This is a genomic window from Novosphingobium sp., from assembly GCF_037133355.1.
Lineage (GTDB): Bacteria > Pseudomonadota > Alphaproteobacteria > Sphingomonadales > Sphingomonadaceae > Novosphingobium.
The window spans coordinates 57672-149459 of the sequence record NZ_JBAXOI010000011.1; the positions used below are offsets into that span (position 1 = coordinate 57672).

Consider the following 91788-nt stretch of genomic DNA (forward strand, 5'->3'; position numbering starts at 1 on the left):
CAACTGGAAGCTTGTGATGGAAAACAACCGCGAGTGCTATCACTGCGATGCGAGCCATCCCGAACTGATGAAGTCGCTTTCGACGTACGGCTTCGGCAAGGGCCTGCCCGAGGACGGCGAGAACGATGTGGTCGATGACGCTGATTTCGATGCCATGCTGGAGGCGCAACGCCAGCGCTGGCAGGAACTGGGCATCTATCACGATCTCGTCGAGTTTCCCGACAACTGGTGGCACCGCGTTGCGCGCCTGCCGCTGGCGAACGGCGCGGTGACGCAGACGCTCGACGGCAAGCCCGCGAGCAAGAAGCTGATCTGGCCGCATGGGGACCAGGAGCAGACCAGCCTTTCGGTCTGGACCCAGCCCAATTCCTGGCACCACTTCTGCTGCGATCACGTGGTGACGTTCTCGCTCACCCCGCTCGGGCCGGACAAGACGCTGCTGCGCACCACCTGGCTCGTGCACGAAGATGCTGTTGAAGGCGTCGACTACGACGTCGATAACCTCGCCGCAGTGTGGCGCGCGACCAACGCGCAGGACAGCCATCTTTCGGCGGTCAACCACGCCGGGATCAAGGGCGATGGCTATCGTCCTGGCATGTATTCGGTCGAGGAGAAGCTGGTGGACGCGTTCAAGGCCTTCTACGTCGAGCGCAGCCGTGCAGCTCTGGGGATCGACTGACAATGAAGCGGTTTTCCGGTTTCAATCTGATCGGCGAGGCGTTTCGCAGCCATCAGGGCTGGCCCGAGCACTGGCCCGACAAGGCGCCCAAGCCGCGCTACGACGCGATAATCGTTGGCGCGGGCGGGCATGGCCTTGGCGCGGCCTATTACCTTGCGAAGAAGTACGGCATCACCAATGTCGCGGTAATCGAGAAGGGCTGGCTGGGCGGTGGCAACACCGGCCGCAACACCACGATCATCCGCTCGAACTACCTCTACGACGAGAGCGCGCACCTCTACGACCACGCGGTAAAGCTGTGGGACGGGCTCAGCCAGGAGCTCAACTACAACATCATGTATTCCAAGCGCGGCGTGTTGATGCTCGCGCACAATGTGCATGATGTGCAGAGCTTCAAGCGGCACATCCATGCCAACCGGCTCAACGGCGTCGACAACGAATGGCTGACCCCGGAAGAGTGCAAGGCCTATTGCCCGCCGCTCGATATCTCGCCGCGCACGCGCCATCCGGTGCTGGGCGGCGCGCTGCAGCGGCGCGGCGGCACCGCGAGGCATGACAGCGTGGCCTGGGGCTATGCGCGTGCGGCCTCGGCGCTGGGCGTCGATATCATCCAGAACTGCGCGGTGACGGGCATCCGGCGCGGCGCGGACGGGGCCATCGAGGGCGTCGAGACCGAGCGCGGCTTCATCGCCTCGCGCCGGGTGGGTGTTTCGGCGGCGGGCAGCACTTCGCTGGTGATGAAGATGGCGGGCCTCGATTTCCCGCTGGAGAGCTATCCGCTGCAGGCGCTGGTTTCGGAGCCGGTCAAGCCGATCTTCCCCTGCGTCGTCATGTCGAACACGGTGCATGCCTATATGAGCCAATCCGACAAGGGCGAACTCGTCATCGGCGCGGGCACCGACCAGTACACCAGCTATTCGCAGCGCGGGGCGTTCCATATCGTGGAGCACACGCTGGCGGCGATCTGCGAGATATTCCCGATCTTCACGCGGATGCGCATGCTGCGGACCTGGGGCGGTATTGTCGACGTCACGCCGGATCGTTCACCGATCCTCGGCAAGACGCCGGTCAAGGGGCTCTATGTGAACTGCGGTTGGGGCACCGGCGGGTTCAAGGCGACCCCGGGTGCGGGCGATCTGCTTGCCTATACCATCGCGCATGATGAGCCCCACCCGATCAACGCGCCCTACAATCTCGACCGGTTCCGCAATGGCCGGCTGATCGACGAGGCGGCAGCGGCCGCCGTCGCGCACTGAGGCACGAGACATGCTGCTGATTCACTGCCCCTATTGCGAAGAGGCGCGGCCCGAGGTCGAGTTCGTCTATGGCGGCGAGGCGCATATCGCGCGGCCCGTCGATCCTTCGACCTATTCGGACGCCGAGTGGGAAAAGCTCCTCTACATCCGCAACAACCCGCGCGGGCGGCACCATGAGCGCTGGCGGCACACGCATGGCTGCGGGCGCTTCTTCAATGCGGTGCGCGATACGGTGACGGACGTTTTTGAAACAACCTACAAGGCCGGGGAGCCGCGCCGATGAGCGGTTTCCGGTTGGCAGACGGCGGGCGGATCGACCGCCGCACGAAGCGCAATTTCACCTTCGATGGCAAGGCCCGCTGGGGCTATGCCGGGGACAGCCTCGCCTCCGCGCTGCTGGCGCAGGGGCAGATGCTGTTCGGGCGTTCGTTCAAGTATCACCGGCCGCGCGGCATTCTGGGCGCGGGCGTGGAAGAGCCCAATGCGCTGGTGACGGTGGATCGCGGCCCGGGCCGGGTAACGCCGAACCTGCGCGCGCCTTCGGTGGCGCTGCATGACGGCCTCAAGGCAACCAGCCAGAACCGCTTTCCGACGCTCAAGACAGACCTGATCGCGGTCAACAACGTCTTTTCCGCCTTCTTCCCGGCGGGGTTCTACAACAAGACCTTCATGTGGCCGCGCGCGGCATGGGAGAAGGTCTACGAGCCGATCATCCGCCGCCTTGCGGGTCTGGGTGACAGCCCGACAACGCGCGATCCCGATCACTATGACGCGACTTATGCGCATTGCGAAACGCTGGTCGTCGGCGCGGGGCCCGCGGGCATTGCTGCCGCGCTGGAAGCGGCAGCCAATGGCGGCCGGGTGTTCCTGATCGATGAGCAGGAAGAGATCGGCGGCGGCGCGCTCAGCGATCCGGCGCAGTGGGCGTGGCTGGCCGAAGCCTCGGCCAAGCTGGCGGCGATGGACAACGTTACCGTCCTCTCGCGCACGACGGCAATCGGCCACTATCACCAGAACTTCGTCGTCGCGGCCGAGCGGCTGACCGACCATCTGCCGGTGGACGGGGCGCATGGCCCCCGCGAGAAACTGTGGCGCATCCGCGCGGGCGAAGTCGTTCTCGCCATGGGCGCGATCGAGCGGCCGCTGGTGTTTGAGGGCAACGATGTGCCCGGCGTGATGCTCGCGAGCGCAGCGAAGACCTTTGCGCTGCGCTATGGCGTTGCGGTGGGGCGCAAGGTCGTGGTCATGGCGGTGCATGACAGTGGTTGGCGCGATGCGCTCGCGCTTCATGCGGTGGGCGTGCCGATTGCGGCAATTGTCGACATCCGGCGCGATGTTGCGGCAGACCTGATCGAAGGCGCGCGTGCGGCGCGGATCGCCTGCTATCAGGGCTATGCGGTGACGGGTGTTTCCGGTGGCCAGGCGGTGAACGGCGTGACGATAGCGCTCGCGGGCGTCGGCAAGGGCCAGAAGCTGGAATGCGACGCCATGCTGATGGCTGGCGGCTGGACGCCCACGGTCCACCTCTGGAGCCACGCCAAGGGCACGCTGCGCTGGGATGAAAACTGGGGCGCGTTCCTGCCTGACAAGACGCATGAGAACCTGCGCTGCGTCGGTGCCTGCGCGGGCGATTGGGACTTCGGCAAGGGCCTCTCCGTCGGGCTGCTGCCCGCGCCAAAGCCGCTGCATGAAAGCAAGGCCTTCGTCGATTTTCAGAACGACGTGAAGGCGCGCGATATCGGTCTGGCGGTGCAGGAGGGCTTCCGCTCGATCGAGCACATCAAGCGCTACACCACCAACGGCATGGCGACCGATCAGGGCAAGACCTCGAACCTCAATGGTTTGCAGATCGCCTCGGGCGTGCTCTCGCGGCCGGTCACCGAGATCGGCCTGACGACGTTCCGCCCGCCTTACACACCGCAGAGCTTCGGCGCGATGCTGGGGCATCACAAGGAGGCGCTGTTCCAGCCCTTGCGCAAGACGGCGATCGACGACTGGGCGGCGGATCACGACGCGGTCTACGAGAACGTCGCGCAGTGGCGGCGTGCGCGGTACTTCCCGCAGGGCAGCGAGGACATGAACGCAGCGGTCGCGCGCGAGTGCCGCACGGTGCGCTCTGCGGTCGGCGTGTTCGATGCCTCGACGCTCGGCAAGATCGAGGTAGTCGGTCCTGATGCGGCGGAATTTCTCAACCGCATGTACACGAACCCGTGGAAGTCGCTGGAGCCGGGTCGGTGCCGCTACGGCCTGCTGCTGGGCGAGCATGGGTTCATCATCGACGACGGCGTTTCGGCGCGGCTTGCGCCAGACCGCTTCCACCTGACGACCACCACCGGCGGCGCAGCGCGCGTGCTGAACATGATGGAGGACTACCTCCAGACCGAGTGGTCGGACCTCGATGTCTGGCTCACCAGCACGACCGAGCAGTGGTCCGTGATCGCGGTGCAGGGCCCCAAGGCCCGCCGGGTGATCGCGCCGCTGGTCGAGGGGATCGACCTTTCGCCGGAAGCGTTCCCGCATATGTCGGTGCGCGAGGGTCATATCTGCGGCGTGGAAACGCGGCTGTTCCGTGTGAGCTTCACCGGCGAACTGGGCTTCGAAGTCAATGTGCCGGCCGAGCATGGCCGCATGGTGTGGGAAGCGATCTGGGCCGAGGGGCAGAAGCACGGCGCAGTCGCCTACGGCACCGAGACGATGCACGTGCTGCGCGCCGAGAAGGGCTTCATCATCGTCGGGCAGGATACCGACGGGACGGTGACGCCGGACGATGCCGGCCTTGGCTGGGCGGTCGGCAAGAAGAAGCCCGATTTCGTCGGCAAGCGCTCGCTGGCGCGGCCCGATATCGTCGCGCCGGGGCGCAAGCAGCTGGTGGGCTTGCTCACCGATGATCCGCAGGCGGTGCTGGAGGAAGGCGCGCAGATTGTGGCCGATCCCAATCAGCCCGTGCCGATGAAGATGATCGGGCATGTGACGTCATCCTATCACAGCGCGACGCTCGGCCGCTCCATCGCGATGGCGTTGGTGGCTGGTGGCCGCGACCGGATGGGCGAGACGTTGCACATTCCGATGCCGGGCGGCGTGATCAGCGCCAAGGTCGTCGCGCCGATGTTCTATGATGCCGAAGGGAGCCGCCTGAATGGTTGAGATCGCAGAAATCGCGGTTTCGGCGGCAGAGCTGAAGCTGGGCACAGAGCCGGTTGAGGCTGCGGGCGTGCGGGTGTCGCTGGCGGACGGCAAGGTCCGCTATTCGATGCGCGCGCGCGATCCGGCGGTGCTGGAGGGCGTGCTGGGGCGTTCGCTTCCCCGCAAGATCGGCGACACTGATGCGGGCATCGCCTGCCTTGGGCCGGACGAATGGTATGTCGTGCTGCCCGATAACTTCGACCTGCCACGCGGTGAGGGGCTGCCAGTCAGCGTGGTCGATGTGTCCTCGCGCGCGCTCGGCCTCGTCCTCGAAGGCCCGGGCGCTCTGGCGGTGCTTTCCAGCGGCTGCCCGCTGGATCTGGCGAAGATGAGCGTCGACCGCGCAACGCGGACGGTGTTCGAGACCGTGGAGATCGTGGTCTGGCGCGAGGCGGAGGACCGCTGGCATGTGGAAGTCTGGCGCAGCTTTGCGACCTGGCTGTGGCATGCGTTTGTTGCCGCGATGCATGGGTCGGCGAAATGAGTGATGCAGCGCTGAAGGAGGAGCTGGCCTATCTTGGGATTGAGTGGTCAATTCTCGAGCATGAGGCTGTTTTCACTGTTGAGGAAAGCCTTGCCATCCATGATGCGCTGCCGGGTGGGCACACCAAGAACCTGTTCCTCAAGGATAGCGGCGGCCAATTTTGGCTGGTGACGGTCGAGCATTCCAAGCGTGTCGATCTGAAAGCGCTGGCCGGAGCGATCGGCGCGAAGAAGCTGAGCTTCGGAAAGGCCGAAGACATGACGGCCCACCTCGGCGTAACTCCCGGCTCGGTCACACCGCTTGGCGTCAGGTGTGACATCTTGAACGAGGTGCGGGTCGTGCTGGACGAGGACCTCGCCGCGGAAGACATGGTGTACGTCCATCCGATGCGCAACACGGCAACAATCGGCTTATCCGGGGCCGATCTGCTGCGTGTTCTGGACTACTACAAGCACGAGCCGCTGATCGCCGCCATCCCGGAGCGGGCTCCGGCCGATCCGGCATGACTGTCTCGACCTTCGAGCTGTTCAAGATCGGCATCGGGCCTTCGAGCTCGCATACCGTAGGGCCGATGGTCGCGGCGCGGCGGTTCGGGCTGCTGCTGGAAGAGCGCGGGCTGCTGGCCGGCACGCGCCGGGTCGAGGTAGATCTCTACGGCTCGCTGGCGCTCACGGGGAAGGGGCATGCCTCCGATACTGCGGTGCTGCTGGGGCTGATGGGCGAGACGCCGTCGGTGATCGATATCGATGCGGCGCCCGCGAAAATCGAAGCCGTCCATGCTGCCGGGCAGATCGATCTGCTCGGCCATCACCGTGTGCGGTTCGCGCCTGCCGACGATCTCCATTTCCATCAGCGCGAGCGGCAGCCGTTCCACAGCAATGCCATGGCGCTGACGGCGTTCGGGGCGGATGACAGCGTGCTGCTGCGGCGGTTCTACTATTCGGTGGGCGGCGGTTTCGTGCTCGACGAGGACGAGGCGGGCCGCAATGCACCTGCAGGCGATACCGCGCCGGTCCCATACCCCTTCACCACCGGCGATGAACTTGTCGCCATGGCAGGTGAGGCCAGGCTTTCGATTGCCGACCTCATGCTGGCGAACGAGACGGCGCTGCGCCCGCTTGCCGAAGTGGAGGCAGGGCTCGATCTGCTCGCCGATACGATGGCGGCCTGTATCGATCGCGGCACATCGCAGGGCGGGGTGCTGCCGGGCGGCCTCAGGGTAAAGCGCCGGGCCCAGGCCATCGCGGCGGAACTGGTCGCGCGCCAGCAGGCAGCGCTGAGCGATCCGCTGGTGGTGCTCGACTGGATCAACCTCTGGGCCATGGCAGTCAATGAGGAGAACGCGGCAGGCGGCCGTGTGGTGACCGCGCCGACCAATGGCGCGGCGGGGATCATCCCGGCGGTGCTGCGCTATTACGAGCGCTGCTATCGCGGCGACACGGCCGGGCGGCGCGTGTTCCTACTGACGGCAGCGGCCATCGGCGCGCTGTACAAGCGCAATGCCTCGATCTCGGGCGCCGAAGTCGGCTGTCAGGGCGAAGTCGGCGTCGCCTGTTCGATGGCGGCGGCGGGGCTGACGGCGGTGCTGGGCGGCACCAACGCGCAGATCGAGAACGCCGCCGAAATCGGCATGGAGCACAATCTCGGGCTCACCTGCGATCCGGTCGGCGGCCTTGTCCAGATCCCCTGCATCGAACGCAATGCGATGGGCGCGGTGAAGGCGATCGATGCCTCGCGCCTCGCGCTGCTGGGCGATGGGCAGCATATGGTCAGCCTCGACAAAGTGATCGAGACGATGCGCCAGACCGGTTTCGACATGCGCGACAAGTACAAGGAAACCTCGCAGGGCGGGCTCGCGGTCAACGTCGTCGAGTGCTGAGGGTTGCTCTGGTCCGGGACCGCAGTTGATGACATTCTCAACGCATCTGCTCCCGTCATTTCGTCATTGCGAGCGTAGCGAAGCAATCCAGAGCCGTCGTGTTCTGCCGCTCTGGATTGCTTCGCTACGCTCGCAATGACGATGGTGGGGATAAAGTTCCAACCTGGGGATTCGACAGCGTGCAGCCTGCTTGATACGACTTAGGACAAATGTTCAGGGTTGGGGGTAACGACATGGCTGTTTCGCGCATCGGCAAGGGGCTTTGGAGCGGACTGATTGCGGCGACACTGGCGCTGCCGGCGGGCAATGCCTGGGCCAAGGAAGCGGTCGACCTCATTCTCCACCACGCCCAGGTCATCACGGTAGACCGGGCCTTCACGCTGAAGACGGCGGTGGCGGTGAAAGGCGAACGTATTGTCGCGGTGGGCGGCGAGGAGCTGCTTGAGGCTTATTCGGCGCCCAAGATGATCGATCTCGGCGGGCGCACCCTGATGCCCGGCTTCACCGATACGCACGTCCACCCCAAGCCCGTTTCGCCCAATGATATCGCGGTGGAAACCGCCAAGAGCATTACCGAAGTACAGGCCATGCTGCGCGCCAAGGCGAAGCAGCTGGGGCCGGGCAAGTGGATCACCGGCTATGGCTGGCAGGAATCGAACTTTGCCGAGAAGCGCAACTTGTCGCGCGCCGATCTTGATGCGGCGGCGCCGAACAATCCGGTCGCCTTGCTGCGCGCCGGTTCGCACTCGGCTGCCTACAATTCGGCGGCGTTCAAGATCGCCAAAGTGGACCGCAACACGCCCGATCCCGCCACCGGCCTGATCGAGCATGACGCTGCGGGGGAACTCAGCGGCATCATCCGCGAGCGCATGGACATTGTTTCGAAGTTCATTCCCGATCCCGGCTGGGCGGCAATGCGCGGGCCGACGATCACCTGGCTCAAGGAGATGCTCGCGCTGGGTATCACCAGCCTCCACGATGCCAGCGGCACCATCGACGACGAGCCCGCTGACAAGGGCGGCACTACCAGCAAGGACCTCGATCCGCTGTGGGGCCAGTCCAACATGACCTGGAAGCGCGCGAGAGAGATCTACGCGGCGATGGGCAATGAGCTGCCGCGCATCACGATGTATATCATCCATCCCGGCGCCGAGCGGCTCAAGGCCTTCCCCTATCACACCGGTTATGGCGACAATCACCTGCGGCTCGGCGCGATTGGCGAGAACGCGGTCGACGGCGGATTCACAGGGCCGACTGCATGGCTGCTGGCGGACTACAAGGGCCAACCGGGCTTTCGCGGCAAGGGCCGCTTTACCGACGCGCAGCTGCAGGAACTGGTCGACAGTGCGGCCAAGCTGGGCTGGCAGATGGGCCTTCATGCCATCGGCGATGCCGCCATCGTCCAGACGATCAAGGCCTATCACAATGCGCTGACCACGATCCCCGATCCCGCGCATGGCCCCAACGACCGGCGCTGGTTCACCGACCATTTCACGATCATGCCGCCCGACGACACCATGGCGACGATGGCGCAGGATCACGTGATGATCGCGCAGCAGCCCAACTTCCTCTACAATCTCGATGATCGCTATTCCGCGCTGCTCGACGATTGGCGGCTGGCGCACAACAACGCAATTTCCACCCCGGTCAAGAAATTCGGCCTGTTCATGGCTTTCAGCAGCGACAATCTGCCGATTGGTCCGCTTGTCGGGCTCTATGCCGCCGTTACTCGCAAGGGGCCGACCGGCGCGGTGCGCGGGGCGGAGGAAGCCGTGTCCCGCCAGGAGGCGATCCGGATGTACACCGCGAACGGGCCTTATCTCTCGTGGGAGGAGAACGAGAAGGGCACCCTCGAGGCTGGCAAGCTGGCGGACATGATCGTGTTGCCCTTCGATCCGCTGACCGCGCCGGAGGAGACATTCCTCACCGGCAAGGTCGACATGACCTTCCTCGGCGGGAAGCTCGTCTACAAGCGCGCGGGCAAATAGGGACCGCGCGGTTCGGCCAATATCAAAATTCTATGGCCATCGCGCAAAGGGTGCTTCCGGTCTGGCCCGCAATTCCGCAGAGAATGGCAGGTAAAGGAGAGATCCCATGCAGGCACCCTATATCCTGGCGCTCGATCAGGGCACGACCTCGACCCGCTGCATCGTGTTCGATGCGGCGGCCACGCCCGTAGCCGTTGCGCAGCGCGAATTTGCGCAGCACTATCCGGCTTCGGGCTGGGTCGAGCATGATCTCGAGGACATCTGGCAGGATGCCGTCACGGTGCTCCGAGATGCGGTCGCCAAAGCCGGGATTGACGTGGCCGATATTGCTGCGATCGGCATCACCAACCAGCGCGAAACCGTGGCGGTATGGGAGCGCGCAAGCGGCAAGCCGGTTCACCGCGCGATCGTGTGGCAGGACCGGCGCACCGCCGATACCTGTGCAAGGCTCAAGGCGGACGGGGCCGAGCCGCTGTTCGCCGCCAAGACTGGCCTTCTGCTCGATCCCTATTTCTCGGGCACCAAGCTTGCGTGGATTCTCGACGAAGTCGTCGGCGCGCGCGCGGCGGCGGAGCGGGGCGAGCTCGCCTTCGGCACCATCGATTGCTTCCTCCTCTCGCGCCTTACGCGCGGCAAGGTCCATGCGACCGATCCGACCAATGCCTCGCGCACCTTGATGTTCGATATCGGCGCGCAGGCTTGGGACGAGGAGCTTCTTCGCCTGCTGCGCGTGCCGGCCTCGGTGCTTCCCGAAGTTCACGACAATTCGTACATCTTCGGTGAATCCGATCCCGCGATCCTCGGCCGCGCGATCCCGATCGCCGGCATGGCTGGCGACCAGCAGGCGGCCCTTTTCGGGCAGGCCTGCTTCCGTCCGGGCATGACCAAATCGACCTATGGTACCGGCGCCTTTGCGCTCATGAACATCGGCGGCAAGCCCATCGCCTCTAAGAGCCGCATGCTGACGACCGTGGCGTACCGCCTGAACGGGCAGCCGACCTATGCGCTCGAAGGCGCGATCTTCGTGGCCGGGGCGGCGGTCAAGTGGCTGCGCGACGGCCTCAAGATCATCACTCACGCCTCCGATACCCAGGATATGGCAGTGCGCGTGCCTGACAATCACGGCGTCTATATGGTCCCCGCCTTCGTGGGCCTCGGCGCGCCGCACTGGGACCCCGATGCGCGGGGGCTGATCTGCGGGCTCACGCTCGATGCGGGTCAGGCGCATATCGCCCGTGCCGCACTCGAATCAGTCGCCTACCAGACGCTCGACCTGATCAACGCGATGCGCGAGGATGCCGGGCCCGATGCCCCGGCGCTGAGGATCGATGGCGGCATGGCGGCCAACGACTGGCTCGGCCAGTTCCTCGCCGACGTGCTGGTGGCACCGGTGGAGCGGCCGGTGAGCGTCGAGACGACTGCGCTGGGTGCAGCTTTCCTGGCGGGCCTCGCCACGGGCGTGTGGAGCGACCTTGACGCGCTGGAGCGCACCTGGGGCTGCGATCGCCGCTTTGATCCGGCAATGGACGCACAGCTGCGGTCCAGCCTGGTTGCCGGATGGCACAAGGCTGTGGCCCGCACGCTGCTCTGACGGCGGTGGGCGGGTGTTGCTTTTTAGACACACTTCTTGTGTCATATTGCTGCATCGCAGCGTGATCTGGGGATAAAGCGGGGCTTTATTGCAGATATCCGACAAATCCAGCGAACAGAAACCTTGCTGACTCAAATCAACGTCACCGGGGCGCCGAAACCCAAGGGCTTCGGAAAGCAACACGACGATGATCGGCAAGCTTTTTCGCACCGGCTTTGTAGCAATGCTTCATGCCATCTTCAGTCTTTCGGTCGCGGCCGCGCCCGGGCCGGATCCTGCACCGATGGAGCACGCAAGGCTTCTCGGCGCGCTTCAGCTTCAGGGTGAGGTGTTCCATGTGCAGGGCCTTGCGCTGGGCCCCACACGGATCTGGATCACCTCGGTCGATCACGGCACCAACAGGGCGTGGCTGCATGAGTTTGATCGCGCGACGGGCCGGTTCCTGCGGCGCCTCGAGCTGACCGACGGGGTGCGTTACCATCCCGGCGGTCTCTCGCTGTCGGGCGGTTCACTGTGGGTGCCGGTGGCGGAGATGAGGGCGAACAGCTCGGCCGTGCTGGTCGAGATCGACGCCGCGACGCTCACGGTGCGCCGCCGCATCGCGGTTGCCGATCACATCGGCTGCGTCGCGGCATCGGGCGACAGGCTGGTGGCGGGCAACTGGGACAGCCGGCTGCTCTATGAGATCGATCTGCGGCGCGGCGTGCCGGTGCGCGTTGTGCCCAATCCTTCCGCAACCCACTACCAGGACATGAAGTTCGTCGGCGAACAGCTGGTTGCCGGAGGAAACACCAGTTGGCTCAGCGGCACGGTGGATTGGATCGACACGCGCACCATGAAGCTCACGCGCAGCATCAAGGCTGGGTCGATCGGTCCGGTGCGGCCCTTCGGGCGCGGCGGGCCGTGGACCGGCGAGGGCATGGCGATCGAGGGGCGCGAGCTGTACGTTCTGCCTGAGGATGGCCCCAGCCGCGTGTTCCACTTCGAGCTGGACGCCTGAGGACTCAGGCGGCGAGCCAGGCTGCAGCGCGGGCCAAGTCTTCGGGCGTATCCACATCGAGCGCGAGCATGGGGTCAAGTGCCACGGCGGCCGCACCGTTGAGCCGCGCCGCGCCGCCGCGATCGCCCGCCAGCGCCGTCAGGGCGGCGAAGTGGCGCGCGCCGAAGATCGCAGGGGGCATGATCGTGCCTTGCGCCTCCGTCGCGATGCGGTCCCCATCGAACGCGGCAACGAGCGCGCGGATGTGCTCCGCAGGCACGAGCGGCATGTCCGCCAGCGCGACCAGCACCGCGCGCGCACCGTCGGCCTGCGCGGCAGCGACGCCGAGCGCTAGCGAGCGCGATTGGGGGGCGCCAGGCGGATCGAGCGGCACTGCACGATAACCGAGCTCCGACAGATCAGGCACGTCCGGGCCGATAACGGCGAGGCGAAACGCAAATGGGAGCGCGCCGAGCATGGCGGCGGCATGGTGCGCGAGCGGATGTCCGGCGAGCGGTGCCTTTAGCTTACCCCCACCGAAGCGCGTGCCTTGCCCGCCAGCGAGCAGGACCAGCGCCAGACCGGCAAAGCCTGGTTCAGCGGCGGCTGGGCACACGGGGGGCGGCATCGGGCCGGGCGCTGCTGCCCGGCGCGCGGCCGCTCCACCCGGGCAGGCCAGCGCAGGCCTGATAGTCCTGCACCAGTTCGCCCAGGATCGAGAGGGCGAGTGTCGCCGGATCACGCGTCGCGGGAATGAGGCCGATCCCGCCGCGCAAGGCATCAAGCCGGGCCTGCGGGATGCCCATCGACTGGAGCCCTTCAAGCCGGGCGCGGTGCGTGCGCGCGCTGCCTACGGCGCCGTGATAGTAGCCCTCCTGCGCCAGCGCGTGGGGAAGCAGCAGCTCCTCCCAGTCGTGATCGTGGAACAGGAAGACGAAAGCGGTCCACGGATCGCCCGCCAAAGCTGGCAGAGCGGTGCGGCTGGCAATCAGGTTCACCCCCGGCTCTGCGGCTGCGTGGTGATCACTGGCAGGTGCATAGGCCTCGACAGCGAGGCCATAAGCGCGGGCGAGGCGGACAAGTGCGGTGAGGTCCTCACCATGGCCTAGCGCGACCAGCCGAAGCGGCGGGGCAAAGCCGCGCAGAAAACCGGAGGCGCCGGGCGCATCGGCCCATGCAAGGCCGCTCTCGCCAATTCGCAGCGAAGCCGAGCCGCGCTGGTCCAGCCGGGTAAGAACGTCGGCCAGGAGTGCGGTGTCGGGGCGCGGCGTGAACTGAAGATCGATGCCGCCACCGCAGGGCAGGCGGATATCGAGATAAGGTGAGCCGACGCCGTAGCGCACCGTGCGGCCCTGATTTGCCGCCAGAGTCTCCAGCGCTTCGGCGATCACCGCCGCCTCGATGCAGCCTCCGGAGAACGAGCCGGCATGGCGGCCATCGGCGAGCACTGCCATCTGCGCGCCGACCCCGCGCGAGGAAGCGCCTTCGATGCCGGTGAGGGTGACAAGGACGCCATCGACATTGTCCGCCGCGCCCGAGACGAGCAGGCCGAGAATGCTGCGATCATCGTGCGCAATCACGCGCGGACGCCCCTCATTGCGCCGAGCCGGGGAATTGCAGCCGCAGCGAGGCAGGCGCGCGGCACTTGCGGATCGCCTCATTCGCCAGCCGCAGCCGCTCTGCGGCGAGTGAGCCGCTGGTGAGCGGGAACTGCCGCTCGCGGGTCACTTCATCAGCAGTGAAGGGTTTGGTACCCGCAGGCGCACTCTTGCCGCCGAGCACGAAGACCACGTAGTTCATGAGGTCGGCCAGCTGGGCATTGTCGGTCAGCCGGCTGTGCGCAACATTGGGCAGGCGCAGCAGATAGGCGCGCGATTCCGGCGTGCACATGAACCAGCCGACGCGGTCCTTGATTTCAGGCAGATGCGCCGGGACCGTCGAGCCGCGCACCCCGTGACAACCGGCGCACTGCTCGATGAAATCGCTCTGCGCGAGTTCCGGATCCTGCATCATCGGGCGCACGGCCGCAGGGATATCAGGCGAATGATTGTCCGGCTCGGCCGCGCGGAGCGTGCTGAGTGACAGCGCACCGAGCAGGGCAGCGGCGGCGATCAGGACTGCGCTTGTCTTCATGCGCTTGCTCATAGCCCTGTCTGCCGCGCCCTGAAACCCCCGGACCGCCCGAATGTCAGGCCGTACCGACGAGTACGGCAGTCGAGCAGTGGTACTCCATGCTCGTCGTGCCGAAGCACCAGATCACGTCGTTGTTGAGCTGCGGCACGTAAAGCTGCGTCTCGCGGTCAGTGCCGTCGCAATCGCACTTGTTGCAGTAGGCCTTGCCGCAGCAATCGCGGTAGGCGATCAGATAGGCGCGGCCGTCGTCGGGATTGATGCAGGTGCCCACCCACGAAACCGGCGAGTGCTCGGCGCCCGGAGGGCAGCGATTGACCGCGCCGCCGCAGCACGAGCACAGCGAGCCGTCGATCGCGCAATAGCGCCAGTACGTGCACTTGGTGTCGTCCGTCGACTGCGCGTTGCGGGCGAAGGTCGTCTTCGCCTCGGGCGAGCGGTCGGGCTTTGCCGCACTCGCGCGGCTGACCGGGAGAAGCGGGAAGGCAGGCGCTGCGACGAGGGCGAGGCCGAGCCGGGCGAGAATGCCGCGGCGCGAGGTCCCGCCGGCAAAGCGGCGGAGCAGCTTTTCGCCCATGGCGTCGGGATTGAAGGTCTTCATGAGCTTGTCCCCTGTTATGCGCTGGAACCGTGTTCGTTGAAATGAATGAGGGCGATCAGTTTGCGACAGCCTTGAGCTTGCCGATGTAGTCCTGCACCGAGCCGATGCCCATTTCATGGGCGATGACCAGGCTTTCGAGGTGCTCCCGGCTGTTGACGAGCCCCTTCGAGAGAATGGTGCCATGCTCGTCCATCAAAACCGCATAAGGCAGCTTGGCCACTTCATAGGCCTGGCCGACATCGGGGCCATTGATGAACGGATAGGCGGCGAGACCTTGCTGCGCGATCATCTCGCGCTGCACCGAAACCTCATCGTCGCCGATGAAGATGAGTTGCACGCGCTCATCGCGGGCGAAGGACTTGGCCATCGGAATGAGGTTCTTGCACAGCGGGCAGGAGGCCGAGACGAACATCAGGAGCCGGAGCGGCACGCCGTGGAGGTGGCCGCCGACCGTTGTCTTGACCCCGTCGATGGTGGTGACCGGGATGGCGGCAGCACTGCTGCCGACCGCCGGGCCCGCCGCGGTGGTGAGGGCGCCGGCCGGAGCAACGCGCATGTGCAGCACGCCGACCTGCCGGGCGAGCGCCAGTACGGCGACCCCCAGCAGCAGGATCACGATCCAGGACAGAACCGTGGAGACGAGCAGGGAAAGCAGCATCGGTTACCTCCGCGGGGTGGCCAGCGGCGATGCCGCAAGCGCCCCGATGGCGTTGAAAAGCTGAACAATGACGAAGACCGCAAGGCCACCGGCAAAGGCGATCGCAAGCTCTGCCGTGCCGGGCGCGGGCACGGTGCCCGGGCTCAGCAGCGGCACGAGCAGCGCGGCGAGGACCAGATTGCGCGAAACCAGCAGCCAGCTCAGCTGCTGACGAAGTTGCGAGCGCCCGCAGCCGCAATCAATTTGGCTGCGTCCCCGCAGGATATTGATGCCCATGGCCGCCGCAAAGACGATCAGGAGCGCTATCGCCGCGAGTGCGGCCAGCCAGTGCCGGCTGAGCAAAAGGCCCGCGCCGACCATGATTTCCGCCGGAGCAAGTAGCAGCGCGGCGGGTGCAACAAGCGCCTCGGGCAAGAGGCGATAGTTGGCGATCACGCCGGACAACAGCTCGCGGTGGCGAAGTTTGGCCAGCGCGGCCTGGAGGAACACCAGTCCGACGCCCATCGCACCGGCAGCAGCGAGCACACCAAGCCCGGCTGTTCCGATGGCGCCAAAAGTGATGACCTCCGGAGCGCTCACTGCGGCTCGACCGTCCTGAGCACGCCGCCGGCCGACTTCTCGAGCTTGAACTTCTCTGCGCCGGTCTTGGCGTCGAGAATGTACAGAGCGCCGCTCTCGCCCGACAGAACGAGCTTGGGATTGGCTTCCTGCGTCACCGCGATGGCGCTGGCCGGATCCTCGAGCGGGATGCGCTTGACGACCTTCTTGGCCGCAACATCAAGTTCCCACACCTCGGTGCCGGGTTCCTTGTGTGTCCAGTATTCGCCGGGGTGCATCAGCACATAGGCATGGCCGGTGGCGAGATGCAGCGCGAGGCCCTGACGGGCGCCCGGGTACCAGTGGACGTCGAGCGGCTTGGTGTCGGCAGGTGATACGCCGGCGGCGGCCTGAATCGTGAAGGGGGCCGAAACAGTCGGCGTGGCGCCGAGTGCGGCAGTGAAGACCTGGCCGGTGTAGGTCAGGAACACGGCCTGCTTCTTGGCCTGATCGTAGCCGAAGTTGTCGAAGATCGGATCGTTCGTGGCCGAGAAGAACGGCGCCGTGCGGGTGATCTCCGGCTTGGCGCCACCGGTCTTGACCGTAGCGAGCGAGCCGTCGGAGCAGAGCGCCGAGAAGCCGACGCCCGGAACCGGCATCAGGCTGGCGCAGCCGGGCAGTTCGATCTTCTTGACGAACTTGCCCTTCGCCAGATCCACCATGTTGACCGACGAGGCCGGGTCAAGATTGTAGACATAGGCCGTCTTGCCCTCGTCACTGATGACGAAGTTGAACTTGCGGCCGCCGATCAGGATGCGTCCGGGAATGGTGATCTCGGTCTTGAGCTTGAGCGTCGCCGAATCATAGACCGTGATCATGTCCTGGCGCGTGCCGCGCCAACCCTTGGTCCAGATCGTTTCCGACACGTAGTAGGCCTTGCCAGCCGGATCGAGCGCGAGGTCGGACAGGGTCGAAGCTTCGACCATGCCGAGCATCTTGCCGGTCTCGGTATCGTAAATCGAGTTGCCGGGAACGACGAAGCCGCGCTCGACAAACACCCAGCTTGGCTTGGGTGCGGAAAGCGTGACCGCTTCGAGTTCCGGGTCGGTGGGCAGCGGATCGCTGGCCTGGGCAACCGAGGCGGTGCCGGCCAGAACCAGCGCGCATGCGGCGGCCGCCGTACGCCTGCCCATGGCGGAGAGCGATGATTTGCCCTGAACTTTCATCATCTTCATCTGGCCTGGCCCCTTTTGCCTGAAACGCATGAACCCAAGAGCACGATCGGTACCGCCGGTAGACCCCACGCCCCTGCCGGAACCCGGTTGAGAGGGGGCGGGCGAGGGCAAGCCGGCGCGCGTTGTGCGGTTGCGAGAAAGTTTTGACGAACGTCCAGTTTTAGTCAAGCGCTTTGTCCTGAAATTGTCGAAACATTGCAGGAGGCATCTTTGTGACCCCGGATCAGGCCTGCGGAGCAAGCTGCTCCGGCCGGATCTCGCGAGCCAGCGCGACAAGATGGTCTGCGGCAATCGCGGTGATCACAGGCATCTTGGCAGCCCATGGTTTCTCGAAGCCGAGGAATGGTGTTGTCCCTTCCATCGACGTGCTGATGTAGAGTGCAACGGTGTGCACTGCCTCGGGCGAGAGCGCCGGATTGAGTGCGGCAACCGCTTCTCCGATGAAATCGTGCACCCGCTGATAGAATGCGCGAACCCGGTCTGCGACGAAGGCGTTGTGGTTGGCCAGCGCCCAGAGTTCGGTGAACAGGCGCGTGGTGCGCTTGCCGGCGATATCATCGAGGCAGATCACGATGATCAGCCGCAAGCGCTCCTCGGCGCTGAGCTCGGGCTGACGCACGCGGCTCTCGAGGATCTTGTCATAGCTTTCGAGCAGCTCGTCGAGCATGATCTTGATGAGCATTTCCTTGCGCGGGAAATGATAGCTGACATTGCCGACCTTCATGCCGCTCGCGGTGGCGATTCGGCGGATGGTGAAAGCGCTCGCCCCCTCCTCGATCAGAACATCGTGCGCGGCCTTGAGAATCGCATCGACCGTTTCGGTGCCACGCGCATAAGTGCCGGGCCGCGGGCCAGAGACCATGGCCTCCTCGCCCTGAGGATCGGCCTCGCGCGGCATCGGCGCGAGCGTGGGGACATCGCCTGTCATCCCTTCGGCGTAGCACGCGCGGCCAACCCTCGCCAACCCCGACACCGGAACGCCCGCGCAGCGCAATGCGGCAACGCGGGCGGCAAATCGGCCTTGACGGATACTTGAAGATTGTACAAAATCCTTCTATTCAAATAAATTATTGAATTTATTGAGTTATTACTCGTTTTACACCGGAGGGATACGAGGCCGCTACCCGTCTGACCGGGCTAGCTCCAGAAATCCCCGCATTCGTCGTCCCGTGCGCCTCAGGCGCGCCGGCATCTCGAAAGGACCATCATGGCGATCTCGCTGACCGTGAACCGCAAGCCCCGGACCGTGGATGTCGAACCGGACAAGCCGCTGCTCTGGGTGCTGCGCGAGGATCTGGGCATGCCCGGCACCAAGTTCGGCTGCGGCGCAGGGCTTTGCGGGGCCTGCACCGTGATCCTGAACGGCGAGGCGGTGCGCTCTTGCCAGACGCCGCTCGCCGATGCGGCGGGCAAGCAGATCGTGACGATCGAGGGCGTGGCCGCGCTGCCGGTCGGCGCCAAGGTGGTCGAGGCGTGGACCGCGCTTGATGTGCCGCAGTGCGGCTATTGCCAGGCAGGGCAGATCATGTCGGCCACCGCGCTCCTTACCGCAACGCCGAAGCCCTCGGCCGACGAAGTGACCGCCGGAATGGCCGGAAACATTTGCCGCTGCGCCACTTACCTGCGCATCCAGAAAGCCATTGCCGAAGCCAGCAAGGCCATTGCCGGAGCCGCCGCATGAGCACGCTCGCAGTCAACCGCCGCTCGTTCCTCGTCGCCTCGCTGGCGAGCGGGGCAGCCCTTACGTTCGAGGCCAGGCTCGCGTTTGCGGCAACCGGCAAGGCCGAGCCCGCGATGCTCGGCGCCTTCATCACCATCGCGCCCGACAACACGGTCACGATCCTCGCCAAGAATCCCGAGATCGGGCAGGGCGTGAAAACCATGCTGCCGATGCTGATCGCCGAGGAACTCGACGTTGCGTGGAGCCAGGTGAAGATCCAGCAGGCCGACGAGAACCAGGACAAGTATGGTCCGCAATTCGCCGGCGGCAGCATGACCACACCGCTCAACTGGCTGCCCGCACGGCAGGCCGGGGCAGGCGCGCGGGCGATGCTCGTGGCCGCAGCGGCCCAGCAGTGGGGCGTTCCCGCCACGAGCCTGACGACGGGCGAGGGCATGGTGAAGCATGCCGCCAGCGGACGCTCGATCACCTATGCCGCGCTTGCGCCGGTCGCGGCAAAGATCGCTGCGCCCGATCTCGAGAAGGTGCCGCTGAAGTCGCCCAAGGATTTCAGGATCGTCGGCAAGGCGATGAAGGGCGTCGATACGCCCGCAATCGTGCGCGGCGAGCCGCTGTTCGGCATCGATGCCCATCCTGAAGGCATGCTCTATGCCGCCATGGTCAAATGTCCGGTGATCAGCGGGACGCTCAAGAGCTTCGACGACAGCGCGGTGCGCAAGGAGAAGGGCGTGCTGGCGGTGGTGGCTATCACTGACGGCGAGATCCCGGCGGGCAAGCACAATGCGGTGGCGGTGATTGGCGACAGCTGGTGGCGCGTGCACAAGGCGCGCGAGAAGCTGGCCGTCGAGTGGGAGACCGCCGGTTTCGACGGCTTCTCGACCGAGGGCTATACCGCGCAAGCCAAGGCGCTGCTGGGTGCCGCCCCGACCGCCGATCTGTTCAAGGCGGGCAATGCCGATGCGGCGCTTGCCAAGGCGGCCAAGGTGGTGACAGCGGACTACGCCTATCCCTTCCTCGCCCACGCCACGCTCGAGCCGCAGAACTGCACCGCGCTGTGGCATGCGGACGGCAAGCTCGAGTTCTGGGCGCCGACGCAGGATCCCGGCACTGCACGCGGCGATATCGCCAAGGTGCTGGGGATCGCTCCGGCCTCGATGACGATCCACATGACGCGTATCGGCGGCGGCTTCGGGCGGCGGCTGATGAGCGATTTCATGGTCCTCACCGCCTGCGTGGCGAAGGCCGTGCCGGGCCGTCCGGTCAAGCTGCTGTTTGACCGCACCGACGACATGCGCAACGACTACTACCGGCCTGCGGGTTGGCACCGCATGACGGCCGGGATTGATGCCGGCGGTGCGCTGGTGGCGCTGAAGGACCACTTCGTGACCTTCGGTGCGGGCGGGAAACCGGTGCGAGCCGCCGAAATGCGCGCGACCGAATTTCCCGGGCCGGTCTTGCCCGATGTGCATTTCGGAATGTCGTTCATCCCGACCAACCTCACCACGGGATGGCTTCGCGCGCCGACTTCGAATGCGGTGTCGTTCGTATTTCAGGGCTTCCTCGACGAAGTGGCCGAAGCGGCGGGCACCGACTTGCCCGAACTCATGCGCCGCACGCTCGGCGCGCAGCGTCAGCTGCCGCCCGAGCCGGATGACACGCCGTTCGACACCGGACGCGCGCGCGGCGTGATCGATGCCGTGTGCAAGTTCGCGGGCTGGACGGGCAAGCGTTCCGCCACCCCGGGCAAGGGGCGCGGATTCGGCTTCTACTTCAGCCACCGCGGCTATTTCGCCGAAGTGGTCGATCTCACCATTACCGATGGCAGCACGATCACGATCGACAAGGTCTGGGTCGCGGGCGATATCGGCAGCCAGGTGATCAATCCCCTGAACGCGGAGCACCAGATGCAAGGCGCGGTGATCGACGGCATCGCGCAGGCGCTGGTGTGGCAACCGATCGAGCAGAAGGCCGGTGCGGTGACGCAGGAAAACTTCGGCGATTTCCCGCTGATCCGCATCAACCAGACCCCGGGCGAAGTGGCGATCACCTGGGTGGTGACCGACAATCCGCCGACCGGCCTTGGCGAACCGACCCTCCCGCCCGTGATCCCGGCCATTGCCAATGCCATCCGCGACGCCACTGGCAAGCGGTTGCGCAATCTGCCGATGTCTCTGGCGTGATCTGATCCGGGCGCAGGCCTGATACTTCAAGGCCCCTCCCGTGCCGCGGGAGGGGCCTTTCTCATGTCTGGCCCATACACCTTCGTCATTCCCGCGCAGGCGAGAATCCCGAGCCGCCAAGCCTGCGTTGTCCGTATGGATTCCCGCCAGCGCGGGAATGACGAGGCGGTAGGGGAATGATGATGAGGATGTGCCTGCGGGATCGGGACGGAGGAGCAGTTCGCACAATCGGCTGCGGCAGACAGTCTGCAGGATACCGGGCAACCGGGCCTGACCACGCAAAAAAGCCCCCTGCTGCGTGAGCAGCAGGGGGCCAGGAAGCCTTTCGGCAGGGTAGAACTGTTTACCCGGTCAGACCGGAACTCAGTAGCGGTAGCCCAGCTTCAGGCCGAAGAACTGGGGCCTGATGATGAAGGTACGCGTGGAGCCTGCGCAGAACGTGATCGAGCAGAAGGTGTTGCGGGTCAACTGCCCGCGACGGTCGAACGCATTCTGGATGAAGGCGTCGATCGTCCAATGGTCCTTCTTGACGCCCGCGGCAAAGTCGAAGCTGACGAAGCCGGGGGTGTTGCCGTAGAGGGCGTTGTTTTCGACGTTGAGATCCTGTGTCGCACCGGTCTGGTAGAGCGCAGCACCCTGGATGTAGCCCTTCATCGAGCCGATATCGGTGTCATAGCGGATCGTGGTCGTGCCCTTGAACTTCGGCTGACGCGGCAAGCGGGTGCCATCGGCGGCGGCAACTGTAGGCGTGCCGATATTGGTACCGGCGTCGGGATCGCCGGTCACGATATTGCCGTTGGTATCGACGAAGGTGCCTGACGAGCAGGTGCTGAGCTGGGCGATGGTCTGCGCGGCGCGGTCGGCGACGAAGTTGCAGAAATCGCCCTTCAGCTTGCCGTCGTTGTAGGCGCCGCTGGTGGTGAGCGTGATCTTGCCGAGTCGCAGATCGGCATCAAACTCGATGCCCTTGACCTCGGCCTTACCGGCGTTGCCGGTATAGCCTGCGCCCTGGGCACCCGCGACAACCACGCCATACTGGATGTTATTCCACTTTTCCAGATAGATGGCGGCGTTGAAGCGGAACACGTTGTTCCAGGTGGTCTTGATGCCGATTTCGAAGTTGGTCAGCGTTTCCGAATTGAAGGCCGGTGCAGCCACGACCACCGACGGCTGGGTCGCCGTTGCGCGGATGCGCAGCGGGCGGTTGAAGCCGCCGGGGCGGAAGCCGGTCGAATAGTTGAAGTAGGCCAGCTTCTGATCGCCGAACTGCCAGTCGACCACGACTTTGTGCGTTTCGCCAGTTTCGCTGTAGCGGCCGATGCTTTCCGGATCGAGGCGGTTGGTGTTGCGGCATTCAAGCCGCGCACCGGTCAGCGGAAGCGGGCAGCCGACCGCGCCTGTGGGCAGGAAGATCGAGGGAGCGTTCAGTGCCGAGCTCGCCACACCGGCAAAACCAGTGACCTGGAAATCGGTCCAGAAGTAGCGGATACCGCCGGTGACCTTGAGCTTCGGCGTGATGTTGTAGTGGGCTTCCGCGAAGACCGCCGTATCGTGGTAGAGCGTGTCGTTCTCGGTGATGTAGAACCCGTCTTCACGCACGGCGGGCGTGCCGAGGATCATCGTGCCGCCCTGGGCTTCAGGGATACCGAAACCGGCGAAGTTGTTGTCCCCGCCGCCGCCGGCGGTGTAGCCAACGATCTGGTCAAGGCCGCGGATCGAGTAGAAGTTGTTCGTGTTGTTCTTCTGGCGCTGGTAGAACGCACCCACGGTAACATCGAACGGCCAGGACTTCGGCGTCGTCAGGCGCACTTCCTGGGTGAACTTCTTGTTGCTGTTGTCGGCCTTGTAGTACTGCGTCGGATTGAGCAGCTTGTTGCACTTCAGCGTGGCGCCCGAACCGGTGCAGCCCGACTTGTCGAAGAACTGCAGGTAGCTTTCATAGCCCGCGCCGAAGCTGTCGTAGGTGACGGTGTAGTAGGTGTAGTCGTTGTTGATCTTGCGGTTGCGGCTGAAGTAGCCGGTCGCCGAGACGAGATCGAAGTCGCCGATATGGCCGTGCACGGTGAGTGCGGCCTGGTACCACTTGTCGTCGTTGCGCGTCAGGTCGTAATCGTGAACCTCAAGATCGCCGAGACGCGGGTCGAAGCCGAAATAGCCGTAGGAAATCTGGCGCTGCGCGGTGATCGAGGGCGTCACTTCCCAGCCGTCGGCAACGTCCCAAAGCGCCGAGATGCGCCCGCCGTATTCATAGACGGGGTTGTAGTTGTCCTGCGCGATAGAGGCGTTGTTGAGCGTGAAGGACGTCAGCGGATTGTTGTCGCCCAGGTTGAGAACCGCAGGAGCGCCATTGTTGAACTTGCCGTTGTTGGGCGTGTTGTCGATGTAACCGCCTTCCTTGCGGTAGTAGCCCATCGCGCGAATAGCCAAGGTGTCGCTCACCGGAACGTTGACGTAGCCCTTGAGCGTACCGCCAAAGTCGCCCTTGCCGAACTTGTTAACTTCGGTGTCGACGCCGAGTTCGAACGCGCCGATCTTGGGCTTGGAGGTGATGAAGCGCAGCACGCCCGCAAGCGAGCCCGCGCCGAACAGCGTGCCCTGCGGACCGGAAATCGCCTCGATGCGATCCATGTCGTAGACCTGGATGTCGGGGACTTCGGCGCCGGTGATGGGGATTTCGTCGAGGTAGTAGCCGACCGACGAATAAGCGCCGCCGGCGGGCACGATACCGCGGAAATAGACCTCGCTGCGGCCGGGCCCGATGCCCGCGAACGAGACCGACGGGAGCAGCGCGGCGTAGTCGGCCAGACCCTTGACCTGGCGCTGCGCGAGGAAATCGGAATTCAGCGCCTGGATCGCGATCGGCACCTTCTGCACGTTTTCGGACTTGCGCGTCGCGGTCACGATGATTTCGTCAAAGCCGCTGTTGGGCTTCGTTTCATCGGCGGGCGCCGCCTGCGGTGCAAGCGTCTCCTGCGCAAGGGCTGCATGAGGCGCGGCGAGACCGCTAAGAATAGTGGTCAGGCACAGTGCTTTCAGCATGTGCGACCGGCGACCGGTTTTCATTGTCATGACGCTCAACTCCCTGTGTCGATACGCGGTGTTCGAAAGCTCCTTCGTGTCCGTTCCTGCGACGCGACCTTTGGCCGCACTTGGCACTGCTTGCGCAGTACCGTTCACCCGGGCCCTGCGCCTGCGATCTGACAGATCACGCACAGAACCCTTGGGCCATGACCGCTTTGCGGACTATGGCCAGCCGCGCTTGCACGCGGCGAATTTTTCAAAGTGTGATCGTCCCCCGATCGTCCGCCGGTAAGGCGGCACTCCGTGTTGCGAGGATGCTACATCCGCACGCGGAGTCAACACCCAATTTCGCATGTGCAGCACGAGCGCCGCAAAGGACGTTGCACCTGTGACAAAAGGTGCACATTATGACGCCAGTTGCTGCAACGGGAAAATTCATGAACATCGTCAGTCGCAATGCATCGGGGCGGGGCTCCGCGCCCGGGAACGCTGCATTGCGCGCCGCACTGGATGCTGCGGCGGCCCGCGTCGAATCCGACCCGAGCGCAGCGCTCGCCGCGGCTGACGCTGCGCTGCGCGAAGTTCCGGCCCTGCCGCCGGCGCTTTTCGTCGCAGCACAGGCGCTGCGGCGACTGGGGCGACCGGACGAGGCGTTCGCGCGGCTCTCGCTGATCGGCAGCGGCGCGCAGCGGCCACCCATGGTGCTTTGGGAACTGGCGCAGGCTGCCAGCGAGGCGGGGCGCAGCGAAGAGGCGATTCCCGCGCTCGAAGCGCTTACCCAGCAGCAGCCGGGCGTGGCGAGCGGCTGGTTCCTGCTCGCGTCAGAGCTGCGCAAGGCTGGCCGTGCGGAAGATGCCTGGCGCGCCGATCTTTCCGCAGTCCATGCCGCCTCGCGCGATCCGGGGCTGCTCGCGGCGGCGGCGGACATGAACGAGGGACGGCTCGACGAGGCCGAGGCCAAGTTGCGCACGCGCGGCGAGCAGCTCCCCGATGACCCCGTCGGCACGCGGATGCTGGGGGAAGTGATGTGGCGGCGCGGCGACATGACCGAGGCGCTGCGGCTGCTCGGGCGCGCGGTCGATATCGCGCCGGGATTCGATCTGGCGCGCGATTTTCTGGTGCGGCTGCTGATGCAGACGAATCGCCTGACCGATGCGCTGGGCCATGCCGAGATTCTGGCGCAGAGCCCCGTTGCCGGTTCGGCGGCCGATCTCATCCTCGCCTCGGTGCTGGTCCGGCTGGGCGAGCAGGAGCGGGCCCGCGATATCTATCAACGCATGCTCGCCGAACAGCCCGAGCAGCCGCAGCTCTGGCAGAATCTGGGCCATGTTCTCAAGACTCTGGGCGAACAGGGCGAGGCGATTGCGGCCTACCGCGCTGCCGTTACGCACCAGCCCTCGATGGGTGAGGCCTGGTGGAGCCTGGCCAATCTCAAGACCGTCACGCTCGGAACCGAAGACATTGCTCGTATGGAAGCCGCACTCGCCGTGCTGGCGGGCGAGGCGGGCCGCGAGGAGGACGTGTTCCACCTCCATTTCTCGCTGGGCAAAGCCTACGAGGATGCGGGGGAAGGGGCCCTTTCGTTCGAGCATTATGACAAGGGCAATCGCCTGCGCCGCACGCTCGTGCAGTATGATGCGGACGAATTCGCCGCCGAAGTCGATGCAACCGCAACGACCTTCACGGCACCGTTCATTGCCGCGATGGGCGAGGGCGGATGCCTGGCGGAGGACCCGATCTTCATTGTCGGCCTGCCACGCTCGGGCTCGACGCTTGTCGAGCAGATCCTCTCCAGCCACAGCGCGATCGAAGGGACGATGGAGCTGGCGGAGATGATGATGATCGCCGCTCGCCTGCAATCGCGCGTGGACGAGGGCGAATTCCCGGATTTCGCTGCGATGGTGCGCTCGCTAGGCCCCGCCGAACGCCAGCGGCTGGGTGAGGAATACATCGAACGCACCCGGATGCACCGCAAGACGGATCGGCCACGCTTTACCGACAAGATGCCCAACAACTGGCAGCACACCGGCCTTATCCGCCTGATCCTGCCGAACGCGAAGATTGTGGACGCGCGGCGACACCCGATGTCGTGCTGCTTTTCGGGCTGGAAGCAGCACTTCGCGCGCGGCCAGACCTTCACCTACGACCTTGCCGAGATTGGCCGCTACTACGGCGATTACGTGCGGCTCATGGCGCACTACGATGTCGCCGCGCCCGGTGCGGTGCACCGCGTGATCTACGAACGCATGGTTGCCGAGACCGAGAGCGAGGTGCGGCACCTGCTCGATTATCTCGGCCTGCCGTTCGAGGAGAACTGCCTCGAATTCCACCGCAACACCCGCGCAGTGCGCACGGCAAGTTCGGAGCAGGTGCGCCGCCCGATCTACACCGATGCGGTGGAGCACTGGAAGGCCTACGCCGAATGGCTCGGTCCGCTAGAGGCGGCGCTGGGCGACGTGGCGCGTGCCTATCCCGAAGTGCCGTCGGCGCTGCTCGGCTAGCGGCCCTTCCTACCGGAACGCGACGCGCACCCCGGCCCAGAGCGTGCGCGGGGTGCCAAGGTCGATCGAACCGCCGGAATTGCGGGTCACGACGGTCTCGTCCGTCAGGTTCTCACCCCGCAGCACAAGGCTGAAGGGGCCGGCAATGGGCATTTCGGCAAATGCATCGAGCGTGGTCGCTGCCGGCAGAAGGTCGGTTTCGAGATCGTCCTCATACTGTGCACCGGTGTGGCGCAGCGTGAGCGCGAACGTGGCGTCGCTCAAGGGGTGCCAGGCGGCTGTGGCGCTGGCAGCGTAGCGCGGGGTCTGGGCCGGGCGCTTGCCGTCGAGCGCGGTGCCCGGCGCCTCGACCTTGGCGTCGGTATAGGCGAAGGACGCGCTGAACGAGAGATTGCGGCGTTTGAGTTCGGCGCCGAACTCCAGCCCGCGCGCATGCACAGCGCCCACATTCTGCCGCTGTCGCACGTTGGGCGCGATGGTGACATTGGCGATGGCGCCGCGCACCTTGTTGTCGAAAGCAGTGGCCGAGACCGAAAGCCCGCGTGCCGGGCGCCAGTCGAACCCGCCTTCAAAGCCGCGCAGCTTCTCGTTTTCCAGCGCCGGATTGGCGCGGGTGACCACGGGGAAGACGGTGAAGGAGCGGTAGAGTTCGTTGAGCGTGGGCTGGCGCAGCCCGGTATAGGCAGAGCCGCGCAAGGCCAGGCCACCGGTCACGTTGAACACCGCGCCGCCGCGGTAACTGCCTTGCCAGCCAGACCGGTCGGGATAGGCCAGCGCGGTGCGGTTGCCGCCAAGCACCTGATCCAGCGTGCCATTGCGCACCGACCACCGGTCCGCGCGCGCCCCGGCAGTCAGGACCACAGGACCAAGGGTCCAGTCATCCTCGACGAACAGGCCGAGGTCGCGGTTGGTGCCGCCTGCGCGGCGCTGGCCCGAAATCTTGCCCTGAGTGTAGACGTCTTCCTCGGTATGCCCCTCGGCAAAGCGCCAGTCTGCGCCGAGCCGCAGCACGTGTGCTGTGCCGACCGGCGGGCGCAGCTCGATCTTGCCGCCAAGGCCGGTGGAGGGCGTGGCGCGCTGGTTCAGCGTGGGCAGGAAGCTGCGGGCACTGATCACGACGTTGCTGAAATCGCGGCTCTGGACGTAAGCAAGTGCATCGAACTTCCATGCCCCCCGGCCGACAAGGCGCACGCTGGCGTCCTGACCGCTGGCGGCAGTGTCCGCGCCGGCAAAGCGCAGGGTGCGCGCATCGTTGAAGGCGGCGACGCGGGTCTGCAACTCGATATCGGAGGTCAGCGGCGCGACGGCGCGCAGGCTTGTCGACCAGCTCTCGTAGCGGGCCCGCACACTGGCGGGGACGCGCTGATCTGCGGGCGTGGTCCAGAAGCCGCGGCCCCGGTCCCAGCGCCCCGAGGCGACAAGGTAGCCCGCGCCGAGCCGTGGCGCGAGCGTGGCGGAAAGCTCGGTTTCGCCGCGATCATCGACCAGCGCGCGGCCCCCGAAGAGGCCAAGCTGATCGGGCCCGGCGCTGGTGAGATCGATTGTTCCCGCCACCGCGCCCGCGCCGAATGCGCCCGAGCCGCCGCCGCGCGTGACGCGGGCCATGGCAAGCCGCTCGGGTGCGAGCGCGGAAAGCGGGACATAGCCGAAGAACGGGTCGGCCACCGGCACGCCGTCAAGCAGCATCAGCGTGCGGCTGGTGGCATTGCCGCCGAGCGCGCGCAGCGTGATGCCTTGTGCCGAAGGGTTGGAGGCGCGGCTGTCCGAACGGCGGAACTGCTGAAATCCTGCCGCCGCCGAGAGCGCATCCTCGATCCGGCCCGAGGCCGCGACGGCGAGGCGGTCCCGGTCGATATCCTGCACGTTGTAGGCGACCGCGGCGGGAGCGGCATCGAGGCCACGCCCGGTGACAACGATCGGCTCGGGTGCAGTTTCCTGCGCATGGGCCAGCGCAGGGAGCGCGGCCCCGGCAAGGAGGGCAAGCGCGGCGGCGCGGACAGGAGCATTGGGCACGGTGACAAGGACTTTCAGGACCAACCGGAGCGCGCGCCCTCGCGCGCGGGCGAAGGGGTGTCAAGGGTTCCGCGCGGGCGAGGGGTGTAACCGGCGCGCGTTTTACGGCGAACCGGGGACATCCCGCTTGCCTTCTGTCTGGAAAACCCATGCATCCGCCGCGTTTCGTATTCCTTCGCTTGCTTGCCCTTGCATTGCCGCTTGGCGTGGCTGGATCGGCCGTGCTCGCCGGCCATGTGCTGAGCGATCCCGCAAAGGCGTCCTCGCCTGCCCGCAGTACTGCGATTGCCCCTCCCGCCGCGCCCGTGCTCGTCGAATTGTACCAGAGCGAGGGCTGCTCGAGCTGTCCGCCCGCCGAGGCCTGGCTCAACAGCATCGCCGACCGGACCAACGTGATCCCGCTCGCCTTTGAGGTAACCTATTGGGACTACCTCGGCTGGAAGGACAAGTTCGCCAGCCCCGCCTACACCCAGCGCCAGCGCGATTTCGCGGCGCGTTCGGCCGATCATGAGGTGGCGACGCCGCAGTTCTGGATCAATGGCCAGCGCCGCGTGACAGGCGCAAACCCGGGTGCAGTCGAGGCGGCGATTGCCGCAGTGCGCCCGCTGGCTCCGGTGCCGGTGGTGGGCGCCGATGGCGCCACCATCGCCAGGGGCGCGGCCCCGGCGAGGCCCGCCGATGTCTGGCTGGTGCGGTATGATCCGCGTGTGGTCCAGGTGCCAATCAAGGCCGGCGAAAACGAAGGGCGCACGCTACCGCACCGAAATCTGGTACGCGAACTAACCTCGCTCGGAGTTTGGAAAGGTGCAGCAGCACACTTCAGCTTCGCGCCGGCCACGGGAGGTCTTCGCAGCGCGGTGTTCCTGCAGGACGGGCGCGGCGGCGCGGTGCTGAGTGTTGGCAGCGATGCGACGCCAGCGCAGCGGGACGGACGGTAAACCCAATCGGCAGAACACGCGCTTGGAATAGGACAAGGAAAAATGGCTGCCGTCCCGGCTGTGGCTGGGCCATTGGGAAACGCATCCGGCTCCCCCTGGCGAGGCCTATCGTGATCAATCTGCCGCAATCCATTCCCTCGACCGGTCTTGGCGAGGAAGCCGCTTTCGAACTGCTGGGCATGCCGGCCTTGCAGCAGGCTGCCGATCTTGCCGCGCCCGACGCGCTTGCGCACATGGATCCGCCGTCTGCCCCGATTGCGGCGCGGATGGCGTATGTGGTGGCGCAGGCCAACCAGAACCTTCTCCACCCGGCGACCAGCCCCTTCGCAACCGAAGCCGAACGTGTCGTGCTCGATTGGATCGCGCCGGCTTTCGGCATGGCCTGGGGTCAGTTCTGCAGCGGGTCGAGACTTGCCAACCTGACTGCGCTGTGGGCCGCGCGCGAGGCGGGGGCGAGGTTTGTGGTGGCCTCGGCTGATGCCCATGTTTCGGTGCCCAAGGCGGCCAATATCCTGGGCCTGCCCTATCATCCCGTGCCGGTGGACGAGCATGGTCGGCTGATTAGGGACAGCCTCCCGGATCTGGCAGATGCTGCGCTTGTGCTCACCGCCGGGACAACCGGGCGGGGCGTGATCGACAATCTTGCACCTGTTGCGGCGAAGTGGCTCCATGTCGACGCAGCCTGGGCCGGCCCTATGCAGTTCACCTGCCACCGCGATCGGCTGGCGGGGATCGATGCGGCCGACAGCATCGCCATTTCGGCGCACAAGTGGTTTTTCCAGCCCAAGGGCGCCGCGCTCGCTCTGTTCCGCAAGACCGAGACGCGGGCTTCGATTACCTTTACCTCATCCTATCTGGCGCGGCCGAACAGCGGGGTGGAAGGCACGCGCAGCGCGGCGGCTTTGCCACTGCTGGCAACGCTGCTCGCATGGGGCCAGGAGGGTCTGGCCGAGCGCATCGAGCGATGCATCACGATTGCGGAGCAACTCGCACAGCGCCTTGAAGCGGATCCACGCGCGGTACTCAGGCAATGGCCCGAAACCGGTGTGCTGAACTGGCGGCCGGCGCAGGCCGATGTGGCGGCGGTGATTGCCGCCCTCAGCGGCACGAGTTCGGCGTTTACCATCGGCGAGACGCCGTGGGTCCGGCAGGTCGCGGCCAATCCTCATGCGGATGTCGATGCGATATGGGCTCGCATTGATGATGCTTTGGCTTGAGTGATGGTGATAGACGGATTCCATGACCTTGCTGCCCGAAACCGACACAATCGAGACCGAGCGCCTCATTCTGCGCCGGATGGACGACAGCGACCTTGCGTTCCTGATCGCGATCCATGCCGATCCCGATGTTGCCCGCTACATCGGATCGGGCAACCCGCGCTCCGCGGCCGAGACCGAGCAATGGTTCGCCGATGTGCTCGATAGCTATCGCGATGCCGGGCTTGGTCCGCTGATTGTGCTGCGCAAGGCCGATGGCGTCCGCCTTGGGCGGTCGGGCCTCAGCGACGGAGTGATCGAGGTCGCACCGCGCCCTGGCACACTGCGCCGCATGTGGTTCTTCAGCGCGCATGTGCCGCAAGGTTTGGTGGTCGAGAAGCAGCCGGAACTGGGCTATACTTTCGCCCGCGAAAACTGGGGGCTTGGCTATGCCTCGGAAGCGGCGCGGGCGGTTTCGGACTATGCGCGCGCGAAGCTGACCCATCCGGCAGTTATGTCGGTGATCCATGCCGACAACATCGCCTCGCGCTCCGTCGCGCTGAAGTTCGGCGTGCGCTATGCCGATGATGTCGACATGAACGGGATGGTCTACCAGCGCTATCTCTGGCCCGGCTTCGGGAACGGCTGACGACCACTCCGCGCAAACGAAAAAGGCCCACGCCGCAGCAGCGACATGGGCCTTTTCTGTAGCCGCCCCCGAGAGGCGCCCGGGATCAGAACTTCGCGCCGAGCTCCACGCCGATCATACGGCGCGCACCGGGCGAGATGAACGAGCCGCCGAACTCGATCGCGGGGATCACTTCGGCGAGGTACTTCTTGTCGGTCACGTTGTTGGCGAAGACCGCGAGGCTGTAGCGATCGGTCTGCAGCGCGGCGCGCAGGTTGAGCACGCCGAAGGTGCTGCGGCGGGCCACGTCGTACTTGGCATCGCCGACCACAGCCGGAAGCTGCAGCGCCGAGATCGGCAGCAGGCCCGAGAACAGCGTCGGCGCGGTCTGGTTCTGCACGGTCGAGAACCAGGTCGGGCCGGTCACGCGGTAATCGGCACGGGCGAGGAAGCGCAGACCATCGCCGATCGGCTGCTCGATCTCGCCGCCCACGTTGATCGTGTAGTCAGCGGTGTAGGGCGACTTGTTGCCGATCGTGTTCGGGCGGGCCGAGTTCTTCTTGATCTCGCTGTCGGTGTAGTTGACCGAACCGAACAGCTTCACCCCGCGCACAGGCTTGGCCGCGACGTTGAGCTCGACGCCCTTGAGGTCGACCTTGTCGATGTTCGAGACGACGCGCAGCAGGCCGAAGCTGCCGACGAAGAACTCGAAGAACTGCATCCCGTGGACCTGGGTGTAGTAGCCGGCAAGGTCGAAGGTCAGCTTGCCGTCAAGCAGGTTGCCCTTGAGGCCCGCCTCGAACGCGCTCGACCATTCCTTGTCGTAGAGATCGTTGATCGTGACGTTGGCGTTGATGAACTGCTTGAAGTTGGCGTTCACCACCGCGGCCGAGCCCTGGTTGTTGAAGCCGCCCGATTTGAAGCCGATGCCCCAGTTGGCATAGAGATTGAAGTCCGGCGTGGGCTTGTAGCTGAGCGTGACCTTTGGCTCGACCTGCTTGAACGTCGCGCTCTTGGGCGTGAAGGCGCCGAAGGCCTGGCCGGGGTTGATCGGGCCGCCGGTGAAGGGATCGGTCGCGACCGGCACCACGCTCTGCGCATTGCGCTTTTCGATATCATAGCGCAGCGCAAGGCCCGCCTCGAACTGCTCGGAGGGCTTGTATTCGAGGCTGCCGAAAGCGGCGTAGACGTTGGTCTTGAACTTGTCTGCCAGCAGCAGCGAGGTGGGGTTTGCGCTGTCGGGCGCGTTGTAGAGCTGCTTGATCACACCCTTGCCGGTGTCGGCGCCGAGGCTGACGCCGGTCGAGCGGTCGATGTGCAGGTAGTAGGCGCCGAGCTGCCAGTTGATCGCGCTGCCGGCATCGCCGATCAGGCGCCACTCGGTCGAGAAGTCCTTCTGCTTGCGCACCTGATACTGCGTGCCGTCGCAAGTCGTCGGGCTGTAGGGCCCGAAGGTCGAGCCGTTGGCGGGGGCAAAGATGAACGGCACCGGGATCGCGCCGATGAAGCCCGGCTGGTTGACGGCAAAGCCGGTGTTGGCCGCGGTGCTGGCGAAGCAGGCATTGACCGCGCCCTGTGCCGCCGGGTTCACCGCATTGATGTAGCGGGCAAAGTCCGCCGAGGTGCCGTCGGCAACGAGGTCCTGATCCACCTTCGAGTAAAGCGCCCAGGCGACGAGCTTGAGGCGGTCTCCCAGCTTCTGATCGAGCTTGGCCGAGAAGTCGAAGCTGTTCTGGTCGTTGGTGGCTCGGATGTTGGGATAGAAGCGGAACTCGTGCTTGTTGACGTCCTCGTAGAACTTGGGGTTCACGGCCGCGAAATTGGGCAGGTGGAACGCGGCGTTGAACGGCAGCGAGGCGCCGCGGAACTGGGCGTAGCGAGCCTTGACATCGATCTGGGTGTCAGTGCCCGCGCCGTAGAGCACGCGGCCGTCGATCGACCAGTCTTCCTTATCGGCGATGGTCTTGCTGTTGTCGCGCAGATTGCGCCAGAAGCCGTCGGTCTTGTAGTAGGTGCCGGCAAGCACGAAGCCGACGTTGTCGCCGAGCGGGCCGGCGATGTGTGCGGCGCCGTCGAAGGTGTTCTGTTCGGCATAGGAGGCGCGGACTGCACCGGTCAGCGTGTCGGTCGGCTTGATCGTCTGCAGCACGATGGCGCCCGCTGCCGCGTTGCGGCCATAGAGCGCGCCTTGCGGGCCCTTGAGCAGTTCGACCTGGCTGAGCGTGCCCTGCCGCTGGTTGAGCTGGGCAGTGTTGGTCTTGAGGATGCCGTCGACCACGAGAGCGACCGAGCTTTCCGCGTCGCGCGCGCCGTTGATACCGCGAATGTTGATCTGGGTGTCACCGGCCTCGGCGGTGCCGGTCACGATGGTGACGCCAGGAGTGAGGTTGACGAAATCCTGCGCGCGGGTCGAGCCGGTGTTGGTGAGCGTGGCCGCGGTAAGGACCGAGACCGAGGCCGGAACATCCTGCAACCGCTCGTTCTGGCGGCGCGCGGTGACGATGATTGCGCCTTCCTCGGCTGGCGCGGCTTCGGCCTGCGCCTGGGGCGCGGTCTGCGCGAGGGCAGGGACTGCGGCGAAGGCCACGCCGGCGAGCGAGGCCGAAACAAGGCTGGTCGTGGTGAACCACTGCGAGATGCGCATCGGAAAAAACTCCCTGTGTGTCGCTTTGCCGTTTTGCGGCCGCCGCGTTCTTGTTCGTGCCCCCATGGCATTCACGGCTTGATAGCCGACATGGATATTGTATACAAATGCCATCGGTCAAGCCGAATGGTTGCGGAAAATCTCGGGAGCCTCAATGTCGCGCGCCTCTGATCGTGCCTACAGCGCGATCCGGAACATGATTCTTTCGGGCGAGCTCCCCGCCGGCGCGCAGCTGGGGGAGGAGGCGCTGGCGGATATGTGCGGCGTTTCCCGGACCCCGGTGCGCGAGGCGCTGCGACGGCTCGAGGCCGACATGCTGGTCGGCCGCACCGATACGCAGCGGACTTTCGTGGCTGATTGGTCGATCGACGACGTGGCTGATGCCTTTGAACTCAGAGCCATGCTCGAAGGCCGGGCGGCGCGGCGCGCGGCGGAGCGCATGACCGAGACTGCGCTTGAGCGGATTCGCAAGGCGAATCGCGCGCTCGGGGCAGCGATCCAGCAGCCCATGCCGGACGTCGCAGGATTTCTTGAAGGCAACCGCGAGTTCCATGCGATCATCCTCGAGGTTGCGGGTTCACGGCGGCTGGCTGCCCTTTTGGGCACTCTGATCGAGCAGCCCGTCGTGCTTCGCACCGCACGGCAGTATACGCGGGAAGAATTGCGCCGCTCACACGCCGAACATGAGGAACTGACTGCTGCTTTTGCGCGCCGTGACGGAGCCTGGGCCGAAGCGATCATGACCAGCCATATCCTGCGTGCCTACCACGCTTATGCCGATGCCCACCGGGCGCGTCTTGCCTCTGGCATCACGCAGGAAGCGGCTGAATAATGTATACAAAATCAATCGAGATGGTCGAAGTCAGCCCCCGCGACGGGTTGCAGAACGAGAAGGCCATGGTGAGCACGGCGGACAAGCTGGTGCTCATCGAGCGGGCGCTAGCCGCAGGCGTTCGCCGGATCGAGGTGGCAAGTTTCGTCAATCCGCGCGCTGTGCCGCAGATGGCTGATGCCGAAGCGGTCTGCGCCCGACTGCCGGAAAGGGGTGATGTCACGTACATCGGCCTGGTCATGAATGCGCGCGGGGCAGATAGGGCGCTCGCGACGGGGCGGATCGACCAGCTTGGCGCGGTCTCGGTGGCTACCGACACCTTTGCCATGGCCAATCAGGGGCAAACCTCGGACGGCTCGATCGAGGCTGCCACGGGAATTATCAATGCGGCCCGCAGCGCCGGAAAGTTCGGCCAGGTGACCATCGCGGCTGCGTTCGGGTGCCCGTTCGAAGGCGAAGTGCCCGAGGCGCGCGTGCTTGCCATGGCCGAAGCACTGGCTGCGGCCGCGCCGGTGGAGATTGCGCTGGCGGACACCATTGGCGTGGCCAATCCCGCGCATGTTTCGCGGCTGGTCGCGGCGGTGCGCGAACTTGTTGCGCCGATCCCGGTGCGGGTCCATTTCCACAACACGCGCGGCAGCGGGCTCGCCAATGTCTGGGCGGCGGTCGAGGCCGGGGCGCGCACCGTCGATGCCTCGATCGGTGGGCTGGGCGGTTGCCCGTTTGCGCCGGGTGCGGCGGGCAATGTTTCGACCGAGGACGTTGTCTACATGCTGGAGCGCGCGGGTGTGAACACCGGGCTCGAACTATCCGCGCTCATCAGCGCCAACCATTGGTTGGCCGAAGTGATGGGGCGCACGCTGCCGGCTATGGTCGCCAAGGCCCCGGCATTTCCAAAACAGCTGCAAGAGGGATAAGCCATGGGTTACCGCTTGGGTGTCGACGTTGGCGGCACGTTTACCGATCTGCTGCTGTTCGATACGGGCACCGGCGCGTTCTGGCGGCACAAGACGCCTTCGACGCCGCATGACAGCTCGGAAGGCATTCTCAACGGTGTCGGCGCGATCTGCGCCAAGGCGGGGATCACGCCGCCGGATATCGACTACTTCCTCCATGGCACCACCGTGGCGACCAATGCCGTGCTCGAAGGCAAGGGCGCGCGCGTCGGCCTCGTGACCACCGAAGGCTATCGCCACATCCTCCAGATCGCGCGCAGCTTCGTGCCGGGCGGTCTGGCTGGCTGGATCATCTGGCCCAAGCCCACGCCGCTGGCAGCGCTTGAAGATACCGTGACGATCAAGGGCCGCATCGACGCCGAGGGCAACGAAGTGCGCCCGCTCGATGACGCCGATATCCGCGCGCAGCTGGGCCTGCTCAAGGCGCAGGGCGTCGAGGCGGTTACCGTCAGCCTGATCAACGCCTATGTCAGCGGCGCGCATGAGGCGCGCGTCGGCGAACTGGCGGCGGAGATACTGCCGGGCGTTCCGGTTTCGCTCAGCCATCAGGTCCTGCCCGAGATGCAGGAATACGAGCGCACGCTGACCACGGTCGCCAACGCGGCGGTTCGTCCGGTGGTGGGGCGCTATGTTTCGAACTTGCGCGACCGGCTTGCGGCCGAAGGCATGACCGGCAAGCTCTCGCTGCTGCGTTCGGACGGCGGGCTGATGTCGGCGCAGAAGGCCGAGGAGCATCCGGTCAACATCCTGATGTCCGGCCCTGCAGGCGGCGTGACCGGCGCGATCTGGGTGGGGCGCAATGCGGGGATCCGCAATATCCTGACGCTCGACGTCGGCGGCACTTCGACCGACGTGGCATTGATCGAAAACCTCGAGCCGCGCCGCCAGCGCACGACCGAGGTGGGCCACCTCTCGGTGCGGGCTTCGGCCCTCGATGTGAAGACAGTGGGCGCGGGCGGCGGTTCGATCGCCTATGTGCCAGAACTGACCAAGGCACTTCGCGTCGGCCCGCAATCGGCGGGCGCGGTGCCGGGGCCGGCGGCCTATGGCAAGGGCGGCGAGCTGCCGACCGTGACCGACGCCAATGTCGTGCTTGGCTATCTCCCCGAGAACCTGCTCGGCGGCACGTTCCGGCTTGACCGCGAAGCCTCGACCAAGGCGGTGCAGACCATTGCCGATGCGCTGGGCATCGACTTGATGGCCGCGGCGCGCGGGATCATCGATATCGTCAACGAGAACATGTTCGGCGCGCTGCGGATGATCTCGGTGCAGCAGGGCTATGACCCGCGCCACTTCGCACTGATGGGCTTTGGTGGGGCAGGGCCGCTCCACGTGAACGCGATTGCGCGGCTGCTGGGGGCATGGCCTGCGGTCTCACCGGTCTCGCCGGGCGTGCTCTGCGCGCTGGGTGATGCGACGACGCGGATTCGCACCGAAACCGCGCGCAGCTTCTCGCGCCTTGCCAGCCAGACCGAGGCGAGCGAACTCGTCGCGATCCTCGCGGATATGGCGGCGCAGACGCGGGGCGAGCTCCTGTCTGACGGCGTGCCCGAGGACGAGATCACGACCGAGTTCGAAGTCGATGTGCGCTATGCGGGGCAGGCCTTCGAAGTGCCGCTCACGATCTCTGCGGATGTGCTGGAGGCGGACGGCATTGCCGGCATCCTCGCGCGCTTTGATGCCGAGCATAAGCGGCTCTTCACGTTCAACATGGATACGCCGCATGAAATCGTGAACCTGCGCGCTGTGGCGCTGGGCCGCGCGCTCGACCTGCCCGCCTTGCCCTTGGAGCAGGGCGACGGCAATCCGGAAGCGGCCAGGATGCGCGACCATACGCTGTGGATGGACGGGCGCGAGCAGGCGGCGGTGATCTACGACCGCGCCCTGCTGCGCGCCGGGGACGTGATCCCGGGCCCGGCGATCGTCTGCGAGATGGACTCGACGACGCTCATCGAAAGCGGCTGTGTCGGCACCGTCGATGCCGTCGGTAACATCCTGATCAATCTGCAGTGACCCTTTTTCTCCCCTTCCGTTCGTGTCGAGCGAAGTCGAGACACCAAGCGCATGGTGTCTCGACTTCGCTCGACACGAACGGGGCGGGGTTCATTTTTCCCGGAGCACGCTGATGCCTGCAACCATTGTCCAGACCAACCCGACCCCGTTCAACCGCGTCGCCATTGATCCGGTCACGCTCGACATCATCGAAAACGCGCTGCGCAATGCGCGGATCGAGATGGACGCGACACTCGTGCGCACCGCAATGTCGCCCGGCATCCGTGAGCAGGGAGATGCCTTCCCGCTGATCGCCGATCACACCGGCAAGATGATCGTCGGCCAGTTCGGCAGCTTCATCGGCGGCTTTCTTGATAACTTCGAGGGCACACTGGAAGACGGGGACATGATCTTCCTGTCCGACCCCTATTCGGTCGATGGCGCGATCAGCCACTCGAACGACTGGCTGGTGCTGCTGCCGGTGTTCAAGGACGGGCGGCTGATCGCCTACACCTCGATGTTCGGCCACCAGAGCGACATCGGCGGCAAGGTCGTCGGCTCGATGCCGATCAATGCGCGCTCGATCTTCGAGGAAGGCGTGCGCATCCCGCCGGTCAAGATCTGGAAGAAGGGTGAATACAACGACGACCTGATGAAGCTCGTCATGCATCAAACGCGCAAGCCCGACTGGTGCCAGGCGGACCTCAACGCGCTGATCGCGGCCTGCCGAGTTGCCTCGCGCCGCGTTGTTGAAATGGCCGAACGCTTTGGCGACGACGTCTATGTCTCGGCCACGCAGGACCTGCTGGCGCGCAACCACCGCGCGATGCAGGCGCTGATCGGCATGGCGATTGCCGAGGAGCCGGTGAGCTTCGAGGACTACATCTGCGACGACGGCATGGGCTACGGCCCCTACAAGATCAAATGCACGATGTGGCGCGAGGATGGACGGGTGATCCTCGACTTTGCGGGCACCGATCCGCAGAGCCAAGCCTCGATCAACTTCTTCCTCAACGAAAACATGTTCAAGATGTTCTTCGGCATCTACATGATCATGGTCTTCGATCCGCAGATCCTGTTCAACGACGGGTTCTACGATCTGATCGACGTGCGCATTCCCGAAGGCTCTCTCCTAAAGCCGAAGTTCCCCGCAGCCCTTTCGGGTCGCACCCATGCGCTGGGGCGGATCTTCGACATTCTGGGCGGATTGCTGGGCCAGAAGACTCCCGAGTTTCTCAATGCAGCCGGGTTCTCGTCTTCACCGCACCTGTTCTATTCGGGCAACGATGCGCGGCCCGGCAAGAAGGGTGAGTGGTTCCAGCTGTTCCAGATCGGCTTTGGCGGGATCCCGGGCCGGCCGATGGGCGACGGGCCGGATGGCCACTCGCTCTGGCCGGGCTTCACCAACGTGCCCAACGAGTTCCTTGAACGCTACTTCCCGATGCGTATCGAGCGTTATGAATGTGCGGTCGATAGCGGCGGGGCGGGGCTCCACCGCGGCGGAAACGGCATTCACATGACCTACCGTTTCCTCAGCGCAGGCACGATCTCGATCCATGACGACCGCTGGTTCGTCCCGCCGTGGGGCGTGAACGGTGGCGAGCCGGGGCAGCGCGCGCGCAAGGTGCTGGAGCGGGCCGATGGCACCAGCGTGATCGTGGGCAACAAGGTCGAGGATGTCGAGGTTCAGGAAGGCGATCAGCTCCACTTCATCACCTGGGGCGGCGGCGGCTGGGGCGATGCGCTTGCGCGCGATCCGGCGCTCGTCGGTCTTGAAATCACGCAAGGGTTGGTGAGCCCCGAGGGCGCCCGCGACTACGGGGTTGTGGCTGACGCTGCCGGCGTGGTGGATTTGGCCGCCACCGAAGCGCTGCGGGCCGAGCTGCGCGCTGGTCGGGGCGAACTGCCGCTGTTCAACTATGGCCCGGGGATCGAGGCGCTGCGTGAGGGCTGCGTGGACGAAACCGGACTGCCTGCGCCGATCCAGCCGGTCTGGCCGCATCTGGAAGCGGCGGAGTAAGTGGATATGCATGCAGGTGCATTGAACGATATCCGCGTCGTCGAGCTGGGCCAGTTGCTGGCCGGGCCGTTCTGCGGCCAGTTGCTCGGCGACATGGGTGCGGACGTGATCAAGGTCGAGCCGCCGCACGTCAACGGTAAGGGTGGCGGCGACCCCATGCGGGACTGGGGGCAGGGCGACGAGAAAGTGCAGTGGGAAGTGATCGCGCGCAACAAGCGCTCGGTCTCGGCCAACTTGCGCATTCCCGAAGGCCAGGCCTTGGTGCGCAAGCTGATCCGCGAGGCGGACGTGCTGATCGAGAACTTCAAGCCGGGCACGCTGGAGAAGTGGGGCCTCGGGCCTGACGTGCTGCTGGCCGAGCAGCCGGGCCTCATCATTGCGCGCATGTCGGGCTATGGGCAGGATGGGCCCTATTCGGACCGCGCCGGCTTTGGCGGGATCGGTGAGGCGATGGGCGGTTGGCGCTACATCGTGGGCGAACCCGACCGTCCGCCGAGCCGCATGGGCGTCTCCATCGGCGATACGCTGACCGCGACTTATGGCTGCATGGGCGTGCTGGCCGCGCTGCATGTGCGCGAGAGGACAGGCAAGGGTCAGGTCATCGATGCGGCGCTCTATGAAAGCGTGCTGCAGGTGATGGAGGGCCTCGTGCCCGAGTACGACCGCATGGGGCTGATCCGCGAGCGGTCGGGCTCGATCCTCAAGGGCATCGCGCCGTCGAACGTCTATTCGTGCAAAGACGGCGAGTTCATGATCGGGGCGAACAAGGACTCGCTGTGGAAGCGCCTTGCCGCCGTCATGGGCCAGCCGGAACTCGGCGATGATCCGCGTTTCGCCACGCACCTTGCCCGCGGAGCCAACCAGACCGAGATCGACAACCTTATCAACGACTGGACCAGGAACAAGTCCATCGAGGAAGTCGACGACGCGATGATCGAAGCCTCGATCCCGGCAGGCCGTGTCTACCGCGCGCCCGATATGCTGGCTGATCCGCACTTCGCAGCGCGCGGCGCGATCATCGAGGTGGAGACCGAGCGGTTCGGGCCCCTGAAGATGCAGGGTTCGTTCCCCAAGCTCTCCGGCACGCCGAGCGGGGTGCGGCGGCCAGCGCCCGCGACGGTGGGACAGCACAATGACGAAATCTATGGCGGCCTGCTCGGCATGAGCGAAGCGGAGCTGGCGGACCTTGCGGCGGGCGGGGTAATCTGATGGCGCGGGGCGAGGCGGACCTTTCCGGCAACTACGCGGGCGCGTTCGATGGCTCGCTGCCGTTCGGGGACCGCCCCGCGCTGATCGTGATCGATATGGTCGAGGCCTATCTCCAGCCCGGCTCGCCGCTCTACGCGGGTGTCGAGGCGGCGGTCGAGAGTGCGGTGAGGCTTGTCTCGGCGTCGCGCGCGGCGGGCATCCCGGTGATCTTCACCAATGTGGAGTATGCCCCCGGCGGTGCGGATGGCGGGGTGTTCTATCGCAAGGTTCCCGCGCTTGCGGTGTTCCAGCAAGGTTCGCCGCTGGGCGCTTTCCCGGCAGTGCTGAGCCCGCAGGACGGTGATCTTGTCATTACCAAGCGCTATGCCTCGGCTTTCTTCGCAACGCATCTGGCGGCGACGCTGACGTCGCTTGGCGTCGATACGTTGATCATCGCCGGCGTATCCACTTCGGGCTGCGTGCGCGCGACCGCGCTTGATGCCTGCCAGAACGGCTTCCTGCCCTTCGTGGTACGCGATGCCTGCGGGGACCGGCATGCCGCTCCGCACGAAGCCAACTTGTTCGACCTGCAGGCCAAATATGCCGAAGTGGTGAGCGAGGCGCGGGTGCTCGAGCTGATGGCCGAGACAGTCAACCGCTGACAGGTACAGCCAGCGGGCCGAGCATCCGGGCAAGCGCGGCGCAGTCGTCCTCTACCACTCGCGCGCCGAGCGCGGCCTCGATCGCTTCGGCATAGACTGGCCACATGGCGCTGCGCATCGTGCGCCCTTCGGTTGTGAGATCGAGGGTGTGGCCCCTCGCATCGTCCGGGCAGGGGGTGCGGGTGATGAGTCCGGCCCTGACCATCCGGTCGAGCAGACGGGAGAGCGCATATTGCTCGGTTCCCAAGGATGTCTGCAATGCACGCGGCCGCTGCGGCCCGCCGCGTTCGAGCGCGAGGAGCACGTCGTACCAGTCGGGCGGCGGGAGCCCGGCGGCGCGCAGCGCGGCAGCGCAATGCTGCTCGGCGAGATCGGCTGCGCGCAGAAGGCGCGTCCAGACCAGCAAGGTCATGGCGGCGGGCTTGGCCATGGCGCGGGAGCCTTTTCATGCAAATGCATCGGTAAGTCGATGCGGATGCATCAATGATCATGCGGGAGCATCGAAAAATCAATGCAAGTGCAACTACCTAGCCCGGCTCGCCTTCGACTTCCTGCGGCTCCGGCGCAGTGAGCATTTGATCACGCGCGGCTCGCGGATCGCCCGTTTCGACCTGCCGGTCGAGCCGAGCTGTATCTCGGATGCGGAACAGGGCTTCGGCGCGGGTTATTGCCTCGTTGCTGAGCCCGGCATTGTCGAGCGCGGCGCGGGCCATTGCTACTGCGGACTCGAATGTCTCCCGCACGATGACCGTGACTGGCGCATCGCGCAGCTTTATCACCGCACGGCGATCGAAGGCGCGGACATAGAGCGCGGCCTTGGGGAAAGCTTCATGCACCGCACTGAGCATCGGCGCATCGAGCTGGTCGCCATCGAGGCAGAACAGGATCATTTCCGCCTCCGAGGCGCCCGCCTGGCGCAGCATGTCGATGCGCGTGCCGTCGCCGAAATAGACCTTGGCGCCAAACGTGCCGGCCACGTCGATCATTTCAACATCGGTATCGATCAGCGTGACGGTAATGCCGCCCGCCTGCAGCACCTGGCCGACGGCCTGCCCGAAGCGCCCGTAGCCGACGATCAGTGCGTTGGCGCCGTCATTGCTGGGTCCTTCGCGGGTCGCAGTCGCGGTGGGCACCGGCTCGGCACGGAAGCGGCGGGTGGCGGTCATCAGGAACGGCGTGGTTGCCATCGACAGGGTGACGACCGCGCCGAACAGGCTGGCCGCCTCGGGTGCGATGAGCAGCGCGTGGCTGGCCTGCGCGAAGAGCACGAAGCCGAACTCACCGCCCTGGCTGAGCAGCAGGCCGAGCGCGAGCGCGCCGCGCCACGGCATGCCGAACAGGCGCGCGATGCAAAACATGACCGCGGCCTTCACCGTGATCAGCATGAGCGCCATCGAGAGCACGAACAGCGGATCGCGCGCGATGGCGCCAAGATCGAGCATCATGCCCACCGCCAGGAAGAACAGGCCGAGCAGGATCGAGCGGAAGGGTTCGACATCGGCTTCGAGTTCGTGGCGATAAGGGCTGTCCGCCAGCATGACGCCGGCGATGAAGGCGCCGAGCGCGGTCGAGAGGCCAAGCAGTTCCATGACCGCGCCCGCAGCGAGCACGGTGAACAAGGCGGCGACCACGAACATCTCGCGCTCGCCCAGATTGCCGATCAGGCGAAAAAGCGGGCGGATCAGGAAGCGGCCGGCCGCGACAAGGCCTGCAATCGCGCCGACGGTTTCGAGCGCGAGCAGCCATCCAGGTGGTCCCCCGACATCGGCGGGATTGCGGCTCAATGCGGTGATGATCGTGATCAGCGGGATGATCGAGAGATCCTGGAACAACAGAATCGAGAAAGCCCGCTCGCCAAAGCGCGTCCTGAGGCGGCCGGAGGATTGCAGCATCGGCAGGACCTGCGCGGTGGACGAAAGCGCCAGCGGCAGACCGAGCGCGAGTGCGGCGGCGGGCGAGAAATTGGTCGTGAGCATGATCACGCCGGCCAACGCGAGACCGCAGAGCGAGACCTGCAACAAGCCGAGTCCGAGAATGTCGCGCTTCATCTTCCAGAGTTTGGATGGATCGAGTTCGAGCCCGACGAGGAAAAGCAGCAAGGTTATGCCAAGCTCGGCAAAACCCAGCTTCTGCTCCGCATCGCCAACCATGTTCAGGACGAATGGCCCCAGCACCGCGCCCGCGACAAGGTAGCCGAGCGTGGCGCCGAGCCCGAGGCGGCGGAACAGCAAGACGAAGGCCAGCGCGAAGCCCAGCAGCAGGAAGCCGTCGTGCAGGATGGAGGCGGGGGCAGGGGAGGTCACGTGGAGGTTGTCAGGCCTTGTGCTTCAGAGGTCAACAGTCCTTCCCGGACCATTCCTATTGACATCGCTGTAGGCAGCATGGTTCCTGCGCCGCGGAACAACACAAGGAGAGGCCCATGTCTGTTGCCGGAAAGTATGAGTGCGTGACTCGTTCGCCCATGGGCGATCAAACCTCGATCCTCACCATCGAAGTCGATGGTGACAGCTTCAGCGGCAGCAATTCGGGGCCGATGGGCAACATGGCGATCACCGGCGGCAGCGTCGATGGCAACACCATCAGCTGGTCGAGCGACATTACCGTGCCGATGCCGATGAAGCTCGATTGCAAGGCAACGATCGAGGGCGACGAGCTGGCCGGCACTGTTACGGCCGGAATGTTCGGCAGCTTCCCGATGACGGGCAAGCGCATCGGTTGACCCCCGGTCGGCGGGGAAGGCGGGCGGCCGCAATTGGCCGCACCGCCTACCTGCGCCCTTCCGGATGATCAGTGCGAGGGCGGCGCCGGGGTGCGCTTGAGCGTGCCCGAGAAAGACAGCGCCGCCTCGCCATCTGCAGTAACCACACCGCGCACAAAAACGAGGCTGCGCCCGGCCCGGATCACATCGCCGCGCGCCTCGAGCAACTGGCCCGTGCGCGCCGGTCCTACGAACTCGCAGTTGAATGTGACGGTGACGCCGTTGACGCTCTCCCCGCCCGACCCGGCGATCATGAACAGCGAGAAATCGGCGAAGGTCATCATGCAGCCGCCGTGGACGTTGCCATGACTGTTGCAATTGAGCGGCCCGGGCCGAAAGCCTGTGACCACGCCCACCTCGTCGCGCCGTGTGTAGAACGGGCCGATTGCATCCTCGAACGGGTCAATGCTGGCCCAATGGTACCAGCCTTCCCAGGCAGGATCGGTCGCCGGTTCGAAATTGCCGGTAAAGGGCGGGGCGGAAGCTGTCATGCGCGGCGATTCCTCGAGGCTTGGACTCGATCATGCGCTGGCCAAGAGCGGACGGCCCGTCAAGCGCAGGCGGTAGCGGCACTTCGCTGCTCTGCGAATATCGCAGTGCTGCGAACGGATGTGCCGCCGCGCGTGTGCCCCTGACGGGTGTTGGGCCGATGCCGGATGCGGCTCCTGACGGCTCGGCGAAATCCTTGCCGAAGTCGAAATAGCCAATGTGAATATTTATGGAGAGAAATGTTGGTTATTATTTCCAAGGCTAAAAATGCCATATAGGTACTATAAAATTACAATTTTATACCGATAATTCGATCCCCCAAATGAGGTCGACGGACGCCCGATGGCGTCGCAGGATCGGGCGATGGAACTGCCTGAGACAATAAGTGTTAATGACTGGTTTGTCATAAATGGCTCATGCGAATCGGCTAAGGGCTCTTCCTTAGGTGTCGAGTGTTGGAACAGCGACACATTGGGGGTTCGGGCGAGATGGCGCAGCAAGCTGACAACGCTGCATTTCCGGAAGCGCTGGTTGATCCGGTGCCGGCAAGTGCCCCTGCTGGTCGAAATCCGAGCCGGGTGCGCACCATTGCCATCAACGCGCTGCGGTTTGTTTCCGTACTCGTCGGTGCAGGACTGCTGCTCCGTGCCGGGGCGTCGGAGCATGCCGTCTCCGCAGTTGATGAACCGAGGCCGCAACCCGAAAAGCCGGCGCAATCGCGCCTCGTTGTGCCGCAGCCCGCGTTTGGCCAGACCGCACGGGCCGATGGCGAGCGCACGAAGGCTCTTACCGCCGCTCCGATCACCGCGGTAACGCCTGTCGCTGCCACAGCGACCGCTGGAACCGCGCTTTCCTCAGCGCGCCCGCGCAAGTCCGCTGCGCATGCTGGAATGGCCAAATCGCTGACATCAAGCGCCCAGTTGCTTCCCGTTGTGGAGGTTTCGAGGCCGGCGGCAGCTAAGCCAACCGTTGCAGAGCCAACCGTTGCAGAGGTTGTGCCGGTTGCCGTGGCTCCTGCCAAGCGCACGGCTGTTTCGCGCCGCGCTCCGCTGATCCGCGATCGCGCTGCAGCCACGGCGTCGCTTGCCGACAACACCCCCTCGATCCTTTCGCCAAGCCGCCCGCTTCCGGCAGCGGGCCTTCTTGCTCCGGTGCGCGTTGTGAGCAGCGCGGGTACCGATGCAACCCGTTCTCCCGTGCTCCGCAGCGCTCCGGTGCCCGCGCCCGCACCTGCGCTCGCCGCCGTCAGGCCCGCGCCTTCCGCACCCGCGGCAGCAGCACCGGTCCAGATTTCGCTGGCACCGCCGGTCATGCGTCCCGGCCCGCGCACCACGACCCGGACCTCAGACATCCGCGATGTGATGCGTCGGCCCGCCTCCGCTTGGGACTATGCTGAAGGGCTGACGCCTGAACTGGCTGGCCGTTCGGCCGCCATCCCGCCGCAGACAAGCGCGCAGCCCGTTGTCGCGGCCCAGCCTGCTCCCGCCCAACTTGCCGCTGCCAGGCCTTCGGTTCTGATGCGGGCTGCGCCGCCGGTGGCTGCGCAAGCGCCGGCCGGCGCGCGGGCGATCGCGGCGAGGCCAGTTGCCAAGCCGGTGGCGGCGGAGAGCCGCGCTGCGCCGCCGCCTGCACCGGGTCGTCCGCTTGCGCTTCTTGATCTTCCGCCGTCCCGCAAGCTTTCGGCAGCGCTTGGTGCTGGCCGTGAGTCCGCTGCGGCGATCACCGCGGAGGCGAGCCCTCCGGTTCGCGCTTCCGCACTTGGCAGGGCTCGCTTGGCCCCGTCGGCCCGGCGCGGCGTGCGGCGCGGAAGCGGCAACGCCAATGCCGTGCAATCGGGTCAGTCCTTGGCTCCTGCGGGTGAAGCGGATGCTGCTCAGGTCGGCCCGGCAAGTGGCTCGCAGGTCTCGTCGGCGGGCAATACCGGGTCCGGTTCGCCTACCCAGCTGGCCGATGCTGCCGCTCCGGCTCGGCGCGGCCTCAGCCTGCGCGAACGGATTCCGCACCCCGCCTTCTGACCTGCGCCTGAAGCGCATGCGCAAGGTTGTGCGATGAGCGCTCGCTAATTCCCGGGCATGGTGCTAGGGCCACCGGGCTGACGTCGCATTCGACGGATATCGGGCCTGCTTAGGCTCCACCCTTTGTCCCAGAGATAGCCACACGAAGCCGGGATGCGCGACTGTTGCGCATGCCCGTCATTGCTTTGGACAAGGAAAAGCAAAATGATCACCGGAACCGTGAAATTCTTCAATACCGACAAAGGCTATGGTTTTATCGCGCCTGAGGGCGGCGGCGGCGATGCCTTTGTGCACATCTCGGCCGTCGAGCGCGCTGGCATGACCACGCTCGATAAGGACCAGCGCATCTCCTACGAGCTGGAAACCGATCGCCGTGGCAAGACCTCTGCGGTCAACCTGCAGGCGGCCTGATCCTCGCGTGGCCGGGCCTTCCGCGTTGCGGGGCCCGGCTGCGGTTGCCACAAATCTGCTTTTTGCGGTTGAATCGACAAGACAAGTGTGATTCTGTGCCCGCGATGAAACGTCGCCGCTCCCATCTCAAGCTGCCGCGCGAAAGCCTGACGCAGAGTTTTGCGCTTGTTGCGCTGCTGCTGCTTGGCGCGGTTGCGCTTGCCGGGCCGAGCGGCGTGCTCGCTTGGACTGAAAATGCCCGGCTGCTCGAGCAGCGCCAGGCTGAAGTGAAGCAGCTGGAAGCCGAGCGCGACCGGCTGCGCAACCGGGTGGACCTGCTCGATCCGCGCCACGCCGATCCCGATCTGGTTGGCGAATTGCTGCGCTCCGATCTCAATGTCGCGCACCCCGACGAGCTGGTCATCCAGCGCAAGTGATGCGGCTCGCCGCGCACATGCGGCACCTCCAAGGAGATGACCGGGAATGGACGTCCACCACGGACATGACGATGACGACGCCGGCGAGGCGGGCAAGATCCCGGTTCCCGCCGAAGTGCGCGAAGCGATCCGCACGTTGATCCGCTGGTCGGGCGACGACCCGGAGCGCGAAGGTCTGCTTGATACCCCCAGCCGCGTGGCGCGCGCTTGGAAGGAATATTGCCAGGGCTACGCCGAGGACCCGGCTGCACACCTTGCGCGCCAGTTCGAGGAAGTGGGCGGCTACAACGAACTCGTCCTGCTGAAGGACATTCCTTTCCAATCGCATTGCGAACACCATATGGCGCCGATCATCGGCAAGGCGGCGATTGCCTATCTGCCGCGCGACAAGGTGGTGGGCATTTCCAAGCTCGCGCGCGTACTCAATGCCTATGCGCGGCGGCTGCAGATCCAGGAGCGGCTGACCGCGGAAGTGGCGCTGTGCATCTGGGACAACCTCAAGCCGCACGGCGTGGCGGTGGTGATCGAGGCGCAGCACGGCTGCATGACGGGGCGCGGCGTGCGCACCCCGGGCGTGGGCATGGTCACCAGCCGCATGATGGGCACATTCCTCGAGGATAATCGCAGCCGCAAGGAAGTCCTGAGCCTGATGGGGTATTGAGGCCGTGGCCGCTGATGCCCCCACTGTGGTCGCGGTGAGCCGGGCGGCGGGCCACGCTTTTTCGAAGCAAGTCGCGACGGATGGGATCGTTCTCGTGGCAGGACTTGGCGTAGAAGGCGATGCCCATTGCGGGGAGACGGTGAAGCACCGCTCGCGTGTGGCTGTCGATCCGGCGCAGCCCAACCTCAGGCAGGTACACTTGCTTCACACCGAGTTGCTGGAGGAACTCGCGGCCCGCGGGTTTGCCGTCGCGTCCGGCGATCTGGGCGAGAACATCCTGACGCGCGGCCTTGACCTGCTTGGGCTGGGCGCCGGCACCCGGCTCGAGATTGGCGGTGCCGAGATTGAGCTGACAGGGCTGCGCAACCCCTGCGCGCAGATCGAACGCTTCCAGACCGGGCTGCTCGCGGCGGTGCTGGACCGGGCGGCGGACGGCGCATTGATCCGCAAGTGCGGCGTGATGGGGGTTGTGGTGCGCGGTGGTCCGGTCCGGGCTGGTGACGCGATCATCGTTACGCCGCCGGTGGGCGCGCACAGGCCGCTCGCGCCGGTTTGACGGGTGCCTGTAACGCGTATCGGGGTTTCGGCCCATTCGATCATTGTCCGCTGACTGATAGGTAAACTCGATAACTCCAATGCAGTTTAATCGCTTCACGCAATAAGCGCAGAGGCGTACCTTCTGCTCCATCGAATACGAGGGAGTCTGAAGCCATGAACATGCAATCCGGAGATGCGTCGGGCGGTTGCCCGGTCCACAAGGGCGGCCCGAGGTCGCTGCTTGGCCGCACGAACAAGGACTGGTGGCCTGAGGCGCTGCCCGTCGACATCCTGCATCAGGGCGGCACTTCGCCCGATCCGATGGGTGCCGATTTTGATTATGCCGAGGCCTTCAAGGCGCTCGATTATGCCGCGCTGAAGGCTGACCTGGCCGCGCTGATGACGGATAACCAGCCGTGGTGGCCGGCCGATTACGGGCATTACGGCCCGTTCTTCATCCGCATGGCCTGGCACGCGGCGGGCACATATCGCACCGCCGACGGTCGCGGCGGCGCCAACAGCGGGCAGCAGCGGTTTGCTCCGCTCAATTCCTGGCCCGACAACGGCAACCTCGACAAGGCGCGGCGGCTGCTCTGGCCGATCAAGGCAAAGTACGGGAAGCATATCTCGTGGGCCGATCTCTTCGTGCTTGCGGGCAATGTCGCGATCGAAACGATGGGTGGGCCGGTGTTCGGCTTCGGCGCAGGCCGGGCCGACGTCTTCGAGCCCGAGCGCGATATCTTCTGGGGGCAGGAGTCGAAGTGGGTTGATGCCGCCGAGACGCGCATCCAGCCTGACAATGAAATGGACCTCGAGAACCCGCTTGCCGCGATCCAGATGGGCCTCATCTATGTGAACCCCGAAGGCCCTGGCGGCGTGCCCGATCCGCTGGCCTCGGCGCGCGATATCAAGATCACGTTCGAGCGCATGGCGATGAACCACGAGGAGACCGTCGCGCTCACCGCAGGCGGCCACACTTTCGGCAAGGCACATGGGGCGGGCGATGCTGCGCTGGTCGGCCCCGCGCCCGAGGCGGCGGACATCACCGCGCAAGGCTTCGGGTGGCTCAGCACTCACGCAAGCGGCAAGGGCGGCGATGCGATCACCAGCGGGATCGAGGGGCCCTGGGTCAACACGCCTACCGAATGGTCGGGCAACTATTTCCGCTTGCTGCTCGACTACGAGTACGAACTGGTCCGCTCGCCTGCCGGCGCGCACCAGTGGCAGCCGATCGACCAGCGCGAGGAAGACATGGCGCCTGCCGCGCATGACCCTTCGCTGCGCGTGCCGACAATGATGACCACCGCCGACATGGCGCTCAAGGTCGATCCCGAACTGCGGCTGATCTCGGAGCGGTTCCGTGATGATCACGAGGCGTTCAAGGATGCTTTCGCCCGTGCCTGGTTTAAGCTTACCCACCGCGATATGGGGCCGAAGGCACGCTACCTCGGCCCGGAAGTTCCGGCGGAAGACCTGATCTGGCAGGATCCGGTTCCGGCCGGGACCATGCCGGGCGAGGACGAGGTCGCAGCGTTCAAGGCGGCGATCCTGTCTTCGGGCGTTGCACCGTCAGCGCTCATCAAGGCGGCCTGGGCCTCGGCCTCGACATATCGCCGCACCGACCAGCGCGGCGGCGCCAACGGGGCGCGCATCCGCTTGGCGCCGCAGAAGGACTGGGCGGTGAACGATCCTGAAGAGCTGGCCGAGGTGCTGGCGGCAATCGAGGCTGCGCGCGGCAACCTTTCGGTGGCCGATGCTATTGTGCTGGCGGGCAGCGCGGCAATCGAGGCGGCGGCCGGGGTTGCGGTGCCGTTCAGCGGTGGGCGCGGCGATACTTCGGAAGAGTGGACCGACGCGGCAAGTTTCGACGTGCTCGAGCCGCGTGCCGACGGGTTCCGCAACTACCTTGCGGCGAAACACAGCGTGAAGACAGAGGAACTGCTGCTCGACCGGGCCTCGCTGCTCGGGCTTTCGGCACCGGAAATGGCGGTCCTGGTCGGCGGCCTGCGCGTGCTGGGTGCCAACCATGGCGGCAGCGACCTGGGCGTGCTGACGCACCGCGTGGGCCAGCTCACCAACGACTTCTTCGTCAACCTGCTCGACATGAGCACCGCATGGAGCGCGGTCGAAGGCAGCGGCGAGGAGGCGTTCGAAGGCCGTGACCGGACGACGGGCGAAGTGAAGTGGCGGGCGAGCCGGGCCGATCTTGTGTTCGGTTCGAACAGCCAGTTGCGCGCGGTGGCCGAAGCCTACGCCGAAGCGGGGGGCGAGGCGCGGTTCGTGGCCGACTTCGTCAAGGCCTGGACCAAAGTGATGAAGGCCGACCGGTTCGATCTGGCCTGAGACATTGTCGGGGGTGCTGCAGCACGCGGCGCCCCCGGCGTTCACGCCAGCGTTCGCTGAAACAGCCGCCGGATCAGGATTGCTTCTAGGATGCGGCCCAGAATATAGAGCGCCGCGAAAATGCCGGCAAAGACATAGGCCGGTGTGGGCGAAAAGCCCTCGGGCGCCTCCTCTTCGGCCTTTTTCTTCTTGTCCTTGTCCTTCTCGTCCTTGGGCTTCTCGGGCGCGGGGGCGCCGAGGAACTTATCGACTGGACTGAGCTGGATCTCGGACTTCTTGTCCTTCTTCTTGTCGTCCTTCTTTGATTTTTCCTCCGTCGGCGGCTTTTCGAGCTTGCCGAGCGCGATGGTCAGTTGCGCGACGCCAAGGAACAGCAGCGGGGCGAGGAAGCACCACAGCAGCGCGCGGCTCATCAGGTTGTAGCGCAGAACCGCGCCCTCACCGGCGGGCACGATGTGAAGCACACCCGAATCGACCACCGAGAGCGGGTCCTGCGCAAGCTGGTCCTTCTTGGTGACCGCAATCAGGTCGCCCATGCGCGCATGGGTGGTGCCGGGATGCGCGAAAAGCGGTTCGAGTTTGCCGAGGGCTTCGTCGGCGGTCTGTCCGGCCGGCAGGGGGACCTCGCCACGCAAGCGCCAGATCCAGTCCATCAGGCGTAGCGGCGAGACCTTCTCAGCAGGGGTGGCCATCGCCGCGCTCAGGCTCGACACGCTTATTCCGCCGGTACCGCTGATGAGGAATTAGCGCGTGCAAAGAGCGGCGCGCGGGTGGCGCGCTCCTTGTATGCCTTCCAGCCTTCAGTGAAGGGATAGAGCATCTGCTCGCGGATCGACATGCGGCGACCGCCTTCCATGCCGAGCAGTTCAGCCTCGCCATCGATGCAGGTGCCGAACATCCGGTCGATGAAGATCAAGGTGTTGGCGTAATTGCTGCGCGTTGATTCAAAGTCCTGAGAATGGTGCAGGCTGTGATGTTCGGTGGTGTTGAACGTCCAGCGCCACCAGCGGGGGCTGTTGAAGCGCACGTTGATGTGCTGGTAGGCGCCAACCGACATGCCGATCGCGCCAGCCAGCAGGAATGCGCGCGGCAGGAAATCGAACAGGCCGCCGATGCCGAGGCCGATCAGGAACAGTTCTACCGGATTGCCGACCGCGCCTTTGTGGACGTTGAGCTGTGTAATGTAGTGGTGCACCGAATGGGGCAGCCACAGCGGGTACCAGTTGTGCATCCCGCGGTGCATCCAGTACTGCACGAAATCGAAGATGAAGATGATCAGGAACGCCTGGACGAGCAGCGGCAGGCCGGTGAACCACGCGAACTTTTCGAGGTGCAGGCTGCCCTGGATCGCTTCGATCGCGACATCGCTTCCGATGTAGTTTTCCGCAAGATTCAGCAAAGTTCCGGCGAGGCCGACGTAGAACAGGTCAGTCGCCAGTTCCTTCCAGGTGATCTGCCACGACTGGTGGCGAGGGTTCGTCAACTCGAGGATTTGCAGGATCACCCGGAAGCCGATGCCGATCCCGATCGCGGTGGAGGCCTTGGCGATGGAATTCGGCGCGTAGTACCAGAAGGCGACGAGTCCGAAGAGCACCGCTGGCTGGAACCAGGTGAAAAACAGGCGCTTGAGGAGGCCGCCCTCAACCTTGGGAATGTTTTCCCAGCCAATCGTCACCGGCGACTGGGTTCCGACAACGCGCTTCCCGACTCGAATACCGTCCATCACATGACCCCATTGTGCGGTGCAGCGAGGAGCAGGATGGCGGAATTCTGACAGTCGTCAAGCATGCATTGGCTGCACTTCGGGGGTAATCCATGCCGCAGTGCCGCGCTGTATGCGCTGCGCTGCGGCATGAGTATTACGATTTATTACGTCAAAGGTGCTCGAGCACATACTCGGCCGAGGAGACATTGAAGTCGCCCGGGGCCTCGACATGAAGCTGCTCGACCGTACCGTCGTTGATCACCATGGCAAAACGCTGGCCGCGAATGCCGAGGCCAAAGCCGGTGCCGTCCATGGTGAGGCCGAGCGCCTTGGCAAAATCGCCGTTGCCATCAGCCAGCATGGTGACGTCGGCCGAACCGGCAGCGGCGCCCCAGGCCTTCATCACGAAGGGATCGTTGACCGCCGTGCAGGCGATTTCGTCCACGCCCTTGGCGCGGATTTCGGCGGCCTTTTCCACGAAGCCCGGCAGGTGCTTGGCCGAGCAGGTGGGGGTAAAGGCGCCCGGCACCGAGAACAGCGCGACGCGCTTGCCGGCGAAGTATTCGCCCGACTGAACCGCATCGATCCCGTCGGCCGTGGCTTTCACCAGCTTCACATCGGGCAGCTTGTCTCCAACCGCAATCGTCATGGGCAAGGATCCTCTTTCTGTTGATCTGTGCGTTGATGCGCATAGGCCGATATAGGGGCGGTGTGTGACAGCGCAACCGCTGGCAGATGGTTAAGTCCGCTTCACCGCGTGTCTTGAAGAAGGAGTAAGTCCGGCCCCGCAAACTGCCCCTTCGAGCCTGGGAGGCTGCGAGGGGAGAATCGGGATATGCGCGTTCGCTCTGTGGTGCAAAAGGCGTGCGCGGCAATCGCTGCGGGGGCGCTGGTGATCGGCCTTGCAGCGCCAGCCTTGGCGGCGCCGGCCTGCTGGTCGGCCGAGCTTGTGCGGGCCGCGCGCATGCGCCAGCTCGATGTCATGCTCATGGTGGGTTCGCTGCGCTGCCGCGGCACCGCGCAGGACTACCGCGCGGCCTATGACCGCTTTCTGCTGCGGCACCGACCGCAGCTTGGCCGGGTCAATCAGATGATTCTTGCCGAGATGCGCGGCCGGTTGGGACCGATCGGTGCGCTCGAGGCGCTTGACGAGGCGAGCGTGCGCATGGCCAACCGCTATGGCGATCGCGCCGACTATGGCTGCGCCGATCTTGGCCAGATCGCCGCCGCACTGGCCGAAAGCGGCGACGAGGCGCTGCCACGGGCGGGCGATTTGCTGGTGGGCGAGGATGTCGCGCTCGAACGATGCCCGGTCCAGGTTGCGGTTGCGGCCATGCCCCCCGCGCGCAAATTGCCATAGGCGCAGCGGGACTGTCCCAAGGAGGCATCTGTCCGAAAGGGATATAAAGACATCTTTATATAGTATTTGCCTAAGGCCGCGAGGCCCGCTAAGGGGGTGTTAGCAAGGCCCACCCTCCCGGCGGGCTTTTTGTCGTTTGACTGCAATCTTGGAGAATGCCTCGTGGCCAGCGTGCTTGACGCCCGGAAGGACTATGTAATCGCCGATATCGGCCTCGCCGATTTCGGGCGCGCCGAAATCCGGATCGCTGAAACGGAAATGCCCGGCCTTATGGCGCTGCGTGAGGAATTTGGCGCCTCGCAGCCCCTGAAGGGCGCGCGCATCACCGGGTCGCTTCACATGACGATCCAGACCGCGGTGCTGATCGAGACGCTGACCGCGCTCGGCGCCGATGTGCGCTGGGCGACCTGCAACATCTTCTCGACGCAGGATCACGCTGCTGCCGCGATCGCGGCTTCGGGCGTTCCGGTGTTCGCGATCAAGGGTGAAAGCCTTGCGGAATACTGGGATTATGTCGGCTCGATATTCACCTGGGACGCCGAAACCCCGGGCCAGACTGCCAACATGATCCTCGACGATGGCGGCGACGCCACGATGTTCGCGCTGTGGGGCGCGCGCGTGGAAGCGGGCGAGACGCTGTTCGAGCCGAGCAATGCCGAAGAGATCGAGTTCGTCCGCGCGCTCAATGCGTTCCTCAAGGCGAAGCCCGGCTACCTCACCGACACGGTCAAGGCCATCAAGGGCGTCTCGGAAGAGACCACCACGGGTGTCCACCGGCTCTATCAGATCGCCAAGGACGGCAAGCTGCCGTTCCCCGCGATCAACGTGAACGACTCGGTGACCAAGTCGAAGTTCGACAACCTTTATGGCTGCAAGGAATCGCTGGTCGACGCGATCCGCCGCGCCACCGACGTGATGCTCGCCGGCAAGGTCGCCTGCGTGGCCGGTTTCGGCGATGTCGGCAAGGGTTCGGCAGCGTCGCTGCGCCAGGGCGGCGCGCGCGTCATGGTCACCGAGATCGACCCGATCTGCGCGCTGCAGGCGGCGATGGAAGGCTATGAAGTCGTGACGATGGACGAAGCCGTCAAGCGCTGCGACATCTTCGTGACCGCCACCGGCAACGAGGACGTGATCACCGCCGACCACATGAAGGCGATGAAGCCCATGTCGATCGTGTGCAACATCGGCCACTTCGACAGCGAGATCCAGATCTCGGCGCTCGACAACTACAAGTGGACCGAAGTGAAGCCGGGCACCGACCTGGTGGAATTCCCGGACGGAAAGCAGATCATCATCCTGGCCAAGGGCCGCCTCGTGAACCTGGGCTGCGCCACCGGCCACCCCAGCTTCGTGATGAGCGCGAGCTTCACCAACCAGACTCTGGCGCAGATCGAGCTGTTCACCAATCCCGAGCAGTACAAGAACGAGGTCTACGTTCTGCCCAAGCACCTCGACGAAAAGGTCGCGGCGCTGCACCTGGCCAAGCTTGGCGTGCAACTGTCCAAGCTTTCGTCCAAGCAGGCGTCTTACATCGGCGTGCCCGAGGCGGGCCCGTTCAAGCCGGACCACTACCGCTACTGAGCCGCGCGGCAAGCGACGCTCGAACGCTTCGGAAGGCCCGCGCGAAAGCGCGGGCCTTCTTCGTGACGGGCCTCCCACAGCTTGTGCCAGGCCCGACATTGTAATTTGCCGCGCCGCACCCTAGCCAAGCAAGCGATGGTAGTTCCGCAGTTTGCCCTCGTTCTGATCGCGCTGGTCCTGGCCGCGTGGACGCTGGCGGCGGCCTGGGCGGTGCTTGCCGCGCGGGGGCGGCTGTCCCGCGCGGAGGCCACCCAGCGCCTCGCCCGGCGGCTTTCGCGCATGATCGAGGAAGCGCCCGCGCTGCCCTTGCTGGTGCGGGCAGACGGGCGAATCGAAGGTCCGTCGCGGCTGGCGGGCTGGTTCGGGCTTGATGGCATGCCGGGCTATCTCAGCGAACTCGATGCCGGCGAGGCCGGGCTCGACGAAGTGCAGATCTCGCAGCTCAGCGATGCGGTGCGCAAGGCGCAGAAGACCGGCGCACCGTTTGAGCTGGCGCTTACCCCGCGGGGCGGGCGGCGCAGCCTTGCCGCCCGCGGGTATCTTGCCGACCCGCAAGTTTCGCCCGGCGGGGCAGCGCTGGTGTGGTTCTTCGACTTTACCGAGAGCCTGGCCGAACTGCGCCGCCTGCGCGGAGAAGCGGCCTCGGCGCGCGCCGATTTTGCGGCGCTGGCGGGGCTGATCGAGGCCGCGCCTCTGCCGATGTGGTTCCGCGGGCCTGACATGGCGCTGCGTCTGGTCAACAGCGCCTATGTCAAGGCGGTGGGGGCAGGAAGTGCTGGCGAGGTGGTCGCCTCCGGCACCGAACTAGTCGAGCCGGTCGAGGGCGTGAGCGCCGCGAAGGTTGCGCAGCAGGTCTTTGCCCGCCGTATCGCGATGGAACGCGTGGTCTCCGCCACGATCGGCGGGCAACGCCGCTCGATCCGCGTGTCGGACCTGCCGCTGGGCGAGGACGGCGTGGCAGGCTATGCGGTCGATACCGAGGAGATGGAGGAGCTGCAGCGCCAGTTCCGCCGCTTCCGCGAAGCGCAGCGCGAGATGCTCGATACGCTTTCGGCCGGAATCGCGCAGTTCGACGAGAAGCGCAATCTGGTCTTTGCCAACCAGCCGTTCCTGCGCATCTTCGGTGTGCCGCAGGCCTGGGTGGTCGATACGCCTCCGTTTGACCGCGTGCTCGACCGCATGCGCGACAGCGCGCGCCTGCCCGAGGTGCGCGATTTTCCCGAATGGCGGCGCGAGCGGCAGGGCTGGTTCCTGGCGCGTGAGCCGCGCGAGGAACCTTGGCACCTCGGCGACGGGACGCACTTGCGCGTGATCGGCCAGCCGATGCCCGATGGCGGCCTGCTGATGATCTTCGAGGACCGTACCGAGCAGCTCCAGCTTTCCGCGACGCGCGACACGCTGCTGCGCACGCGTACCGCAACGTTCGACAACCTGTTCGAATCGCTTGCGGTGTTCGGGCCCGATGGCCGGCTCCAGCTGTGGAACCGGCGCTTTGCGAGCGAACTGGGGCTGGAGGAGGAGTTCCTTGCCACTCATCCTCGTGCCGATGCCCTGTTGAACCGGATAGCGAAGCTGCTCAAGCGCCCCGCGCAGATCAGCACGATCGGCCAGGTGATCCAGTCCGCCTCGCTCGAGCGCAAGCAGCAGAGCGGGCGGATCGTGCTCGCCGACGGGCGCTGCTTCGCCATTGCCGGGGTGCCGCTGCCCGATGGCAACGGCCTGCTCACCGTGCTGGACATCACGGATTCCGAAAAGGCCGAAGCCGCGCTGCGCGAGCGCAACGCCGCGTTGGTCGAGGCCGATGCGGTCAAGACACGCTTCCTTGCCAACATGAGCTACGAGTTCCGCACCCCGCTGACGTCCATCGGCGGCTTTGCCGAACTGCTGCAAAGCGGCATGGCCGGGGAATTGACCCCGCAGGCGCAGGACTATGTCGCCGCGATCCTGACTTCGGTCGAGCGGCTCGGCGAGCAGATCGAAAACGTGCTGGACCTCTCGCAGAGCGAGGCCGGCACTTTGCCGCTCGCGGCCGAGCCGGTCGAGCTCTTCCCCCTGCTGGGCGAAGTCGTTCGCGAGCGGGCCGAGCGGCTCACCGAGGCGGGAATCACGCTCGACTTGCGCGGCAGCAATGCCATTGGCAACGCGACCGGCGACCGGCGGCGACTGCGGCGGTTGTTCGGGCAACTTGTCGACAATGCCATCGCCGCAACGCCGAAGGGCGGCCGCATCCTCGTCGAAGCCTCGCGCCGCAAGGCGAGCAAGGGCGGCAAGGACGCCCGCGGGCTCTTGCAGGTGGTCGTCTCCGACAATGGCTGCGGCATGGATCCGGCCCAGCTTGCGCGCGCGCTCGAGGGGCTGAAAATCAGCGCCGATGGTCGTTCGGTCGATCGGCGCGGCGGGGTCGGCCTGCCACTGGTGCGCCAGCTGGTCGCGGCGCACGGCGGCACTTTCGAACTGGTTTCGGAGAAGGGTGAGGGGACGAGTGCGATGGTACTGTTGCCATGATTGTGCCGCTGCCCGATCTTGCGGCGACCGAGGCGCTGGGCCGGCGCATCGCGGGCCTGCTCCATCCAGGTGATGTCCTCGCGCTGAGCGGCGGGCTTGGTGCGGGCAAGACCACGCTTGCCCGCGCGGTTATCGCTGCGCTCGGGTATGGTGGTGAAGTGCCGAGCCCGAGTTTTGCGATAATCGAGGTCTATGATCCGCCCGCGCTTCGCCTGCGCGTGGTCCATGCCGATTTCTATCGGCTTGAGGACCCGGAAGAAGTCGCCGAACTGGGGCTCGACGACTACCGCGCCGACTCTGTGTTGATCGCGGAATGGCCCGAACACGCCGGCGGTTTCGCGCATGAGCCGGGCTGTCTTTCGATCCGGTTCGAAATCCTTGAAAATGAGCGCGTCGCCATTGTCGAGGCGGGTCCCGATTGGGTAGAGCGCAGGGGATGGAAATGACCTTCCCTGATGCCGCACCGCCGTTCCTTGCCGATGCCGGCTGGGCTGGCGCCGCGATCGAGCCGATTCCGGGTGATGCCTCGGCCCGGCGCTATTTCCGCCTGCGGCGCGAAAACGGCACCGCGATGCTGATGCACGCGCCGCCGCCGGGCGAAGACCCCGAGCCGTTCCTGCGCGCGGCGCGCTGGCTTGATGCCAACGGCTTGCGCGCGCCGCAGATCCTTGCCGAGGACACGGGCGCCGGGCTGGTGTTGCTGCAGGACTTTGGCGAGGTGCGCATGCGCGAATACCTCGATGCCTGGCCGCAGGATGAGCGCGAGGTCTATGCCCATGCCGTCGATGCGCTGATTCAGCTGCACCAGCTGCCGCCGGGGCCGTTCACGCAATACTCGCTGGCCGAATATCAGCGCGAAGCGCGGCTGTTCATCGACTGGTTCTGCCCGGTGCAGGGGCTCTACGTCGATCTCAAGAGCTGGACCGAGGCCTGGGAGGAAGTGCTCGGCCCGCTGCTGGCGCGCCAGCGCCCGGGGGTAACGGTGCTGCGCGACTATCATGCCGAAAACATCATGCTTGATGGCGGGCTCGACCGACAGGGGCTGCTGGATTTCCAGGACGCGCTGGTCGGGCATCCCGCCTACGATCTCGTCTCGCTGCTGCAGGATGCGCGGCGCGATGTCGATCCGGTGACCGAGCGCGCCATGCTTGAGCATTACATCACGCAGAGCGGCGCCGGGCCGCATTTCGCCGAAGACTATGCTCGCCTCGGTGCACAGCGCAACGCCAAGATCATCGGGATATTCGTGCGGCTTTGGCAGCGCGACGGCAAGCCGCGCTACCTGGATTACATCCCGCGCGTCTGGGCGTTGCTCGAACGCGATCTGGCACATCCCGCGCTGGCGCCGGTGGCGCGCTGGTTCGATGCCCATGTGCCGGCGGCCTTGCGTGATCCGACCGGCCGGCTGGGCGGGACTTTCGCGGTATGAGCGCGCGCCACGCGCCCCTCGCCAGCGATGTCGCGATGGTGCTCGCCGCCGGCATCGGGAAGCGCATGCGCCCGCTCACCGCGACCCGGCCCAAGCCGCTGGTGCGCGTGGACGGACGGCCGCTGATTGATCACAGCCTCGACAAGCTGGTCGAGGCCGGCGTTTCGCGCGCGGTGGTCAATGTGCATTACTTGCCCGGGCAGATCGAGGCGCATCTGGCGCAGCGCAACGCCCCGGCAATCGCCATCTCGGACGAGCGCGAGGCTTTGCTCGAAACCGGTGGCGGCATGGTCAAGGCGCTGCCGCTGATCGACGCCGATCCGTTTTTCTGCCTCAACAGCGACAATGTCTGGCTGGACGGGCCGCATAATGTCTTTGCCGCTCTGAGCGATGCCTGGGATCCGGCACAGATGGATGCGCTGCTGCTGTTGGTCTGCCATGCGCGCACGTACAACTATACCGGGCGCGGGGATTTCCATCTCGATCCGCTCGGGCGGATCAGTCGGCGCAAGACGGGCCGCGTCGCGCCGTTCATCTATACCGGCATCCAGATCGTCTCGCACCGACTGCTGCGCGATGCGCCTTCGGGGGCGTTCTCGACCGGAGTGCTTTGGGACCGCGCGATCGAGGAGGGCCGGCTCTATGGCATCTCGCACAGCGGGTTGTGGTTTGAAGTGGGCGCGCCGCAGATGATTGCGCCGACCGAAGCCGCCTTGCGACGTGGCTGACCGCAAGCCTGAAGTCTATTCCATCGCCGCGCATCGCGGGTTTGCCGATGCGCTGGTGGCGGGGCTCGTCCCGCGTTATCACGAGGAAAGCTTCGGCCTGGCCCGACTGACACTGCTGCTGCCGAGCCGCCGCGCGGTTCGAACGGTGACCGAGGCGTTCGTTCGGGCAAGCGGCGATGGCGGCGGTGAAGGCCAGCGCGGGCTGCTTCTGCCGCGCATGGCGGTGGTGGGCGATCTCGATCTTGACGAGACGCTGGGGCCGCTGCTCGATCCGCTCGGCAGCGGCGCGCTGGTTCCCCCGGCCGCCGATCCGGTGGCGCGGCTGCTCGCGATCGCGGCGATGCTGCGCGCCGATCCCGATACGCGCACTGCCTCGGCAGCCGGGCTGCTGCGCCAGGCGAGGGGCCTTGCACAGGCGATGGACCGGCTCGCTGTGGAGGACGTCGAACTCGAGGCGTTGCTTGATCCGCAGGTGATCGGGCTGGTCGGCGATCTGGCCGAGCACTGGCAGCGTGGCACTGCCCAGTTCGCGCGTGTTCTCGCCCGGTGGCGGGATCGTTGCGGGGAGCGGGGCGAGATCGACGCGCCGGTGCGGCGCAACCGATTGCTGGCCCATGTTGCGCAGCGCTGGCGGGCCGATCCGCCTGCCTATCCCGTTGTGGCGGCGGGGGTGACGTCGGCAGCGCCTGCCGTCGCGCGGTTGCTTCGCGTTGTGGCGGATTTGCCGCAAGGTGCGGTGATCCTGCCCGACCTCGATCTCGCGCTGCCTGATGCGGTTTGGGACGCACTGGGCGTCGCGGGAAATGGTGCGAGCCCGGAGGCGCCAATCTTCGGGCGCGGCGATGTGGTGACGCATCCGCAGTATCACCTCAAGCTGCTGCTCGCGCGCATGGGGGTCGCGCGCGGCGAGGTTCAGGCCTGGCACCGCTCCGGTCCTGCCGCCGCGCCGCCCGCGCGCAGCCGCGCCATATCCAACCTGTTCCTGCCGCCCGAGGCGAGCACAGTCTGGGCGCAGCTCCCGGCCGACCAGCGGCGACTGTCGGGCGTGCGGGTCATGGAAACCGCAAACCCCGAGGAGGAAGCTCAGGCGCTCGCCGTGCTGGTGCGGCAGGCGTTGGCGGTACCGGAACGGCGCGTCGCGGTGATCACGCCCGACCGCGATCTGGCGCAGAGACTGGTCGCGCATCTGGGGCGCTGGGATATCGCCGCCGATGATACCGCCGGCCGCCCATTGCCGCAGACTCCGGCAGGGCGGCTGCTGCTCCAACTCGCCGAAATGGCCGCCGGCGCGGCGGCGCCGGTGCCGCTTCTCGCGCTGCTCGGCCATCCGCTGGTGCGCAAGGGCGAGGGGCGCGCGGTCTGGCTCGAGCGGGTGCGCCAGCTCGATCTGGCGCTGCGCGGGCCGCGTCCGGGGCCGGGCCTTGCGGCGGTGCGCGGTGCGGCGGCAGCGCGGGAGAAGACCGCCCCCGGCCTCGTCGCGTGGTGGGACGAGGCGGCAGATCTGCTTACCCCCATCATGGCGGCCGATGCGCACATGTCGCTCGGCGCTGCGCTCGACCAGCTTGCCGAAGTGGCCGAGGCGCTGTGCGGACCCGAGCGTTGGGGCGGGGCCGACGGGCGCGCGCTCGCGTCCTTTGTCGAACAGTGGCGCGGTGCAGCCGAAGTTGCCGATCTGCCGGTCGATCCCGCCGATCTGCCAGCGCTGCTTACCGACGCGATGGGTGAGATCGCGGTGCGCCCGCCCTATGGCAGCCATCCGCGTCTTGCCATCTACGGTCTGCTTGAAGCGCGCATGAGCCGCGCCGACCTTGTGATCTGCGCAGGTATGACCGAGGGCCGCTGGCCGCCGGCACCCGCGCCCGATCCGCTCCTTGCACCACCGGTGCTGCGCGCGCTCGGCATTCCGGGGGCGGACTTCCGCATCGGCCTTGCCGCCCACGATCTTGCCGCCGCGCTGGGTGCACCCGAAGTGGTGCTGAGCCATGCGCTACGCGATGCGGCGGGGCCGGTGATCCCATCGCGCTTTCTCCTGCGCATCCGTGCCATGCTGGGGCGCGAGCTTGAGCACGAGGAGGAAGCGGTGCGCGTGGCCCGCGCGCTTGACTGGGCCGAGCCTGCGCCGCCATGTCCGCAGCCCGCGCCGATGCCAAGTGCGGAGCAGCGCAGGGTTGGCATTTCCGCAACCGCGCTCGACCGGCTGCGCGGCGATCCCTATCAGTTCTATGCGCGCGAGATACTGCGTTTGCGTGCGCTCGATCCGCTCGATGCCGATGCGACGCCGGCCTGGCGCGGGATTGTGGTCCACGATGTGCTCAAGCAATGGCACGATGCGGGCAGCCGGCGGGGCGAACTGCTGCCGCTGGCCGAGCGCACCCTCGCGGCGATGAGCGCGCATCCCTTCATGCGCGGGCTGTGGCGGCCAAGGCTGATGGCCGCGCTCGAATGGGTCGAGGGCCACAATGCCGAGTTGGCCGTTGCGGGCCGGGTGCCCATCGCATGGGAGGCCGATGGAGCCATCGACATTGCCGGCGTGCGCCTCCATGGCCGCGCCGACCGGATCGACCGCTGCGCCAACGGCACGCTGGCTGTGGTCGATTACAAGACCGGCAAGCCGCCTTCGAGGCGGATGGTGCAGGAAGGCTATGCATTGCAGCTCGGCCTCATCGCGCTGATTGCCGAACGGGGCGGGTTTGCCGGGATCGATGGGCTGGCGAACGGCTTTGAATACTGGGCGCTCCAGAAGAAGCAGGGTAAGGACACGTTTGGCTACATGGAAGAGCCGGTGCTCGAGGGTAACCGCAAGAAGACCGGCTTGCCGCGCGACGAATTTGTCGAGACGACGCTGGACTTTCTGATGGAGGCCATCGCCAGGTGGATCCTTGGAAACGAAGCCTTCACCGCAAGGCCCAATCCCGATCTGCCGGGCTATACCGATTATGATCAGCTGATGCGGCTCGAGGAATGGCAGGGCCGGGGCAAGGCCGGTCGGGGAAGCGGCGCATGAGCAAAGTCTATCCGCTGCAGGACAACCAGCGCCTTGCCGTGCAGCCGGACCGCACGGTCTGGCTCTCGGCATCGGCAGGCACGGGCAAGACGCAGGTCCTCTCTGCGCGCGTGCTGCGCCTGCTGCTCCAGGACGGCGTTACGCCTGACCAGATCCTGTGCCTTACCTTCACCAAGGCGGGCGCTGCCGAAATGGCGACCCGCGTCAACGAGGTGCTCGCGCGCTGGGTGCGCCTGCCCGACGATCAGCTCGCCATCGACCTCAAGGCCATCGGCGCACCCTTCGGACCAGCGGTGGTGGAACGCGCGCGCAGCCTGTTTGCCGCCGTGCTTGATTGCCCCGGCGGCGGGCTCCGGATCGAGACCATCCACGCCTTTTCGCAGTGGCTGCTGGGCGCATTCCCCGCCGAAGCTGGGCTCATGCCCGGGACGCGTGCGATGGAGGACCGCGACCGCGATCTTCTGCTGCGCGAGGTGCTGGCCGAGCTGCTGATCACGGCTGAGGCGCAAGGCGACGATGCGCTGTTCACCGCACTCGAAGACCTTAGCCTGCGGATGGGCGAGGATGCGGTGCCTGCCTTCCTGCTGCGCTGTGCGGGGGCGCATGATCTGTGGGATGGGCCTGGCGCATGGCAGCCCCCGCTGCGCCCGCGGATCAACCGGCTCCTCGGGCTCGATGCGGAGGAGGACGGTGCCGGGCTGGTCGATCTGGTGCGCGACGAGGCCTTCGATGTGAGGTCGGTTCAGGTTTGCATGCAGGCCAATCTGCGCTGGGGGACGCGTACCGGGCTCGATGCCGCATCGGTCATGCAGGATTGGCTGGAAGCGAACCCACAGGCGCGCGTTGCGGGGCTTGATGGTTTTGCGGAACAGTTCCTGACAGCCAAGGGCGAAGCGAAATCGCCGCGCTATCTCCTCAAGCATGAGCCGGCCTATGCCGAGTATCAGGCGCGGGTGATCGAGAGTCTGTCCCGCGTGACCGATCAACGCGCGCTGATCGAGCTCGCCGCCCGGCTCGATCCCGCGCTTACGCTGGGGCGGTGCTTTGCCCTTGCCTGGGCCGAAGCGAAGGCTCGCGAGGGGTTCATCGATTTCGATGACCAGATCCGCGCCGCCGCCGATCTTTTGACGAAACGCGCGCCGGCCGAATGGATCCGCTACAAGCTCGACCGGCGCTTCGATCATATTCTGGTGGACGAGGCGCAGGATACCAATGCCGCGCAGTGGCGCATTGTGCTCGATGGGCTGATTGCCGATTTCTTCAGCGGCGAGGGGCAGCGCGGCGATGCCACCCGCACGCTCTTCGTGGTGGGCGACTACAAGCAGGCGATTTTCGGCTTTCAAGGCACGAGCCCCGAGAACTTCGCCGCCGCGCGCGAGCGGGTGCGGCGCGAACTTGCAATGCTCGCCGAGGTGACTGACGATCCGGCCAGGGCGTTGCTGCCGCTGGGGCTTGGGCGCTCCTACCGAACTGCCGCTTCGGTCCTCGCCTTTGTCGACCGCGCGATTGCGGCAATTGGTCCAGAACGTTTCGGCCTGCCCGAAGCGCCCGAGCCGCACCGGGGAGATGAAGCGCGTCCCGGCATGGTCGTGCAGTGGCGGACGGTGGGCGGCGCTGCGGAGGGCGAGGCGGAAGGAGAGGTCGAGGAGGCGGGCGAAGAGGGCGCCGAGTCCTGGCTCTCGCGTCCCGACCGGATCATGGCCGACAACATCGCGCGGCAGGTGCGCCAGTGGCTCGATGCGGGCTTTCCGCTCCACAAAGGCGGGCCGCGCCGGGCGACACCGGGCGACATCATGGTGCTGGTCCGCTCGCGCAAGGCGCTGGCCGGGCTGATCGTGGCGCGGCTTCATGCGCAGGGCGTGCCGGTCGCGGGCGTGGACCGGCTCAGGCTCGGCGCGCCGCTTGCGGTCAAGGACCTTGTCGCGGCACTGCGGTTTTGCGCGCAGCCGCTTGACGATCTCAATCTCGCTGCGCTGCTGGTCTCCCCGCTGGTGGGCTGGACGCAGGAGATGCTGCTCGATCACGGCTACCGGCCAAAGGGTGCGGCGTTGTGGGACCATCTGCGCAGCACCGAGGGCCCCGCAACATATCCCGCGATGGAGCAGCTGCGCACGCTGCTGGCCAAGGCCGACTACGGCACGCCTGCACAGCTGATCCACTGGTTGCTGGTCGGCCCCTGGCAAGCGCGGCGCAAGTTGGTCGCGCGTCTGGGGGCCGAGGCGAATGACCCGATCGACGAGCTGATCAATGCCGCCATGGCTTATGCCTCGGGCCAGACACCCAGCCTTGTCGGCTTTCTGCAGTGGTTCGATGCAGGCGAGGGGGAACTGAAGCGCGAGGCAGGGCAAAAGGCCGATCTGGTGCGGGTGATGACGGTGCACGGCTCGAAGGGGCTGGAGGCGCCGATCGTGATCCTCGCTGATGCCGCTGCCGATCCCGACGCTTCTCCACTGCGCGATCTGACGCTGGTGGAAGAGGTGCTGGAGGAACGTCGCAAGGTGCCGCTGCCACCGCTGCGCAAGGCCGAACGCGCCGGGCCGGTGCGCGAGGCGGCCGAGCGCGCGGCCGAGGCCGAGCGTGCCGAACATTGGCGGCTGCTCTATGTGGCGATGACACGCGCGGAAGAGGCGCTGTTCATCGGCGGCGCGCTGGGCAGCCGGGCCAAAGAGCCGCCCGAGGACAGCTGGTACGCGCAGCTTTCGCCGTTGTTCGGCGATGAGGACAGCGGGTGGCGAGAGGACACGATCTGGGACGGCATGCGCCAGCTTGGCGGGTTGGGGCCGCTGCCTGCCAAGGTGGCCGATGCCCCGCCGCCGTCTGCTTCTTCGCGCCGTGATCTGCCCGATTGGCTCAGCGCGCCGCTCCCTGCCGAACCGCGCCCGCCGCGCCCCTTGGCGCCTTCGGGTTTGGGTGAGACCGACGACACCCCGGATCCCCCCTCGCGCCCTGGCCCCGCTGCGCGCCTTGCGGCGCGGCGCGGCAGCCTTTTGCACAAGCTGATCGAGCGCCTGCCCGAACTCGCACCCGGCGAGCGGGGTGCGGCGGCGGCAAGCTGGCTCGCGCGCATGGCGGCTGACATGCCGGAGGATGAGCGCGACGCGATGGCCGAAGCGGCGCTGCGCGTGCTGGCGGACCCCGCCTGGGCCGAAGTCTTCGGGCCCGGCTCGCTGGCCGAAGTGCCGATCGCGGCGGTGGTGGGCGAGCGGGTCATCAGCGGCACGCTCGACCGGCTGCTGCTGGACGAGGCGCGGGTCCGCGTGGTCGATTTCAAGACCGACCGGCGCCCGCCGCGAAGTGTGGATGCGGTGCCGCTTGCCAGCCTTCGCCAGATGGCGGCTTATGTTGCGGCGCTGGAGGCGATCTATCCCGGCCGCCGGGTGGAGGCGGCCTTGCTCTATACCCACACCCCGCAGTTGATCGTGATCCCCAAAGCGGTGATCGAGAGCCACAAGCCAACCCTTCAGGCCGCGCAGGAAAGCTTTGCGCCCTGATTCCTTGCGCCGCCCGCAAGAGGGCTTACATACCGGACCAAACCCGAGGAGTTACCCTGCCATGGCCACCAAAGCCGTTACTGATTCCAGCTTCGCCTCCGATGTGCTCGGCGCCGACAAGCCTGTGCTCGTCGATTTCTGGGCCGACTGGTGCGGCCCCTGCAAGATGATCGCTCCCGCGCTGGAGGAGATTGCCGACGAACTCGCTGACAAGGTTTCCATCGTGAAGATGGACATCATGGAGAACACCACCGTGCCCGGCGAAATCGGCGTGCAGTCGATCCCGCTTCTCGTCCTGTTCAAGGACGGCAAGGCCGTTGCGCAGAAGCTGGGCGCTGCGCCCAAGAGCCAGCTCAAGGGTTGGCTCGAGAGCGTTCTGTGACAAATAGCTGATTGCCGGTTGGCAAGTCCGGAGCGGGATGCAAGACTGACCTTGCATCCCAGCTTCCGGAGCCCGACCCTTATGCCCAGCCCGATTGCCCACCGGTTCGCCCTTGCCTGCGCGGCGAGCCTCTTTGCCCTTGGTGCTTCGGCTCCCGGATTGGCAGCGCCCGAGGGCGACAGTGCCGCGATTGCGCGGATCATCGATGAGGGCATGAACCGCAGCGAGGCGATGATCACTGCTTCGGCGCTGATGGACCGCATCGGGCCGCGCCTCACCAATTCGGAAAACCACCGCAAGGCCGAAAGCTGGGCGATGGACCAGCTGAAGAAGCAGGGCCTCGTCAATATTCACGTCGAGCCGTTCGACTTCGGGCTGGGCTGGAACCTCGACAGCTATTCGGTGGCAATGGTCTCGCCCCGGCCGCTCGCGTTGACGGCACTTCCCGTGGCCTGGTCGCCGCCGACTTCGGGCACCTTGCGCGCGCCCGTGGTCATCGCGCCGATGTCGCGTGAGGAACACTTTGCCGAGTGGAAGGGCAAGCTCGCGGGCAAGATCGTGCTCGTCTCGCTCCCCGGCCAGACCAGCGAGAGCAAGGAGCCGGTCTTCCAGCGCTACACCGATGCCGATATTGCCGCGCTCGACACGTATACCAAGCCGGTGTTCGATCCCGATGCCGCAGCGCTGCAGGTGCGCAACCGCCGCTTTCAGGGCAGGCTCGCCGCCTTCCTAAAGGCCGAGGGCGCGCTTGCCATGGTCAAGATGACCTACCGCGATGGCAAGCTGGTGCACGGCGAAGGCTATGACTTCCAGCCGGGCGAGACGCTCGCCGTTCCGGCTGTCGATATGGCGCAGGAAGACTACCGCCGTCTTGTGCGCCTCGCCAAGACCGGGCCGGCCCCGGAAATCGCGATCACCGTCGCTGCGCGCTATGATGACAGCAACCTGCGTGCGGAGAACGTGATCGCGGAGATCCCGGGCAGCGATCCCAAGGCGGGCTATGTCATGGCCGGCGCACATTTTGACAGCTGGATCGCGGGCGACGGTGCGAACGACAACGGCGCGGGCAGCGTGACGGTGATCGAGGCGGCGCGGCTGATCGCCAAGCTGGGCATCAAGCCCAAGCGCACGATCCGCTTCGTGCTGTGGAGCGGCGAGGAGCAGGGCCTGCTCGGCAGCCGGGCCTATATCGAGCAGCATCTCGCCAGCCGTCCGGTCGATCCCGCGCTCAAGGGGATCGATTCCTATGCCGCCTGGCGCAATGCCTTCCCGATCACGCCCAAGCCCGAATACAGCCAGCTCAAGGCCTATTTCAATATGGACAACGGTTCGGGCCGGTTCCGGGGCATCTACTCCGAGGGCAATCTCGGTGCGGAAAAGCTGCTCAAGGAATGGCTCTCGCCGTTCGACATGCTGGGCGCGGACAAGCTGGTGGTGAGCAAGACCGGGGGGACGGACCACGTGTTCATGCAGGCCATCGGGCTGCCCGGATACCAGTTCATCCAGGACCCGCTCGACTATGACACCCGCGTCCACCACTCCAGCCTCGACACCGTGGATCACATGCGCGCCGATGATATGCGGCAGGCGGCGGTGATCATGGCGGGGATGCTGTGGCAGGCTGCCAACAGTGACAAGGAACTGCCGCGCGCCGTGCTGCCGAGCCAGCCGACGCCGACCGATCCGTTCAAGGTGCGCGATCCGGCGCAGTAACCGCCTAATTGGCGGCGCTGCTGCGCTTCACAAATTCCTCGAACAGTGCGGGTGAAGAGGCTGCAAAGAGGCCTTTTTGCCCGTGCTGGTCGGTGCGGTAGGACGAGCCGTCGGGCCGCGCGGCCTTGCCGCCCGCCTCGTTGACGAAAAGCACCCCTGCCGCATGGTCCCACGGCAAGGTGCGTTCAAATACCGAGATATCGTTCACCCCGAGCACGAGTCGCGGATACTGTTCCGCTGCGCAGCGCGGGATATCCACCAGTGTATAGTAGGGCGCGATGCGGGCCTGTACTGCGGCGCGCTGGGCCGGATCGAGGAACACGGTGCTGATCGCGGCGATGGGCGGGGTCTCGCCGGTGGGGCGGGCGGTGACGCGCTCGCCGCCCACGAACGCGCCCCGGCCCTTGTGCGCGGTGCACAGCCGGTCCTGCAGCGGATCGTAGATCCAGCCGCTTTGCGTTTCGCCTCCGTCGCTCAGCGCGAGGATGATGCCGAAGGGTGGCTTGCCGGCGGCGAAGTTGTTGGTGCCGTCGATCGGATCGATGATCCAGCACAGGCCGGTGTCGAGCCGTGAGGCCAGCGCGGGATCGGCATGCACCGCCTCCTCGCCGACAATCGCGGCTTCGGGGAGGATCGCCGCAAGTCCCTCAGCCAGCATCGCCTCGGCCTCGGTATCGGCGATAGTCACCATATCGTTGGCGGCCTTCGCGATCACCTCATGCGCAGCAAGGGTCTGGTAGCGCGGGAGGATGACCTCGGCGGAAACGCGGCGCATGAGCGCGACGATGGCGGTATCGAGCGCGGTCATGTGAGCGGGATCATCACGGTTTCGGCATATCCTGGCTGGTGCCGGAGGCAGGCATACCATGCGGCGAGGTGCGGCAGGTCCGGCCGCGCGATCGGCAGCGTGTAGAACGTGTGCGCATAGACGCCCATCGGAATATCGGCGATCCCGAAGCGCTTGCCCGAAAGCCAGGTCCGCTCGGCGAGTTCGGCATCAAGCAGGGCCATCATGGTGCCGGCGGCCTGGGCCGAGCGGGCCACTTGAGGATCGCTTGCGTCCTTGCCTTCGCGCACGCAGCCGAGGAAGGCATCGCGCTGCGCGTCGGCGAAGTGGAACTGCCAGTCCATCCACTTGTCACCCCGTGCGCGCTCGGCCGGATCGTCGCTGCGGAATGCCGGGGCGCGGGCGTCGGCAAGATAGCGCAGGATCGCGTTCGATTCCCACAGGATGACGTCACCATCCTCGATCGCCGGGATCATGCGATTGGGATTGAGCGCAAGGTATTCCGGCGTGAACCCGAACGCGCCGCCCATGTCGATCCGGCGATGTTCCAGTCCCATCGCGATGGCCGCCCAGGCGATCTTCTTGACGTTGTGCGAATTGAGGCGGCCCCAGATGGTGATCATGGGGCGGCTCAGCTGCGATAGTCGGCGTTGATTGCGATGTAACCGTGGGTGAGATCGCAGGTCCAGACGGTCGCGCTTCCGTCACCCATGCCAAGATCGACCTCGATGGTGATTTCCTGCCCCTTGAGATGCGCGGCGACCGGTGCCTCGTCGTAGTCGGCCAAGGGCTGGCCCTCGCGCGCGGCCCACACGCCGCCGAAGCCGATGGAAAGGCGATCGCGGTCAGCCGGTTCGCCCGCCTTGCCGACGGCCATGACGACGCGGCCCCAGTTGGCGTCCTCACCGGCGATGGCGGTCTTCACCAGCGGCGAATTGGCGATGGCAAGGCCGACGCGGCGGGCGCTCTCGTCGCTCACTGCGCCCGAGACGGTGACCGCAATGAACTTTTGCGCTCCTTCGCCATCGCGCACGACGAGGTGGGCGAGGCTCCGGCAGACGTCGTGCAGCGCGGCGGCAAAGGCATCGGCGCCGGGGCTGTCTGCCGAGACCAGCGGATCATTGCCCGCCTTGCCGGTAGCAAATGCCAGAACAGTGTCGCTGGTCGAGGTGTCGCTGTCGACCGTGATGCACGAGAAGGTCCGGGTGTTCGCCTCTGAGAGGCAAGCCTGCAGGAAAGCCGGATCGACGGCCGCGTCGGTGAAGATGTAGCCGAGCATCGTGGCCATATCGGGCGCGATCATGCCGGAGCCCTTGATGATGGCGCTCAGCTGTACCTTGACCCCGCCGACCACCGCGCTGGCGGTGGCGCCCTTGGCGAATGTGTCGGTGGTTCCGATTGTGTTGGCGGCTTCCTCCCATGAGCAGGGTTCTGCCGTCAGAGCCGCTTCGATCCCGGCGCGGGCCTTGTCCTTGGGCAGCGGCACGCCGATCACGCCGGTGGAGGAAACGAAGACTTCCTCACGCACGCAGCCAAGGTGCCCGGCGACCTGCTCCATGATCGCCTCGACTGCCTCGCGCCCACGGTAGCCGGTGAAGGCGTTGGAGTTGCCGGCATTGACGACGAGCGCGCGGGCATGGCCCTGAACCACGTTCTGGCGGCCAAGCTCGACCTCGGAAGAGCAGCAAACATTGCGCGTGAATACGCCTGCCACCGCCGTGCCTTCAGCGAGTTCCACATAAGTCAGGTCGCATCGGCCCCAGTTCTTGTAGCCCGCGCGGGCGATGCGCGGCGTTGCGCCGGCAATGGCGGGCAGCGCGGGGAAGGGCAGGGCGAGGGGGGAGCGAGCTTCGGTCATGAGCGCCGCCCTAGCGCGGCGGGTGGCGCGCTTCAATCACCGCCGAGCGATGCCGGTTCGGTTGTGATTGGCGGTTTACAGACCGCGATCGGCTCCCGATACTCCGGCCATGCCAAACGGTAGCTTTGTCTTTTTTCTCGCCCTGGCGGCGGCGCCTGCGGCCGATGCGCCCCCCGACTACAAGACGCGGCCGGTATTCGCGCCGCCGCCGCCACCTCCTCCGGCACTGCCATCGTCTCGCGGACCAACTCCGGTTGGCAGTCCGGGCGATTGGGTGGCCGAAGACGACTATCCCATGGTGGCCCTGCGCGATGAGATAGAAGGCCGCGTTGGATTTGTGCTCGGCGTTGGTCCCGACGGCGTGCCTACATCCTGCACAGTCGAGACTTCGAGCTATTCGGAAGCACTCGATACCCAGACTTGCAAACTTCTCATGGAGCGGGCCCGGTTCCATCCAGCCACCGATCCGCAGGGACGACCGGTTCAAGGCCGTTATCGCAGCACGGTGCGCTGGACTATTCCGGAGGGAGGGCCCGAAGAGATCGGCCCCGCGGAGATTGTACGGACCTTTGTGGTCGGAACCGACGGCAGAATGCGGGATTGCATGATCGAGAAGGTGACCGGCAAAGTACCTCAGCTCCCAAAGGACGACTGCGATCCCAAGGCACAGTTCATCGTTCCGCAGGACAAGGATGGAAAGCCGATCACGCGGCGCGTGCGGGTTCGCACCATCGTGGAGATAGAAGACTTGCCGCCTGTGCAATAAAACTGCGGTGCGGAGGTAGACCTTCGCAGCAATTGCTCTTATCTGCGCCGATGATGCGGCTTCTGCTCGTCCTTCTTGCCCTGCTTTCGGGCCTTTCGCTGACCGAGGTGTCCGCGTCTTCCGCCCACGCGGAAGTTGTGGGCGCGGCGTCGGCTGCTGTGCTTGTCGCAAGCCAGGAGCGCGCAGAGGACCAAGGCTTCGTCAAGGCGCAGCGCCCGGACGGCAAGATCGGGCGCGTTCGCGCGCAAACGCTGCCCGCGCCTGCTCCGGTCCGCACCATCAGCATCAGCATTTCGGACCGCCCGCGCGAATAGCCCGCAGGCCTGCCGCATTACCTCGATCCGCCGCAGTGCGTGATCGCCTGATCGTCGCGGCCCATCCCGCGCACTTCGTCTCACAACAGGAATCCCGCCATGTTCGGCTCTATCGCCAAGGCCATCTTCGGTTCGTCCAACGACCGCTACGTCAAATCGCTCGACAAGATCGTGCGCGCCATCGCGGCTTATGAGCCCGAAATGCAGGCGCTCAGCGACGAGGATCTGCGCGGGCAGACGGCCAAACTGCGCGCCCAGCTCGAGGTGGGCAAGACGCTGGATGATATCCTGCCCGAAGCCTTCGCCACCTGCCGCGAGGCCTCGCGCCGCGTGCTCGGCATGCGCCACTTCGATGTGCAGATGATTGGCGGCATTGTGCTCCACCGCGGCGAGATCGCGGAAATGCGCACTGGCGAGGGCAAGACGCTTGTGGCGACGCTCGCTTCCTACCTCAATGCGATCGAGGGCAAGGGCGTCCACGTCGTCACGGTGAACGACTACCTCGCCCGCCGCGACGCGGAATGGATGGGGCAGATCCACAAGTTCCTCGGCCTCACCGTGGGCGTGATCGTGCCCAACATGAACGAGTATGAGCGGCGCCAAGCCTACGAGGCCGACATCACGTATGCCACCAACAACGAGCTCGGCTTCGACTACCTGCGCGACAACATGAAGCAGGAGCGCTCGCAGATGGTGCACCGCCCCTTCAACTTCGGGATTGTGGACGAGGTGGACTCGATCCTGATCGACGAGGCGCGCACCCCGCTGATCATTTCGGGCCCGACCGACGACAAGAGCGAGCTCTACGTTTCGGTCGACGCGGTGGTGAAGCAGATCAGCCCGGAGCTCTACGAGGCGGACGAGAAGACCAAGAACATCTCGCTCACCGAGGACGGCGTCGAATGGGTCGAGCGCAAGCTCGAGGAGAATGGGCTGCTGGTCGGCTCGAACCTCTATGACGTCGAGAACACGATGGTGGTCCACCATCTCGACCAGGCGCTGAAAGCCAATGTCATGTTCAAGCGTGACATCGACTACATCGTCAAGGACGACAAGATCATCATCATCGACGAGTTCACCGGCCGTATGATGGACGGGCGGCGCTGGTCGAACGGGCTGCACCAGGCGGTGGAGGCCAAGGAGGGCGTGCAGATCGAGCCCGAGAACCAGACGATGGCCTCGATCACCTTCCAGAACTTCTTCCGCATGTACCCCAAGCTTTCGGGCATGACCGGCACCGCCGCGACCGAGGCGTCCGAGTTCTTCGACATCTACAAGATGAACGTCGTAACGATCCCGACCAATGTGCCGGTGCAGCGCAAGGACGAAGAAGACGAATTCTACAAGAACACGCAGGACAAGTTCCAGGCGATCGCGAAGCTGATCCGTCTGCGCTATGAGACCGGCCAGCCGGTGCTGGTGGGCACGGTGTCGATCGAGAAGTCGGAGTTGCTCTCCGAATTCCTCAACAAGGAAGGCGTCGCGCACAACGTGCTCAACGCCCGCTTCCACGAGATGGAAGCCCATATCGTGGCGCAAGCCGGGAGGCTCGGCGCGGTGACGATCGCGACCAACATGGCCGGGCGCGGCACCGATATCCAGCTCGGCGGCAACGTCGAGTTCCGCATCGAGGACGAGCTGCGCGACTTGCCCGAGGGGCCGGACCGTGATGCCGGGATCGCCCGGATCAAGGCCGAAGTCGCGGAGGAAAAGGCCAAGGTGCTCGCTGCCGGAGGCCTCTGCGTGATCGGCACCGAGCGGCACGAGAGCCGCCGCATCGATAACCAGCTGCGCGGCCGCTCGGGCCGTCAGGGCGACCCGGGTCTGTCGAAGTTCTATCTCTGCCTCGAGGACGATCTCCTGCGCATCTTCGGGCCCGACACGCTGTTTGCCCGGATGATGAATTCCAACCTTGCCGATGGCGAGGCGATCGGCTCGCGCTGGCTGTCGAAGGCGATCGAGACCGCGCAGAAGAAGGTCGAGGCGCGCAACTACGACGTGCGCAAGCAGGTCGTCGAATACGACAACGTGATGAACGACCAGCGCAAGGTGATCTACGAGCAGCGCGCCGACATCATGGATGCCGACGCGGTGGACGACGTGGTCCTCGATATGCGGCAGGATACCATCAACGCGATTGTCGGCGATGCCTGCCCGCCGGGCTCCTATCCCGAGCAGTGGGACGTGCCTGCATTGGCCGCGCGCGTGGGCGAAGTGCTCGGGCTCGAGCTGCCACTCGATGCCTGGACGCATGAGGACGGGCTGGAGCCTGAAGTCATCGAGGAACGGATTGTCGCGCTGGCCGAGGATAAGATGTCCGGGAAGCTCGCCACGATCGAGCCGTCCTCATGGCGCAACCTCGAGAAGTCGGTGCTGCTCGAACGGCTCGATCACCACTGGAAGGAGCACCTTGCTACGCTCGACGCGTTGCGCCAGGTCGTGTTCCTGCGGGCCTATGCGCAAAAGACGCCGATCAACGAATACAAGCAGGAAGCCTTCGGGCTGTTCGAGAAGATGCTTGAGGCGATCCGGGAGGACGTGACCCGCATCCTCATGACCAGCGAGATCCGCATGGGCGCGCCGGAGGATTTCCAGCTGCCCGATCTGCCCGATTTCCTGACCAGCCACATCGACCCGCTGACCGGTGAAGACGACGCAAGGGTGGTGCCGGCCGGACAGCTGTTCGGCACGTTCACGCCGCCCCTCCTGGGATCAGGCGCGCAAGAGCCGGTGGATCCCTATGTCGGCATGGGCATCAGCCGGAATGCGCCGTGCCCGTGCGGTTCGGGGCAGAAGTACAAGCATTGCCATGGTGCACTGGCCTGAATTTGCATCGCCATGGCGCAAATTGGATTCAGGTGATGCCTAAGGTATTAATTGCAAAGCATTGCCAAGGGCTGAAATAATTCATTTCATGTCATGATCGGACGTTACCATCGGGCGGCGTCCGATCACTTTTACCGGGCTTAGGAAGCCGATTCAGCGATCGGTGCGAGTCGTCGCGAACTTCGTGCCAATGTGGTGCGGATTTTAATTTTTGGACTTTAAATCAATGGTGTGTGCTCCATCCAATCCCGTTTGACTCGCGGTCTTTGCGCTTGCTACGCGCAAGGTAACAAGAATTGCATGGCCGCATCGACCGCAGCACTGCAGACGAGGGCTTCCTGAATGAGCGAGGGTGCAAGCACCGGCAGGCGCAGGGCGAGTATCGCCCTCCGAAGCTGGCTTGCGCTCGCCTTGGCTGGAGCCGGCTTTGCTCTGGCGCCGGTGCTGGCCCCGATCGCCGCAGCGCAAGTCAGCACACCAACCATAGCCGGGCCCAGCCGCGATGAACTGGGCGGTATTACCCGCGCGCCCGCGGTCGAGGCCCCGAGGCTGACGGTTTCGGGCGGGATCGAGCGCTCGAGCTGCCCGCTTGCCGATCCTCAGTTCGCGAAGATCACCACGACAGTCACTTCGGTCACGTTCAACGGGCTCAAGGGGGCGACCGCAGCCGAGATGGAGGCCGCGTGGAAGCCTTTTGCGGGCTCGCCGCAGCCCATCGCGGTGCTGTGCGAGATCCGCGATGCGGCCGCTACCATCCTGCGGGCAAGGGGCTATCTGGCGGCGGTCCAGGTGCCCGTGCAGCGTATCGAAAACGGTGCGGTGCGCCTTGAGGTGCTCTATGCGCGGATCACCGCGATCCGCGCGCGGGGCGAGACGCGCGGGGCCGAGCGCAAGCTGCGCGCCTATCTTGGCCAGTTGACGCGTGACGAGATATTCGACCGCACCCGGGCCGAGCGCTATCTGCTCCTTGCGCGCGATCTGCCAGGCTACAATGTCCAGCTTACCTTGCGCCCGGCCGGAACTACCCCGGGTGATTTGATTGGCGACGTTACTGTTCTGCGTCAATCACTTGTTGCCGATATCTCGATCCAGAACTTAGCTTCCGCGGCGACCGGTCGCTGGGGTGGCCAGGTGAGGGCGCAGGCCTTCGGGCTGACCGGCGCGGGTGATGCGACGACGCTTTCCTACTACAGCACCGCCGACTTTCGCGAGCAGCGCATCCTTCAGGCAAGCCATGAATTCCGGCCGGGCCGCGAAGGCCTGCTGGTCGGTGCCTCGCTGACTTACGCCTGGACCCGGCCCGACCTCGGGCCGACTGGCGGCGGGGCGGTGCTCGATGCGCACACGCTGCTTGCCAGCCTCTATGCGCGCTATCCGCTGGTGCGTTCGCAGGCTGGCAATCTGTGGGTCGGCGGCGGTTTCGACCTGCTCAACCAGACCACCACGCTGATCGTGCCACTGAGCCGCGACCGGCTGCGCGTGTTCTGGGCAAGGCTTGATTTTGACCGGATCGATCTTGCCCATGCCGACCCTGCGTGGCGGCTGAGCGGCTCGTTCGAGGTGCGGCAGGGCATCGCGGGCCTTGGGGCCACCCCCTCCTGCCTTGGCGCGGCCTGTCTGGGCCGGGTGCCGACAAGCCGGTTCGATGCCTCGCCTGCAGCCACGGTGGTGCGCGGTGAGGTTGAATACGAGCGCGCGCTTGGCCGTTTCTCGCTCTCTGCCCGGCCGCGCGGGCAGTATGCCTTCCGCAAGGTGCTGGGCTTCGAGGCCTTTGCCCCTGGAAACTACACCGTCGGGCGGGGCTACGATCCCGGCGTGATCACCGGCGACAGCGGGATCGGCGTGGCCACCGAATTGCGCGGTCCGCGCCTGCCGGTGCTGCGCGGCAACGGGCCGGTGATCCAGCCGTTCGTCTTTTTCGATGCTGCCTGGGCCTGGGACCGGGGTGCTGGCAAGCCGCAGCGGTTGACGTCTGTGGGCGGCGGCCTGCGCGCCGATATCGGTAGCCGGTTCCGGCTCGATGCCAGCTGCGCGGTGCCGCTTGACCGGGCAGGCTTTGCCGCGCGCAAGCCCGCGCCTCGCCTGCTGATCTCGCTCACCACCCGCCTCTTGCCATGGGGAGGCCGTTGATGCGCCGCAGAGCCCGCGCCAATCCCTCGCGGTTGGCCATCGCCGCAATGCTCCTCTGCTCGCCCCCGGCGCTGCATGCGCAGTCGTTCGACGCGACAGGCGTGATCGTTGCCGGGGCGGGGAGCATCATTACGGGGGCTGGCACCACGACGGTCGCCGTAGATGCCCCCAGGGTAGTGATCGACTGGACCCCTACCGACACCGGTAGCGGAGGCCCGATCAATTTTCAGCCCATCGGCACCAGTGCGCTTTACACCACGCGCGATTCGACCTCGCTGGTGGTCCTCAACCGCATCATTCCCAAGGATCAATCGCGCCCGATCGTGTTCAACGGCACGGTCACCTCGCAGCTCGTCGACCTCGCGACCGGCGCGGTCAGCCGCGGTGGCACGCTGTTCTTCTACAGCCCGGGCGGGATTCTCGTTTCTCCGACAGGTGTGTTCAACGTCGGCAATCTTGCCCTTACCGCGTCCGATCTTGCCTACGATCCGATAACTGGAAGCTTCGATTCTGCCGGCAGTTTCAAGTTCTTGCCGGCTAATGCTGGGAGCCGGGTTGAAGTTCAGAATGGTGCGATAATCACAGCCGGGCCGCTCAATGCCTATGTCGCACTGGTCGCGCCCAAAGTGATCAACGCAGGCACGATGACGGTCGACGGTTCGGTCGTCATCGTTGCGGCCGATGCCTCGACCATCACGTTCCGTCCCAATGGCCTGTTCGACATCCAGATCGACCAGGGTACCAGCGCTGCGGGTGAAGTGGTTACGCAGGAAGGAACGATCACCGGTCCGGCGGGTGCGATCAATTCGGCTCACCGTGTCTATGTCGTCGCGGTGCCCAAGAACGATGCCATTACCATGGCGATAAAGGGCGGCAGCAAGCTCGGGTTCGATGTCGCCGGCGCGGCCGACGTCGACGGCAACGCAATCGTTCTCTCTGCGGGCTATGACGTCACGGGAGGCGAGATTGGCTCTGTCCGCTCGCCCAGCGGCGGGCTCGTGCCGACGACGCTGGAGGTTGGCGCAATCGACGCGACCTCGCAAGTCACGGGCCGTGCGACAGGTCAGGCATCGCTGGTGGTCCAGGGCGGCAGCGCGGCGAACTTCGCCTCGAATGTCAGCATTGCCGGGGTTCAGGACCCGGCGGCCGCCACAAACGACGCCGCCTTTATCAGCGTGGCCGGTGTCGGCTCGACCCTCGACATCGCGGGCAGCCTCACCGTGCGTTCGCTTGATGCCGGCACGGTTTCGGGCAACACCGCCAGCGACAGCACACCAGCGCGCATCATCGTGAACGACGGCCGAATGACGGTGCTGGGCGGAGTGTCGGTCGATGCAAGCCGTGTCGGCTTCGGAGGCGGCACGGGCACGGGCGGAACAGCGGCGTTGGAAGCAGGCAGCGGAGGAGTCGTCGAAGTCGGCGGTAACCTGCAACTGACAGGCGCCGCTACGGGCGAGGCGGTTTCGGATTCTCTGCTGACGCGTTCGGGCTCCGGCACAGGCGGTGCGGCGCAAGTCTCTTTCAGCGGCGGCGCGTCCGTCAAGGTTACCGGCAGCGTCACGCTCGATGCCAGCGGCAGGGGCGGTGCGGTCGGCGCTGCAGGCTTTATCGGCGGCGATGGCACGGGCGGCAGCGCACAAGTCCAGGGCGGAGCAGGTGGCGGATCGCTCACGGTAGGCGGGCGGTTGCTGCTCGACGCGCGCGGCATTGGAGCGGATGGCAACCGCTGCACGGCCTGTGTGGTCGAGGGCGGAGTCGGTACCGGTGGCAGCGCCGGGATAGACCTGACAACAGGTACGAGCGCCACGATCGACGATGTGGTCAATGTCGACGCATCGGGTCAGGGCGGGGCCTCGGCTGCGGCTGACGGAAAGAGCGGCGGCGCAGGCTTCGGCGGCACGGCGGTCGTGCGGTCGTCCGGCGGCGTGGTGACGGCGCGGTCCGCGCTCTCGGTGCTGGCGGATGGTGATGGCGGTGCCGGAGCGCTGGTTGACAGCGCGGTGTCTGGCGCAACCGGCTCAGGCGGGACCGGCGGGGCGGGTTCCGGCGGCATCGCAAGCCTTGCGGCTGGGGATACAGGCACGCTCGGCGCGGGCGGTTCGATCGCCGCGACGGGCGCCGCGACAGTCTCTGCGATCGGCACCGGCGGGAATGGTGGCACCGGCGGCGCTGGGCTGGGCGGCAATGCCTCGGTTTCGGCACGCAATGGCAAGACGACCGGTGCCGGGCTCGCAGTGACGGCCTATGGCGACGGCGGCGCGGGCTTCAATGGCGGCAACGGCGGCGCCGGAACCGGCGGCAGTGCGGAAGTGATCGCCTACAGTGCGCTGGAGGGTGATGCGACGGTCACCTTCGGGACCACCGCGATCATCGCGCGCGGCACGGGCGGTGCAGGAAGCACGCCGACGTTGCTGGCCGACCCCGGTGGGCTTGGTGGTACAGGCACCGGCGGTCAGGCCCGCGCGCTTGCGGAGGCGGGCAATGGTGTGCTCACTCTGGCAGGCACAGTGCTCGACGCGAACGGGACCGGTGGCACAGGCGGCGCAGGTGCCGGCATCGTGAGTGGCCCTGGCGCTAGTGGCGGCGCGGGCGGCGCAGGGCAGGGCGGCACTGCGAGCATCGGGGTGGTCGCAGGCCTTGCCACAGGCGCAGCGCCGACCGGCTCGGCAAGTTTTGATGGAACCAGCGTGCTGGCGAACGGCACTGGCGGCACCGGCGGTGTGGCCGGCGCCGGCACTGTGGCGGGCGTGGCGGGCGCAGGCGGCAACGCAATAGGCGGCGGGTCGACTTTGCTCGCGCAAGGGGGAGCCGCTACTTTCACTGCAGGCGCGCTGATCGAGGCAAATGCGCGCGGCGGGGACGGGGGCGGCGGTCTCGGCGCAGGCGGCGGGGCGACGGTCGGCAATCCGGGCGGGCTCCCCGATCCGCGTGGCGCCGCTCTCACGATTGATGGCGGAACCCTTGCTGCCACCACGCTGTCCTTCAGCGCAGCCGCCACCGGGGGCAAAGGCGCCGTTGCTGGAACAGCCACCGTGCTCGGCCAGCCGCTGACGTTCCTGCTGACGGGCGGCACAATCACTGCCACGAGTCTCGATTTCCTCGCCGTGGGTGTGGAGGCGCCGGGTTCGCTGCCCTCGATCATCGCACTTGCGGGTGGGGACACCACGCTGACCGGCGATTTCAGCTTCGTGACCCCGGGCGGTCTGAGCGTGACATTCGATGGCGCGAACCTGCGTAGCGCCAATGCTGTGGTTTCGGCGGCGGACTGGATACCCGGCGCCGCACCGGCAGGCCCGTCGGGCACTCTGTTCGGCTCGGGATCGGTCACGCTGACCACAGGCGGCAGCCTCTTCGGCTATCTCTCGGTCGACAGCGGAGCTGTGTTGACGCTGAACGCGGCAGGCCTCGTGCGCCTCGACAACCTCACCGCGACGGCTGACATTGCGGTTACGGCGGGCAATACGATCTCGATCGGCGATCTTTCCGCCGGCGGCGCGGTGAATGTCTTTGCCCCGGGCAATGTCACCGTGGGCGCTGTTTCCGCGAAGGATGCGGCAACGCTGACGTCCGGAGCGGCGCTTGCGGCCGGCGGCGTCACCGCGGGCCAGACGGCAAGACTTGATGGCAATGCAAGTCTAACGCTCGGCGGGGATGTCCAGGCAGGCGATGCCGCCGTGCTGACGTCCAACGGCGCGATTGTCGGCGGCGCGGTTTCGGCCGGGCTGGTGAGCCCCTCGGCGGCCCCCGGCGCGACGTATGACATGACCGTGCTCGGCAGAGGCGGCATTGCGCTGGGCAATCTTTCGGCAGCGCGCGATATCAAGCTGTTCTCGCCGCTCGGCATCACCACGGGCGTGCTGACTGGACGCGAGCTTCTCGTGCTGGCGACCGGGCCGCAGACGATCGGCGCATTCTCGGCCACCGGTCGCGTAATGCTGGCCGACTTCGGCATGCTCGAGACCGGCGGCAATCCGTTCGGCGCCTACGATATCGGCGCGGTCTTTGCGGCCCCGCCGATCGCGGGCGGGGGCGACTTCTCGGTGCTGGCGGCGAGCAGTGCCGCATCCGTGCGCGCGGTCACCACCGCAAGCCTGACCATGCAGGCGATCACCGCGACTGGCGGGATCGATCTTTCGGCAGGCGGCACGCTGGGGGTGGGCGCACTCACCGCAGGCGGCACGGTGTCGCTCAGCGGCGGCGGCACGGTTACGGCCGGGAACCTGACCGGCGGGACCGGGGTCGCGGTGACCGGGCTGGCGGGCGTGACGACCGGCACGGTGCAATCGGCTACCGGGACTGCGCTGCTTACGGCTGTGAACAATCTGACGACCGGCTCGGTCACGGCTGCGGGCGCTGTGACGCTTGCCAGCACCGCCGGCACCGTGAAGACCGCTGCGCTGACTTCGGTCGGCGGCGCGATTACGGCGGACGCCAAGGGCGCGATGGATGTCGTCTCGGCAAGCGCCGGCGATGTGCTGACCTTGTCGAGCGGCGGCGTGCTGACGACAGGCAATCTCGCCGGCACCAACGGCGTTACGGTCACCGGCCTCGGTGCGGTGCTGACCGGCACGGCGCAATCGGGCGGCGGCGCTGTGACGCTCACGGCCGCTAACGATCTTTCGACAGGTGCGGTGACGGCAGGCGCAGCAGCCTCGCTAACCAGCAGCGGCGGGGCGGTTACGGCGGGCGACGTGACTTCGGTGTCCGCCACGGTCGCGCTCGATGCCAAAGGCGCTGCTACGGCAGGCAAGCTTTCCGCCGCCAGCGGGATCACGGCAACTTCTGGCGGCGCGCTGAGCCTGACCTCGGCCACCAGCACGACAGGCGATGTCGTCGTTTCGGCAACCGGCAATCTTGTGACGGGCGATCTTGCCGCTGTGGGCGGACGGCTGCTCGTCTCGGCCGGGGGCAGCGCAGGGCTTGGCAAGCTCGATGCGGCTGGACTTGCGGGGGGTGTTGGGCTCCGGGTCTCCACCGGCACAACGCTGACGCTCGGCAATGCGACTGCCGGCGCGGGTGAACTGCGCCTTGTCAGCGGCGCGACGCTGTCTGCCGGTTCGCTGGAGGCCAAGGGCGGCACGCTGACCGTCCAGTCTGGCGGTGCACTGCAAGCGGGTGCGCTGGCGGGTCGCGACGGGATCGCGCTGGTCGCGGCCGGCAACACCACGCTGTCCGGCGCGGTGACTTCGACGGCCGGTGATGTTACCCTCGACGTGACCGGCGCGCTTATTGCGCAGACTGTCGGTGCCGATGCTGGCCTTGTCCGCGTGAGTGCCAAGACGTCGGCGAGGACCGGGGCTCTCACGGCGGCGGGCGCGCTTACCGCAACGAGCGACGGAGCGATCGAGACCGGCGATCTCAACGGGGCGACCGTGGGCGTGACCGCGGGGACGACACTTGGTGCGGGCAAGGTTACCGCCACCACCGGGGCGGTCGATCTCGGAGCGACAGACACTATCACGACAGGCGCGATTGCCGCGCCCGGGGCGGTCACGGTTACCAGCAGTGGCGGGGCGGTCATCACGGGGAACGTCAATGCCGGCGGTGATTTGGCGCTCCTTGCGGGAGGCGCCTTGCAGACCGGCGACCTGACTGCGGCGGGCAAGGTCCAGACGGGCGGAAGAAACGTGGCACTGGGCAATGTCCGGGCTACATCGGCCAATCTGGGTGCGACCGGCACGCTCGATTTCGGCACCATCGATACGGCCACGGGCGAGGTTGCCATCGGCACCGCGGGCGCGATCACCGGCGGTGCGATCACTGCGGCGGGCGCGATCAAGGTTCGCGGCGATGGCGCGATCACGCTCGGCGATCTTGCCAGCGCCACCACTGTGCAGGTTCGGGCTGCCGGCAATGCGCGGGTTGGCGCGGCCAGCGGCGCCACCGGCACAGTGGAGCTGCGTGCGGACGGTGGCTCGCTGACAGCCGGCGCGGTGACAGCGGCAACCGATAGCGCATTGATCGCATCAGGCGATCTGACGGCGGGCGCCGTGCGCGGGCGTGATATCGTTCTGCTGGCGGGCGGCAGCGTGCGCACAGGCAGTCTCACCTCGCCTGCCGCCGGGCGCATTCTGGCCGCGAGCAACACGCTGGCCCTTGCCGGCGGGGCGATCGGCGCCTTCAATTTCGACGCGGTATTCGCCCAGCCGCTTGCGGCGGTCGGCGGTAGTGTGACCGTAACCGGACCGGTCACGGCCGGCGCGTTTACGGCAGCGGCTGCGGGTGATGCAGGACTCCTTGGCATTGATGCCGCGCGCAGCATCCTGGTGGATACCGGGGGCACGGCCACGCTCGGCGGCATATGGCGTTCGCCCTCCATCGAGCTGCGCGCCAACGACCTTGTCATGCCTGCGGGTTCAGGTCTCAATGCGGGGGTCACCGGCACGATCACGCTGGTTTCGCGCAATGCCGATGGGCTGCGCATCGGCGACGGGCTTGATGGCACTATTGTCTCCGGCACGGCCTTCTCGCTCGACAATGCAGAATGGAGCCGCATCAACAGCGGTTCGGTAAGCGTGTTCGGCCGCGACGGTGCGGGGGCCGTGGATATCCTGATCGGGAAGCTCGACGTGACAGGGCCCGACGCGGGCAGCACGATCGACGATCCGGCGGGCACCATGCGCTTTGCCGCCGGCGCCTCCCCTGCAGGCGCGGCAAGCGGCACGATCCGCGTGACCGGCGCGCTCAAGGCAAACGGCTTCCGTGCCGGTAATGCGCTGGTATTCGATGCAGGGCAGTTCCAGCTTGCGTCCGATACCGGCAGCATCGCTGTGCTGGGCAAGGGCGGAGGACTTTCCGGCACGGTGCGGATCAACGCGCGCGATATCCATCTTGCCGCTTCCGCGCTGCTGACCAGCCTTGCCTCCGATCCGTTCTTTGTCGGGGTCGAGCCCGCGCTCGACACGGTGAGTGCGGGCGGCAATGGCCCTGTGCTCCAGGCTGGCGCGCTCGATCTCACCGTGGGGCGGACATTCTACATCCAGCGCACCGGTGCCGGCATCGATCCGCTCGGGTTCGAGGAGCCCTTGGAAGGCTTCAAGGTCGCGCTGGGCGGGGCTGATCCGATCACCGTCATCATCAACGGCACCTTCCGCACGGCGACCGGCGTGGTTGGCGGGGCGGAAGCCTGGCGGCTCTTCAAGGCCAGCGGGGTCGATCTCTCCGGTTTTGCAGCGGACAGTCGCCTCAATGGCTGCCTGCTCAGCGCGGCGACTTGCGGCTTGCGACTGGTCAAGGGGCAGTCCGACCCCGGCTTGCCCGATCTGTTCGACAAGAAAGACGAACCGGAGCTTGGTGGCGACCCGGATGATCCGGACAATCCCTCGCCGAAGAGCCGCGGCGCAATCGTACCGCCGCAGGTAATCCTGCCGGTTCAGCCCGATGCCCTCACCGGGCAAAGCGACGAGCCGATAGCGGGCAGCGGCAACCCGGCCTTGATGTCGGGTAACAGCGGCACTGCGCAGGGAGCCCGGCCATGAGGCGCGCTCTGACCTTGCTGGCTGTGTTTGGTGTAATCGGCGCGGCGCTGGCGCCTGCCGTGCTGGCCGCGCGTCCGGTGCCGGTCTCGGTGCGCAGCAGCTTCCGGCTCGGCTCGGCCGGGGTTGTGTGCAGCGCGCAGGCCGCGCCGCGCGATCCGCGTCTCGAAGCCATGTTTGACCGGGCCTATACACTCTCCTGCCGTGATGCGGCCGGGCCGGTGGGCACACTGGTTGCGGTGCGCCGCGCGCTTGCGGTGGAAACGGCGCCGGATACCGGTGCGCCTGCTTCTGCCGGGCCGGGCCGGGTCTGCGGTGCTGTCGGCCGCGCGATGATCCCGGCGCTGGGCGAGGTGAGCGGGCTCATCTGCCGCGATCCCGCCAGCGGGCTCGACTACCGCCGCTACGGCGTAACCCGTGATGGCACGAGCTACTATGTCGAGGGGCTGGCGGCCTACGATGCGGCGCTGCGCCTCGCGCTCGCCAGCGTGGTGCTTGACCGGCCGGTGCCGGGCGAGATCCGCGTCGCCACGACCGAGGTTACCGACGCTGCGGCCTTCGCCCGCCTCCAGGCTGGTCTGCTCGATCCGCGCGGCGTGCGCGGCGAGGGGTATCTGCGCAACAACGGCAGCAGCTTTGCCGAATCCGCGGCCTTCTTCGAAGTGCTTGCCGAAAAGCAGCGGGTCAGCGGCGGAGACCAGAGCGAGCTGGCCGAGGCGCTCGCGAACGAAGGGTTGCAGCAGTCCAACCTCGGCAATTTCGATGCCGCCGCGCGTCTGTTCGGCGAAAGCGAGCGCGCCGCGCTGACCGGTGACGGTCTGGCCCAGCGCTTGCTGCGCAACTACCGCGCGCTCGATCAGCTCAACCAGCAACGCCCCGAAGGCGCCGACGCCGAACTGGCGCGGCCGGTCGATCCGGTGAACGCGGTGTTCGATAGCCGCCGGCTTGCCGCCGGCGAGATCAATCTGCCTTTGGCCGAGGCGATCAACAGCCAGAATGCCGCAACCCGGCGTATGGGTACGGCCGATCCGGCGCTGACCCCGGCGGAGAAGGCGGAAATCCTCGACGCGCAGGCTGATGCTATCACTGCTACGGCCGCACGCATGGCGGGCCGCATCGAGGAAGCTGCGACGGGCTTTCGCCGGGCGCGCATGCGGCTCGGCGCGGTGCGGCAAGGGCAGATCGCCTCGATCGTCTGGCTTTCGGCTGAAATCGACATCGAACTGGCCCGGATCGCAGGCGCTGCTGGACAGCGCAGCGAAGCCGAGGCCGGCTTCGACCGAGCCATCGCCGCACTCGAGGCAGCCTATCCATCGTCTCCCGCTGTGCTTTCAGCCAAGGCACGCAAGGCTGCATTCCTGCTTCCGGCAGGTGACACGGCCGCAGCGCGCCAGCTCTTCGCCGCCGTGGTCGAGGAGAGCGCTGCAGTGCCCGACAGCGGAACTACATTACGCGATCTGCTTGCGCCCTATTTCGCACTCCTTGCCCAATCAGCCGATAATCCGGCGGCGCTGGCGGGCGCGGCCTTTGCCGCTGCGCAAGTGCTGGAGCGGCCCGGTGTCGCCCAAACCCAGGCGATCCTTGCGCGCCAGCTGGCCGAAGGCAACGATGGCGCTGCCGCTCTGTTCCGCCTTTCCCTTGCGCGCAGCCGCGATATCGCCCGGGCCGAAGGCGAGGCTGCCCGCCTTGGCGCGCTCACCGGCCAAGGCCCCGCCGAGCTGGCCGAGCTTGCGGCCCAGCAGGAAACGCTTGCAGGGCTGCGCCGCGAACAGACCGAAATCCTTGCCAAGCTGGCGGCCTTCCCGCGCTACACCGCGCTTGCACCCCGCCGCGTTCGCTTGGCCGACATGCAGGCCGCACTTGCACCGGGTGAAGCTTACTACAAGCTCGTCGCGGTCGGCTCCGACCTCTACGGCCTTTATGCGGACACTGCGTCGGCCCGCCTTTTCCCGGTGCCGCTCTCACGGAGCCAGCTGACGCGTGAAGTCCAGGCTATCCGCAACAGCATCGTCACGATCGAAAACGGCAAGGCGGTCAACCGCCCATTCGATCTCGACCGCTCGCGCAAGCTTTACAAGGCACTGTTCGGGCCGGTGGCGGCGGACATGCCCGCCGTGCGCCATCTCGTGTTCGAACCCGATGCGGCCATGTTGCAGCTGCCCCCTGCGGTACTGGTTACCGATGATGCCGGGATCGCGGCCTACAAGGCGCGAACGGTCGACATCGATGCCGATGCTTTCGATTTCACCGGGATTGCCTGGCTTGGCCGGGGGCGGGCGATCTCGATCGCAGTCAGTCCGCGCGCTTTCCTTGATATACGAAAGCTTTCGCCGTCGCAGGCTGCGCGGCCCTACCTTGGCCTTGGCAACAATGCCGTGCCGTCGCAAAAGCCGCTCGCCGCAGTGGCCGACAGCTGCGACTGGCCGCTGGCGGTGTGGCAGCGCCCGGTCAAGCTCGACGAACTGCTCTTTGCTGCGAGGACCATCGGCGGCACGAGCGTGGTGCGCACGGGGACGAGCTTTTCCGATATCGCCCTGCTCGCCGACCAGACGCTTGATCAGTACCGCGTGCTGCATTTCGCCACCCACGGCCTTGTGTCCGCCCCGCGCAAGGATTGCCCCGCGCGTCCGGCCCTGGTGACCAGCTTCGGGGCAAAGGGATCGGACGGACTGCTCAGTTTCCGCGAAATCTTCGATCTCAAGCTCGATGCCGATCTCGTGATCCTTTCGGCCTGCGACACCGCCGGGATGGCGACGATCGCCGCAAGCCGCGAGGCGGGGGTGACCACGGGCGGCAACTACGCTCTCGACGGACTTGTGCGCGCCTTCACCGGCGCAGGTGCACGCGCGGTGGTCGCCAGCCACTGGCCTGTGCCCGACGATTTTGACGCGACGCGGCGCCTGATCGGCGGTCTCATCGCAGGCAAGTCGGGGCAATCGGTCGGCGATGCACTGGCCGAGGCGGAAGGCCGCCTGATGGACGATGTGCAGACCTCGCACCCTTTTTACTGGGCGGCGTTCGTTGTCGTGGGCGACGCAGCGAAACCGGTGGCGGCGCCTCGCCTGTCAAGCCGGTGAATAACGTGATTTCACGATAGACGACTCGCCTTCGCTGGTGCACAATGCCGTTGTGCGATGCGATCATGACTCAGGGTCATGGCCTTGCGCACCAGACCGCTCCCCGGCCGCCTGCGGCCCAACACGAAGGAGAACTCTGCAGCCCTTGTCTTGACGACCGCATGGGAGAGTCCGGATCGCTGATCCGGCGCCGACGGAGCAACCCCCCAGGAAACTCTCAGGCACCAGGAACCGTGTGGTCTTGACACTCTGGAGAGTGATGGCGCGGCGGGCTTAGGCCACGGCGCGGTCATCCGCCGACGGAGAAAGCCGTATTGTAGGGTCACGCGCGGCAAGCGGGTGATACCGAAGCGGTCAAGCTCTCAGGCACAAGCGACAGAGATGGGGAAATGAACGCCGCGTCGGCCCTTACCGGGTCGGCTGAGACGCATTTCACCTGTCACGGAGCACAGCTCATGTCGCATTTCGCAGTTATCGGCGCCGGTATCACCGGCATCACCACGGCCCACGCGCTTCTGGAGCGCGGCCACCACGTCACCATCATCGACCGCCAGCCGCTGCCGGCCATGGAAACCTCGTTCGCCAATGGTGGCCAGCTTTCCGCCAGCAATGCCGAAGTGTGGAACTCGGTCGCCACCGTGTTCAAGGGTTTGCGCTGGATGGCACGGCGCGATGCGCCGCTGTTGTTCAACCCGCGGCCGGGCTGGCACAAGTTTTCCTGGATCGCCGAATTTCTCGGCGCGATCCCGCGCCATGATGTGAACACCATGGAAACCGTGCGGCTCGCAATCGAGGCGCGCAAGTACCTCTTCGATCTTGCCGCGCTGGAGGGCATCGATTTTGACTGCGAGCGGCGCGGCATACTTCATATCTATCGCAATGCGGCAAGCTTTGCCGCAGCAGGCCGCACCAACGATCTCGTGCGGGCGGGCGGGCTCGATCGCTTCGAAGTCAGCGCCGAGGATATGCGGCGTATCGACCCCACGCTAACCGGCGACTACTGCGGCGGCTACTTCACCCCGTCCGATGCGACCGGCGACATCTGCAAGTTCACCCGCGGCCTCGCCGCCGCTTGCGAACGCAAGGGCGCGGTGCTGCAGCTCGATCGCGCGGTGCAGGCGATTGCCGTGCATGAGCGCGGGGTCACTATTCGCACGGCGAGCCTGACCGACACGCGGATCGAGGATGTGGGCCATTTCGACGGGCTGGTGATCTGCGCCGGGGTTGGCAGCCGCCGCCTTGCCGCCATGATCGGCGACCGGGTCAACGTCTACCCGGTCAAGGGTTACTCGATCACTGTGATGATGCGCGACGAAGCGAGCCAGGCCGCCGCGCCGTGGGTCAGCCTGCTTGACGAGGATGCCAAGATCGTCACCTCGCGGCTCGGCAAGGACCGCTTTCGTGTGGCGGGCACCGCCGAGTTCAACGGCGAGAACCGCGACATCCGCGCGGACCGCATCGCGCCGTTGGTCAGCTGGGTGCGCCAGCTCTTTCCGGGCGTGGGCGTCGGTGAGGTGCTGCCCTGGGCCGGCCTCAGGCCCATGCTGCCCGACATGATGCCGCGCGTAGGCCCCGGGCGGCGCGCGCGGGTGTTCTACAATACCGGCCACGGCCATCTCGGCTGGACCCTCAGCGCGGTCACGGCGCAGATGGTCGCGGCGGCGGTCGACCAGTCGCTCGAAGGCGAGGCCGCGCGGCGGGTCGCCTGATCGCCAGTGCCTGAGAACGGATCCGGCGCGGCCTGCGCCGGGTCCGCTCCGGCAACGCTCTACGTACGATGCCGGATTGGCGGGCTATGGCCCCAGCTTGCCTAAAAGGCAGGGGCCGATTTTCGCCCGAAAGAGCAACATTTCGAGAAGGTTTGACGCTGCGACAAGTCGCGTACTGTCTGATCCCGTTTTGCTCCGCATTGATCCGGGTTTTCGCCCGCTTGGTGGATCCGGGAATGGGTGATCGGACCAGCCGGAAAGGTCCTGCTCTGATCGGTGTTTGGGTGGGCCTGTGATACCGAGTCTCATTGATCCGTACCCATGTGCCTGATCTGTCCAATCCCGGCGGCGTCGCACCCCCGTCAGCACCGTTACCTGCGTCATGGCTGTCCTAAGCGCGCCCTATTGCACGACCTATAGGACGTCCTGACACACCGGACGGCAGCAGCAAGCGCGGCTCGCCGGACGGTTATTCGACCACTGCTGCGAAGCCTGGAACAAGCTCATCGATCAGCCTTGGCAAATCATGACCATCGGCAGCCGCAAATGGGCCCATGGTTCATGATCAATGCAGGTTGGTATAAGTTTCCGCCGAACCGATAGTATGAGCCTGACATGGTCTTGGCCAGATTAAGATCGACGCGGGTGTCAGACTCCATCTCCGGCCCAGCGGGATGGCTGGATGCGTGGGGCATCCAGACCTTCCGAGACGTGAGGGGCTCTCCATGACCATTCAACTGAGCGCGGAGACGTATTCTGCAGCAAGTTCCATGTCGGTTTACTTGTCAAGAAATGATCGTGAAGTCGCTATAGATAAGAACGGGGTGTATGATGGCTCCGACCGTGCCGATCTGGATTGCATCAAGGCCGCCCGCGCCATCGGCATCGTAATACAGCTTGCCAGAGGTCGTGTCGTACACCACCCGGTCGGAGGCATCATGAGCGGCCATGGCACCGGCCGAAGCGTAAAACTCCTCGCTTGTTAGCTCGCCCAGATGGGTAAAGTCGGCAAAGCCGGACTCGCTGAACTGAAACGCGTCGTGCTCATCATGATTGAAATCCGTGATCACGTCCACGTTACCCGCAGCCGGGGCTGAACCGAACACGAAGGAATCCTGCCCCAGGCCACCGCTCAACCGGTTCACGCCCAGCCCGCCCATAAGCGTGTCATCGCCTTCGCCGCCGATCAGCGTGTCGTTGCCGTCATTACCATAGAGCGTGTCGTTACCAAGCCCGCCGGACAGCGTATCGTTGCCGGCAAGACCCGTGAGCACGTTGTCCGCACTGTTGCCGTACATCACGTTGTCGCCGTCATTGCCGGTCCCGTCGATCGCGCTCGATCCGCCCAGGATCAGCTGCTCGACATTGTCGGACAGCGTGTACGTAGCGGTCGACCAGACGCGGTCCGTGCCTTCGCCTGCAGCCTCGACCACCGTGTCAGTGGCGGAAGTGACAACGTAGAAATCGTCACCGAGCCCACCGACCGCGGTGTTGGTGCCGTTGCCGCCGTTCAACGTGTCGTTGCCGTCGCCGCCATTGAGCGTGTCGTCGCCCTGTCCGCCGCTCAGCGTGTCGTTGCCGTCATTACCATAGAGCGTGTCGTTACCAAGCCCGCCGGACAGCGTATCGTTGCCGGCAAGACCCGTGAGCACGTTGTCCGCACTGT

General features: G+C 66.0%; 67 protein-coding genes and 1 riboswitch (1 of these 68 cut by a window edge). Of the genes, 46 read left to right on the forward strand and 21 right to left on the reverse strand.

Annotated features, from left to right (window positions below):
- The 10 genes from WCL10_RS12345 to WCL10_RS12390 form a co-directional block, all read left to right on the forward strand.
- Positions 1-679 carry the 3' portion of an aromatic ring-hydroxylating dioxygenase subunit alpha gene (locus WCL10_RS12345; RefSeq protein ID WP_336895948.1) on the forward strand. It extends 563 nt beyond the left edge of the window, so the window shows 679 of its 1242 coding nt (coding positions 564-1242); its start codon lies beyond the left edge, outside the window; the stop codon is at positions 677-679.
- A 2-nt stretch (positions 680-681) separates the two neighbouring features.
- Positions 682-1935, forward strand: a complete 1254-nt coding sequence (locus WCL10_RS12350) for a sarcosine oxidase subunit beta family protein (protein ID WP_336895949.1) — start codon at positions 682-684, stop codon at positions 1933-1935.
- A 10-nt stretch (positions 1936-1945) separates the two neighbouring features.
- Positions 1946-2218, forward strand: coding sequence for a sarcosine oxidase subunit delta (locus tag WCL10_RS12355; protein WP_336895950.1), 273 nt, complete (start codon positions 1946-1948; stop codon positions 2216-2218).
- Entirely contained in the window at positions 2215-5079 is a 2865-nt protein-coding gene (locus tag WCL10_RS12360; protein WP_336895951.1) for a glycine cleavage T C-terminal barrel domain-containing protein, read from the forward strand. Before WCL10_RS12355 ends, WCL10_RS12360 begins: the two co-directional genes overlap by 4 nt.
- Positions 5072-5602 carry a sarcosine oxidase subunit gamma family protein gene (locus WCL10_RS12365; RefSeq protein WP_336895952.1) on the forward strand — a complete coding sequence of 177 codons (531 nt, stop codon included), beginning with the start codon at positions 5072-5074 and terminating at the stop codon, positions 5600-5602. The genes WCL10_RS12360 and WCL10_RS12365 overlap by 8 nt, the downstream gene beginning before the upstream one ends.
- Positions 5599-6108, forward strand: coding sequence for a prolyl-tRNA synthetase associated domain-containing protein (locus WCL10_RS12370; RefSeq protein ID WP_336895953.1), 510 nt, complete (start codon positions 5599-5601; stop codon positions 6106-6108). Before WCL10_RS12365 ends, WCL10_RS12370 begins: the two co-directional genes overlap by 4 nt.
- The gene (locus WCL10_RS12375; protein WP_336895954.1) at positions 6105-7481 is read left to right on the forward strand and encodes an L-serine ammonia-lyase; all 1377 of its coding nucleotides are present in this window, start codon (positions 6105-6107) and stop codon (positions 7479-7481) included. Before WCL10_RS12370 ends, WCL10_RS12375 begins: the two co-directional genes overlap by 4 nt.
- Positions 7482-7714: 233 nt before the next feature.
- Complete coding sequence (locus tag WCL10_RS12380) at positions 7715-9469, forward strand: amidohydrolase (RefSeq protein WP_336895955.1); 1755 nt, start codon at positions 7715-7717, stop codon at positions 9467-9469.
- A gap of 106 nt (positions 9470-9575) precedes the next feature.
- Positions 9576-11060: a glycerol kinase GlpK gene (gene glpK, locus WCL10_RS12385; RefSeq protein ID WP_336895956.1), complete on the forward strand. Its 1485-nt coding sequence runs from the start codon at positions 9576-9578 to the stop codon at positions 11058-11060.
- Between the two features lie 187 nt (positions 11061-11247).
- Positions 11248-12060 carry a DUF6454 family protein gene (locus tag WCL10_RS12390; protein ID WP_336895957.1) on the forward strand — a complete coding sequence of 271 codons (813 nt, stop codon included), beginning with the start codon at positions 11248-11250 and terminating at the stop codon, positions 12058-12060.
- Between the two features lie 4 nt (positions 12061-12064).
- Here WCL10_RS12390 and WCL10_RS12395 read toward each other — a convergent pair whose 3' ends face one another.
- From WCL10_RS12395 to WCL10_RS12430, 8 genes are all read right to left on the reverse strand, one after another.
- Positions 12065-12667 carry an NTP transferase domain-containing protein gene (locus tag WCL10_RS12395; protein ID WP_336895958.1) on the reverse strand — a complete coding sequence of 201 codons (603 nt, stop codon included), beginning with the start codon at positions 12665-12667 and terminating at the stop codon, positions 12065-12067.
- Entirely contained in the window at positions 12636-13619 is a 984-nt protein-coding gene (locus WCL10_RS12400) for an XdhC family protein (protein ID WP_336895959.1), read from the reverse strand. Before WCL10_RS12400 ends, WCL10_RS12395 begins: the two co-directional genes overlap by 32 nt.
- Before the next feature lie 13 nt (positions 13620-13632).
- Entirely contained in the window at positions 13633-14172 is a 540-nt protein-coding gene (locus WCL10_RS12405; RefSeq protein ID WP_336895960.1) for a cytochrome C, read from the reverse strand.
- A 55-nt stretch (positions 14173-14227) separates the two neighbouring features.
- Positions 14228-14770, reverse strand: coding sequence for a methylamine dehydrogenase light chain (locus WCL10_RS12410; protein ID WP_336895961.1), 543 nt, complete (start codon positions 14768-14770; stop codon positions 14228-14230).
- 55 nt (positions 14771-14825) lie between these two features.
- Complete coding sequence (locus WCL10_RS12415; RefSeq protein ID WP_336895962.1) at positions 14826-15428, reverse strand: methylamine utilization protein MauD; 603 nt, start codon at positions 15426-15428, stop codon at positions 14826-14828.
- Positions 15429-15431: 3 nt separating this feature from the next.
- Positions 15432-16007: a MauE/DoxX family redox-associated membrane protein gene (locus WCL10_RS12420; protein ID WP_336895963.1), complete on the reverse strand. Its 576-nt coding sequence runs from the start codon at positions 16005-16007 to the stop codon at positions 15432-15434.
- Positions 16004-17200 carry an amine dehydrogenase large subunit gene (locus WCL10_RS12425; RefSeq protein ID WP_336895964.1) on the reverse strand — a complete coding sequence of 399 codons (1197 nt, stop codon included), beginning with the start codon at positions 17198-17200 and terminating at the stop codon, positions 16004-16006. Before WCL10_RS12425 ends, WCL10_RS12420 begins: the two co-directional genes overlap by 4 nt.
- Positions 17201-17423: 223 nt before the next feature.
- Positions 17424-18128 carry a TetR family transcriptional regulator C-terminal domain-containing protein gene (locus tag WCL10_RS12430; RefSeq protein ID WP_336895965.1) on the reverse strand — a complete coding sequence of 235 codons (705 nt, stop codon included), beginning with the start codon at positions 18126-18128 and terminating at the stop codon, positions 17424-17426.
- A 279-nt stretch (positions 18129-18407) separates the two neighbouring features.
- On the opposite strand from WCL10_RS12430, the gene WCL10_RS12435 reads away from it, so the two are divergent.
- Together WCL10_RS12435 and WCL10_RS12440 are read left to right on the forward strand one after the other, a co-directional pair.
- Entirely contained in the window at positions 18408-18881 is a 474-nt protein-coding gene (locus WCL10_RS12435) for a (2Fe-2S)-binding protein (protein ID WP_336895966.1), read from the forward strand.
- Positions 18878-21061 (forward strand): molybdopterin cofactor-binding domain-containing protein, encoded by a 2184-nt coding sequence (locus tag WCL10_RS12440; protein ID WP_336895967.1) that lies wholly within the window; start codon positions 18878-18880, stop codon positions 21059-21061. Before WCL10_RS12435 ends, WCL10_RS12440 begins: the two co-directional genes overlap by 4 nt.
- Positions 21062-21424: 363 nt before the next feature.
- Here the strand turns inward: WCL10_RS12440 and WCL10_RS12445 are convergent, their stop codons facing one another.
- Complete coding sequence (locus tag WCL10_RS12445; RefSeq protein ID WP_336895968.1) at positions 21425-24130, reverse strand: TonB-dependent receptor; 2706 nt, start codon at positions 24128-24130, stop codon at positions 21425-21427.
- 389 nt (positions 24131-24519) lie between these two features.
- Here WCL10_RS12445 and WCL10_RS12450 point away from each other — a divergent pair, with 389 nt between their 5' ends.
- Positions 24520-26583 carry a sulfotransferase gene (locus tag WCL10_RS12450; RefSeq protein ID WP_336895969.1) on the forward strand — a complete coding sequence of 688 codons (2064 nt, stop codon included), beginning with the start codon at positions 24520-24522 and terminating at the stop codon, positions 26581-26583.
- Positions 26584-26592: 9 nt separating this feature from the next.
- Here the strand turns inward: WCL10_RS12450 and WCL10_RS12455 are convergent, their stop codons facing one another.
- Complete coding sequence (locus WCL10_RS12455) at positions 26593-28620, reverse strand: TonB-dependent receptor (protein WP_336895970.1); 2028 nt, start codon at positions 28618-28620, stop codon at positions 26593-26595.
- 182 nt (positions 28621-28802) lie between these two features.
- Between WCL10_RS12455 and WCL10_RS12460 the strand changes: the two genes are divergently transcribed.
- From WCL10_RS12460 to WCL10_RS12470, 3 genes are all read left to right on the forward strand, one after another.
- Positions 28803-29534, forward strand: a complete 732-nt coding sequence (locus WCL10_RS12460) for a DUF1223 domain-containing protein (RefSeq protein WP_336895971.1) — start codon at positions 28803-28805, stop codon at positions 29532-29534.
- 110 nt (positions 29535-29644) lie between these two features.
- Complete coding sequence (locus WCL10_RS12465; RefSeq protein WP_336895972.1) at positions 29645-30751, forward strand: pyridoxal-dependent decarboxylase; 1107 nt, start codon at positions 29645-29647, stop codon at positions 30749-30751.
- 22 nt (positions 30752-30773) lie between these two features.
- Positions 30774-31379, forward strand: coding sequence for a GNAT family N-acetyltransferase (locus tag WCL10_RS12470; protein ID WP_336895973.1), 606 nt, complete (start codon positions 30774-30776; stop codon positions 31377-31379).
- An 85-nt stretch (positions 31380-31464) separates the two neighbouring features.
- On the opposite strand, the gene WCL10_RS12475 is transcribed toward WCL10_RS12470, so the two are convergent.
- Complete coding sequence (locus WCL10_RS12475; RefSeq protein ID WP_336895974.1) at positions 31465-34002, reverse strand: TonB-dependent receptor; 2538 nt, start codon at positions 34000-34002, stop codon at positions 31465-31467.
- A gap of 154 nt (positions 34003-34156) precedes the next feature.
- Here WCL10_RS12475 and WCL10_RS12480 point away from each other — a divergent pair, with 154 nt between their 5' ends.
- The 6 genes from WCL10_RS12480 to WCL10_RS12505 all read left to right on the forward strand — a co-directional run bounded on the left by WCL10_RS12480 (position 34157) and on the right by WCL10_RS12505 (position 41652).
- Positions 34157-34834: a GntR family transcriptional regulator gene (locus tag WCL10_RS12480; protein ID WP_336895975.1), complete on the forward strand. Its 678-nt coding sequence runs from the start codon at positions 34157-34159 to the stop codon at positions 34832-34834.
- Positions 34834-35751 (forward strand): hydroxymethylglutaryl-CoA lyase, encoded by a 918-nt coding sequence (locus tag WCL10_RS12485; protein WP_336895976.1) that lies wholly within the window; start codon positions 34834-34836, stop codon positions 35749-35751. The genes WCL10_RS12480 and WCL10_RS12485 overlap by 1 nt, the downstream gene beginning before the upstream one ends.
- A 3-nt stretch (positions 35752-35754) precedes the next feature.
- Positions 35755-37803 (forward strand): hydantoinase/oxoprolinase family protein, encoded by a 2049-nt coding sequence (locus tag WCL10_RS12490; protein WP_336895977.1) that lies wholly within the window; start codon positions 35755-35757, stop codon positions 37801-37803.
- A gap of 112 nt (positions 37804-37915) precedes the next feature.
- Entirely contained in the window at positions 37916-39802 is a 1887-nt protein-coding gene (locus WCL10_RS12495; RefSeq protein WP_336895978.1) for a hydantoinase B/oxoprolinase family protein, read from the forward strand.
- Positions 39803-39808: 6 nt separating this feature from the next.
- Positions 39809-41011: a CoA transferase gene (locus tag WCL10_RS12500; protein ID WP_336896017.1), complete on the forward strand. Its 1203-nt coding sequence runs from the start codon at positions 39809-39811 to the stop codon at positions 41009-41011.
- Positions 41011-41652 (forward strand): N-carbamoylsarcosine amidohydrolase, encoded by a 642-nt coding sequence (locus tag WCL10_RS12505; RefSeq protein WP_336895979.1) that lies wholly within the window; start codon positions 41011-41013, stop codon positions 41650-41652. Before WCL10_RS12500 ends, WCL10_RS12505 begins: the two co-directional genes overlap by 1 nt.
- Here the strand turns inward: WCL10_RS12505 and WCL10_RS12510 are convergent.
- A complete protein-coding gene (locus WCL10_RS12510; RefSeq protein WP_336895980.1) occupies positions 41642-42082 on the reverse strand; it encodes a MarR family winged helix-turn-helix transcriptional regulator in 441 nt (146 codons plus the stop codon). The two genes, WCL10_RS12505 and WCL10_RS12510, sit on opposite strands and share 11 nt — an antisense overlap.
- Positions 42083-42179: 97 nt before the next feature.
- Positions 42180-43955 (reverse strand): cation:proton antiporter, encoded by a 1776-nt coding sequence (locus WCL10_RS12515; RefSeq protein ID WP_336895981.1) that lies wholly within the window; start codon positions 43953-43955, stop codon positions 42180-42182.
- Between the two features lie 116 nt (positions 43956-44071).
- Between WCL10_RS12515 and WCL10_RS12520 the strand changes: the two genes are divergently transcribed.
- Complete coding sequence (locus WCL10_RS12520) at positions 44072-44371, forward strand: hypothetical protein (RefSeq protein WP_336895982.1); 300 nt, start codon at positions 44072-44074, stop codon at positions 44369-44371.
- Between the two features lie 68 nt (positions 44372-44439).
- On the opposite strand, the gene WCL10_RS12525 is transcribed toward WCL10_RS12520, so the two are convergent.
- The gene (locus WCL10_RS12525) at positions 44440-44901 is read right to left on the reverse strand and encodes a PaaI family thioesterase (RefSeq protein WP_336895983.1); all 462 of its coding nucleotides are present in this window, start codon (positions 44899-44901) and stop codon (positions 44440-44442) included.
- 486 nt (positions 44902-45387) lie between these two features.
- Between WCL10_RS12525 and WCL10_RS12530 the strand changes: the two genes are divergently transcribed.
- From WCL10_RS12530 to katG, 6 genes are all read left to right on the forward strand, one after another.
- On the forward strand, positions 45388-46914 hold the full coding sequence (locus WCL10_RS12530; RefSeq protein ID WP_336895984.1) for a hypothetical protein: 1527 nt from the start codon (positions 45388-45390) through the stop codon (positions 46912-46914).
- A 204-nt stretch (positions 46915-47118) separates the two neighbouring features.
- Positions 47119-47325, forward strand: a complete 207-nt coding sequence (locus tag WCL10_RS12535; RefSeq protein WP_336895985.1) for a cold-shock protein — start codon at positions 47119-47121, stop codon at positions 47323-47325.
- A gap of 104 nt (positions 47326-47429) precedes the next feature.
- Positions 47430-47741 (forward strand): septum formation initiator family protein, encoded by a 312-nt coding sequence (locus WCL10_RS12540; protein WP_336895986.1) that lies wholly within the window; start codon positions 47430-47432, stop codon positions 47739-47741.
- A gap of 46 nt (positions 47742-47787) precedes the next feature.
- A complete protein-coding gene (folE, locus tag WCL10_RS12545) occupies positions 47788-48402 on the forward strand; it encodes a GTP cyclohydrolase I FolE (protein WP_336895987.1) in 615 nt (204 codons plus the stop codon).
- Between the two features lie 4 nt (positions 48403-48406).
- Entirely contained in the window at positions 48407-48958 is a 552-nt protein-coding gene (locus tag WCL10_RS12550; RefSeq protein ID WP_336895988.1) for an MOSC domain-containing protein, read from the forward strand.
- A gap of 155 nt (positions 48959-49113) precedes the next feature.
- A complete protein-coding gene (katG, locus tag WCL10_RS12555) occupies positions 49114-51282 on the forward strand; it encodes a catalase/peroxidase HPI (protein ID WP_336895989.1) in 2169 nt (722 codons plus the stop codon).
- A 41-nt stretch (positions 51283-51323) separates the two neighbouring features.
- Here katG and WCL10_RS12560 read toward each other — a convergent pair whose 3' ends face one another.
- From WCL10_RS12560 to WCL10_RS12570, 3 genes are all read right to left on the reverse strand, one after another.
- The gene (locus tag WCL10_RS12560) at positions 51324-51974 is read right to left on the reverse strand and encodes a hypothetical protein (RefSeq protein ID WP_336895990.1); all 651 of its coding nucleotides are present in this window, start codon (positions 51972-51974) and stop codon (positions 51324-51326) included.
- Positions 51975-51997: 23 nt separating this feature from the next.
- Positions 51998-53005 (reverse strand): sterol desaturase family protein, encoded by a 1008-nt coding sequence (locus WCL10_RS12565; RefSeq protein WP_336895991.1) that lies wholly within the window; start codon positions 53003-53005, stop codon positions 51998-52000.
- A gap of 151 nt (positions 53006-53156) precedes the next feature.
- The gene (locus WCL10_RS12570; RefSeq protein WP_336895992.1) at positions 53157-53636 is read right to left on the reverse strand and encodes a peroxiredoxin; all 480 of its coding nucleotides are present in this window, start codon (positions 53634-53636) and stop codon (positions 53157-53159) included.
- A gap of 186 nt (positions 53637-53822) precedes the next feature.
- Here WCL10_RS12570 and WCL10_RS12575 point away from each other — a divergent pair, with 186 nt between their 5' ends.
- The 10 genes from WCL10_RS12575 (at position 53823) to WCL10_RS12620 (ending at position 69180) form a co-directional block, all read left to right on the forward strand.
- Positions 53823-54347: a hypothetical protein gene (locus WCL10_RS12575; protein ID WP_336895993.1), complete on the forward strand. Its 525-nt coding sequence runs from the start codon at positions 53823-53825 to the stop codon at positions 54345-54347.
- A 162-nt stretch (positions 54348-54509) separates the two neighbouring features.
- A complete protein-coding gene (gene ahcY / locus WCL10_RS12580) occupies positions 54510-55928 on the forward strand; it encodes an adenosylhomocysteinase (RefSeq protein ID WP_336895994.1) in 1419 nt (472 codons plus the stop codon).
- A gap of 135 nt (positions 55929-56063) precedes the next feature.
- Positions 56064-58433: a PAS-domain containing protein gene (locus WCL10_RS12585; RefSeq protein ID WP_336895995.1), complete on the forward strand. Its 2370-nt coding sequence runs from the start codon at positions 56064-56066 to the stop codon at positions 58431-58433.
- Positions 58430-58879 (forward strand): tRNA (adenosine(37)-N6)-threonylcarbamoyltransferase complex ATPase subunit type 1 TsaE, encoded by a 450-nt coding sequence (gene tsaE / locus WCL10_RS12590; RefSeq protein WP_336895996.1) that lies wholly within the window; start codon positions 58430-58432, stop codon positions 58877-58879. The genes WCL10_RS12585 and tsaE overlap by 4 nt, the downstream gene beginning before the upstream one ends.
- Positions 58870-59862 (forward strand): phosphotransferase, encoded by a 993-nt coding sequence (locus WCL10_RS12595; RefSeq protein ID WP_336895997.1) that lies wholly within the window; start codon positions 58870-58872, stop codon positions 59860-59862. Before tsaE ends, WCL10_RS12595 begins: the two co-directional genes overlap by 10 nt.
- Positions 59859-60590 (forward strand): nucleotidyltransferase family protein, encoded by a 732-nt coding sequence (locus WCL10_RS12600; protein WP_336895998.1) that lies wholly within the window; start codon positions 59859-59861, stop codon positions 60588-60590. The genes WCL10_RS12595 and WCL10_RS12600 overlap by 4 nt, the downstream gene beginning before the upstream one ends.
- Positions 60583-63594 (forward strand): double-strand break repair protein AddB, encoded by a 3012-nt coding sequence (addB, locus tag WCL10_RS12605; protein ID WP_336895999.1) that lies wholly within the window; start codon positions 60583-60585, stop codon positions 63592-63594. Before WCL10_RS12600 ends, addB begins: the two co-directional genes overlap by 8 nt.
- A complete protein-coding gene (addA, locus tag WCL10_RS12610; protein WP_336896000.1) occupies positions 63591-67085 on the forward strand; it encodes a double-strand break repair helicase AddA in 3495 nt (1164 codons plus the stop codon). Before addB ends, addA begins: the two co-directional genes overlap by 4 nt.
- 61 nt (positions 67086-67146) lie before the next feature.
- Complete coding sequence (gene trxA / locus WCL10_RS12615) at positions 67147-67467, forward strand: thioredoxin (protein WP_336896001.1); 321 nt, start codon at positions 67147-67149, stop codon at positions 67465-67467.
- An 81-nt stretch (positions 67468-67548) separates the two neighbouring features.
- Positions 67549-69180, forward strand: a complete 1632-nt coding sequence (locus tag WCL10_RS12620) for a M20/M25/M40 family metallo-hydrolase (RefSeq protein WP_336896002.1) — start codon at positions 67549-67551, stop codon at positions 69178-69180.
- Positions 69181-69184: 4 nt separating this feature from the next.
- Here WCL10_RS12620 and WCL10_RS12625 read toward each other — a convergent pair whose 3' ends face one another.
- From WCL10_RS12625 to argJ, 3 genes are read right to left on the reverse strand one after another with little or no spacing between them, the layout of a single operon-like run.
- Positions 69185-69988 (reverse strand): inositol monophosphatase family protein, encoded by an 804-nt coding sequence (locus WCL10_RS12625; protein ID WP_336896003.1) that lies wholly within the window; start codon positions 69986-69988, stop codon positions 69185-69187.
- Complete coding sequence (locus tag WCL10_RS12630) at positions 69985-70590, reverse strand: glutathione S-transferase (RefSeq protein ID WP_336896004.1); 606 nt, start codon at positions 70588-70590, stop codon at positions 69985-69987. The genes WCL10_RS12625 and WCL10_RS12630 overlap by 4 nt, the downstream gene beginning before the upstream one ends.
- 8 nt (positions 70591-70598) lie before the next feature.
- Entirely contained in the window at positions 70599-71825 is a 1227-nt protein-coding gene (gene argJ, locus WCL10_RS12635) for a bifunctional glutamate N-acetyltransferase/amino-acid acetyltransferase ArgJ (RefSeq protein WP_336896005.1), read from the reverse strand.
- Positions 71826-72099: 274 nt separating this feature from the next.
- On the opposite strand from argJ, the gene WCL10_RS12640 reads away from it, so the two are divergent.
- From WCL10_RS12640 to WCL10_RS12670, 7 genes are all read left to right on the forward strand, one after another.
- Positions 72100-72591 carry an energy transducer TonB gene (locus WCL10_RS12640; RefSeq protein ID WP_336896006.1) on the forward strand — a complete coding sequence of 164 codons (492 nt, stop codon included), beginning with the start codon at positions 72100-72102 and terminating at the stop codon, positions 72589-72591.
- A gap of 50 nt (positions 72592-72641) precedes the next feature.
- Complete coding sequence (locus WCL10_RS12645) at positions 72642-72905, forward strand: hypothetical protein (protein WP_336896007.1); 264 nt, start codon at positions 72642-72644, stop codon at positions 72903-72905.
- 99 nt (positions 72906-73004) lie between these two features.
- Positions 73005-75731 carry a preprotein translocase subunit SecA gene (gene secA / locus WCL10_RS12650; protein WP_336896008.1) on the forward strand — a complete coding sequence of 909 codons (2727 nt, stop codon included), beginning with the start codon at positions 73005-73007 and terminating at the stop codon, positions 75729-75731.
- A 411-nt stretch (positions 75732-76142) separates the two neighbouring features.
- Positions 76143-77861 carry a ShlB/FhaC/HecB family hemolysin secretion/activation protein gene (locus WCL10_RS12655; RefSeq protein WP_336896009.1) on the forward strand — a complete coding sequence of 573 codons (1719 nt, stop codon included), beginning with the start codon at positions 76143-76145 and terminating at the stop codon, positions 77859-77861.
- Entirely contained in the window at positions 77861-85339 is a 7479-nt protein-coding gene (locus tag WCL10_RS12660; protein ID WP_336896010.1) for a hypothetical protein, read from the forward strand. Before WCL10_RS12655 ends, WCL10_RS12660 begins: the two co-directional genes overlap by 1 nt.
- The gene (locus WCL10_RS12665; protein WP_336896011.1) at positions 85336-88413 is read left to right on the forward strand and encodes a CHAT domain-containing protein; all 3078 of its coding nucleotides are present in this window, start codon (positions 85336-85338) and stop codon (positions 88411-88413) included. The genes WCL10_RS12660 and WCL10_RS12665 overlap by 4 nt, the downstream gene beginning before the upstream one ends.
- Positions 88414-88565: 152 nt before the next feature.
- A riboswitch (glycine riboswitch) is annotated at positions 88566-88657 on the forward strand.
- 211 nt (positions 88658-88868) lie between these two features.
- Positions 88869-90122 (forward strand): D-amino acid dehydrogenase, encoded by a 1254-nt coding sequence (locus WCL10_RS12670; protein WP_336896012.1) that lies wholly within the window; start codon positions 88869-88871, stop codon positions 90120-90122.
- A 785-nt stretch (positions 90123-90907) separates the two neighbouring features.
- Here the strand turns inward: WCL10_RS12670 and WCL10_RS12675 are convergent.
- A partial coding sequence (locus WCL10_RS12675) for a calcium-binding protein (protein WP_336896013.1) occupies positions 90908-91788 on the reverse strand: 881 nt, incomplete at its 5' end.

Bases quoted from the DNA above. Each gene is read 5' to 3' on its own strand.
- WCL10_RS12350 (WP_336895949.1), top strand. From the start codon at position 682: ATGAAGCGGTTTTCCGGTTTCAATCTGATCGGCGAGGCGTTTCGCAGC.
- WCL10_RS12355 (WP_336895950.1), top strand. From the start codon at position 1,946: ATGCTGCTGATTCACTGCCCCTATTGCGAAGAGGCGCGGCCCGAGGTC.
- WCL10_RS12360 (WP_336895951.1), top strand. From the start codon at position 2,215: ATGAGCGGTTTCCGGTTGGCAGACGGCGGGCGGATCGACCGCCGCACG.
- WCL10_RS12365 (WP_336895952.1), top strand. From the start codon at position 5,072: ATGGTTGAGATCGCAGAAATCGCGGTTTCGGCGGCAGAGCTGAAGCTG.
- WCL10_RS12370 (WP_336895953.1), top strand. From the start codon at position 5,599: ATGAGTGATGCAGCGCTGAAGGAGGAGCTGGCCTATCTTGGGATTGAG.
- WCL10_RS12375 (WP_336895954.1), top strand. From the start codon at position 6,105: ATGACTGTCTCGACCTTCGAGCTGTTCAAGATCGGCATCGGGCCTTCG.
- WCL10_RS12380 (WP_336895955.1), top strand. From the start codon at position 7,715: ATGGCTGTTTCGCGCATCGGCAAGGGGCTTTGGAGCGGACTGATTGCG.
- glpK (WP_336895956.1), top strand. From the start codon at position 9,576: ATGCAGGCACCCTATATCCTGGCGCTCGATCAGGGCACGACCTCGACC.
- WCL10_RS12390 (WP_336895957.1), top strand. From the start codon at position 11,248: ATGATCGGCAAGCTTTTTCGCACCGGCTTTGTAGCAATGCTTCATGCC.
- WCL10_RS12395 (WP_336895958.1), bottom strand. From the start codon at position 12,667: ATGCCGCCCCCCGTGTGCCCAGCCGCCGCTGAACCAGGCTTTGCCGGT.
- WCL10_RS12405 (WP_336895960.1), bottom strand. From the start codon at position 14,172: ATGAAGACAAGCGCAGTCCTGATCGCCGCCGCTGCCCTGCTCGGTGCG.
- WCL10_RS12410 (WP_336895961.1), bottom strand. From the start codon at position 14,770: ATGAAGACCTTCAATCCCGACGCCATGGGCGAAAAGCTGCTCCGCCGC.
- WCL10_RS12415 (WP_336895962.1), bottom strand. From the start codon at position 15,428: ATGCTGCTTTCCCTGCTCGTCTCCACGGTTCTGTCCTGGATCGTGATC.
- WCL10_RS12425 (WP_336895964.1), bottom strand. From the start codon at position 17,200: ATGAAGATGATGAAAGTTCAGGGCAAATCATCGCTCTCCGCCATGGGC.
- WCL10_RS12430 (WP_336895965.1), bottom strand. From the start codon at position 18,128: ATGACAGGCGATGTCCCCACGCTCGCGCCGATGCCGCGCGAGGCCGAT.
- WCL10_RS12435 (WP_336895966.1), top strand. From the start codon at position 18,408: ATGGCGATCTCGCTGACCGTGAACCGCAAGCCCCGGACCGTGGATGTC.
- WCL10_RS12440 (WP_336895967.1), top strand. From the start codon at position 18,878: ATGAGCACGCTCGCAGTCAACCGCCGCTCGTTCCTCGTCGCCTCGCTG.
- WCL10_RS12445 (WP_336895968.1), bottom strand. From the start codon at position 24,130: ATGACAATGAAAACCGGTCGCCGGTCGCACATGCTGAAAGCACTGTGC.
- WCL10_RS12450 (WP_336895969.1), top strand. From the start codon at position 24,520: ATGAACATCGTCAGTCGCAATGCATCGGGGCGGGGCTCCGCGCCCGGG.
- WCL10_RS12470 (WP_336895973.1), top strand. From the start codon at position 30,774: ATGACCTTGCTGCCCGAAACCGACACAATCGAGACCGAGCGCCTCATT.
- WCL10_RS12475 (WP_336895974.1), bottom strand. From the start codon at position 34,002: ATGCGCATCTCGCAGTGGTTCACCACGACCAGCCTTGTTTCGGCCTCG.
- WCL10_RS12480 (WP_336895975.1), top strand. From the start codon at position 34,157: ATGTCGCGCGCCTCTGATCGTGCCTACAGCGCGATCCGGAACATGATT.
- WCL10_RS12485 (WP_336895976.1), top strand. From the start codon at position 34,834: ATGTATACAAAATCAATCGAGATGGTCGAAGTCAGCCCCCGCGACGGG.
- WCL10_RS12490 (WP_336895977.1), top strand. From the start codon at position 35,755: ATGGGTTACCGCTTGGGTGTCGACGTTGGCGGCACGTTTACCGATCTG.
- WCL10_RS12495 (WP_336895978.1), top strand. From the start codon at position 37,916: ATGCCTGCAACCATTGTCCAGACCAACCCGACCCCGTTCAACCGCGTC.
- WCL10_RS12500 (WP_336896017.1), top strand. From the start codon at position 39,809: ATGCATGCAGGTGCATTGAACGATATCCGCGTCGTCGAGCTGGGCCAG.
- WCL10_RS12505 (WP_336895979.1), top strand. From the start codon at position 41,011: ATGGCGCGGGGCGAGGCGGACCTTTCCGGCAACTACGCGGGCGCGTTC.
- WCL10_RS12510 (WP_336895980.1), bottom strand. From the start codon at position 42,082: ATGGCCAAGCCCGCCGCCATGACCTTGCTGGTCTGGACGCGCCTTCTG.
- WCL10_RS12520 (WP_336895982.1), top strand. From the start codon at position 44,072: ATGTCTGTTGCCGGAAAGTATGAGTGCGTGACTCGTTCGCCCATGGGC.
- WCL10_RS12525 (WP_336895983.1), bottom strand. From the start codon at position 44,901: ATGACAGCTTCCGCCCCGCCCTTTACCGGCAATTTCGAACCGGCGACC.
- WCL10_RS12530 (WP_336895984.1), top strand. From the start codon at position 45,388: ATGGCGCAGCAAGCTGACAACGCTGCATTTCCGGAAGCGCTGGTTGAT.
- WCL10_RS12535 (WP_336895985.1), top strand. From the start codon at position 47,119: ATGATCACCGGAACCGTGAAATTCTTCAATACCGACAAAGGCTATGGT.
- WCL10_RS12540 (WP_336895986.1), top strand. From the start codon at position 47,430: ATGAAACGTCGCCGCTCCCATCTCAAGCTGCCGCGCGAAAGCCTGACG.
- folE (WP_336895987.1), top strand. From the start codon at position 47,788: ATGGACGTCCACCACGGACATGACGATGACGACGCCGGCGAGGCGGGC.
- katG (WP_336895989.1), top strand. From the start codon at position 49,114: ATGAACATGCAATCCGGAGATGCGTCGGGCGGTTGCCCGGTCCACAAG.
- WCL10_RS12560 (WP_336895990.1), bottom strand. From the start codon at position 51,974: ATGGCCACCCCTGCTGAGAAGGTCTCGCCGCTACGCCTGATGGACTGG.
- WCL10_RS12565 (WP_336895991.1), bottom strand. From the start codon at position 53,005: ATGGACGGTATTCGAGTCGGGAAGCGCGTTGTCGGAACCCAGTCGCCG.
- WCL10_RS12570 (WP_336895992.1), bottom strand. From the start codon at position 53,636: ATGACGATTGCGGTTGGAGACAAGCTGCCCGATGTGAAGCTGGTGAAA.
- WCL10_RS12575 (WP_336895993.1), top strand. From the start codon at position 53,823: ATGCGCGTTCGCTCTGTGGTGCAAAAGGCGTGCGCGGCAATCGCTGCG.
- WCL10_RS12585 (WP_336895995.1), top strand. From the start codon at position 56,064: ATGGTAGTTCCGCAGTTTGCCCTCGTTCTGATCGCGCTGGTCCTGGCC.
- tsaE (WP_336895996.1), top strand. From the start codon at position 58,430: ATGATTGTGCCGCTGCCCGATCTTGCGGCGACCGAGGCGCTGGGCCGG.
- WCL10_RS12595 (WP_336895997.1), top strand. From the start codon at position 58,870: ATGGAAATGACCTTCCCTGATGCCGCACCGCCGTTCCTTGCCGATGCC.
- WCL10_RS12600 (WP_336895998.1), top strand. From the start codon at position 59,859: ATGAGCGCGCGCCACGCGCCCCTCGCCAGCGATGTCGCGATGGTGCTC.
- addA (WP_336896000.1), top strand. From the start codon at position 63,591: ATGAGCAAAGTCTATCCGCTGCAGGACAACCAGCGCCTTGCCGTGCAG.
- trxA (WP_336896001.1), top strand. From the start codon at position 67,147: ATGGCCACCAAAGCCGTTACTGATTCCAGCTTCGCCTCCGATGTGCTC.
- WCL10_RS12620 (WP_336896002.1), top strand. From the start codon at position 67,549: ATGCCCAGCCCGATTGCCCACCGGTTCGCCCTTGCCTGCGCGGCGAGC.
- WCL10_RS12625 (WP_336896003.1), bottom strand. From the start codon at position 69,988: ATGACCGCGCTCGATACCGCCATCGTCGCGCTCATGCGCCGCGTTTCC.
- WCL10_RS12630 (WP_336896004.1), bottom strand. From the start codon at position 70,590: ATGATCACCATCTGGGGCCGCCTCAATTCGCACAACGTCAAGAAGATC.
- argJ (WP_336896005.1), bottom strand. From the start codon at position 71,825: ATGACCGAAGCTCGCTCCCCCCTCGCCCTGCCCTTCCCCGCGCTGCCC.
- WCL10_RS12645 (WP_336896007.1), top strand. From the start codon at position 72,642: ATGATGCGGCTTCTGCTCGTCCTTCTTGCCCTGCTTTCGGGCCTTTCG.
- secA (WP_336896008.1), top strand. From the start codon at position 73,005: ATGTTCGGCTCTATCGCCAAGGCCATCTTCGGTTCGTCCAACGACCGC.
- WCL10_RS12660 (WP_336896010.1), top strand. From the start codon at position 77,861: ATGCGCCGCAGAGCCCGCGCCAATCCCTCGCGGTTGGCCATCGCCGCA.
- WCL10_RS12665 (WP_336896011.1), top strand. From the start codon at position 85,336: ATGAGGCGCGCTCTGACCTTGCTGGCTGTGTTTGGTGTAATCGGCGCG.
- WCL10_RS12670 (WP_336896012.1), top strand. From the start codon at position 88,869: ATGTCGCATTTCGCAGTTATCGGCGCCGGTATCACCGGCATCACCACG.